This is a genomic window from Sphaerisporangium perillae, assembly GCF_023276435.1.
GTDB classification, from domain to species: domain Bacteria; phylum Actinomycetota; class Actinomycetes; order Streptosporangiales; family Streptosporangiaceae; genus Sphaerisporangium; species Sphaerisporangium perillae.
On record NZ_JALLPO010000015.1, the window covers coordinates 1 to 114,033 of the forward strand.

104 protein-coding genes, 1 other RNA gene and 4 pseudogenes (1 of these 109 only partly in view) are annotated in these 114,033 nt (G+C 70.6%); 45 read left to right on the forward strand and 64 right to left on the reverse strand.

Annotation, left to right across the window (positions count from 1 at the left end):
• Positions 1–326 (forward strand): annotated as a pseudogene (locus MYF83_RS16140) (ATP-dependent DNA ligase); the annotation flags it as partial.
• Positions 327–420: 94 nt separating this feature from the next.
• Here the strand turns inward: MYF83_RS16140 and MYF83_RS16145 are convergent.
• Positions 421–1,206: a hypothetical protein gene (locus MYF83_RS16145; protein WP_248961180.1), complete on the reverse strand. Its 786-nt coding sequence runs from the start codon at positions 1,204–1,206 to the stop codon at positions 421–423.
• A 479-nt stretch (positions 1,207–1,685) separates the two neighbouring features.
• Between MYF83_RS16145 and MYF83_RS16150 the strand changes: the two genes are divergently transcribed.
• Positions 1,686–2,201 carry a hypothetical protein gene (locus MYF83_RS16150; RefSeq protein ID WP_248961386.1) on the forward strand — a complete coding sequence of 172 codons (516 nt, stop codon included), beginning with the start codon at positions 1,686–1,688 and terminating at the stop codon, positions 2,199–2,201.
• 56 nt (positions 2,202–2,257) lie between these two features.
• Positions 2,258–2,629, forward strand: coding sequence for a pentapeptide repeat-containing protein (locus MYF83_RS44290; protein ID WP_372500176.1), 372 nt, complete (start codon positions 2,258–2,260; stop codon positions 2,627–2,629).
• A 356-nt stretch (positions 2,630–2,985) separates the two neighbouring features.
• On the opposite strand, the gene MYF83_RS16160 is transcribed toward MYF83_RS44290, so the two are convergent.
• The gene (locus MYF83_RS16160) at positions 2,986–3,720 is read right to left on the reverse strand and encodes an AfsR/SARP family transcriptional regulator (RefSeq protein WP_248961183.1); all 735 of its coding nucleotides are present in this window, start codon (positions 3,718–3,720) and stop codon (positions 2,986–2,988) included.
• Between the two features lie 174 nt (positions 3,721–3,894).
• Here MYF83_RS16160 and MYF83_RS16165 point away from each other — a divergent pair, with 174 nt between their 5' ends.
• Both MYF83_RS16165 and MYF83_RS16170 read left to right on the forward strand, forming a co-directional pair.
• On the forward strand, positions 3,895–4,134 hold the full coding sequence (locus tag MYF83_RS16165) for a helix-turn-helix domain-containing protein (RefSeq protein WP_248961187.1): 240 nt from the start codon (positions 3,895–3,897) through the stop codon (positions 4,132–4,134).
• Between the two features lie 222 nt (positions 4,135–4,356).
• Complete coding sequence (locus MYF83_RS16170; protein ID WP_248961191.1) at positions 4,357–4,662, forward strand: hypothetical protein; 306 nt, start codon at positions 4,357–4,359, stop codon at positions 4,660–4,662.
• Here the strand turns inward: MYF83_RS16170 and MYF83_RS16175 are convergent.
• Genes MYF83_RS16175 through MYF83_RS16185 form a run of 3 tightly spaced genes read right to left on the reverse strand, consistent with a single transcriptional unit; the run spans position 4,605 to position 6,885 of the window.
• Positions 4,605–5,963, reverse strand: a complete 1,359-nt coding sequence (locus tag MYF83_RS16175; RefSeq protein WP_248961195.1) for a 6-phospho-beta-glucosidase — start codon at positions 5,961–5,963, stop codon at positions 4,605–4,607. The two genes, MYF83_RS16170 and MYF83_RS16175, sit on opposite strands and share 58 nt — an antisense overlap.
• Positions 5,960–6,133, reverse strand: coding sequence for a hypothetical protein (locus tag MYF83_RS16180; RefSeq protein WP_248961197.1), 174 nt, complete (start codon positions 6,131–6,133; stop codon positions 5,960–5,962). Before MYF83_RS16180 ends, MYF83_RS16175 begins: the two co-directional genes overlap by 4 nt.
• Complete coding sequence (locus tag MYF83_RS16185) at positions 6,130–6,885, reverse strand: DeoR/GlpR family DNA-binding transcription regulator (protein ID WP_248961199.1); 756 nt, start codon at positions 6,883–6,885, stop codon at positions 6,130–6,132. The genes MYF83_RS16180 and MYF83_RS16185 overlap by 4 nt, the downstream gene beginning before the upstream one ends.
• 143 nt (positions 6,886–7,028) lie before the next feature.
• On the opposite strand from MYF83_RS16185, the gene MYF83_RS16190 reads away from it, so the two are divergent.
• Together MYF83_RS16190 and MYF83_RS16195 are read left to right on the forward strand one after the other, a co-directional pair.
• A complete protein-coding gene (locus tag MYF83_RS16190; protein WP_248961200.1) occupies positions 7,029–8,294 on the forward strand; it encodes a PfkB family carbohydrate kinase in 1,266 nt (421 codons plus the stop codon).
• A gap of 176 nt (positions 8,295–8,470) precedes the next feature.
• Positions 8,471–9,724 carry a C39 family peptidase gene (locus tag MYF83_RS16195; protein WP_279339619.1) on the forward strand — a complete coding sequence of 418 codons (1,254 nt, stop codon included), beginning with the start codon at positions 8,471–8,473 and terminating at the stop codon, positions 9,722–9,724.
• A gap of 53 nt (positions 9,725–9,777) precedes the next feature.
• Here MYF83_RS16195 and ligD (MYF83_RS16200) read toward each other — a convergent pair whose 3' ends face one another.
• On the reverse strand, positions 9,778–10,785 hold the full coding sequence (gene ligD / locus MYF83_RS16200; protein WP_248961205.1) for a non-homologous end-joining DNA ligase: 1,008 nt from the start codon (positions 10,783–10,785) through the stop codon (positions 9,778–9,780).
• Positions 10,786–11,040: 255 nt separating this feature from the next.
• Between ligD (MYF83_RS16200) and msrB the strand changes: the two genes are divergently transcribed.
• On the forward strand, positions 11,041–11,445 hold the full coding sequence (gene msrB, locus MYF83_RS16205; RefSeq protein ID WP_248961207.1) for a peptide-methionine (R)-S-oxide reductase MsrB: 405 nt from the start codon (positions 11,041–11,043) through the stop codon (positions 11,443–11,445).
• Positions 11,446–11,777: 332 nt separating this feature from the next.
• Here msrB and MYF83_RS44295 read toward each other — a convergent pair whose 3' ends face one another.
• Positions 11,778–11,933: a TetR family transcriptional regulator gene (locus MYF83_RS44295; protein WP_372500167.1), complete on the reverse strand. Its 156-nt coding sequence runs from the start codon at positions 11,931–11,933 to the stop codon at positions 11,778–11,780.
• Between the two features lie 165 nt (positions 11,934–12,098).
• Between MYF83_RS44295 and MYF83_RS16215 the strand changes: the two genes are divergently transcribed.
• Together MYF83_RS16215 and MYF83_RS16220 are read left to right on the forward strand one after the other, a co-directional pair.
• The gene (locus MYF83_RS16215; RefSeq protein WP_248961209.1) at positions 12,099–12,608 is read left to right on the forward strand and encodes a SigE family RNA polymerase sigma factor; all 510 of its coding nucleotides are present in this window, start codon (positions 12,099–12,101) and stop codon (positions 12,606–12,608) included.
• The gene (locus MYF83_RS16220) at positions 12,608–13,402 is read left to right on the forward strand and encodes a hypothetical protein (RefSeq protein WP_248961210.1); all 795 of its coding nucleotides are present in this window, start codon (positions 12,608–12,610) and stop codon (positions 13,400–13,402) included. The genes MYF83_RS16215 and MYF83_RS16220 overlap by 1 nt, the downstream gene beginning before the upstream one ends.
• Before the next feature lie 31 nt (positions 13,403–13,433).
• Here the strand turns inward: MYF83_RS16220 and MYF83_RS43780 are convergent.
• The 4 genes and pseudogenes from MYF83_RS43780 to hemG form a co-directional block, all read right to left on the reverse strand.
• Positions 13,434–13,517: pseudogene (locus MYF83_RS43780) on the reverse strand (replication initiator); the annotation flags it as partial.
• Positions 13,518–13,531: 14 nt separating this feature from the next.
• Positions 13,532–14,152 (reverse strand): hypothetical protein, encoded by a 621-nt coding sequence (locus MYF83_RS16225; RefSeq protein ID WP_248961212.1) that lies wholly within the window; start codon positions 14,150–14,152, stop codon positions 13,532–13,534.
• 136 nt (positions 14,153–14,288) lie between these two features.
• A complete protein-coding gene (hemQ, locus tag MYF83_RS16230) occupies positions 14,289–14,999 on the reverse strand; it encodes a hydrogen peroxide-dependent heme synthase (RefSeq protein ID WP_372500168.1) in 711 nt (236 codons plus the stop codon).
• A 45-nt stretch (positions 15,000–15,044) separates the two neighbouring features.
• A complete protein-coding gene (hemG, locus tag MYF83_RS16235) occupies positions 15,045–16,493 on the reverse strand; it encodes a protoporphyrinogen oxidase (protein WP_248961218.1) in 1,449 nt (482 codons plus the stop codon).
• A 228-nt stretch (positions 16,494–16,721) separates the two neighbouring features.
• On the opposite strand from hemG, the gene MYF83_RS16240 reads away from it, so the two are divergent.
• Entirely contained in the window at positions 16,722–17,777 is a 1,056-nt protein-coding gene (locus MYF83_RS16240) for a DUF4349 domain-containing protein (RefSeq protein ID WP_248961225.1), read from the forward strand.
• On the opposite strand, the gene hemE is transcribed toward MYF83_RS16240, so the two are convergent.
• Positions 17,778–18,815, reverse strand: coding sequence for a uroporphyrinogen decarboxylase (gene hemE, locus MYF83_RS16245; RefSeq protein ID WP_248961373.1), 1,038 nt, complete (start codon positions 18,813–18,815; stop codon positions 17,778–17,780).
• Positions 18,816–19,517: 702 nt separating this feature from the next.
• Here hemE and MYF83_RS16250 point away from each other — a divergent pair.
• Both MYF83_RS16250 and MYF83_RS16255 read left to right on the forward strand, forming a co-directional pair.
• Positions 19,518–20,120, forward strand: coding sequence for a DUF3000 domain-containing protein (locus MYF83_RS16250; RefSeq protein WP_248961227.1), 603 nt, complete (start codon positions 19,518–19,520; stop codon positions 20,118–20,120).
• A complete protein-coding gene (locus MYF83_RS16255) occupies positions 20,117–21,367 on the forward strand; it encodes an HRDC domain-containing protein (protein WP_248961229.1) in 1,251 nt (416 codons plus the stop codon). The genes MYF83_RS16250 and MYF83_RS16255 overlap by 4 nt, the downstream gene beginning before the upstream one ends.
• Here the strand turns inward: MYF83_RS16255 and MYF83_RS16260 are convergent.
• The 3 genes from MYF83_RS16260 to dxs all read right to left on the reverse strand — a co-directional run bounded on the left by MYF83_RS16260 (position 21,364) and on the right by dxs (position 26,139).
• Positions 21,364–22,410 (reverse strand): LacI family DNA-binding transcriptional regulator, encoded by a 1,047-nt coding sequence (locus tag MYF83_RS16260; protein WP_248961374.1) that lies wholly within the window; start codon positions 22,408–22,410, stop codon positions 21,364–21,366. The genes MYF83_RS16255 and MYF83_RS16260 overlap by 4 nt on opposite strands.
• A gap of 72 nt (positions 22,411–22,482) precedes the next feature.
• The gene (locus tag MYF83_RS16265) at positions 22,483–23,955 is read right to left on the reverse strand and encodes an amino acid permease (protein WP_248961231.1); all 1,473 of its coding nucleotides are present in this window, start codon (positions 23,953–23,955) and stop codon (positions 22,483–22,485) included.
• A gap of 228 nt (positions 23,956–24,183) precedes the next feature.
• Entirely contained in the window at positions 24,184–26,139 is a 1,956-nt protein-coding gene (gene dxs / locus MYF83_RS16270; RefSeq protein WP_372500169.1) for a 1-deoxy-D-xylulose-5-phosphate synthase, read from the reverse strand.
• Positions 26,140–26,325: 186 nt separating this feature from the next.
• On the opposite strand from dxs, the gene MYF83_RS16275 reads away from it, so the two are divergent.
• Positions 26,326–27,126, forward strand: a complete 801-nt coding sequence (locus MYF83_RS16275) for a neutral zinc metallopeptidase (RefSeq protein WP_248961233.1) — start codon at positions 26,326–26,328, stop codon at positions 27,124–27,126.
• A gap of 49 nt (positions 27,127–27,175) precedes the next feature.
• On the opposite strand, the gene MYF83_RS16280 is transcribed toward MYF83_RS16275, so the two are convergent.
• Positions 27,176–28,342 (reverse strand): epoxide hydrolase family protein, encoded by a 1,167-nt coding sequence (locus tag MYF83_RS16280; protein ID WP_248961235.1) that lies wholly within the window; start codon positions 28,340–28,342, stop codon positions 27,176–27,178.
• Positions 28,343–28,431: 89 nt separating this feature from the next.
• Between MYF83_RS16280 and MYF83_RS16285 the strand changes: the two genes are divergently transcribed.
• The 3 genes from MYF83_RS16285 (at position 28,432) to MYF83_RS42760 (ending at position 31,026) form a co-directional block, all read left to right on the forward strand.
• Positions 28,432–29,382 carry a helix-turn-helix transcriptional regulator gene (locus tag MYF83_RS16285; RefSeq protein ID WP_248961242.1) on the forward strand — a complete coding sequence of 317 codons (951 nt, stop codon included), beginning with the start codon at positions 28,432–28,434 and terminating at the stop codon, positions 29,380–29,382.
• A 188-nt stretch (positions 29,383–29,570) separates the two neighbouring features.
• Positions 29,571–30,677, forward strand: a complete 1,107-nt coding sequence (locus tag MYF83_RS16290) for an RNA-guided endonuclease InsQ/TnpB family protein (RefSeq protein WP_372500170.1) — start codon at positions 29,571–29,573, stop codon at positions 30,675–30,677.
• A 220-nt stretch (positions 30,678–30,897) separates the two neighbouring features.
• Positions 30,898–31,026: a hypothetical protein gene (locus MYF83_RS42760; protein WP_279339621.1), complete on the forward strand. Its 129-nt coding sequence runs from the start codon at positions 30,898–30,900 to the stop codon at positions 31,024–31,026.
• 88 nt (positions 31,027–31,114) lie between these two features.
• Here MYF83_RS42760 and MYF83_RS16295 read toward each other — a convergent pair whose 3' ends face one another.
• From MYF83_RS16295 to MYF83_RS16330, 8 genes are all read right to left on the reverse strand, one after another.
• On the reverse strand, positions 31,115–32,317 hold the full coding sequence (locus tag MYF83_RS16295; protein WP_248961377.1) for an ROK family transcriptional regulator: 1,203 nt from the start codon (positions 32,315–32,317) through the stop codon (positions 31,115–31,117).
• Between the two features lie 175 nt (positions 32,318–32,492).
• Positions 32,493–33,743, reverse strand: a complete 1,251-nt coding sequence (locus MYF83_RS16300; protein ID WP_248961243.1) for a sugar ABC transporter permease — start codon at positions 33,741–33,743, stop codon at positions 32,493–32,495.
• The gene (locus tag MYF83_RS16305) at positions 33,740–34,516 is read right to left on the reverse strand and encodes an ATP-binding cassette domain-containing protein (RefSeq protein ID WP_248961244.1); all 777 of its coding nucleotides are present in this window, start codon (positions 34,514–34,516) and stop codon (positions 33,740–33,742) included. Before MYF83_RS16305 ends, MYF83_RS16300 begins: the two co-directional genes overlap by 4 nt.
• A 93-nt stretch (positions 34,517–34,609) precedes the next feature.
• Positions 34,610–35,728 (reverse strand): sugar ABC transporter substrate-binding protein, encoded by a 1,119-nt coding sequence (locus tag MYF83_RS16310; RefSeq protein WP_248961245.1) that lies wholly within the window; start codon positions 35,726–35,728, stop codon positions 34,610–34,612.
• A gap of 229 nt (positions 35,729–35,957) precedes the next feature.
• Positions 35,958–36,842, reverse strand: coding sequence for a sulfite exporter TauE/SafE family protein (locus MYF83_RS16315; protein WP_248961246.1), 885 nt, complete (start codon positions 36,840–36,842; stop codon positions 35,958–35,960).
• A gap of 54 nt (positions 36,843–36,896) precedes the next feature.
• Positions 36,897–37,154 (reverse strand): hypothetical protein, encoded by a 258-nt coding sequence (locus tag MYF83_RS16320; protein WP_248961247.1) that lies wholly within the window; start codon positions 37,152–37,154, stop codon positions 36,897–36,899.
• 566 nt (positions 37,155–37,720) lie between these two features.
• On the reverse strand, positions 37,721–38,797 hold the full coding sequence (locus tag MYF83_RS16325) for a winged helix DNA-binding domain-containing protein (RefSeq protein WP_248961248.1): 1,077 nt from the start codon (positions 38,795–38,797) through the stop codon (positions 37,721–37,723).
• The gene (locus MYF83_RS16330; RefSeq protein WP_248961249.1) at positions 38,794–39,918 is read right to left on the reverse strand and encodes an epoxide hydrolase family protein; all 1,125 of its coding nucleotides are present in this window, start codon (positions 39,916–39,918) and stop codon (positions 38,794–38,796) included. The genes MYF83_RS16325 and MYF83_RS16330 overlap by 4 nt, the downstream gene beginning before the upstream one ends.
• 136 nt (positions 39,919–40,054) lie before the next feature.
• Here MYF83_RS16330 and MYF83_RS16335 point away from each other — a divergent pair, with 136 nt between their 5' ends.
• Positions 40,055–41,029: a helix-turn-helix transcriptional regulator gene (locus tag MYF83_RS16335; RefSeq protein ID WP_248961250.1), complete on the forward strand. Its 975-nt coding sequence runs from the start codon at positions 40,055–40,057 to the stop codon at positions 41,027–41,029.
• Here MYF83_RS16335 and MYF83_RS16340 read toward each other — a convergent pair.
• Positions 41,026–41,241, reverse strand: a complete 216-nt coding sequence (locus MYF83_RS16340; RefSeq protein WP_248961251.1) for a hypothetical protein — start codon at positions 41,239–41,241, stop codon at positions 41,026–41,028. The two genes, MYF83_RS16335 and MYF83_RS16340, sit on opposite strands and share 4 nt — an antisense overlap.
• On the opposite strand from MYF83_RS16340, the gene MYF83_RS16345 reads away from it, so the two are divergent.
• Entirely contained in the window at positions 41,240–41,506 is a 267-nt protein-coding gene (locus MYF83_RS16345) for a hypothetical protein (protein ID WP_248961252.1), read from the forward strand. The two genes, MYF83_RS16340 and MYF83_RS16345, sit on opposite strands and share 2 nt — an antisense overlap.
• A gap of 109 nt (positions 41,507–41,615) precedes the next feature.
• On the opposite strand, the gene MYF83_RS16350 is transcribed toward MYF83_RS16345, so the two are convergent.
• Together MYF83_RS16350 and MYF83_RS16355 are read right to left on the reverse strand one after the other, a co-directional pair.
• Positions 41,616–44,405 (reverse strand): aconitate hydratase, encoded by a 2,790-nt coding sequence (locus MYF83_RS16350; protein ID WP_248961253.1) that lies wholly within the window; start codon positions 44,403–44,405, stop codon positions 41,616–41,618.
• 202 nt (positions 44,406–44,607) lie between these two features.
• Positions 44,608–45,339, reverse strand: a complete 732-nt coding sequence (locus MYF83_RS16355; protein ID WP_248961254.1) for a metal-dependent hydrolase — start codon at positions 45,337–45,339, stop codon at positions 44,608–44,610.
• Between the two features lie 414 nt (positions 45,340–45,753).
• Between MYF83_RS16355 and MYF83_RS16360 the strand changes: the two genes are divergently transcribed.
• From MYF83_RS16360 to MYF83_RS16370, 3 genes are all read left to right on the forward strand, one after another.
• A complete protein-coding gene (locus MYF83_RS16360; RefSeq protein WP_248961255.1) occupies positions 45,754–46,473 on the forward strand; it encodes a PadR family transcriptional regulator in 720 nt (239 codons plus the stop codon).
• A 6-nt stretch (positions 46,474–46,479) separates the two neighbouring features.
• The gene (locus MYF83_RS16365; RefSeq protein WP_248961256.1) at positions 46,480–47,052 is read left to right on the forward strand and encodes a DUF1707 SHOCT-like domain-containing protein; all 573 of its coding nucleotides are present in this window, start codon (positions 46,480–46,482) and stop codon (positions 47,050–47,052) included.
• Positions 47,053–47,417: 365 nt separating this feature from the next.
• A complete protein-coding gene (locus MYF83_RS16370; RefSeq protein WP_248961257.1) occupies positions 47,418–48,062 on the forward strand; it encodes a DUF6879 family protein in 645 nt (214 codons plus the stop codon).
• 7 nt (positions 48,063–48,069) lie between these two features.
• On the opposite strand, the gene MYF83_RS16375 is transcribed toward MYF83_RS16370, so the two are convergent.
• The 3 genes from MYF83_RS16375 to MYF83_RS16385 all read right to left on the reverse strand — a co-directional run bounded on the left by MYF83_RS16375 (position 48,070) and on the right by MYF83_RS16385 (position 53,130).
• Positions 48,070–50,583 carry a polynucleotide kinase-phosphatase gene (locus tag MYF83_RS16375; RefSeq protein ID WP_248961258.1) on the reverse strand — a complete coding sequence of 838 codons (2,514 nt, stop codon included), beginning with the start codon at positions 50,581–50,583 and terminating at the stop codon, positions 48,070–48,072.
• Positions 50,576–52,141, reverse strand: coding sequence for a 3' terminal RNA ribose 2'-O-methyltransferase Hen1 (locus MYF83_RS16380; protein ID WP_248961259.1), 1,566 nt, complete (start codon positions 52,139–52,141; stop codon positions 50,576–50,578). Before MYF83_RS16380 ends, MYF83_RS16375 begins: the two co-directional genes overlap by 8 nt.
• Before the next feature lie 65 nt (positions 52,142–52,206).
• Positions 52,207–53,130 (reverse strand): LLM class F420-dependent oxidoreductase, encoded by a 924-nt coding sequence (locus tag MYF83_RS16385; RefSeq protein WP_248961260.1) that lies wholly within the window; start codon positions 53,128–53,130, stop codon positions 52,207–52,209.
• 86 nt (positions 53,131–53,216) lie between these two features.
• On the opposite strand from MYF83_RS16385, the gene ligD (MYF83_RS16390) reads away from it, so the two are divergent.
• The 3 genes from ligD (MYF83_RS16390) (at position 53,217) to MYF83_RS16400 (ending at position 56,442) form a co-directional block, all read left to right on the forward strand.
• The gene (gene ligD / locus MYF83_RS16390) at positions 53,217–54,209 is read left to right on the forward strand and encodes a non-homologous end-joining DNA ligase (RefSeq protein WP_248961261.1); all 993 of its coding nucleotides are present in this window, start codon (positions 53,217–53,219) and stop codon (positions 54,207–54,209) included.
• A 440-nt stretch (positions 54,210–54,649) separates the two neighbouring features.
• On the forward strand, positions 54,650–55,246 hold the full coding sequence (locus tag MYF83_RS16395; protein ID WP_248961262.1) for a PadR family transcriptional regulator: 597 nt from the start codon (positions 54,650–54,652) through the stop codon (positions 55,244–55,246).
• Positions 55,243–56,442 carry an FAD-dependent oxidoreductase gene (locus MYF83_RS16400; RefSeq protein ID WP_248961263.1) on the forward strand — a complete coding sequence of 400 codons (1,200 nt, stop codon included), beginning with the start codon at positions 55,243–55,245 and terminating at the stop codon, positions 56,440–56,442. Before MYF83_RS16395 ends, MYF83_RS16400 begins: the two co-directional genes overlap by 4 nt.
• Positions 56,443–56,489: 47 nt before the next feature.
• Here MYF83_RS16400 and MYF83_RS16405 read toward each other — a convergent pair whose 3' ends face one another.
• The 4 genes from MYF83_RS16405 to MYF83_RS16420 form a co-directional block, all read right to left on the reverse strand.
• A complete protein-coding gene (locus MYF83_RS16405; protein WP_248961264.1) occupies positions 56,490–56,894 on the reverse strand; it encodes a hypothetical protein in 405 nt (134 codons plus the stop codon).
• An 85-nt stretch (positions 56,895–56,979) separates the two neighbouring features.
• Positions 56,980–57,201 (reverse strand): DUF397 domain-containing protein, encoded by a 222-nt coding sequence (locus MYF83_RS16410; protein ID WP_248961265.1) that lies wholly within the window; start codon positions 57,199–57,201, stop codon positions 56,980–56,982.
• Positions 57,202–57,524: 323 nt separating this feature from the next.
• Positions 57,525–58,772, reverse strand: a complete 1,248-nt coding sequence (locus tag MYF83_RS16415) for a class I SAM-dependent RNA methyltransferase (RefSeq protein WP_248961378.1) — start codon at positions 58,770–58,772, stop codon at positions 57,525–57,527.
• A gap of 14 nt (positions 58,773–58,786) precedes the next feature.
• Entirely contained in the window at positions 58,787–60,769 is a 1,983-nt protein-coding gene (locus MYF83_RS16420; RefSeq protein WP_248961266.1) for an APC family permease, read from the reverse strand.
• A gap of 171 nt (positions 60,770–60,940) precedes the next feature.
• Between MYF83_RS16420 and MYF83_RS16425 the strand changes: the two genes are divergently transcribed.
• Together MYF83_RS16425 and MYF83_RS16430 are read left to right on the forward strand one after the other, a co-directional pair.
• On the forward strand, positions 60,941–61,612 hold the full coding sequence (locus tag MYF83_RS16425; protein WP_248961267.1) for a potassium channel family protein: 672 nt from the start codon (positions 60,941–60,943) through the stop codon (positions 61,610–61,612).
• Positions 61,612–62,271, forward strand: a complete 660-nt coding sequence (locus MYF83_RS16430) for a potassium channel family protein (protein ID WP_248961268.1) — start codon at positions 61,612–61,614, stop codon at positions 62,269–62,271. Before MYF83_RS16425 ends, MYF83_RS16430 begins: the two co-directional genes overlap by 1 nt.
• 153 nt (positions 62,272–62,424) lie before the next feature.
• Here the strand turns inward: MYF83_RS16430 and MYF83_RS16435 are convergent, their stop codons facing one another.
• From MYF83_RS16435 to valS, 6 genes are all read right to left on the reverse strand, one after another.
• Positions 62,425–63,102 carry a DUF3159 domain-containing protein gene (locus tag MYF83_RS16435; RefSeq protein WP_248961269.1) on the reverse strand — a complete coding sequence of 226 codons (678 nt, stop codon included), beginning with the start codon at positions 63,100–63,102 and terminating at the stop codon, positions 62,425–62,427.
• Positions 63,103–63,206: 104 nt separating this feature from the next.
• Positions 63,207–63,596, reverse strand: coding sequence for an OB-fold nucleic acid binding domain-containing protein (locus tag MYF83_RS16440; protein WP_248961270.1), 390 nt, complete (start codon positions 63,594–63,596; stop codon positions 63,207–63,209).
• A gap of 48 nt (positions 63,597–63,644) precedes the next feature.
• Entirely contained in the window at positions 63,645–64,313 is a 669-nt protein-coding gene (locus MYF83_RS16445) for a DUF3710 domain-containing protein (RefSeq protein WP_248961271.1), read from the reverse strand.
• A 22-nt stretch (positions 64,314–64,335) separates the two neighbouring features.
• Positions 64,336–64,770, reverse strand: a complete 435-nt coding sequence (dut, locus tag MYF83_RS16450; RefSeq protein WP_248961272.1) for a dUTP diphosphatase — start codon at positions 64,768–64,770, stop codon at positions 64,336–64,338.
• Positions 64,771–64,965: 195 nt separating this feature from the next.
• Entirely contained in the window at positions 64,966–66,111 is a 1,146-nt protein-coding gene (locus MYF83_RS16455; protein ID WP_248961273.1) for an AI-2E family transporter, read from the reverse strand.
• A 157-nt stretch (positions 66,112–66,268) separates the two neighbouring features.
• On the reverse strand, positions 66,269–68,860 hold the full coding sequence (valS, locus tag MYF83_RS16460) for a valine--tRNA ligase (RefSeq protein WP_248961274.1): 2,592 nt from the start codon (positions 68,858–68,860) through the stop codon (positions 66,269–66,271).
• A gap of 78 nt (positions 68,861–68,938) precedes the next feature.
• On the opposite strand from valS, the gene MYF83_RS16465 reads away from it, so the two are divergent.
• Positions 68,939–69,244 carry a DUF4235 domain-containing protein gene (locus MYF83_RS16465; RefSeq protein WP_248961275.1) on the forward strand — a complete coding sequence of 102 codons (306 nt, stop codon included), beginning with the start codon at positions 68,939–68,941 and terminating at the stop codon, positions 69,242–69,244.
• A 12-nt stretch (positions 69,245–69,256) separates the two neighbouring features.
• Here MYF83_RS16465 and MYF83_RS16470 read toward each other — a convergent pair whose 3' ends face one another.
• From MYF83_RS16470 to MYF83_RS16490, 5 genes are all read right to left on the reverse strand, one after another.
• A complete protein-coding gene (locus tag MYF83_RS16470; RefSeq protein ID WP_248961276.1) occupies positions 69,257–70,636 on the reverse strand; it encodes an alpha,alpha-trehalose-phosphate synthase (UDP-forming) in 1,380 nt (459 codons plus the stop codon).
• A gap of 149 nt (positions 70,637–70,785) precedes the next feature.
• A complete protein-coding gene (locus tag MYF83_RS16475) occupies positions 70,786–71,592 on the reverse strand; it encodes a hypothetical protein (RefSeq protein ID WP_248961277.1) in 807 nt (268 codons plus the stop codon).
• Between the two features lie 16 nt (positions 71,593–71,608).
• Positions 71,609–71,908, reverse strand: coding sequence for a DUF4193 domain-containing protein (locus tag MYF83_RS16480; protein ID WP_114029376.1), 300 nt, complete (start codon positions 71,906–71,908; stop codon positions 71,609–71,611).
• 410 nt (positions 71,909–72,318) lie between these two features.
• Positions 72,319–73,938, reverse strand: a complete 1,620-nt coding sequence (locus tag MYF83_RS16485) for a sensor histidine kinase (RefSeq protein WP_308201461.1) — start codon at positions 73,936–73,938, stop codon at positions 72,319–72,321.
• Positions 73,935–74,588 carry a response regulator transcription factor gene (locus MYF83_RS16490; protein WP_248961278.1) on the reverse strand — a complete coding sequence of 218 codons (654 nt, stop codon included), beginning with the start codon at positions 74,586–74,588 and terminating at the stop codon, positions 73,935–73,937. The genes MYF83_RS16485 and MYF83_RS16490 overlap by 4 nt, the downstream gene beginning before the upstream one ends.
• Before the next feature lie 325 nt (positions 74,589–74,913).
• On the opposite strand from MYF83_RS16490, the gene MYF83_RS16495 reads away from it, so the two are divergent.
• Positions 74,914–75,078 carry a hypothetical protein gene (locus tag MYF83_RS16495; RefSeq protein WP_248961279.1) on the forward strand — a complete coding sequence of 55 codons (165 nt, stop codon included), beginning with the start codon at positions 74,914–74,916 and terminating at the stop codon, positions 75,076–75,078.
• Positions 75,079–75,177: 99 nt separating this feature from the next.
• Here the strand turns inward: MYF83_RS16495 and MYF83_RS16500 are convergent, their stop codons facing one another.
• Positions 75,178–75,993 (reverse strand): inositol monophosphatase family protein, encoded by an 816-nt coding sequence (locus MYF83_RS16500; protein WP_248961280.1) that lies wholly within the window; start codon positions 75,991–75,993, stop codon positions 75,178–75,180.
• 93 nt (positions 75,994–76,086) lie between these two features.
• Between MYF83_RS16500 and MYF83_RS16505 the strand changes: the two genes are divergently transcribed.
• Positions 76,087–77,589, forward strand: coding sequence for a recombinase family protein (locus tag MYF83_RS16505; RefSeq protein ID WP_248961281.1), 1,503 nt, complete (start codon positions 76,087–76,089; stop codon positions 77,587–77,589).
• Positions 77,590–77,899: 310 nt separating this feature from the next.
• On the opposite strand, the gene MYF83_RS16510 is transcribed toward MYF83_RS16505, so the two are convergent.
• The 4 genes from MYF83_RS16510 to MYF83_RS16520 form a co-directional block, all read right to left on the reverse strand.
• Positions 77,900–78,040: a transposase gene (locus MYF83_RS16510; protein WP_248961282.1), complete on the reverse strand. Its 141-nt coding sequence runs from the start codon at positions 78,038–78,040 to the stop codon at positions 77,900–77,902.
• Between the two features lie 58 nt (positions 78,041–78,098).
• On the reverse strand, positions 78,099–78,287 hold the full coding sequence (locus MYF83_RS16515; protein WP_248961283.1) for a hypothetical protein: 189 nt from the start codon (positions 78,285–78,287) through the stop codon (positions 78,099–78,101).
• Complete coding sequence (locus MYF83_RS44300) at positions 78,233–78,406, reverse strand: transposase (protein ID WP_372500172.1); 174 nt, start codon at positions 78,404–78,406, stop codon at positions 78,233–78,235. Before MYF83_RS44300 ends, MYF83_RS16515 begins: the two co-directional genes overlap by 55 nt.
• 927 nt (positions 78,407–79,333) lie before the next feature.
• On the reverse strand, positions 79,334–81,346 hold the full coding sequence (locus MYF83_RS16520; protein ID WP_248961284.1) for a S9 family peptidase: 2,013 nt from the start codon (positions 81,344–81,346) through the stop codon (positions 79,334–79,336).
• 73 nt (positions 81,347–81,419) lie between these two features.
• Between MYF83_RS16520 and MYF83_RS16525 the strand changes: the two genes are divergently transcribed.
• A complete protein-coding gene (locus MYF83_RS16525) occupies positions 81,420–82,394 on the forward strand; it encodes a ferrochelatase (RefSeq protein ID WP_248961285.1) in 975 nt (324 codons plus the stop codon).
• Here the strand turns inward: MYF83_RS16525 and MYF83_RS42765 are convergent.
• On the reverse strand, positions 82,385–83,665 hold the full coding sequence (locus tag MYF83_RS42765; protein WP_308201462.1) for a lytic transglycosylase domain-containing protein: 1,281 nt from the start codon (positions 83,663–83,665) through the stop codon (positions 82,385–82,387). The two genes, MYF83_RS16525 and MYF83_RS42765, sit on opposite strands and share 10 nt — an antisense overlap.
• Positions 83,666–83,799: 134 nt before the next feature.
• On the opposite strand from MYF83_RS42765, the gene MYF83_RS43785 reads away from it, so the two are divergent.
• Positions 83,800–85,014, forward strand: coding sequence for an MFS transporter (locus MYF83_RS43785; protein ID WP_248961286.1), 1,215 nt, complete (start codon positions 83,800–83,802; stop codon positions 85,012–85,014).
• Positions 85,015–85,053: 39 nt separating this feature from the next.
• Here MYF83_RS43785 and MYF83_RS44305 read toward each other — a convergent pair.
• Together MYF83_RS44305 and MYF83_RS16545 are read right to left on the reverse strand one after the other, a co-directional pair.
• Positions 85,054–85,291: pseudogene (locus tag MYF83_RS44305) on the reverse strand (hypothetical protein); the annotation flags it as partial.
• Positions 85,292–85,321: 30 nt separating this feature from the next.
• Positions 85,322–85,432: pseudogene (locus MYF83_RS16545) on the reverse strand (hypothetical protein); the annotation flags it as partial.
• A 74-nt stretch (positions 85,433–85,506) separates the two neighbouring features.
• Between MYF83_RS16545 and MYF83_RS16550 the strand changes: the two are divergent.
• Together MYF83_RS16550 and sepH are read left to right on the forward strand one after the other, a co-directional pair.
• Positions 85,507–86,787: a D-arabinono-1,4-lactone oxidase gene (locus MYF83_RS16550; RefSeq protein ID WP_248961287.1), complete on the forward strand. Its 1,281-nt coding sequence runs from the start codon at positions 85,507–85,509 to the stop codon at positions 86,785–86,787.
• 494 nt (positions 86,788–87,281) lie between these two features.
• Positions 87,282–89,657 (forward strand): septation protein SepH, encoded by a 2,376-nt coding sequence (gene sepH, locus MYF83_RS16555; RefSeq protein WP_248961288.1) that lies wholly within the window; start codon positions 87,282–87,284, stop codon positions 89,655–89,657.
• A 447-nt stretch (positions 89,658–90,104) separates the two neighbouring features.
• Here the strand turns inward: sepH and MYF83_RS16560 are convergent, their stop codons facing one another.
• Both MYF83_RS16560 and MYF83_RS16565 read right to left on the reverse strand, forming a co-directional pair.
• Positions 90,105–91,715, reverse strand: coding sequence for a PH domain-containing protein (locus MYF83_RS16560; RefSeq protein WP_248961289.1), 1,611 nt, complete (start codon positions 91,713–91,715; stop codon positions 90,105–90,107).
• Positions 91,712–92,227, reverse strand: a complete 516-nt coding sequence (locus MYF83_RS16565) for a PH domain-containing protein (protein ID WP_248961290.1) — start codon at positions 92,225–92,227, stop codon at positions 91,712–91,714. Before MYF83_RS16565 ends, MYF83_RS16560 begins: the two co-directional genes overlap by 4 nt.
• A gap of 262 nt (positions 92,228–92,489) precedes the next feature.
• Between MYF83_RS16565 and MYF83_RS16570 the strand changes: the two genes are divergently transcribed.
• Positions 92,490–93,482: an ATP-binding cassette domain-containing protein gene (locus MYF83_RS16570; RefSeq protein WP_248961291.1), complete on the forward strand. Its 993-nt coding sequence runs from the start codon at positions 92,490–92,492 to the stop codon at positions 93,480–93,482.
• Positions 93,479–94,291: an ABC transporter permease gene (locus MYF83_RS16575; protein ID WP_248961292.1), complete on the forward strand. Its 813-nt coding sequence runs from the start codon at positions 93,479–93,481 to the stop codon at positions 94,289–94,291. The genes MYF83_RS16570 and MYF83_RS16575 overlap by 4 nt, the downstream gene beginning before the upstream one ends.
• 125 nt (positions 94,292–94,416) lie before the next feature.
• Here the strand turns inward: MYF83_RS16575 and MYF83_RS16580 are convergent, their stop codons facing one another.
• Positions 94,417–97,785, reverse strand: coding sequence for an AfsR/SARP family transcriptional regulator (locus MYF83_RS16580; RefSeq protein WP_248961293.1), 3,369 nt, complete (start codon positions 97,783–97,785; stop codon positions 94,417–94,419).
• A 129-nt stretch (positions 97,786–97,914) separates the two neighbouring features.
• On the opposite strand from MYF83_RS16580, the gene MYF83_RS16585 reads away from it, so the two are divergent.
• The 5 genes from MYF83_RS16585 to MYF83_RS16620 all read left to right on the forward strand — a co-directional run bounded on the left by MYF83_RS16585 (position 97,915) and on the right by MYF83_RS16620 (position 104,691).
• Positions 97,915–98,460, forward strand: coding sequence for a YbhB/YbcL family Raf kinase inhibitor-like protein (locus MYF83_RS16585; RefSeq protein ID WP_248961294.1), 546 nt, complete (start codon positions 97,915–97,917; stop codon positions 98,458–98,460).
• 183 nt (positions 98,461–98,643) lie between these two features.
• Positions 98,644–100,746, forward strand: coding sequence for a hypothetical protein (locus tag MYF83_RS42780; protein WP_279339622.1), 2,103 nt, complete (start codon positions 98,644–98,646; stop codon positions 100,744–100,746).
• Positions 100,747–100,827: 81 nt separating this feature from the next.
• Entirely contained in the window at positions 100,828–103,104 is a 2,277-nt protein-coding gene (locus MYF83_RS16610; RefSeq protein WP_279339623.1) for a SulP family inorganic anion transporter, read from the forward strand.
• Positions 103,105–103,209: 105 nt separating this feature from the next.
• Positions 103,210–104,220 (forward strand): NAD-dependent epimerase/dehydratase family protein, encoded by a 1,011-nt coding sequence (locus MYF83_RS16615; RefSeq protein ID WP_248961299.1) that lies wholly within the window; start codon positions 103,210–103,212, stop codon positions 104,218–104,220.
• 165 nt (positions 104,221–104,385) lie between these two features.
• Positions 104,386–104,691 carry a cell division protein SepF gene (locus MYF83_RS16620; RefSeq protein WP_248961300.1) on the forward strand — a complete coding sequence of 102 codons (306 nt, stop codon included), beginning with the start codon at positions 104,386–104,388 and terminating at the stop codon, positions 104,689–104,691.
• A 99-nt stretch (positions 104,692–104,790) separates the two neighbouring features.
• On the opposite strand, the gene MYF83_RS16625 is transcribed toward MYF83_RS16620, so the two are convergent.
• Together MYF83_RS16625 and MYF83_RS16630 are read right to left on the reverse strand one after the other, a co-directional pair.
• Positions 104,791–105,417, reverse strand: coding sequence for a hypothetical protein (locus tag MYF83_RS16625; RefSeq protein ID WP_248961301.1), 627 nt, complete (start codon positions 105,415–105,417; stop codon positions 104,791–104,793).
• A gap of 384 nt (positions 105,418–105,801) precedes the next feature.
• Entirely contained in the window at positions 105,802–106,083 is a 282-nt protein-coding gene (locus tag MYF83_RS16630; RefSeq protein WP_248961302.1) for a DUF7710 domain-containing protein, read from the reverse strand.
• A 579-nt stretch (positions 106,084–106,662) separates the two neighbouring features.
• Between MYF83_RS16630 and MYF83_RS16635 the strand changes: the two genes are divergently transcribed.
• The gene (locus tag MYF83_RS16635; protein WP_248961303.1) at positions 106,663–107,613 is read left to right on the forward strand and encodes a hypothetical protein; all 951 of its coding nucleotides are present in this window, start codon (positions 106,663–106,665) and stop codon (positions 107,611–107,613) included.
• Between the two features lie 130 nt (positions 107,614–107,743).
• Here the strand turns inward: MYF83_RS16635 and MYF83_RS16640 are convergent, their stop codons facing one another.
• Entirely contained in the window at positions 107,744–108,346 is a 603-nt protein-coding gene (locus MYF83_RS16640; protein ID WP_248961304.1) for a class I SAM-dependent methyltransferase, read from the reverse strand.
• A 140-nt stretch (positions 108,347–108,486) separates the two neighbouring features.
• Here MYF83_RS16640 and MYF83_RS16645 point away from each other — a divergent pair, with 140 nt between their 5' ends.
• A complete protein-coding gene (locus MYF83_RS16645; RefSeq protein ID WP_248961305.1) occupies positions 108,487–108,639 on the forward strand; it encodes a hypothetical protein in 153 nt (50 codons plus the stop codon).
• 54 nt (positions 108,640–108,693) lie between these two features.
• On the opposite strand, the gene MYF83_RS16650 is transcribed toward MYF83_RS16645, so the two are convergent.
• Complete coding sequence (locus MYF83_RS16650) at positions 108,694–109,032, reverse strand: MarR family transcriptional regulator (RefSeq protein ID WP_248961306.1); 339 nt, start codon at positions 109,030–109,032, stop codon at positions 108,694–108,696.
• 138 nt (positions 109,033–109,170) lie between these two features.
• Here MYF83_RS16650 and MYF83_RS16655 point away from each other — a divergent pair, with 138 nt between their 5' ends.
• Positions 109,171–110,295 (forward strand): aminoglycoside phosphotransferase/kinase family protein, encoded by a 1,125-nt coding sequence (locus tag MYF83_RS16655; protein WP_248961307.1) that lies wholly within the window; start codon positions 109,171–109,173, stop codon positions 110,293–110,295.
• 286 nt (positions 110,296–110,581) lie between these two features.
• Here MYF83_RS16655 and rnpB read toward each other — a convergent pair.
• The 4 genes from rnpB to MYF83_RS16675 all read right to left on the reverse strand — a co-directional run bounded on the left by rnpB (position 110,582) and on the right by MYF83_RS16675 (position 113,896).
• An RNA gene (gene rnpB / locus MYF83_RS16660) (RNase P RNA component class A) lies at positions 110,582–110,973 on the reverse strand.
• Between the two features lie 125 nt (positions 110,974–111,098).
• A complete protein-coding gene (locus MYF83_RS16665) occupies positions 111,099–112,313 on the reverse strand; it encodes a bifunctional RNase H/acid phosphatase (protein WP_248961308.1) in 1,215 nt (404 codons plus the stop codon).
• Complete coding sequence (locus MYF83_RS16670) at positions 112,310–113,050, reverse strand: zinc ribbon domain-containing protein (protein ID WP_248961309.1); 741 nt, start codon at positions 113,048–113,050, stop codon at positions 112,310–112,312. The genes MYF83_RS16665 and MYF83_RS16670 overlap by 4 nt, the downstream gene beginning before the upstream one ends.
• Entirely contained in the window at positions 113,051–113,896 is an 846-nt protein-coding gene (locus MYF83_RS16675; protein ID WP_248961310.1) for a Nif3-like dinuclear metal center hexameric protein, read from the reverse strand.
• Positions 113,897–113,956: 60 nt separating this feature from the next.
• On the opposite strand from MYF83_RS16675, the gene MYF83_RS16680 reads away from it, so the two are divergent.
• Positions 113,957–114,033: the start of a flavin-containing monooxygenase gene (locus tag MYF83_RS16680; protein WP_248961311.1), read on the forward strand. It continues 1,366 nt past the right edge of the window; only the first 77 of its 1,443 coding nucleotides appear in the window; its start codon is at positions 113,957–113,959; its stop codon lies beyond the right edge, outside the window.

The window sequence follows — 114,033 nt, forward strand, 5'->3', positions numbered from 1 at the left end:
GCGCCGAGCTCATCGACGAGCTCAAGCCCTACCTCCTGGAAGACCTGGGCGGGCACCCCTGGAGCTCCTGGATGTCGCAGGACCAGAGCACCACCCAGCGCATGCCGGGGGCCATCTCCCGCTGGAGCGCCGGCAAGAACCTCGCGTTCGTCCCGCTGGACCCGAAACTGGTCGTCGAGGTCGCCTACGACCACATGGAGGGCAACCGGTTCCGGCACACCGCCCAATTCCGGCGCTGGCGCACCGACCGCACCCCCGAGTCCTGCACCTACGAACAGCTGGAGACGCCCGTCGGCTACAACCTGGACGACATCCTGGCCCGCTGAGCGGCGTTCCGCCGGGCACGCACGGCGGAAGGGACATGGGTCGTGCCCATGTCCCTCCGTCCGCGGCCGGCTCACCCGAGCCCGGTGGCGCGGCTCAGTGCTCCACTGTCTGCGACTCCAGATCCGACTGCGGGGACTCGCCGATCTTTCCGGAGATGTTGCCCGACTCCTGCGTCTGCTCGGACTCGGTGGCCTTGCCCAAGGTCCCGGTCTTCTCGGACTCGCCCATCTGACCGGAGGTACCGGTCTGCTCGATGTTGCCGGTCTCCTCGGGAGTACCGGTCTGCTCGATGTTGCCGGTCTCCTCGGGAGTACCGGTCTGCTCGATGTTGCCGGTCTCCTCGGGAGTACCGGTCTGCTCGATGTTGCCGGACTGCTCGGACTCGCCCATCTGACCGGAGGTACCGGTCTCCTCCGACTCGCCCATCTGACCGGAAGTGCCCGTCTCCTCGGACTCGCCGGTCTGCTCAATGTTGCCGGTCTCCTCGGGAGTACCGGTCTGCTCAATGTTGCCGGTCTCCTCGGGAGTACCGGTCTGCTCGATGTTGCCGGTCTCCTCAGACTCGCCGGTCTGCTCGGTGGTGCCGGTCTCCTCAGACTCGCTCATCTGACCGGAAGTGCCCGTCTCCTCGGACTCGCCGGTCTTGCCTGAGATACCCGACTTCTCCGACTCGCCCATCTTGCTGGATTCGCCGTTTCCGGCCCCCCCGTTGTCGTCCTGGTCGCGCGGGACGGCGTGGACCGCCGCCGCGAGGCCGTGCCCGGCGGCGACCGCCGGCGCGGGGCCCGACGCCGCGGACGCCTGCGCGGGTCCGGAGGTCCAGAGCGAGACCGAGAGAAGCGCCGGACCGAGCAGTACGAGGGTTCGCTTGTCTGCCATGGCCGACTCCTTTTCGTGTCGTGGCCATCCGCGATGGCCGTCGAGGACGGGCGGTCGCCCGTGGGGTCGAACCACATGCTTTCCGGGACCGCGCCACCTGGCCGTGACACCGACGTGACGCGAGGATGACAGGAGCGCCGTTTCAACGGTGGGCGACCGCACGCAGGCTCGCTACAAGCTCGCTCACCAGCGGGGGTCGGGCGCAGGCCGAGCTCAGCGGACAGGAGGCGCTCGTAACGCTCGAAGCCGCGCAGCGCCTCGGCCTGGTTGCCGAGCATGCGGCGGGCCAAGGCGCGCGCCTCCTCGATGTCGACGCCGGCGTCCGGGCTCAGCCGGACCTCGCTCAGTGGTGCCGATGTCCAGGACCTGTCAGCCTGCGGCCTCCAGGCGCGCCGGCGCCGACCGCAGGCTCGCCTGGGCGCGCCGCTCGCGCCGGTCGGGCCGGTCGGGCCGGTCGGGCCGGTCGGGCCACAGAAAGCGTGCCCGCCAGCAGGGTCCGGGGCACCGCCTGGCCGCAGAGGGCGGCGAACGACACCAGACGTTCCGTGCCGCCCGAGACCGTCGCCCGCTCTCCTCCGGCCACCAGCCGGAAGCCCTCCATCACCGGCAGCGACGAGCGCGCGGGCGAGTGGTTCGAGATGTTCGAGATGTTCGAGGGAGCGTGCCTCAGCGCCGAGCTCATCGACGAGCTCAAGCCCTACCTCCTGGAAGACCTGGGCGGGCACCCCTGGAGCTCCTGGATGTCGCAGGACCAGAGCACCACCCAGCGCATGCCGGGGGCCATCTCCCGCTGGAGCGCCGGCAAGAACCTCGCGTTCGTCCCGCTGGACCCGAAACTGGTCGTCGAGGTCGCCTACGACCACATGGAGGGCAACCGGTTCCGGCACACCGCCCAATTCCGGCGCTGGCGCACCGACCGCACCCCCGAGTCCTGCACCTACGAACAGCTGGAGACGCCCGTCGGCTACAACCTGGACGACATCCAGGCCCGCTGACCGAGCTCCGCCGCGAACGGCCCGAGGGCGCCGGAGGGGACATGGGCGAGGCGCCCATGTCCCTCGGCTCCGCGGGGAGCCCGCCGAGGTCCCGCGGAGCCACTCCGTCCTACCTCATCCCGGACCTGTCGCGGTCGAACCTGCCCCGCTCGGATCTGTCGCGGTCGAACCTGCCCCGCTCGGACCTGTCGCGGTCGAACCTGCCCCGCTCGGACCTGTCGCGGTCGAACCTGCCCCGCTCGGATCTGTCACGGTCGGATCTGTCGCGGTCGAACCTGCCCCGCTCGGACCTGTCGCGGTCGAACCTGCCCCGCTCCGATCTGTCACGGTCGGACCTGTCGCGGTCGAACCTGCCCCGCTCCGATCTGTCACGGTCGGACCTGTCGCGGTCGAACCTGCCCCGCTCCGATCTGTCGCAGTCGCCGTAGCGCCTGCAGCCGTCGCCGCCGTCTGTGTAGTCCCCGGTGCTCCCGTTCGTGTACTCCGCGCGGGGCAGAACGCGCAGGCCCGCCGGCGCGATCGTGGTGTGCCCGGCGCTGGTCACCGCCGTAGCGGGTCGTGGCGCCGAGGATGCCTGCGCGGCTCCCGCGGTTGCGATTGAGAGCGACAGGAGCGCCGGACCGAGAAGCATCGCGGATCGCTTGCCTACCATGGCCGACTCCTTTCGTCGTGGCCGCCGGGTGACGCCGTCCAGGGCGTCCGCCCGTGGGGTCGAACCACATGCTCTCCGGGACCGCGCCACCGCGCCGTGACGCGGGCGTGACAGGAGGATGACGGCGGCGGATCAACGCTGAGCGACGGCGCGCAGGCCGGCGACGAGATCGGTCACCAGCGGGGTCGGGCGCAGGCCCAGCTCGACCGAGAGGAGCCGCTCGTAGCGCTCGAAGTCGCGCAGCGCCTCGGCCTGGTTGCCCTCGGCCAGGTGGGCGCGGATCAGCGCCGCGTGCGCGCTCTCACGCAGAGGCTCGGCCCGTACGGCCACCCCAGCGGCGGCCACCGCGTCGGCGAACCGGCCCGCCTCGGTGAAGTCGTCGGCCAGTGCCTCCAGGGCGTGCAGGCGGAGCTGGTGCCACTCCTCGCCCTCGCGGACCACCCAGTCGTCGTACCAGCCGGGCAGCAGGTCGACGGAAAGGATCTCCACGGCCTCCGCACAGAGGTCATCTCCGGCCGTGTGCGTGCACGGGTCGAGCACGCGGCGGGCCAGCGCGCGCGCCTCGCCGATGTCGACCTCTGCGGACGGGCTCAGCCGTACCTCGGTGGTGCCGATGTCGAGGATCTGCCGGCCGGCGTCCTCAAGGCGCGCCAGCGCGGACCTCAGGCTCGCCTGCGCCCGCCGCTCGGGCCGGTCCGGCCACAGCGTGCCCGCCAACAGGGTCCGGGGCACCGCCTGGCCGCAGAGGGCGGCGAACGACACCAGACGTTCCGTGCCGCCCGAGACCGTCGCCTGCTCTCCTCCGGCCACCAGCCGGAAGCCGCCCAGAAGATCGACCCGCAGCGCGGGCCGCTCGCCGCTCTCCATAGTTCAGCTGCCTCCCGCGTGGAAAGCGAGTCGTCTGGTCAGCTGTCCTCCTGTCGCCGCCTCTCCCCGCTATGTACCCGGACATACCGATTTGTCCCTTTCCTTCCGCGCGATGCCGCCACATCATTGTCAGCTAATGCTGACAAACTGGCCGCGTCAGCTTATGCTGACAGCATGAGCGCAGCGACCGAACTCGCCGCGGCCGCCGACAGCCGCGATCCCGCCACGGGCCTGGCCGCCGTGGCGGCCCTGCGCAGGCTCCTGGAAGAGCTGGAGGCCGCGCACGTCGGCAACGCCCGGGCACAGGGCTGGTCGTGGGAGGCCATCGCCGCCGCCCTCGGCGTCCGGCGCCAGACGGCGCACAGGAAGCACGCGCACCGCGTCATCGGCAACGCATCAGGGAGTGGGAGTTGACCTCCTCTCCCTCGTGAACGAGGGGGTCCCGACCGTCGCGGGCCGGGTTTCCCGCTTCGCCGCCGGTCGCCCGCCAGAAAGGACTCTCTCTTTGAGGTCTTACACCAGCTCCACAGGCGTTTCACCTCTCGGCCGGCCCGGCCGCGAGGACGTTCCTGGCCGCGTTGACATCCCTTTCCTCCCCCGCCTGAAGGCTGAGGTCTCCACGCTTAAGGAGATTCGATGAGCATGTTCGCGAGGTTCACCCCGGCCGCACGGCAGGCCATGGTCCGGGCGGGCCTGCTGTCCGTGGACGCCGGCCGGCACGCCCTCGACGAGGACGTCATCCTGCTGGCGCTGGCCGAGACCCGCCCCTTCGAGAATTCCCTCCCGGCTGGCAGGGCAGGAGAAGGGGCAGGTCATGCCGTACGCGGCGTTTTGAGGAGGAGCCGAAAGGTCTGGGGGCGGGAACGGGAGCGGGAGGACGGTGGCTACCGGGCCGGGAGAGGAGGGATGACGGCGGCCAGGTCGGGGAGCCGGGTGCGGTAGCCGTCGAGGAGGTGGCGGGCCACCGAGACCGAGTCGACGAGGGGGTGGGCGGCGAACGCGTGGAGGGCCACGGCGGCGGACCCGGTGGCGGCGGCCTCGATGGTGAGCTGTTCGACGGCCTTGACCTGCTGGACCAGCCCGAGGAACTCGCCGGGGAGCGGTGCGGTGGCGAGCGGCCGCACGCCGCCCGGGTCCACGATGCACGGGACCTCCACGACGGCCTCCGGCCCCAGCCCAGGGACCGCGTGGCCGTTGCGGACATTGAGGATCATGGTGGTGCACCCGCCACGGGACAGGGTGGTCATCAGAGCGAGCGCGATGCCCTCGTACCCGCCGGCCGACAGGTCGGCCGGGTCCCGCTCGCCCGCCTGGGCGGTCTCGCGGGTCTCGGCCATGTACGACTCGTCACGTTCCCTGCGGGCGCGCCGCCACTCGGCCAGGGCGTGCTCGGGCTCGCTCCGCACGGTGGAGTAGAACCGCGTCTGCTGCTGGAGCAGCGCCTCTCCCCGGGTCTGTGCGGCCCCGCCGATCGCGGCCACGGCCTCCCGCGTGAAGTAGTAGTAGTACAGGTACTCGTTGGGCAGCGCGCCGAGTGAGCGCACCCAGTCGGGCCCGAACAGCCGCGCCTCCTCCACCCGCTTGAGCGCCGTTTCGTCGGCGAGCAGGTCGGGCAGCACGTCGCGGCCCTCGTGCGACAGCCCGCGCAGCCAGCCGAGGTGGTTCAGGCCGACGTAGTCGGGGGCGGTGCGCGCTGGGTCCAGGCCGAGCGACCGGGCGGCCCGCCGGATCAGCCCGACCGGCGAGTCGCAGATGCCGACCACGCGGTCGCCGAGGACCCGCTGCATGGCCTCGGTGATCATGCCGGCCGGGTTGGTGAAGTTGATGACCCAGGCCCGGGGCGCGAGGGCGGCGACACGCTCGGCCACGTGGAGGGCGACCGGGATGGTGCGCAGGCCGAAGGCGATGCCGCCCGGCCCGATGGTCTCCTGGCCGAGCAGCCCGAGGTCGAGCGCGACCCGTTCGTCCGCCGTGCGGCCTTCGAGGCCGCCGACCCTGATCGCCGAGAACACGACGGTGGCGTCGCGCAGCGCGTCGTCCAGGTCGGTGGTGGCGCGCACGCGGGGCGCATGGTCGTGCCCGGCCGCGAGTTGCGCGAGCACGTGCCCGACCGCGGCCAGGCGCTCCTCGGAGACGTCGTACAGCACGACCTCCTCCACCCGGGGCCTGCCGGGGTCGCGCAGCAGCTCCCCGTACACGAGGGGGACGCGGAAACCGCCGCCGCCGAGGATGGTCAGCCTCATGCCTGCTCCTTGCCCGGGCGCTCCGCGCACCCTGCTCCGCCGTGCGTGGTGGTCTCGGCCCGCGTGCGCCACGCCGCGCCACGCGCGGTCGCCGCGCCATGAGTGCGCCCCGCCCAGCCGTGCGCCGTCGCCGCGCCCTGGGTACGCTCCGCCCCGCCGTGCGCGGTCACGCGAGCACCACCTCGGCGCCGGCGGCCGTCAGGGCGCGGACGGTCGTCTCGTCGGCGCCGCCGTTGGTCACGACCGCGTCGAGCTCCTCGGGGCCGCACACGCGCAGCGCTCCGCTGCCGGGGAACTTGTGCCGGTCGACCAGGAGGACGACCTGCCCCGCCGCCGCCATCATGGCCCGCTTGAGCGGCACCTCGGCGAGCGTGGAGTCGGTCACCTGCCCGTCGGGGCGCACGCCGCCGGCGCCGAGGAAGACCCGGTCGGCGCATACCTGGCGCAGCGCCTGCTCGGTGAGCACGCCGACGAGCGAATGGTAGGTGCGCCGCAGCATGCCGCCGAGCAGCAGCAGCTCGACGGCGGGGTCGCCGCGCAGGACGTCCAGGACGGCGAGGCTGGAGGTGACCACGGTGACGCGGCGCCCGCACAGGTGGCGGGCGAGCCTGACGGTGGTGGTGCCGATGTCGAGCAGCACGACGTCGCCGTCCTGGACCAGCCGGGCGGCGCGGGCGGCGACGGCGTCCTTGTCGCTCTCGTCCCTGCTCGCGACCTGCGCGAAGGGCAGGTCGTCGGCGTCCACGGCGGCGAGGGCTCCCCCGCGCACGCGCCGGAGCGTGCCGTCGCGGTCGAGCACCTCAAGGTCGCGCCGGATCGTCGACGGGCTGACGCCGAGCTGGGCCGCGAGGTCGCGCACGCTGGTGACGCCCGCGAAGCGGACCCGCCGCATGATCTCGGCATGCCTGACGTGCTGGAGCACGCGAGGATCGTATCAGTCATTCCTGCGCGTAACTAAGCAAGAATGAGCATCATTGGCCGTCGACCCTTGGTCGACCCTTGATATGGGCCGCCGAAACGTGCAAGAGTGCGCACATCTTCGCATCGTCGGGGAGGACCGCTGCCGTGTCTGTCCAGGCCTACGACCCACTAGCCGACCAACGCGGCCCGGACGCGCCGGAGTTCGACGTGTTCACGGCGGGCACCGTCTTCCTCGACATCGTCTTCACCGGCCTGCAGGCGATGCCGGCCGCCGGCACCGAGGTCTGGGCCGACGGGATGGGGTCGTGCCCGGGCGGCATCGCCAACCTCGCCATCGCCTCCAGCCGCCTCGGGCTGCGCACCTCGATGGCCGCCGCCTTCGGCGACGACGACTACGCCGACTTCAACTGGCGCATCCTGTCGGAGCAGGAGTCGGTCGACCTGTCGCGCTCGCGCCGGTTCCAGCAGTGGCACTCCCCCGTGACGGTTTCCATGGCCGTGAACCGCGACCGCAGCATGGTCACCCACGGCCATCCGGCCCCCATGGCGGCGAGCCAGATGATCGGCCGCCCGCCCCGGTCCAGGGCGGTGATCGCGCCGCTGTCGGTGGAGGAGCCGCTGGGCAGCGCCGACATGTGCAACTGGGCCGACCTCGCCCGCGAGGACGGTGCGCTGATCTTCGCCGACGTCGGCTGGGACCCCTCTGAGATCTGGTCCCCCTCGCTGCTGGACCAGCTGTCGGTGTGCCACGCCTTCATGCCGAACGCGGTCGAGGCCATGGCGTACACCGGCACCGACACGCCCCGCGAGGCCCTGTACGCGATCGCCGACCGGGTGCCCCTCGCGGTGGTCACCGACGGCGCCAACGGCGCGATGGCCATCGACTCGGCGACCGGTGAGGAGGCGTACGCCCCGGCTCTGCGGGTGACCGCGCTGGACCCGACGGGGGCCGGCGACGTGTTCGGGGCCGGCCTGGTGCTCGGCACCCTGTCGGGCTGGCCGCTCGTCGACCGCCTGTCGTTCGCCGGGATCTGCTCGGCGCTCGCCGTGCAGCAGTTCGGCGGCTCGCTCGCGGCGCCGGGCTGGGGGGACATCGCCGACTGGTGGCACGACGTGCGCGCCACCGCGGCGGCCGGCGGCAGCGGCGCCTACATCGACTCGCTGGCGCGCCGGTACGCCTTCCTGGACAAACTCGTCCCCACCGTTCCGGTCGGCGCCGTGCGCCGGGCCGCCGCGACCATGTCACTGCACGCCGACGTGGAGGCGGGCGCCGCCGCGACGGCGAATCCGCCGCCGGCCACGGGCTCTGCGCCGGTGGCCGGCCCCCGGCAGGCGACCGGCTCCGGCGAGACCGCGGGCACCGGCGAGGCCGCAGGACCTGACGAGGCCGCCGAGAACGAGAGAGGCTGACGCCTGATGCCCCCCGCCCGCGACGCGTGACGCTCGCTGGAGGCGGATTCGCCCGCTTACTGAGCGATCTGACCGGCACGTCACTCTTCTGTAGTCATACGTAATCCTTCCGATGCGGGAGGCGAGCAGTGGATCTAGCGTCGGCGGCTTCGACACCCGACAGGCAAGGTGAGCCCATGCGCGTGCTGACCGTGTTCCTCTCCGCCCTTCTGTTCACCGCGACCTACGCCGCCGGCCCCGCCATGGCCGGGACCAAACCCGCCTCCGGCACCGTGAACGTCACCTACCAGCGCTCCGACTTCGGCTCCGGCACCTCCGAAGGCGTGACGGCCGGAAGCACCCTGGCCTTCGCCACCCCCGCCGGCACCACCTCCTACACCGACGCGCTCGGCACCAAGGACTGGGAGTACGCCCGGTGGACCGGCCAGGAGCGGCCGATCGGCTTCGCCGCCACCGAGGCCGTCGCCTCCTGGAACGCCGACACCCCGGCCGGAAGCTGGCTGCAGGTGGAGATGCGCGGCCGCAACTCGGCCGGGCAGACCAAGTGGTACGTGCTCGGCCGCTGGGCCTACGGCGAGGGCGACATCAACCGCACCTCGCTGCCGAGCCAGGGCGACGACGACGGGTACGTCTCCGTCGACACCTTCGTCGCCGCGGACGGCAGGCCGATCACCGGCTACCAACTGCGCGTCACCCTGTACCGCACGCCCGGCTCGTCGGTGATCCCGGCCGTGCGGACGCTGGGCGCGATGACCTCAGCCGTCCCCGACCGCAAGACCGTGCCGGTCAGCCCCGGCGGCGGCGCGTGGGGGATCGAGCTGAACGTGCCGCGCCGCTCCCAGAACGTCCATGTGGGCCACTACCCCGAGTGGGACGGCGGCGGGGAGGCGTGGTGCAGCCCCACCTCGACCACGATGGTGCTCGGTTACTGGGGCAAGTGGCCGAGCGCGCAGGACACCGCCTGGGTCGACCCCACCGACCCCGACCCCGAGGTCGACTACGCCGCCAGGTACACCTACGACCACGACTACCAGGGCGCCGGGAACTGGCCGTTCAACACCGCCTACGCCGGCCGCTACGGCATGGAGGGGTTCGTCACCCGGCTGCGCTCGCTGACCGAGCTGGAACGCCTGATCGTCGCCGGCGTCCCGGTCGTCACCTCCCAGTCGTTCAAGAAGGGGGAGCTGCCCGGCGCCGGGTACGGCACCAACGGCCATCTCATGGTGATCATCGGCTTCACCGCCACCGGTGACGTGATCGCCAACGACCCGGCGTCGCCCAGCGACGACGCCGTGCGCCACGTCTACCCGAGGGCCGACTTCGAGAACGTCTGGCTGCGCGGCTCCAGCAGCCGGGGCATCGTGTACGTCATCCACCCGCCGGACCACCCCCTGCCGGCCACCACCCCGGGCCTGCCCGCCAACTGGTGAGACGCCCCGCCCGGCCGGCCCCGTTCCACCCGGACGGCGGCCGGCCGGGCCGCCTACGCGCCCTCGTCCGGGCGCGCCTTGCTCGGCTGCACCCGCTTCGGCTCGCCGGGCATCTTGGGGTAGTTGGGCGGGTAGGGCATGTCGCCGCGCTCGTCCTTGGCGTACCACTCCAGCAGCGGCTCGATGGTGAAAGCCCGGTCGTCGATCTCGGCGTGCACGTCGCCCAGCGCGGCGAACCTCGGGGGGACGGTGCGGATGTCGAAGTCACGCGGATCGACCTCGACCAGCTCCTCCCAGGTCACAGGCGTGGACACCGGGGCGTACGGCCTCGCCCGCACCGAGTAGGCGCTGGCGATCGTGCGGTCGCGGGCGTTCTGGTTGTAGTCGATGAAGACCTTCTCGCCGCGCTCCTCCTTCCACCAGGCCGTGGTGGTCAGGTCCGGACGCCGCCGCTCGACCTCGCGGGCGAGGGCGATGGCGCTCTGCCGCACCTCGGTGAACGACCACCGGGGCTCGATGCGCACGTTGATGTGGATGCCCCGGGTGCCAGAGGTCTTGGGGAAGCCCCGCATGCCGAGCCCGTCGAGGACCTCCCGCACGGCGAACGCCGTCTCACGAGCGTCGTCGAAATCGGTGCCGGGCTGGGGGTCGAGGTCGATGCGCAGCTCGTCGGGGTGCTCCACGTCGTCGGCGCGCGTGGGCCAGGGATGGAAGTCGATCGTGCCCAGGTTGGCGCAGTACGCGATGGCGGCCACCTCGGTGACCCGCAGCGCGTCGGCGCTGCGGCCGCTCGGGAACCGGATGGTGACGGTCTGCAGCCAGTCGGGATGCCGGGGCGGGAGGCGCTTCTGATAGATCGCCTCCGAGAGCACGCCGTCGGGATGGCGCTTGAGGTAGGTGGGCCGGTCTTTGAGCGCGCGCAGCGCCCCCTCGCCGACCGATACGTAGTATTCGACCAGCTCACGCTTGGTCGCACCGATGTCAGGAAAGTAGACCTTGTCTGGGTTCGTGACCTTGACGATCCGGTCCCCGACATTCAGCTCGATAAACGGCGACGCCATGTCTCCGACCGTACCCCTCGCCGGTGACAGGAACCGAGAGGAACGGTCCGTCCCGGAGCGCCTCGATGGCGGACCGGGCGCTCGCACGGGACGGACCGGAGGTGATCAACCCTCTGCTGATGAAGACGCCGGAAGCATGGCGAAAGGATGCCTGACCCCGGAAATCGCCGGCGAACTCTTCCGGCCGTCTCACGAAGTCCTTACACCTCACGGCTCCGGGATCACGTCCGGTTCCCGCGCGCATAGGGTGGAGGCATGGAGAAGGTGGTCAAGAGCGAGGCCGACTGGCGCGTCCAGCTGTCGCCCGACGAGTTCCGGGTGCTCCGCCAGGCGGGCACCGAGCGGCCGTTCACCGGCGAGTACGTCGACACCAAGACGGTGGGGGTGTACTCCTGCCGTGCCTGCGGGGCAGAGCTGTTCCGGTCCGGCGCGAAGTTCGACTCCCACTGCGGGTGGCCGTCGTTCTTCGAGCCGTCGGAGTCCGACGCGGTGACCCTCATCGAGGACCACTCGCTCGGCATGTCGCGCGTCGAGGTCCGCTGCGCCCGGTGCGACTCCCACCTCGGGCACGTCTTCCATGGCGAGGGCTACGAGACTCCGACCGACGACCGCTACTGCATCAACTCCGTCTCCCTGCGCCTGCTCCCCGACGAGAGCTGACCCGCGCCCGGAACTCCGGGGGGCGGTACGACCGGGACCGCAAGCGATCAAGTGCCCGTATTTGTGATGGAACGCTCGCGGTAGGTAACGGCGGGCGCGTGTACATGAGACGGTACGGGTATACCCGCAGCGGGCACCTCGCCGCCTGCGAGGACTAAAGGTTTCGTCCCGTGCGGGAGCTGTGTGCACATTCGCCACAGGTGGGAGACGATCGAGGCCATCGGTCAGGTGGTCACGCAGCGCTGCCCGGTGTGCGGCAGGACCCGCGTGCGGGTGAGAAGGCTCCCGCCCACGACGGACGACGATCGAGGCGAGGGCCACCCGACCGTCACCTAGCCCGTCCCGTAGTGCGCGAGGCGGTCGAACCACAGCCACAGCGCCCGGTAGACCGCGAGCACGAGCGCCTCGCGGTTGGGGAAATGCCGGTAGAGGGTGCCGGCGCCGACCTTTTTCGCGATCGAGTTCAGCGAGGCGTCGCCGGCGGCCACGCGAGCCCTCCCTGCTCTGAAGGGGCTTACCTCATCCGGCGCCTCCGCAGGAGACATTCGACTACAAGCCCGATGTGAAGCCCCGTTCCTTGTCATCGTCCGATGCAACCTCTGTACGGCCTCGGCGCATCTACCTGGCGTGAAGCTATTTTTTGCGGGAGACCGATGAGTCTCGATGAGGAGTACACCGCCTATGTGAGTGGGCGGCTGCCATGGTTACGGCAGATCGCCTACCCGCTGTGTCAGGACTGGCACCGCGCCGATGATCTGGTGCAGACAGCGATAACGCGGCTCTACGTCAAATGGCGCCAGGCGCGCGCCGCCGACAATCTTGACGCCTACGTCCGGACGATCCTCGTTCGGGTTTTCCTCGCCGAGCAGCGAGGAGGCTGGTTTTCGCGGGTACGGCTGACGCCCATGCCACCCAACTCCCCGGTGGAAGGCAGCGACCGCGACACGGCCATGGACATGCGCCGGGCGCTCGCCGCAGTGCCACCGCGCCAGCGCGCCACCCTCGTGCTGCGCTTTCACTGCGATCTGAGCGTCGAGCAGACCGCCCACACGCTCGGCTGCTCTACCGGAACCGTCAAGAGCCAGACCGCCCGTGGCCTGGCCACCCTGCGCTCGATACTCGGCGTACCGGACTCGCGCCTATCGCATGCGGAGGAGTGCTGATGGACACCAGATACCTATTCGACACACTGGCACGCCAGGAGCAGCCGCCCACCTCGGTGGACGTGAACCGGGCCGTTGTGGCCGGACACGCGATACGCAGGCGCCATCGGATCACCGTCGTCGCGGTTTCTGCGCTGTCGGCATGCCTGGCCGTCACGGTGACCTGGCTCGGTCTCCCGCAGCCGGGACAGCGGGACGGCGTCACCGCCGCTGTGCCGACCGTCGCTGCGCCCACCGGGCCATCCGCCGTGGCTACGGCAGAGCCGTCCAGCGCGAGGTTCAAGAGTATGAAGAAGAAGTACCCACCCGTCGGAAGGATCGCCTCCATTCCGGAGATACCGATCTGGATGTGGCTAGGCAGGTCAGCCACCGGCCGGACAGGCCTTGTCCTGTGCGACTCGTTGGATTCAGACGGCGGCGTCACCTGCGCCGGTTTTCCTCCGCTCACCGCCAAAGAGTTCGCCCGCACGCAGGGCGCAACGAACGACATCCTGAACGCGGAGCAGATGAGAGCCTTCTATCCCGACGCCACTGAGAAGGAACTGCGCAGGCTGATCCAAGAACAGGCGCGCAGAAACTATCCCGAGAAAATTTTCTTCGGCATCGCCAGAGACGAGGTCCACGGAATGACGGCGGTCACTCCGGATGGACGGAAGGTTTCCGGAAGCGTCGCGCGGGGCGTCGGAGCGGGGCTCGGGGTGTGGGCCGTGAAATACCCTCCCGGCGTCACAGCGGCAACGCTGGTCTTCACCGACGCGAACGGTAAGACCCTGCAGCGGATCAGGGGCGGCTGACTCAGACGCTGTGCCCTCGGTGTCAGGTCCCGGGACGATCGGCAGGCCCGTCCGGTCCGTCAAGCCGGATCACAGCATGGAAGTGGACCAGGCCGCGCGCCTGATACTCGGCGACCGTCATGGACCGTGCTAATCCGGGGCGGGGTGGGTGAGGCGGCAGGAGGCGTCGCCGCCGCCGAGGATGTTGGCGAGGACGGGGTTGCCGTTCTGGCCGAACTCCGCCTGGACGAACACCACGGGATGCTCGTCGCCGACCTCCTGGACGAGGTACTCCAGACCCCGTTTGCACAGGTCGATTGCCGACTTGGAGTTGTGCGCCGACTCGGGAAGGTCGGTGTAGATCCGCAGGTACTTCCCGACGGTCCTGATGTCGGTGATCCGCTTGACCGCCTTGTCGGCGACCCACCGCTGCTTGAAGTAGCTCACCGCCTTGACGTCGGTGTGCTCGGAGGGGCCCGAGGCCGTCTTGGCCGGGTCGCGCGCCTTCTTGAGGCGCGCGCCGGCCGCCTTGGCCTGCGAGCCGTCGCCGGCCGGCGCTCCGGCGGGCGTCCCCGCCGCGCTCGGCCGGGCCGTCGCCGCGCCGGACGCGGCCGGAGCGCCTCCCGGGCGCAGGAAAACCACGCCGACGGCCAGGACCGTCACCACGACGGCGGCCAGCGCCGAGAACCCCTCGAGAATCCATGCCCGGCGTGGCTTGCGCCTCCGGTGCCCCCCTCGCCTGGAACGTGCCAGGCTCCTGCCCCTGTTCACCCTCTGCCTCACTTCGACACGGGAATCATCCTGAGTATGCCAAAGATCGCGAACTCGCGTGACTTGTTCCCGCAATATCAGTCATGGGGCGTTTGGGGCTTGAGTTACAGATGTCGGCTTTGTCGGCCCGTGTCGCTTATGGCAGGGCGGCCACCAGCTCCTCGAGCGGCTTGCGGGTGCCGGTGTAGAAGGGCACCTCGAGGCGGGTGTGCCTACGGGCCTCGGCGGCACGCAGATGGCGCATCAGGTCGATGATGCGGTGGAGGTCATCGGCCTCGAAGGCCAGGATCCACTCGTAGTCGTTGAGCGCGAACGACGCCACCGTGTTGGCCCGCACGTCGGGATAGTCGCGGGCCATCTTGCCGTGCTCGGCCAGCATGGCCCGGCGCTCGGCGTCCTCCAGCAGGTACCACTCCAGCGAACGGACGAATGGATAGACGGAGACGTAGCCGCGCGCCTCCTCCTCGGCCAGGAACGCCGGGATGTGCGACTTGTTGAACTCCGCCGGACGGTGCAGCGCCATCACCGACCACACCGGCTCGCTCGCGCGGCCGAGAGAGGTCCTGCGGAAGCGGCCGTAGACCTCCTGGAGGTCCTCCGGCGTCGAGGCGTGCCACCAGAACATGTAGTCGGCGTCCGCCCGGAACCCGGCCACCTCGTAGGCCCCCCGGGTCACGACGTCCTTCTCGGCCGCCTGCGAGAGCACGGCCTCCACCTCGTGCGACAGGTCCTGCCGGTCGCCCGGCAGCGCCTCGCGCACCCGGAAGACCGACCACATGGTGTACCTGATCACCTCGTTGAGATCACGCGCCTTGGGCCGCGCCTTGCTCTCCGTCACAGCTCGCACTCGCCTTCCATCGACAGGTTCCATCGCCTGGGCACGCCGGGACCCTCAGCGGGTGCCGGCGGCAGGCTGGTCCTTACGCCATTCTCCACCGCGCTCCTCCTTCAGGTGCGAGAGGATCGTCGCCGCGGCCGTGCGCGCGGTGGACACGCAGGCCGGGATGCCGAGGCCGTCGTACGCGGCGCCGCACACGGCGAGGCCCGGCTGGACGGCGACCGCGGCGCGGATGCGCGCGACCCGGTCGAGATGCCCGACCTCGTACTGCGGCAGCGCGCCGCCCCAGCGGGTCACCCGGCTCTGGAGGGGCAGACCCCGCACCCCCATGACCTCGGCCATCTCGGCCATCGCGAGTGCCACCAGCTCGGCGTCGTCGCGCTGGAGGACCGCCTCCTCGCCGAGCCGCCCGATGGAGCAGCGCAGGACGAGCACGGCCGGGTCGGCCTCGGCCAGATGGGGCCACTTGACCGTGCTGAACGTCGCGGCCTTGACCGTCCGTCCCTCGACCGGCGGCACCAGGTACCCGCTGCCGGCCGGCTGCTCGGGGAACGCCGCGCGCGGGTAGGCCAGGGTGACGATGGCCATGCTCGCGTACTCGATGCGGGACAGCTCGGCGGCGGCCTTCGGCACCTCGCCGGCCAGCAGGCGGCCGGCCGCCGGAGCGGGCGTCGCGATGATCACCGCGTCGGCCTCGATCGTCTCGGGGGCCCTCGCCGGCCCGGCCACGAGGCTCCATCCATCGCTCGTGCGCCTCAGCTCGCGCACCATGACACCGGTCCTGATCTCGGCGCCCGAGGCCGCGGCGACCGCCGGCGGCAGGGCGCCCATGCCGCCCTTCAGCGTGGTGAACACCGGCCCGGCGTCCTTCGGGGCCTTCTCGGTGATGGCACGCGCCGCCCGGAGCAGCGAGCGCTCGGTGCGGGCGGCCGTCGCGATGGCGGGCATGGTGGCGTCCAGCGAGAGCGTCTCCGCGCGCCCGGCGTACACGCCGCCGAGCAGCGGCTCCACCATCCGGTCGAGGACCTCGCCGCCCACGCGCGCCCGGATGTAGGCCGCGACCGAGACGTCGGAGGTGATCAAAGTCGCGGGCAGGATCTGGTCGAGCGGCACCCTGGCGAGGCCGCCGGGCGACAAAATGCCCGAGCGGGCGAGCTCGGCGATGTCCGCGGGCACGCCCATGACCTGTCCCTTGGGCATCGACCGCAGCGCGCCTCTGCTGAGGATGGACGCGCCGACGGGAGCGGGGTGGACCAGCTCGTCGCCGAGCCCCACCATGCGCGCGAGCTCCTTGCCCTCCGGCCGCCGGGCCAGCATGGCCTCCGCGCCCTCGTCCACCTGGATGCCCGCGATCGGCGTGGCGTGCAGCTTGCCCCCGACGCGCGAAGCGCCCTCCAGCACGGTCACCGTGAGGCCATCGTCCTCCTGGCGGAGATACCAGGCCGCCGCCAGTCCCGCTATGCCCCCGCCGACGACCACGACGTGCCGCCGAGTTCGTTCCATGCCTCAAGACGTTACCCGTCACCAGGCTCGGTCCGCTCAGAGGGACGGCCTCGCCCGCGGGTCCGGATCGAGAACGTGACGCCATTGTGACGCCGCGCACAAAACCCCGGCCCGGCCGGTGCCGTCAACCAAGGCATGAGCAGATTACGGTGCCGCCCGCCCCTCCTGGTGGCCTTGGCGGCCGTTGTGTTCGTCATCTCAGGATGCGGTGGTTCAGGGGACTCCAGCATGGGCGACGCTCCTGCCGTCGCGCCCGCGCAGGGGGCACCGGCCGATGCGCAGGCCGGCGATACCGGCCAGGACGCCGAGGCCTCCACGAGCGCCCGGGCCACGGACGTGAAGGTGCGGCAGGCGGACCGGGCGATCGTGTACACCGGCGAGCTCACCGTCCGCGCCAAGGACGTCACCGCCGCGGCCGACACGGCCAAGGGGATCGTCACCGAGGCCGGCGGGCGGCTCGACCGCGAGCAGGCGACCTCCGTCGGCGGCCGGGACGACGCCACCCTCGTCTTCAAGATCCCTCCGGACCGGTATCCGTCCGTGGTCGACCGGCTCGGCAAGGAGCTGGGCAAGCGCGAGTCGCTGAACCTGGGCACCGAGGACGTGACCGAGGAGATCGCCGACGTGGACAGCCGGGTGAAGTCCGCCAAGGCCGGCCTGGCGCAGGTCCGCACGTTCCTGAAGAGGGCGGGCGACATCAAGGAGGTGCTGCAGGTGGAGCGGGAGATCTCCACCAGGGAGGCCGACCTGGAGGCGCTGCAGGCCCGGCAGCGCAGCCTCGCCACGCAGACCGCGTCCGGCACGCTGACCCTGCACCTGGTCAACACCCCGCCTCCCGCGCCGGTGGTGAAGAAGCCGAAGCCGCAGCCCGCGAACTTCCTCAGCGGCCTGAAGACCGGGTGGAACGCCCTGACCACCACGGTCCGGGTCTCCCTGGCGATCTTCGGCGCGCTCCTGCCCTGGCTGGTGGTGCTCGCCGTGCTCTGGCTCGCCTACGTGCTCCTGCGCCGCCGCGTGCCGTCCCTCGTGGGTCAGGGCCGTGCGGGCCGGGCGGCGCCGCCCGCGCCGGAGCCCGAGCCCCGGCCGGAGCCCGCCGAGATCCCTTACGCCACCGAGCCAGTTCGGCCCGGCGAGCGCGCCGGGGCGGCCCCGCGGGTCGAGGCGACGGACGTACCCGTGTGGCGGGGCACCGTCGAGGGTCCCCAGCCGGGCGGTCCGCGCGCACCCGGTGAACCGGGCGCGTCCGGCCGGCCAGGGGCATCGGACGAGCGAGGCGAGCACTGATCAGCGGGCGGAGGCCTCGTGGACGAGGTCGGTGAGGCGGGCCAGCCGGTCCGGATCGGTCGTGGGCAGCACCCCGTGGCCGAGGTTGAACACGTGGCCCTCAGCCGAGCGCCCGCGGGCCACGATGTCGCGGGCGCGGCGCTCGATGACCTCCCATGGCGCGAACAGGACGGCCGGGTCCAGGTTGCCCTGCAGCGCCTTGCCCGCGCCCACGCGGCGCGCGGCCTCGTCGAGGGGGACCCGCCAGTCGACGCCGACCACGTCGGCGCCGGCCTCGCCGAGCAGCCCGAGCAGCTCCCCGGTGCCCACGCCGAAGTGGATGCGCGGCACGTCCAGATCGGCCAGGCCCGCGAAGATGCGGCTGCTGTACGGCAGGACGAACTCGCGGTAGTCGTCAGGGGCGACGGCGCCGGCCCAGGAGTCGAAGAGCTGGATCGCCGAGGCTCCGGCGTCCACCTGCATCCGCAGGTAGGCCACCGTGATCTCGGTGAGGCGGTCCATGAGGGCGTGCCAGAGCGCCGGCTCGCCGTACATCATGGCCTTGGTGTGGTCGTGGTTCTTGGAGGGGCCGCCCTCGATGAGGTAGGAGGCCAGCGTGAAGGGGGCGCCGGCGAAGCCGATGAGCGGCGTGCCGCCGAGCTCCTTGGTCAGCGCGCCGATGGCCTCGGTGACGTAGGGCACGTCGTCGGGTGAGAGGGCGCGCAGGGCCGCCACGCCGGCGGTGTCCCTGATCGGGTCGGCGACGACCGGGCCAACGCCGGGCTTGATGTCGAGGTCGATGCCGATGGCCTTCAGGGGGACCACGATGTCGCTGAAGAAGATCGCCGCGTCCACTCCGTACCGCCGCACGGGCTGCATCGTGATCTCCACGATGAGGTCAGGGGTCGCGCACGCGGTGAGCATCGGCACGTCGGCGCGCACGGCGCGGTATTCGGGCAGTGATCGTCCCGCCTGGCGCATGTACCAGACCGGGGTGTGCGGCACGGGCAGTCGCCGGCACGCGCGGACGAAGGGGGAGTCGGCGGTCTCGGGATTCACCCGTCCAGAGTGCCATGCGAAGGGCACGCCCGGCGCATCGCGTGGCGCCGGAGGATGTCCTGTGCCGTCCTGGGAGTCGACGGCAAAGTTTGCCGCGAAAAAGTTACCTATCTGGCTGATGTCCGGTCATGGCGATTGAAGCCGCGATCCGTACACTATGTCTGGTTCGGTACACGCAGAGCCGGGCCGCGGTGGCCGCCGGCCGCGTCAACCAGCGGCCACGCGCAGGTACAGTACGTCTCACGCGAGGTTCGTGATCATGTCGCGGCTGGATCAAATGTTCGCCAAATCACCGCGCGGCGCTGATTCGGTGACCACTTTCGGGACACGCCGAGCGCGTTGCGGGGAAATGTCGCCGTGACGTGTCAACGTCGGACCAGCCCTCGAGTTCACGGACAAGGCGCGCGGGGGGAGCGCCGGCCAGGCGACGCGCACCCCTGTCCGTGCGAGCTCTCGATCTTGGGATCCGACGAAAGGCCCGCGATGACCGCGATGTGGAGTTCCTCCGAGCACCGCACTGTGCATTGTGCGCTCCGTGCCGGCGAGCAGGGGTGCGTCGAAGAACCCTGCCACGACCTCCACCACGACCGGGTCTACATGGAGCGTGGCGGCACACCGGTGATGGCGGCTTGATCACCTTCCATGTCCCCGGCGCATACCCCCCTGCTTCCCGCCCCGCCCGCTCCGGCCTACGCTGCCATCATGACCATCGGTGACGCGCCACCGGCCCCTGCCGCATTCCGGCGGGCGCTGGAGAGCCTGCGTCCCACCGAGGTCAGGCCCGAGATCGAGCTGGAGGACATCCCCGCCCCGCAGCGGCTGGCCCCTTACTCCGGCGCGGTCGGCGCGTCGGTCTACCGGGACGACGACGAACTCGCCGTCGGCCGGTTGATCATGTTGTTCGACCCCGACGGCCAGCGTGGCTGGGACGGCCCGTTCCGCCTGGTCGCCTATGTCCGCGCCGACATGGAGCCGGAGATCACCTCCGACCCGATGCTCGGGCCCGTGGCGTGGAGCTGGCTGACCGAGTCCCTGGACTCCCACCAGGCACAGTACGCCGCCGCGGGCGGCACGGTCACCCGCGCCGTCTCCGAGGGGTTCGGCAACAAGTCCGACGATCCGGTCACCACCGAGCTGGAGCTGCGCGCGTCGTGGTCCCCCCTGGAGGAGGATCTGTCGGCCCACGTCGCCGCCTGGTGCGACCTCATCTGCCTCGCGGCGGGCATTCCACCACTGCCACCTGACGTCGCGGCCCTCCCGCCGCGGGCCGCGCGTCGAGAAGACCCGGAGTCCTTCAGGACGTGACCGACGACGAAATCATCCCCGCATCCGAGATAGTGCCGCTCCTGGAACCCCGCGAGGGCATCCCGCCGGTCATCGAGGACCCCGCCGCGCTCGCCGCGGCCGTACGCGCGTTCGCGAGCGGCACCGGCCCGGTCGCCGTGGACGCCGAGCGCGCCTCCGGTTACCGCTACAGCGGCCGGGCATATCTGGTTCAGCTGCGCCGGGCCGGAGCCGGCAGCGCGCTGATCGACCCCATCGCCTGCCCCGACCTGTCGGAGCTGGACGCCGCGCTGGCCGGCGCCGAGATCGTCCTGCACGCCGCCACGCAGGACCTCGCCTGCCTGGCGGAGCTCGGCTTCACCCCCCGCAGCCTGTTCGACACCGAGCTGGCCGGGCGGCTCCTCGGTTACGAGCGGGTGGGCCTCGGCACGATGGTGGAGAACGTCCTCGGCCTGCGCCTGGAGAAGGGGCACTCGGCCGCGGACTGGTCCCATCGGCCGCTCCCCGAAGACTGGCTGCGCTACGCCGCGCTCGACGTCGAGGTGCTCACCGAGCTGCGCGACGTGCTGTACGAGGAGCTGGAGACCGGCGGGAAGCTCCCCTGGGCGCAGGAGGAGTTCGCGGCGATCCTCGCCGCTCCCCCGGCGCCGCCCCGCGTCGACCCATGGCGGCGCACCTCCGGCATCCACCGGGTGCGCTCTCTGCGCGGGCTCGCCGTGGTGCGCGAGCTGTGGACGCTGCGCGACGAGCTCGCGCGCGAGGCCGACCTGGCGCCCGGCAGGGTGCTGCCGGACTCGGCGATCGTGACGGCCGCGCTGGAGCAGCCGCGCACGACCAAGGCCCTTACGGAAATCGCGCCGTTCACCGGGCGCAGCGCCCGGCGTCACCTGCGCGAATGGCTGAACGCCATCGGCCGGGCGCGCGTGCTCCCCGACGCCGAGCTCCCGCAGCCGAGCGGGCCCGGCGACGGCCCGCCACCGGCGAACCGCTGGGCGGACCGCGACCCCGCCGCCGCCAGGCGGCTGGCCGCCGCCCGCTCCGCCGTCGCCGCGCTCGCCGAGGCCCACCACATGCCCACGGAGAACCTCCTGCAGCCCGAGGCGATCCGCCGCCTCACCTGGGAGCCTCCCGAGGACCTCGGTGACGACGCGGTGGCCGAACGGCTGCGACGGCTCGGCGCCCGCGAGTGGCAGATCTCCCTGACGGCCCACGCCCTGTCCAAGGCGCTGATCCGCCTGGCCGCCCGCGAAGAGCTGGCCGAAGGCTAAGCGCCGGTCGCGCTCCGCGGCACCGCCGCGATGCCCGGGACCGGGAGCCTCCTGACGCTCTCGCGGAGCACGACCTCGCCCTCCACGGACTCCACGCGCGGCCCGCCGCCTGCGGAGAGCGCGAGGTCCAGGGCCATCGCCCCCATGCGCGAGAGCGGCAGCCGTACCGTCGTGAGCTCGGGCACCAGGTCGCGCAGCGAGGGGATGTCGTCGAACCCGGCCAGCGACAGGTCGCGCGGCACGTCGACGCCATGCGACCTGAAGGCGGCGAGCGCCCCCATCGCCATCACGTCGTTCACCGCGAACACGCACGTGACGTCGGTCTTCATGTCCAGCAGCTCGACGGCGGCGGCATGGCCGCCGTCCCTGTCGAACCCGCCGTACACCATGACCGGCGGAGGCACGCCCAGCTCGGCCAGGCCCTCGACGAAGCCGAGCGTGCGGTCGGCCGCCGTGAACATGTGGCGCGGGCCCGCGAGCACGGCGAACCGGTGGTGCCCCTCCCCCGCGATCGCGTGCGCGAGACTGCGCCCGCCCTCGCGGTTCAGCGGGGCCACGGTGTCGGTGCCGAGCAGGGCCTGGCCGATCACGGCGACCCGCCCCCCGGAGGCCCGGTAGACGTCCAGCTCCGCGCGCAGCCGCCCGAGCATGTAGTCGTCGGAGACACGGGACCCGGTGATCAGGATCGCCCGGGCCCGCTGGGCGTGCAGGGTGGCGACCAGGGCGATCTCGCGCTCGGGGTCGCGGTAGGTGGTGCCGAGCGTCACCACCATGTCGTGCAGGTCGGCCGCGCGGATGGCGCCGTCGGCGATGGCGACGAAGTACGGGTCGGTCAGGTCCTGGATCACCACGCCGACGACGTTGCTCGCCCCGCGCGCGAGGGTCTGGGCGGCGGCGTCCACGCGGTAGCCGAGCCGCAAGGCCGACGACTCGACCCTCGCCCGCAGGATCGCGCCCACCTGGCGGCTGCTCCCGTTGAGCACCCGCGAGGCCGTCGCCAGCGACACCCCGGCGTCCCGGGCGACGTCTTCCAGCGTGACCATCATGGCCCTCCCCCTGCCCCTGCCCGCTCCTCTCTCAATTGTCCAGCCGTTCGCGGGTGCCCGGCCACCGAATCAGCCGGCCCGTACCGGCGACGCCTCCTCCACCCGGCTGTGCCGGGCCCCGTAGGCGAAGTACAGCACGATGCCGACGGCCATCCAGAGCAGGAATCGCAGCCAGGTCTCGACCGGCAGGTTCAGCATCAGGTAGAGGCAGGCGAGCACCGAGAGGATCGGGACCAGCGGGACCAGCGGCGTGCGGAAGGACCGGGGCAGGTCGGGCCGCGTCCTGCGCAGGATCATCACCCCGATCGAGACCAGGATGAACGCGAACAGCGTGCCGATGTTCACCAGCTCCGCCAGGGCGGACAGCGGGATCAGGCCGGCGAGCAGCGCCGTGGCCACCCCGATGATCATGGTGATGCGGTAGGGCGTGCCGAACCGCGGGTGCACGGCCGCCAGCCCGCCGGGAAGCAGCCTGTCGCGGCTCATGGCGAAGAAGATGCGGCTCTGGCCGAGCATCAGGATCATCACCACCGTGGTGAGCCCGGCCAGCGCGCCGAAGCTGATGATCGTGGCGAGCCAGTCCTGGCCGACGACCCGGAAGGCGCCGGCCAGCGGAGCCGACCGGCTGAGCCGGTAGTACGGCTGCATCCCGACGACCACCAGCGACACCGCCACGTACAGCACCGTGCAGATCGCCAGGGAGGAGATGATGCCGATGGGCAGGTCGCGCTGGGGCCTGCGCGTCTCCTCCGCGGCCGTCGCGACCACGTCGAAGCCGATGAAGGCGAAGAAGACGATGGCGGCGCCGGTGAAGACGCCGAGCACCCCGTAGGCCACGGGAGTGATGCCGAACAGCACCTGGATCAGCGGCGCCTTCAGGCCGTGCACCGCCGGCGTCGGCTGGGGCGCCGGGATGAACGGACTGTAGTTCGCGGCCTTGACGAAGAACAGGCCCGCCACGATGACGAGTATGACGACGGCCACCTTGATGGTGACCACGACCAGGTTGAACCGCGCGGACAGCTTGATGCCGGCCACCAGCACGGCTGTCAGCGCGAGCACGACGACGGCGGCCGGGACGTTGAACACCGCGTGCTCCCCCACCAGGGAGGGCGGCAGGTCGACCCCGAGCGTCGACAGCAACTCGCTGAAGTATCCCGACCAGCCCACCGCCACCACCGCGCCGCCGAGGGCGAGCTCGAGCATCAGGTCCCACCCGACGATCCACGCGGGGAACTCCCCGATGGTGGCGTAGGAGAACGTGTACGCCGACCCGGCCACCGGCACGGTCGAGGCGAACTCGGCGTAGCAGAGCGCGGCGAGCGCGCAGACGACGCCCGCGACGACGAACGACAGCGCGACGGCCGGACCCGAGTTGTCCCGGGCGACCTGGCCGGTCAGGACGAAGATCCCCGTGCCCACGATCACGCCGACGCCGAACACCGTCAGGTCGAGAGCGCTCAGGCTCCGGCGGAGCCGATGCTCGGGCGACTCGGTGTCCTCGATCGACCGCTCCACCGACTTCGTCCGGAAAATCGACATCAGCGTGCCCCCTTGATCGCCCGTGATCGCGCAGGACGCCTTGCGAGAAAGCGCAGGTCATGCCTACCCCCAGCGCCGTCAAACATTCCTCCCGGACGCTGGAGGGCGGCCGGGAGACGGGCGGGGTGAACGGCCGAGCTCAGCGGCCGCGAAGCGGGCGGGGCCAGGGGCCGGGGTCAGCGGACGGGAAGTGGTCGGGGCCAGGGGCGGGGGCGGGAGCGGTCGAGGTCAGCGGGCGGGGTCGCCCTCCAGCGGCGCGGAGCGCCTGGCGACCGCCTCGGTGATCTCGCGGGCGAGGTCCTGGCCGGTGAGGCCGATCTCGGCGAGGATCTTCGGCCGCTTGGCGTGGTCGAGGAACCGCTGGGGGATGCCGAACGTGCGCACCGGGACGTCGACGCCCTCGTCGCGGAGCAGGCGTGCCACCGCGTCGCCCACCGCGCCGACCCGGCCGTTGTCCTCCACCACGGCGACGAGCTTGCAGGCGCCCGCCGCGGCGACCAGGGCCTGGTCCAGTGGCTTGACCCAGCGCGGGTCGACCACCGTGGCCGAGATGCCCTGCGCGTCCAGCAGCACGGCGGCGTCCAGGCAGGCCTGCGCCATCGGGCCGGCCGCCACCAGCAGCACGTCGGCGTCCTCGCCCGCGTCGCGCAGGACGTCCATGCGGCCGAGCGTGCCTACGGCGCCGATCTCGGCACCGGCGGCTCCCTTGGGGAAGCGGACCACGGTGGGGCCGTCGGCGATCTCGACCGCCTCGGCGAGCAGCTCGCACAGCCGTACGGCGTCCCGGGGCACGGCGATGGACAGGCCCGGGACCACCTGCAGGATGGACAGGTCCCACATGCCGTTGTGGCTGGCCCCGTCGTCGCCGGTGACGCCCGCGCGGTCGAGCACGACGGTGACCGGCAGGCGGTGCAGGGCGACGTCCATGAGGAGCTGGTCGAAGGCCCGGTTGAGGAAGGTGGCGTAGACCGCGACCACGGGGTGCAGGCCGCCGAGGGCCAGGCCGGCCGCGCTGGTCAGGGCGTGCTGCTCGGCGATGCCCACGTCGTAGATGCGGTCGGGGTAGGCCTCGGCGAACGCGGCGAGGCCGGTGGGGTGGAGCATGGCGGCGGTGATGGCCACGATGTCGCGGCGCTCGGCGCCGAGGCGCACGAGCTCCTGGCCGAAGACGTTGGTCCAGCTGTGCGGCTTGGGCTGCTCCTCGCCGGTGAGCGGGTCGAACGGCGACGGCGAGTGGAAGCAGTCTTCGTCGTGGTTCTCGGCGTGCGAGTAGCCGTGGCCCTTGGTGGTGAGGACGTGCACGATGACCGGACCGCGGAAGTCGCGGGCCTTGCGCAGCGCGGCCTCGACCGCCTGCTCGTCGTGGCCGTCGATCGGGCCGACGTACTTCAGGCCGAGGTCCTCGAACATCACCTGCGGGGCGAGGACGTCCTTGACGCCCTTCTTGACGCCGTGCAGCGTCTCGTACAGCGGGGTGCCGAGGACCGGGACGCGGCCGAGGTTCTGCTTGACGAACTCCAGCACGTGCTCGTAGTTCTGCGTCATGCGCAGCGAGGCCAGGTGGGAGGCGAGCCCGCCGATGGTCGGCGAGTAGGACCGGCCGTTGTCGTTGACCACGATCACCAGCGGGAGGTCGGGGTCCTTGGCGTGGCCGGCGATGTTGTTGAGCGCCTCCCAGGCCATGCCGCCGGTCAGCGCCCCGTCGCCGATCACCGCGACGACCGTCCGGCCGATCTCGCCGCGCAGCTTGTAGGCCTTGGCCAGCCCGTCGGCGTAGGACAGGGCGGTCGAGGCGTGGGAGTTCTCGATGACGTCGTGGTCGGACTCGGCCTGGCTCGGGTAGCCCGACAGGCCGCCTTCCTGGCGCAGGGTGGCGAAGTCGGCGGCGCGGCCGGTGAGCATCTTGTGCACGTAGGACTGGTGGCCGGTGTCCCACAGGATGCGGTCGCGCGGCGAGTCGAAGACCCGGTGCAGGGCGATGGTCAGCTCGACGACCCCGAGGTTCGGGCCGAGGTGACCTCCGATGCGCGAGGTCGTGGACACCAGCAGGTCTCGGATCTCGGCTGCCAGAACGGGCAGCTCACCGACCTCCAAGCGCTTGAGATCTCCCGGCCCCTTCACGGACTCCAGCAGGTCGGCCCGTTCTGCGCCTGAACCTTCGGTTCGCTGGCTCCGCTCGCTCACGGAATCATCTCCTCCGCTTTTTTACCGACGCGCCCGAGTCTATTTGCCCGGGCGTCCCGCCCTCGCTGCTCGCCCCAGGGTCTCACCCTCGGGCGGCGGCCGGGCCGACGTCACGGAACCTCCATAACTTGTCCACATTAGATCGGTTTTACGGTAGGTGCACCGCTCGCGTACCCTCTCAGCACCATGCGAACGTCTTCCCTTGCCATCCTTTTCGGCCTGATCGCGAGCCTGCTGATCGGCGGCGGCACGGCCCATGCCGCCCAGGAGACCGCTGCGGCCTACCCGATCAGGAACGCGAACGCCCTGACGCGGAGCCCGCTGTACACCACCGGGCGCCTGCCGGCCGCCTCCTGCCCTGAACGCCCGGTGACGGCGGGCGACGTGCTGTCCGTGCGGAGCTACCTGCTCCCCCTCGTGAAGTGTCTCGACACCGCGTGGGCCGCCCAGTTCGAGAAGGCGCACATCCCGTTCGCCAAACCGCGTGTGAGGTTCATCACCAAGCCGCAGCGGATCTGCGGCGACAAGTGGGGCAAGGACGTCCAGGCGATCTACTGCAACACCGACCGCGTGATCGTCGTCATGCTGGACAAGGACATCGTCGACCAGCCCGACGGTCTGTTCCTGATGGACGTGATCGCCCACGAGTACGGCCATCACGTGCAGAACCTGGCGGGCATGTGGCGCGCCTACGACCACCTGCCCAACCGCGGCAAGACCGAGTACTACGAGCAGAAGCGCAGGCACGAACTGCAGGCCGAATGCCTGGCGGGCGTGTTCATCGGCAGCGTCTGGCCTTCGCTGGACCGGCCGGACCAGGACTTCCGGGACCTGCTCGCCGCCGACCGCCGCAGCGGCGACGAGATGACCAAGGTGCGCGACCACGGTAAGGGACGCAACATCGCCAACTGGTTGAACCGGGGCTACAAGGCCGCCTCGTCGGCGGCCTGCAACACCTGGGCCGCCCCCTCCGCGATGGTCGCCTAGGGACCCGCCCCCCGAAGCGCGTCCGCGCTGGTCGCCGGCGGCGGAAGGCTCAGGAGCCGGATCGGCGCAGGTCGCCGAAGAAGGCCCGGACGTCCTCGATGAGCAGGCCGGGCGCCTCCAGGGCGGCGAAGTGCCCGCCCCGGTCGAACTCCGACCAGCGCACGATGGTCGCGGTCTTCTCGGCGAAGCGGCGGATCGCGATGTCGGTGGTGAACACGGCCACCCCTGTGGGCACGGTGGAGCGCTCCTTGGGCGCCCACATGCTCGCGTCGTGGAAGCGCTCGTAGTAGGTGGTGGCGGACGATCCGGCGGTCCGGGTCAGCCAGTACACCATCACGTTGGTCAGCAGGACGTCGCGGTCGACGGCGTCCTCGGGGAGCTTGGCCGCCGGGTCGGTCCAGTCCTTGAACTTCTCGACGATCCAGGCGAGCTGGCCGATGGGCGAGTCGGTGAGGCCGTGGGCCACGGTGTGCGGACGGGTGCCCTGGATCTGCATATATCCCGACATGTCGGCTTGCCAGCGCTTCATGAGCGCCAGCCGCTCCTTCTCGGCCTCCGTCAGGGCGGCCATGTCGCTGGGGTCGCCGGTGGGGAAGGTGACCAGCGCGTTCACGTGGACGCCGATCACCCGCTCCGGGGCGCGCCTGCCGACCATCGGGCCGATGAACGCGCCCACGTCACCACCCTGCACGCCGTAGCGCTCGTAGCCCAGGCGCGCCATCAGCTCGACGCGGCCGTCGGTCCAGCCCGGCTCGCCGAGCGGACCGGAGAAGCCGTACCCGGGGATCGACGGGATCACCAGATGGAAGGCGCCGGCCGGGTCGCCGCCGTGCGAGCGGGGGTCGCTCAGCGGTCCGATCAGGCCGAGGAATTCCACCACCGAACCGGGCCAGCCGTGGATCAGCAGCAGCGGCGTGGCGTCCGGCTCGGGCGAGCGCACGTGCAGGAAGTGCACGTTCTGGCCGTCGATATCGGTGGTGTACTGCGGGTGCTCGTTGAGCGCCGCCTCGTGCTCGCGCCAATCGTAGCCGGTGCGCCAGTGGCCGGCCAGCTCCTTGAGGTAGGCCGTGGGCACTCCGCGCTCCCAGCCGGTCCCCGGCAGGTCGTCGGACCAGCGGGCGCGGGTCAGGCGGTCGTGCAGGTCGTCCAGGTCGGCCTGCGGGATGTCGATGCGGAACGGCCGGATCTCTGCGGAGGAACGGTCGGTGCCGGTCATGCGGTTCCTTCTCCTCGTATCGGGGTCGCACCCACGTTATGAAGCCTTGCGGACAGCTTCCGTCCTCAACCGCTGCCAGACTTTCCCTCATGTTGGAGACCTCGGCCCGCCTGCTGCGCCTGCTGTCCCTCCTCCAGAGCCGTCGCGACTGGTCCGGCGCCGAGCTGGCGGAACGGCTCGGGGTGGACGTGCGCACGGTGCGCCGCGACATCGACAAGCTCCGCGGCCTCGGCTACCCGGTGCACTCGGCGACCGGCACGGCGGGCGGGTACCGGCTCGGCGCGGGCGCCGCCCTGCCGCCGCTCCTGCTGGACGACGAGGAGGCGGTCGCGGTGGCCATCGGGCTGCGCACGGCGGCCTCGGGCACCGTCGCCGGCATGGAGGAGACCTCCGTCCGCGCCCTGGCCAAGCTCGAACAAGTGCTTCCCGCGCGCCTGCGCCGGCAGGTGAACGCCCTGCACGCGGCCACGGTGCCCCTGGCCGGGCACGCGCCCGCCGTGGACCCCGGTGTGCTCACCGCCATCGCGGCCGCCTGCCGTGACCGGCTGCGGATGCGGTTCGGCTACCGGGGCCACGATGGCACCGAGAGCAGGCGCGTCGTGGAGCCGCACCGGCTCGTGCACACCCCGCGCCGCTGGTACCTGCTCGCCTGGGACACCGAGCGGGAGGACTGGCGGACCTTCCGGGTCGACCGGATGCGGGACCCCGCGGCGACCGGCCCGCGCTTCACCCCGCACACGCCTCCCGAGAACGCGGCGGCGTACGTCTCGCGGGCGATCTCTTCCACGGTGTACCGCTATCAGGCCCGGATCCTGATGCGCGCGCCCATCGAGGTGGTCGCCGAGCGCTCCTCGCCCACGGCCGGGCGCCTGGAAGCCGTCGACGAGCACACCTGCGTGCTCCACACCGGCTCGGACTCCCTCGACCAGATCGCCCTGTACGTCGGGCTGAAGGGCATCGAGTTCGAGGTGCTCGACCCGCCGGAGCTGGTCGAGCACATCCGCAGGCTGTCCGAGCTGCTCGCCCGCGCCGCTCGCTGACGGCCGGCGAGGCCCGCGATCTATCCCGTTCATCGAATCTCTTTAAGCGTGGAGACCCCTGCCTTCAGGCGGGGGAGGAAACGCGGCACGGTGTGGAACGGTGTCGGATGGTGTGGAGTCGAATCGGTGTTCGCATCCGGTCGATCGTGCCTAAAGTACGAACCGTGGCACGAACTGTGAAGCGGGCGTTGAAGTTCCGCTTCTACCCGACGTCCGGGCAGGCTGAGGAGCTTGCCCGCACGTTCGGTTGCGTCCGCTTGGTGTACAACAAGGCTCTGGAGGAACGTACCCGCGCCTACAGGCTGCACGGCAAAGGGCTTTCTTACGAGGAGTCCTCGGCGGCGCTCACCGGCTGGAAGCGCACCGAAGAGTTGGGTTTCCTCGGCGAGGTGTCGTCGGTTCCGTTGCAGCAGGCGCTGCGGCATCTGCAGGCGGGGTTTGCGAACTTCTTCGCCAAGCGGGCGCGCTACCCGGTGTTCAAGTCGCGGAAGAGGTCGCGGGCGGCGGCGGAGTACACCCGTTCGGGGTTCCGTTACCGGAACGGTGAGCTGACGCTGGCGAAGCTGGACGGCCCGCTGAACATCGTGTGGTCGCGTCCGCTGCCCGAGGGGGCGCAGCCGTCGACGGTGACTGTCTCTCGCGACGCGGCGGGCCGGTGGTTTGTGGCCATCCTCTGCGAGGAGACGATCGGCCGGTTGGACCCGGTGGGTGAGTCGGTCGGCATCGACGCAGGGATCAGCGCGCTGGTCACGCTGTCGCGCCCGATCGACGGTCTGACCGACGGCGACGGCAAGGTCGCCAACCCCCGGCACGAGCGGGCCGAGCGGCGCCGACTGGCCAAGGCGCAGCGGGCGCTGGCCCGCAAAGCGAAAGGCAGCGCCAACCGCGCGAAGGCCAGACTGCGGGTGGCGAAGGTGTATGCGCGGGTCGCCGATCGGCGCCGCGACTTTCTGCACAAGCTCACCACACGGCTTGTTCACGATAACCAAGTGATCGCCGTGGAAGACCTGAGCGTGCGGAACATGGTGAAGAACCGGTCGCTGGCCCACGCCATCTCCGACGCCGCGTGGCGGGAGCTCCGCTCGATGCTGGAGTACAAAACGGCGTGGTACGGGCGGGAGCTGGTCGTGGTCGACCGGTGGTTCCCCTCCTCCAAGCTGTGCTCGGTGTGCGGGGTCATCGCCGAGTCGTTGCCGCTTGATGTCCGCAGTTGGCAGTGTGGCTGCGGCGCGGTCCATGATCGGGATGTCAACGCGGCGAAGAACATCCTCGCTGCCGGGCTGGCAGAGAGGTGAAACGCCTGTGGAGCTGGTGTAAGACCTCAAAGGAGAGAGTCCTCTCTCTGGCGGGCGACCGGCGGCGAAGCAGGAAACCCGACCCGCGAGGGTCGGAATCCCCCTCGTCCACGAGGGGGAGGAGGTCAAAGGAAGCGTCTGGGACTCCCTGGACCGGACCATTGACGACTGGGACTACCTGCTGGACGCCACCAGGGAGAGCGGCGACGAGCGCGCCAAGGTGCGCGACCACGGCAAGGGGCGCAACATCGCCACCTGGCTGAACCGCGGCTTCAGGGCCGCCGGCCCCGGCGCGTGCAACACCTGGGGCGCCGGCTCGGCGGTGGTGGCCGCCACCCCGGCCGCCTGACCGGGCCGCCTGACCGCCACCCGACCGGGCCACCCGACCGGGCATCACGGCCCCCGCACGGGGACGACGGGACGCCAGGACGGCGGGGTCAGGCCCCGACGCGGGCGAGGGCGTCCAGCGGGTCGGCGAGCACCTGGGCGAAGGCCAGCTCCGCCGCGCCCACCAGCGTGGTGTCGTCCCCGAGGACCGGGGTGCGAAGGCGCAGGCTCTCGCGGCAGGCGTGCAGCACGTCGGTGGTGATGCGGCTGCGCACCTGCGCCGCCGCGCCCAGGTAGATCTCGCGCAGCATCCCCCCGAAGATGACGATCTCGGGGTTGAAGATGTTCACCAGGTTGGCCACGCCGAGGCCCAGCCAGTCGCCGACCCGCGCCAGCGCGTCCTGCGCGACGATGTCACCGCGGTCGGCGGCGTCCACGACGGCGCGCACGGCGTCGCGCCCGATCTGCGGGCCGAACCGGCCCGCGGCCTCCAGGAGCGCCCGCTCCCCCACCTCGGCCTCCAGGCAGCCGCGCGACCCGCAGCCGCAGGGCCGCCCGCCCGAGTTGATCACCATGTGGCCGACCTCGCCGCCGTACCCGCCCTGCCCGCGGAGGAGCTGGCCGGCGGCGATGACGCCGCCGCCGATGCCGACGTCGCCGTGCAGGTAGATGAGGTCGCGGCAGCCGACGCCGACCCCGCGTGCCTGCTCGGCGAGCGCGCCGAGGTTGGCGTCGTTGCCGACGGCGACCGGGACCCCCAGGCCGAGCCTGCGCTCCAGTTCCTCGCCCAGGGGGATGTCGACCGCCCCGATGTTGGGGCTGAAGCGGACGACCCCGTCGGAGCTGCGCACGCCGCCGGAGAAGGCGACGCCGACACCGACGCAGACCGTGTCGCCGCGGGTCTTCTGCAGCATCTGCGCGGTGAACGCGGCCAGCCGCCCGACCACGTCCTCAAGGACGAAGGCGCCGCGTTCGCGGATGGCCTCCCGCCGGTCGAGGATCACGCCGCCGAGGCCCACCCGGGCGGCCACGAGCCGGTCGACGCCGATGTCGAACGCCAGGACGTACACGCGCGCCGACTCCGGCCGCACGACCAGTGACGGGCGCCCGGCCCGGCCGGTCTCCCTGGGCAATTCCTCCCGCACCAGGCCCGCCGCCGTCAGGTCGGCGGTGAGCGCCATGATGGTGCTGCGGTTGAGCCCCATCCGGGTGGTGAGCTCGGCGCGGGAGGTCGGGCCGTCCAGGTGGACGTGCCGCAGAAGGACTCCGAGATTGTGGCGCCGGATCTCCTCCTGTGAGGGGCCCGCGCGCATCATCGTCGTCCTCTGGTTCCTTGTGCGGTCCTGCTGGGGTCAGGGCGGCTCCACCGCGGCGGCGGACCCGTACAGGTACGCCGCAGGTGTTCATATGAACACTCGTGATGTTCCTTTGGCAAATCGGTGGGAGGGGACCTTCGGTCCTGGCGGGAGACCTGGCCAGGACCGCGGATCACCTTAGACCAGAGGCGGCGGCGCGCTTGCGGGAGAGTGCGTCCACCCCCGCTGCCAGGAGCAGCACCGATCCGGTCACCACGAACTTCACGCTGGCGCTGTAGCCCATCAGTCCCATGCCGTTGTTGATCACCGCGACCACCGCGCCACCGAGCACCGCGTCGATCACCCGGCCCTTGCCGCCGAACAGGCTCGTGCCGCCGATCACCGCCGCGCCGACGGCGAACAGCAGGACGTTGCTGCCGCCGGTGTTGGGATCGACCGAGTTGTCGCGCGAGGCGGCGATGATGCCGCCGATGGCGGCCATCGTGGAGCAGATCACGAACGCGCTGATCCGGATGCGGTCGACGCTGATGCCGGCGCGGCGCGCCGCCTCGGCGTTGCCGCCGACCGCGTAGATGTGCCGGCCGAAGGCGGTGCGGCGCAGCACGAACGTCCAGAACACCAGCAGCGCCACGACGATCGGGACGACGATGGGCACGCCCTTGAGCGACACGATGAGCGCGTTGCGGCTGCGCTCGACGTTCAGGGCGTAGACCGCGAGGCCGCCGATGACCGCCAGCAGGCCCACGCGGAAAGCGATCACCGTCGCCGGGTCCACCGACAGGCCCCGGCCGGCGCGGCGGCGCGCGCGCACGATCTGGACGGCGGCGTAGATCACCACGCAGCCGATGTACAGGGCCCAGCCGAGCGCCGGGGGCAGGTTCTGGTTCTCGATCGACAGGATGGTCTGGTCGCGGACCGCGATGTTGGTGCCGTCGTTCACCAGCAGCAGCACCAGGCCCTGGAAGGCGAGGAACGCGGCCAGCGTGACCACGAACGACGGGATGCCGAGCTTGGCGACCAGCGCCCCGAGGACGGCGCCGATGACGACGCCGGTGAGGATGGCGGCGGCGACGGCGATGTACCAGGGCTGGCCGTGGTTGGCCAGGGTGGTGGCGAGCACGGCCGCGCACACGCCGCTGGCGAACCCTGCGGACAGGTCGATCTCGCCGAGCAGCAGGACGAAGACCAGGCCCATGGCGATCATCGTGACGCCGGCGCCCTGGGTGAACAGGTTGGCGAAGTTGATGGCCGTGAGAAACGCGGGCCGCAGGATCGCGAAGACGGTGCAGAGCACGATCAGCCCGAACACCGCCGGGAGGGCGCCCATGTCCCCGCCGCGCACCCGCTCGACGTAGCCTCGGACGTTGCTGCCGATGGTGGGGGCGTCCGTAACGGGCTTGTTGGAGATCGTCGTCGTGCTCATGCGGTGACTCCGTTGACGTTCTGCAGGCCGAGCTCTCCGCTACGCCCCGAGGTGATGAGCTCGACGACCTGGGAGTGGGTGACGTCCGACGCCTTGACCTGCGCGGCCATCCGCCCCAGGTAGAGCGCCGCGATGCGGTCGGACACGGCGAAGACGTCGTTCATGTTGTGCGAGATCAGGATCACCGCGAGGCCGTTGTCGGCCAGCCGGCGCACCAGCTCCAGGACCTGGGCGGTCTGGGCGACGCCGAGCGCGGCGGTCGGCTCGTCGAGGATGACCACCTTGCTGTTCCACAGCACCGCCTTGGCGATGGCCACGGTCTGCCGCTGGCCGCCGGACAGGCTGGAGACGAGCTGGCGGATCGACTTGACCGTGCGGACCGACAGTCCGTCCAGCGTCTTGGCCGCCATCTCCTCCATCGTGGCCTCGTCGAGGACCAGCCCACTCTTGCGCTCCCGGCCGAGGAACATGTTCTGGACGATGTCGAGGTTGTCGCAGAGCGCCAGGTCCTGGTAGACGATCTCGATGCCCAGCTCGGCGGCCTCGCGGGGGCTGGTCACCTGGACGGGCTTGCCGTCGAAGAGGTACTCTCCCGCGTCGATCGAGTGGATGCCGCCGAGGCACTTGACCAGGGTGGACTTGCCGGCGCCGTTGTCGCCGACGAGTGCCGTGACCTCCCCCGCGTACGCGGAGAAGGCGACGTCGTGCAGAACCTGCACGGGACCGAAGCTCTTGTCGAGCCCGCGGACCGCAAGGACGGGTTGGGGTGTCACATTGCTCCTCAGACTGACGGTACGGCCCGCGTCTCCCGCCGGGGAGACCCCTTGTGGAGGTCTCCCCGGAGACGCCGGCCGTGTCGGACCTCGTTACTGGACTCCGGCCTCGGTGCACTTGGCGGCGAAGTCGCCCGTGCACAGCTCGTCCTTGGTGACGTATCCGTCAGCGACGACGTCCTTGACGCTGTCGAAGTAGATCGGCTGCGGGTCAAGCAGGACCGAGGGGACGTCACGTCCGGACTCGGAGTCCTTGACCGAGCCGGTGGCGGCCGGCTTCTCGCCCTTGGCCAGCGCGATCGCGAGCTCGGCCGTGGCGTCGGCCTCCTTCTTGATCGCCTTGTAGACCGTCATGCACTGGTCGCCGGCGAGGATGTTCTGCAGGCCCTGGACGGTCGCGTCCTGGCCGGTCACCGGCACCTTGCCGTTGAGCTTCTGCTTCTTCAGCACCGCGATGGCGGCGTTGCCCAGGCCGTCGTTGGCGGCGAGGACACCGGCGATCTTCGGCTCGGAGGTCAGCATCTGCTCGAAGATCGTGCCGGCCTGGGTGTTGTCCCACTCCGGCACCGACTGGTCCGGGCCCTTCTTGTAGTCGCCCGAGTCGTACTTCGGCTTGAGGACGCCGTCGTAGCCGGCCTTGAAGAGGGTCGCGTTGTTGTCGGTCGGCGAGCCGTTCAGCTCGGCGATGATCGGCTTGTCGGCCTTCTTGTCGGTGAGGCACTTCACCAGGCCCTCACCCTGCAGGGTGCCGACCTTGGTGTTGTCGAAGCTCACGTAGTAGGAGGCGCTGCCGCCGAGGGTCAGGCGGTCGTAGTCGATGGTGGCCACACCCTGCGACTTGGCCTTGTCCAGGACCGCCTTGCCGGTGCCGCTGTCCAGGTTCACGATGACGAGCACCGTCGCGCCGTTGGTGATCATCTGGTCGGCGATGGTCTGGAAGGCGGTCTTGTCACCCTGGGCGTTCTGGATGTCGTAGGCCACGTTCGCGGCCTTGAAGGCCTCTTCGAGGTACTTGCGGTCCGCGGTCTCCCAGCGGGCCGAAGACTTGCTGTCGGGAAGGATGACGCCGATCTTGCCAGGCTTGGCGGCGGCGGACGAGGCGCCGGCGCTGTCCTGCGCCGTGCTGGTGCCACCGTTGTCGCCCCCGCAGGCGGTGAGACCGAGAGACAGCGCCGCCGCGGCGGCGGTCAGGCCGAGGATCCCCTTGCGCATGGATGCACCGGGTCCTTTCTACAGAGATGGCCACGGAAGGCGTGGCACGGGGGTCTGTGGGGAGGTGCCCGGCCGAGCTCTTGACCGGGGAAGGCACGGCTGCCACCGGGTCTCGGCTTGGCCGTTTCTTTGAATGTTGTTTGCGGCAACGTATTCCGTCCCGGGCCCGGGCGCCAGACCTCCGAGGGTCAAAGTTTGTTGTCGCCGGTAACAATCAGGAAACGCCAGGTTAACCGGCCAGGCTCTGGGTGATCAGCACGAAGGCCGAGGCCGCGGCTACCACGAGAATTCCCATGCGGACCCGCCCGCCGTCAAGGAAGCGCCGCAGCGGCCCCGAGACGGCGAAGCCCACGACCATGAACGGGATCAGCACCGCCCCCGCGAGCGCCGAGCGGCCGGGCAGCCTGCCCACGATGGCGAGGATGGCCAGGGACTGCGCGGCGGACAGGAAGAAGTACATCGCCAAGGTGGCCCGGATCTGGGGGCCCTTGGCATGCTGGTAGACGATCGCCATGGGCGGGCCGCCGATGCCGGTCGCCGTGCCGGTGATCCCGGACAGGAAGCCGGCGCCGGTCAGGGTGCCCCCGTTCCTCGGGATCGCCACCGCCGACGCGGTGACCGCCACCGCGATCAGCACCATGACCCCGACGAAGACGCCGAGCGCACGCGTGCTGACGTACACCACGATGAACGCGCCGACGAGGCTGCCCGGCAGCCGGCCGAGCAGCCCGTACCCCAGCCCTCTCCAGTCGACCCGGCGCCATTCGGCGGCCAGGGTGAACAGCGGCAGCGTGCAGTTGACGACCTGGATGGCCCCCGGCATCACCGTCGGATCGAGCACCGTGATGATCGGCGCCGCCACCAGCCCCAGGCCGAAGCCCACCCCTCCTTGCACGACCGCGCCAATGAATACCGCCAAACCGCCCAAGAGAACCAGAAGTACCTCATGTCGCATGGGTGGCACCGTAGACGCAGGCCGCCCGGCGCTGCCGATGCACTGGTGGATGCCGTGGCCGAAGGCGAGGTGTCCGGTGGCCGGCCGGGTCACGTCGAGGGTGTCCGGGTTCTCGAACTGCGCGAGATCGCGGTCGGCGGCGGCCAGCGACACCGTCACCGTCTCCCCGGCCTTGATGTGAGCTGCCGGGTCGCCACCAGGCTGCTGATCAGGTCATTCCCCGGCTCGGTGCGCTTGCGGTCCGCCGCCGATGGGCGGATGGAGCCGGTTCAGATCGGTGCTGAAACGCGGATCGGCGAGCACCGCACGGGCGGCGGCGTAGCCGGTGACCAGCCAGCCCACATGCCCGTCGGCGTAGAGCATCGGCCGTACCGGGTCCTCCGCACGCCACCGGCCGAGCTCCCGCGGTGGATCGAACGGGTTCGGGCGGTCGAGGGAAAGGGTCACGGGCTTTGACATCGCATGCGTCATGCTGCGTTCCTCCCTTTCTGGACATGACCCTACAAGCCAGGAAATTCCGCTGATTTAAGGGAGTTATCGGGTGCGGTAAAGGTTGTACAGGTCATTTGTCATGACGGGCACGGCCCACCCCGCCCAGAAGCCGATCACACCCATCGGCGCAGATCAGCAGTGGTCCGGGCACGCGTTCGACAGATGACCCCGATTTCCGAACCACGTTCGCCACGATCCCGATATCCCGCCTCATTCCGCCCGCGCGTTCGACATGCTTCCCGGGAGCACGGCCCGTTGCGCGATTTCACGACCCATTCTCCGGCCCGGACGAATAACGCGCGGAACGGCCTGCACACCCCCGGCGACGAGACGGCCAGGCCGCCACCGTCCACCATGATCGCCCACTCCTACGGCGTGACGTTGACGTCGCGGACCCCTTCTGACCTGTGGCCTGGTCTTTCTCTCCGCTCGACGATGCGGGAGCACGGGATGAGGGGACTTCAGGAAGCGTGAAGGTTCCTTTCGTTGCCGATGTTTTCGCCGAGGTGGTGAAGGCGAGGGCGGACGCCGTATCGGCCAACGACTTACGGTCTGTCGATGGCTATGTCATACGTCGTCTGGGGTGCAATGAAAGCGCACAACTGTGCGGCCTCGGTCAACAGTGCGTCGTGATCTGCGCGGGGCAGCTTGGTGAACGGCTGGATGCGTAGTGTTTTGTCGCGGATCTGCCAGGTGCCCTGCCACATGCCGTCGATCAGGATGGTACCGGTGGTCGCGCCGTTGCCCGGTGGGAGCGGCACGGAGCGGTTGCCGGGGATCACTCGGGTGCGGTCCTTGTGTGACAGCAGCAGGTTGTCGTATTCGGGCAGGAATCGCGGTGGGGCGGGTATGTCCTCAGCAGGCCGGGGCGCGTCGGGTAGGTCATACAGCGCTTGCCGCTCCTGTCCGTGGAACGTCCGCAATGGCAGCCTCTCTACCACCTCGCGTAGCCGGGTCAGCCCGGACCACATCTGGATGTCGGCGACACTCGCCGGGCCGAACGCGCCGAGATAGCGCAGTACCAGCGCGTCCACGGATGCTGAGCGCAGCGGCGCGCCCAGCCAGCTCTCCACCGGTGCCCATGCTGCGGGACCGTTGTTGCCCCAGATGCCGCGCGGCGGTACCTGGCACAGCGCGATGTGATGTGTCGCTGCGTATGCCAGCGCGTTCGGATCGGCGTCCGGCCAGCGTTGTGCGAGTAGTTTGCCGAGTTCGCCGCGGGTGCGCGGCTGCTGCTCCAGCAGTTGCTTGGCCTGGCTGAACAGCGCGTCCCGGTCCACTCCGTCGGTACCCTGGCGAAAGTGTGCGTTGAACGCGGCGGCGTGCAACGGGTGAAACAGCGCGCGCCAGTTCAGGCAGTCGCGCGCGCTGACGAGATGCACGGTGTTGCGCATCAGGTGCAGCCGTACCACATGACGCTGCTCGGTCAGCGCCGACAGCTCGCCCGGCGCGAAGTCCTGCAGGCGGGTCCACAGTCCTACGTACGGGGCGAGCGGCGCTTGGGACTGCATCCCGGCCAGGTGCTCGATCGCGTCGATCGCCGGTGTCGGTGCGCGTTCCAGCAGGTACTGGCGGGCTAGCGTGGCCCGGTTGAGAGCACGCTGGGTCAGCACATCGGTCACTTCAGCGGTCCGAAGAATGCCTGCAGGTCCGCCGCCAGCTGGGCCGGGGCCTCCATCGCCGGGAAGTGCTTGCCGCGCTGGAACTCGCTCCAGTGCGCGTCGGTCGGCGCGGGGACCAGTTTGCGTACCGTCTCGTCCGCGCCGAAGACCGCAAATCCCTGCGGTACGGCCGGCGGCGCGCCCCAGTCGGCCGAGTGCGCCTGCTCGTACAGGGTGTGCGCGGCGGTGGCGCCGGAGCCGGTGAACCAGTACAGGCTGACCGTGGTGAGCAGCTGATCGCGGTCGACCGGCAGGTCGGTCCATTCGTGGAGCTTCTCGGCGATCCAGGCGAGCTGCAGCAGCGGTGAGTCGACCAGGCCGTAGCCGATGGTCTGCGGCCGGCTGTTCTGGATCGCCAGGTAGCCGGAACCTTCCTTGGTGAACGCCTCCATCCGGTCCAGGATCAGCTTGTCGACCGGGTCGCTCTCATCCAGCCGGTCGGCCATCCCGGGCAGGAAGGTGGCGACGTTCGCGGCGGTCAACGGGTCGGTCACCACGTGGACGCCGATGACATGCTCGCCATCGAGGCCGGCGACCATGCCGGACACGCCGGCGCCGACGTCGCCGCCGTGCACGCCGTACCGCTCGTAGCCGAGCCGGCGCATCAGCTCGACCCAGGCGCGTGCGGTGCGCCCCATCGCCCATCCGGTTCCGCCGAGCGGGGTGGAGAAGGCATACCCGGGCAGGGACGGTGCGACGACATGGAAGGCCTGACCGGCCGCGGGGTTGACCAGCGGCTCGATCAGGTGCATGAACTCGGCAACGGAGCTCGGGAAGCCGTGGGTGATCAGCAGCGGCTTCGCGTCGGGCCGGTCGGATGTGATGTGCAAGAAGTGGATGCGTTGGCCATCGACCTCAGTGGTGAACTGTGGGTACTGGTTGAGCCGCGCTTCCTGGGCGCGCCAGTCGTAGTGCGTGCGCCAGTACTCGGCGAGCTCCTTCAGGTAGCTCAGCGGTATGCCGCGGCTCCACCCCACGCCGGGTAGCTCGCCGGGCCAGCGGGCGTTGGTGAGCCGGTCGTGCAGGTAGTCGACATCGGCCTGGGGGATCTGGATACGGAAGGGCTTGATGCCGTCGCTCATTGTGTTTCTCCTCTTATCGACTTATCGACGGGCCCGGCACGGCCGGGCCCTTAGCCAGGAGCTGCTGTGCTCACACGGAGAAGACTAGGAAGAATAGAGGAAAGAACCGTTCCTAGATCATCGTCAGGATCCAAACATGTCGAAACCAGCTGCGCGGCTGCTGCGCCTGCTGTCGCTGTTGCAGGCCCGGCGCGACTGGACCAGCACCGAACTCGCCACCCGGCTCGGCGTCACCACCCGCACCATCCGCAATGACATGGCCCGGTTGCGCGAGCTCGGCTATCCGGTCGAGGCGCGGCCGGGGGTGGCCGGCGGGTACCGGCTCGGCACAGACGGTGCCCTGCCGCCGTTGCTGCTGGACGAGGAGGAGGCGGTGGCGGTCGCGGTCGGATTGCGTACTGCCGCGAACGGCTCGATCGCGGGCATCGAGGAGACCTCAGTACGTGCGCTGGCCAAGCTGCAGCAAGTGCTCCCCTCGCGGCTGCGCCACCGGGTCAACGCTTTCCAGTCGTACGCCCTGCCGATACCCTCACGCGGCCCGCAGGTGGATCCCGACGTGCTGACCGTGATCGCGAGCGCGTGCCGGGACCATGAACGGCTCCGGTTTGACTACCAGGCGCACTCCGGGGCGGCCAGCCAGCGCATAGTGGAACCGCACCGCCTGGTCAACGACCAGCGGCGCTGGTACCTGGTGGCCTGGGACCTGGACCGGGACGCCTGGCGTACCTTCCGGGTCGACAAGATCAAGCCGCGGACGCCGACAGGGCCGCGCTTCACGCCCCGTGCGCTACCACCCGACCAGGAGATCGCGACGCAGGTGGCACGCGGAATCGGCGAGGCGACCTGGCGATACCAGGCGCGGGTGATCGTGCACGCACCCGCAGCGTACGTACGGGATCGGCTACCGATCCCCATGGAGGTGCAGTCCCTGAGCGAAGACCGGTGCGCGTTCGAACCGGGCTCGGACCATCCGGAGATGCTAGCCCTCTATCTGGGACTGCTGGACGCGGACTTCACGATCGTGGACTCGCCAGAGCTGGTGGCCGCGCTACGCAAGCTGACCAAGCGCTATCAGCGCGCGATCGACACCAGCCAGAAAGCATCTGGCTAGTTCCGCGCAGCCGCGCCCAGACCGCGAAGCAGGTTCTCCTGCCCCAGGAAGGCCGCCCCAGCGTGGAGGAAGGTGACTGCTTTCGGCCAGACCGAGTCCCATGCCTGGCGGTGCCCGGCGAGGGCGCTTTGGAGGTCGGCGATCGCGGCGAGGTCGCTGGGCGTGCCGGAGCGGGTCACCTCGCCCAGCACCTCCCGGCAGGAGAGCGGCATGTGTTACGACCTGGTCCCCCGGGAACTCGCGAACTTCCGCGGCTGGGTGGCCTTACAGGAATCCGGCATCCTGAACTACTACGTCGCCGGCATCTGCATGGAGGGCCTGGTCGGCGTCGACACCTCCGGCAAGATCGTCCCAGCGCTGGCATCGAGCTACGAGCGCACGTCACCGAGCTCCGGCGCCACGTTCCACGACGCCACCCCGGTCACGGTCGAGGCCGTCGGGATCTACACCGCCGCGCTGGGCGCCCTCGCCCCCTGACCACACTCCGCACCAACCGGACAGCCCGGCGGATGGGTGTTCCGCCGAGCTGTCCATTGTGTCGGAGTGGATGCCCCCGAGCGCGGAGCCGGGGCTCCGCCGACCCTGCTCAGCTCTTGGCGAGCAGGGAGCGCAGGACGTACTGCATGATGCCGCCGTGGCGGTAGTACTCCGCCTCGCCGGGCGTGTCGATGCGCACGACGGCCTGGAACTCCTTGTCCCCGGCCTTCACCGTGACGGTCGCCGGGGTCGAGCCCGAGTTGAGCTCCTCGACGCCGGTGATGTCGAAGGTCTCCTCGCCGGTGAGGCCCAGCGAGGCGGCGTTCTCGCCCTCCGGGTACTGCAGCGGAAGGACACCCATGCCGATGAGGTTGGAGCGGTGGATGCGCTCGTAGGACTCGGCGATGACGGCGCGGACGCCGAGCAGCGCGGTGCCCTTGGCCGCCCAGTCGCGCGAGGAGCCCGAGCCGTACTCCTTGCCCGCCAGCGCGACCAGCGGGACGCCGGCCGCCTGGTAGTTCACCGAGGCGTCGTAGATCGTGGAGACCGGGCCGCCCTCCTGCGTGAAGTCGCGGGTGAAGCCGCCCTCGGTGCCCGGCGCGATCTGGTTGCGCAGGCGGATGTTGGCGAACGTGCCCCGGATCATCACCTCGTGGTTGCCGCGCCGCGAGCCGTAGGAGTTGAAGTCCTTCGGCTGGACGCCGTGCTCCTTCAGGTAGCGGCCGGCGGGCGAGTCGGCCTTGATCGAGCCGGCCGGGGAGATGTGGTCGGTCGTCACCGAGTCCCCGAGCAGCGCGAGCACCCGGGCTCCGGCGATGTCGGTCACCGGTTCGGGCTTGCTCGGCATGCCGTCGAAGTAGGGCGCCTTGCGGACGTAGGTCGAGGCGGGGTCCCACTCGAAGGTGTTGCCGGTCGGGATGGGCAGCGACCGCCAGGTCTCGTCGCCCTTGAACACGTCGGCGTAGTCGCGCCGGAACATGTCCTGGCCGATCGAGGAGTTGACGACCTCGGCGATCTCCTCGACGGACGGCCAGATGTCCTTGAGGAACACCGGCTCGCCGTCGGTCCCGGTGCCGAGCGGCTCGGTGTCCAGGTCGAGGTCCATCGTGCCCGCCAGGGCGTAGGCGACGACCAGCGGCGGCGAGGCCAGGTAGTTCATCTTGACGTCGGGGTTGATCCGGCCCTCGAAGTTGCGGTTGCCCGACAGCACCGCGGTGACGGCCAGGTCGTTCGCCTGGACGGCCTGCGAGATCTCCTCCGGCAGCGGGCCGGAGTTGCCGATGCAGGTGGTGCAGCCGTAGCCGACGAGGTTGAACCCGAGCTTGTCGAGGTAGGGCGTGAGCCCTGAACGCTCGAAGTAGCCGGTGACGACCTGCGAGCCGGGGGCCAGGGAGGTCTTCACCCACGGCTTGCGGCTGAGGCCCTTGTCCACGGCGTTCCTGGCCAGCAGCGCCGCGCCGATCATGACGTACGGGTTGGAGGTGTTGGTGCAGGAGGTGATGGCGGCGATCACCACGGCCCCGTGGTCCAGCTCGAAGGAGGTGCCGTCGGAGAGCGTGACGGGGACGGGGTTGAGCGGCCGGTCGAGGATCTCGGTGGCCGACGCGGCGGCGTGCGGCCGGTCCTGCTTCTTGTCGTGCCCGTTGGCCCCGGCGTTGGAGGCCGGGGAGTCGGAGGCGGGGAAGGACTCCTTGCCCTCCTCGTCGGCGCCCTCCTCGTCCGGGACGAAGACGCGCACGTCACGGCGCCAGGTCTCCTTGGCGGAGGTCAGCGCGATGCGGTCCTGCGGGCGCTTCGGGCCGGCGATCGAGGGGACGACGGTCGACAGGTCGAGCTCGATGTATTCGGAGAACACCGGCTCGATGGAGGGGTCGTGCCAGAGGCCCTGCTCCTTGGCGTAGGCCTCGACCAGGGCGACCTGCTCGGGGCTGCGGCCGGTGAGCGTGAGGTACTTCACGGTCTCGTCGTCGATCGGGAAGATCGCGCAGGTGGAGCCGAACTCGGGGCTCATGTTGCCGATCGTCGCCCGGTTGGCGAGCGGGACCGCCGAGACGCCCTCGCCGTAGAACTCGACGAACTTGCCGACGACGCCGTGCTGCCGCAGCATCTCGGTGATGCGCAGGACCAGGTCGGTGGCGGTGGCGCCCGCGGGCAGTTCGCCGGTCAGCCGGAAGCCGACGACCCTCGGGATCAGCATGGAGATGGGCTGGCCGAGCATCGCGGCCTCGGCCTCGATGCCGCCGACGCCCCAGCCGAGCACGCCGACGCCGTTCTCCATGGTGGTGTGGGAGTCGGTGCCGACGCAGGTGTCGGGGTAGGCCTTGCCGTCACGGGTCATGACGACGCGGGCGAGGTGCTCGATGTTGACCTGGTGCACGATGCCGGTGCCGGGCGGGACGACCTTGAACTCGTCGAACGCGGTCTGGCCCCAGCGCAGGAACTGGTAGCGCTCGCGGTTGCGCTCGTACTCCCGGTCGACGTTGCGCTGGAAGGAGTCGGGGCGGCCGAAGTAGTCGACGATGACCGAGTGGTCGATGACCATCTCGGCCGGCGCCAGCGGGTTGATCTTGGCCGGGTCGCCGCCCAGGTCGCGGACGGCCTCGCGCATGGTGGCGAGGTCGACGACGCAGGGGACGCCGGTGAAGTCCTGCATGATCACGCGGGCGGGCGTGAACTGGATCTCCACGCTCGGAGCCGCCGTCGGGTCCCATCCGCCCAGCGCGCGGATGTGGTCGGCGGTGATGTTGGCGCCGTCCTCCGTGCGCAGCAGGTTCTCAAGGAGGATCTTCAAGCTGTACGGGAGGCGCGCCGACCCCTCGACGGCGTCCAGCCGGTAGATCTCGTAAGCCGCGTCACCGACGCGGAGTGTGTCACGGCTGCCGAAGCTGTTCGCGGACACGGAGACTCGCCTCCCTCATTTCACGCTCATCGTCACTGATGATGGGTCGCAGGCTGTGCCTGGTTCGCCCCATAGATCCTGCCGCACCGGTGGAGTGCCACTGTCAGTTAGGTTCGCCTAACCAACCCGGCCGCAGCAAATGTCTCGACATCAAGATATCGGGTGACATATCTCGACATCAAGTTACCCCTGGGTAACAGGGTCAGAGGGACGCGGGTATGAGGCGCGCCGCGAAGAGCCCGATCACGACCACCGAGAGCACCGGCCCGAGAATCTTCACCTCGAACGCCCTGCCGGTCTTGAGCCCGATCTTGTACGGCAGCAGCCACCGGTGCTGGAGCGGCCACAGCACCGGGCACCCTCGCTCGGTCAGGCAGTCGCCGATCACATGCGCGAGGCATCCGATCGCGATCGCGATGCCCAGCCACAGGTATCCGACCTGGACGGAGTGGAACATGATGAACGTCGCGGCGGTGAGCCCGATGTTGACCAGCGCCGAGGTGATGGTCTTGCCCGGAATGCCGATGCCGATCGAGCGCAGCGCCAGCCCGATCATGAGGATGACCACGATGTCGCGGCCGATCGGGTAGCGGTCGGCGAGCAGGTGCGCGCCGAAGCCGGCGGCGATCGCGAACGCCAGGGAGTGGGTCGCGTGCCGGTGGCCGCCGCTCGCCCAGTTGACCGCCTTGCTCAGCACCCAGGTGGCCGGTCCGAACGTCTGGGCGATCGTGGCGTGCGGGTGGTCGAGGTCGGGCAGCATCGCCGCTCCGGCGCACACCAGCGCCCCGGCGATCAGCTCGGCCGGGGACAGCATGCTGGCCACGACCGGCGTCAGGTCGCCGGCGAATCCCCCCACCGTCGGCAGCGCGGCGAGCCCCGGCGCGACCAGCAGCCAGGCCGCCGCCCCGCTCAGCGCGTGCGTATGCCCCATCATGCGTAGATCACGATGCGGCACCCTACGGCAAATTCCCTGCCATGCGACGGATATGTCGCGCCAACCACCCGGCGTGTCGCCTCGCGTCCGGCCACGCGAACAGGACATCAGAAGGCGGGAAGAAGAAAAAGGACGGGACCGTTCCGCTCCAAGAGCACCCCCCAGCCCTCTCAGAGCGGAACGACCCGTCCGAATCCTGATAACGCTCGGATCTCGGCGTCTGTTCCCGAGTGGGCGTGATCTGCGTCACTTCCTTTCGCAGGCGTGATCATCGCGCCGTCGATCGCGATGCGGACGGTACGGCGAAGTTCCCCTTTCGACAGTGTTCGGGGGTTGTCTTTAAGAATGTTCGCGATATATCGTTGAAGCATCGAGAACGGTCGGAAGTCGATCGCGATACACATGGAGGAAGAGATGACGGCATTCGCGATGGGTGGGCCCCCATGGCACCCCCGCGCGTTCAGGCACCTGACCCTCGGCGCCCTCGGCTCCGTGGCGTCCTGGCACCACGCACACCACCACCACCACGGCGCGCCCGTCGATGACGAGGAGGGCCCCGAGCGCCGCCACCGGGGCCGCGGCCCTCGGCCCTTCGTCTGGGACTTCGGCGGAGGCCCGTTCAGGCCCGGCTTCGGTTTCGGAGGCGGCCGGCCGCCGTTCGGCAGGGGCGGGCGCAAGGCCAAGCGCGGCGACGTCCGCGCCGCGATCCTCGCGCTGCTCGCCGAGGAGCCGCGCAACGGCTACCAGATCATCCAGGAGATCGCCCAGCGCAGCGAGGGCGGCTGGAAGCCCAGCCCCGGCGCGGTGTACCCGGCGCTCCAGCAGCTCGCCGACGAGGGCCTCGTGCGCGTCGACGAGACCGAGGGCCGCAAGACCTTCCAGCTCACCGAGGCCGGTCTGGCCTACGTGGCCGAGCACCCCGACGAGGTGCGGGCCCCCTGGGAGGACATGACGCCGAACATCGAAGAGGGCGTCTACGAGCTCTTCGACCTGTCCCGCCAGGCCGCCGCGGCGCTTCTCCAGATCGCGCAGACCGGCAGCGACGGGCAGGTCGCGCAGGCGAAGCAGATCCTCGCCGAGACCCGGCGCAAGCTGTACCAGATCCTGGCCGACGGCGACACCCCGGAGGAATGACCCCCAATGACCTCGCCGGATGATCTACGGATCGGGGACGCCGAACGCGACGCGGTGATGTCCGCCCTGCGCGAGCACTTCGCGCAGGGCCGCCTCACCCATGACGAGCTCGACGAGCGGCTCGACGCGGTCCTCGCCGCCCGCACGGCGGGCGCCCTTCGCCAGGTGACGGCCGACCTTCCCGGCCCGTCCGGCGCTCACGACCCGTCCGGCCGTCCCGCGCGGTCCGGCGGTCCGGGGTGGCCGGTGGGTCCCGCGTGGCACGGACCCCGTCCGGTGGAGGGCGGGCATCGGTGGCCGGGCGCCTGGGCGCCGCCGTCCCCGGGAGATGTGGCCGCCTGGCGCCACCACGTGGCCGAGGCCCGCCGGGGGCACCTCCGGCACCGGCACCATGGCGGGCCGCCGGTCCTGCTGTTCGTCCTCGCGATCATCGTCATCGCGTCCGTGGTCTCCGGCTCCCTGGCACCGGTCTTCGGGGTGGTGAAGGTGCTGTTCCTGGCATGGCTCGTCCTGGCCGTGTTCGGCCTGGCACGCCACCGGCGCCATCACCACCGCGCCCGCCTCGGGCGCCGTCTCTGAGCGGTCCGCCGGCCCCGCGGGGTTAACGGGTACGGCGCGCGCCGGCGTGCGGCGGGCGTCACGGGTACGGCGCGCCAGGGGCACGGCGGGCGTCGGGGGCGGGCGCGCTCGCGGGTAGAGCGGGCTTCATAGGAGCGGGGGGAAGTGCGGGGCGGGAGCCGGCGACGCGCCGGCCCCCGATTTGGGTCTTGACGCTCCGTGTCAGCCGTTTCATGATCGGCCTGTCTTCCCCGACCGTCGCCGTTCCCGGGTTTCGGCTCATGCGGGTCCGGGCATGGTGGCGCACGTTCTTCGCGAATACCTCAGCGCCACCTGCCCCCTGGCGAACCGCCATGGGCTCCGCACCCCACGACGAGGAGTGACCGATGGTCCCGATGACGGACAATCACCTCGATTGCCACGTTTTCGAGCGCGTTCGCGAGACGCCGGCGGCGGTCATGCCCCCCGAGATCTACGGTCCGGAGTTCCGGAGGTCCTACGAGAGCGCCGACGGCATCGTGTGGAAGCTGGAACGCGCCCAGGTCTTCCACGAGCCGTACGAGCCGAGCTGGGTGGCGATGACGGAGGGTGACTGGGAACGTTCCCTTCGGCTCATCGACGAGCTGCGCGGCTCCCTGCCGCGCGACTACGCCGGATACGCCGAGTTCCGCCGCGTCCGCGTCGTCGAGCCGCCGCTCACGCCCTACATGCAGTGGGAGCTGCACGTCCTGGCCGCCCGGGCCGAGGCCGGGGAACGGGCGCGCGTGGTGCCCGGCTCCGCCGTCCGCTCCTACGAGCGGTCCCTCCCGCTGCCCGAGATCCTGGTCTTCGAGTCGGCCCTCATGTACGAGGTGCTCTACGACGGCGCCGGCGCCCACCTCGGCGGGCGGTGCATCACCGACCCGGACGTGGTGGAGCCGTGCCTGGCCGCCCTCATCGCGCTGTACGAGCAGGGCGAGGACCTCTCGGCGTACTTCCGGCGGGAGGTCGCGCCCCTGCCGGCCCCGGCCGTCCGGCCCGCCTCCCCCTGACGGCCTCTCACAGCCGGGGATCCACGGGCTCGGACTCCAGGGCGAGGACGGCGAAGACCGCCTCGTGGATCCGCCAGAGCGGCTCGCCGCCGGCCAGCCGCGCCAGCGACTCCATGCCGAGAGCGTGCTCGCGCAGCGCCAGCGACCGCTTCCTGCCCAGGAAACGGCCGCGCAGCGCGTCCAGGCTCTCGGTGTAGTCGGGACCGTAGATGATGCGCAGGTACTCCCGCCCGCGCACCTTGACGCCCGGCTGCACGCGCGCGGCCACCGGATGTACGGGCTTGACGACCATCCCCTCGCCCCCGGCCTCGGTGAGCGACGTCCACCACTCGGTGGCCGCCGCCCGCGACTCCTCGGAGGCGGGTGAGACGAACACGTGCCGCGTCGGGGCGACCAGGTCGCCCTCCAGCCGCGCGAGCGTGGACAGATGCCAGGTGTGCGGCTCCAGCGCCGCCGTCGCCCGCCCCTCCACGGCGAGGATCTGGAACGGCGCGAACCGTATGCCCGAAAGGCCCGACACCGGCCAGCAGTACCGCGCGTAGGCGTCCCTGAACCGGGCGGCGTTGTCCAGGCGCCGCCGGGTCCGGTCCAGCAGCTCGCCCACCGCGAGCCCCCGCCCGGCCGCCGCCGAGAGCACCGCCGCAGCCTGCGGAAGCGCGGCGCGGGCCGCCGCGCCGACGGAGGCGTACTGCTCGCGGATCAGCCCGCCCGCCTTCGCCGACCAGGGCAGCAGCTCGCCGTCGAGCACCATCCAGTCGGTGCCCAGCTCCTCCCACAGACCCGCCTCGGACACCGCCGCCACGAGCCGGTCCACCAGCCCGGCGGTCAGCTCCGGGTCGTCGAAGAACGGGCGCCCGGTGCGGGTGTGCACGGTGCCCCGGCCGCCGTCCGCGACCCCGAACCGCGCCGCCGCGGCCTGTGGAGTGCGCGCGAGTACGGCGACGGCACGCGAGCCCATGTGCTTCTCCTCGCACACCAGCTCCGCCACACCGGCCCGCTGGAACTCCTCGAACGCCTCGGCGGGGTGCTCAAGGTAGCCCTCCAGCGACGAGGTCTCCGGCGGTGCCATGGTCGGCGGCAGGTAGACGAGCCAGCGCGGGTCCACGGCGAACCGGCTCATGATCTCCAGCGCGGCGGCGGAGTTCTCCTCACGGATCTTCACCTTGCCGCCGGCGCGCGTCTCGACGTACCGGGTGCCCTGGACGTCACCGATGTCCAGCAGCCCGGGATCGCGAGCCGGGGCGGGCGCGAGCGGGCGGATCGGCTCATACCAGACCTGGTGCGCCGGGACCGACACCAGCTCGCGTTCCGGGTAGCGCAGCGCGGTCAGGCTCCCGCCGAACACGCAGCCGGTGTCCACGCAGATCGTGTTGTTGACCCACTCGGCCTCGGGGACGGGCGTGTGGCCGTACACGACCATCGCGCGGCCCCGGTAGTCCTTCGCCCACGGGTAACGCACCGGCAGGCCGTACTCGTCGGTCTCCCCCGTCGTGTCGCCGTAGAGGGCGAAGGAGCGCACCCGCCCGGAGGCGCGACCGTGGAAGGCCTCCTTCAGGCCCGCGTGCGCCACGACCAGCCGGCCGTCGTCGAGCTGATAGTGGCTGATCAGCCCGTCCATGAAGGCCCGGGCGGCCTCGCGGAACTCCTCCGGCTCGCGGGCGAGCTGCTCCAGGGACCGTTCGAGCCCGTGCGCCACGGTGACGTTGCGGCCGTTCAGCGCCCGGACGAGCTTGTTCTCGTGGTTGCCGCAGACGCACAGCGCCGTCCCCGCCGCGACCATCCCCATGACCAGCCGCAGGACGCCCGGCGAGTCGGGCCCGCGGTCGACCAGGTCGCCGACGAACAGGGCCGTCCTGCCCTCCGGGTGGGCGGCCCCGACCGGCCGGCCGGCCTCGTCGCGGCGCAGCTCCCAGCCCAGCTCGACGAGCAGCCCTTCGAGCTCGGCGCGGCAGCCGTGCACGTCGCCGATCACGTCGAACGGGCCGGTCAGCTCGCGCAGGTCGGTCCACGCCTTCTCGTAGGTGATCGTGGCCTGGTCGATCTCCGCGCCGCGGAGCACGTGCACCCGCCGGAACCCTTCCTTGCTGATCCTCGACAGGGATCGCCGCAGGTCCTTGCGCTGCCGGGTGATCACATGGGGGCCGAAGTCCCGCTCGGGACGCAGGGCGTTGCGGGCGACCGCGACGTCCTCGGGCACGTCGAGCACGATCGCCTCCACGAGCACGTCGTGGCTCTTGCCGAGTTCGACGAGCTTCTTGCGCGCCTCCCACTGGACGTTCGTGGCGTCCACGACCGTGAAAAGGCCGCGCCGCAGGCGGGTGCCGACGATGTAGTGCAGCACGTCGAAGGCGTCCGGCGTCGCCTCCTGGTCGTTCTCGTCGTCGGCGACCAGGCCCCGGCAGAAGTCCGAGGAGATCACCTGGGTCGGCAGGAAGTGCTCGCGGGCGAACGTCGACTTGCCGCTCCCCGACACCCCTACCAGCAGGACCAGCGACAGCACCGGCAGGCCGATCTCAGTCACGGCCGAACACCCCCATCTGCGTCGGCGGGCCCAGCTCGGGGTCCTCTTCGCCGATCGGCCGGTACGTCACGCGGTAGCCGTACTCCCGGCAGACGCCCTCCGCCCACGCGGCGAATTCCGCGCGGGTCCACTCGAAGCGGTGGTCGGGGTGCCGCATTCCGGTCAAGGACTCGTAGCGGACGTTGTACTCGACGTTCGGCGTCGTCACCACCACCACGCGGGGCCGGGCCGTGCCGAAGACCACCCGCTCGAGGGCGGGCAGCCGGGGCGGGTCGACGTGCTCGACGACCTCCATCAGCACGGCGGCGTCGTACCCGGCGAACCGCTCGTCGGTGTAGGTCAGGGCTCCCTGGAACAGCTCCAGCCTGGCCCTGCGCGCCTCCGGCATCCGGTCGAGCCTCAGGCGGCGGGCGGCCAGGGCCAGGGCGCGGGCGGAGACGTCCACGCCGGTGACCTTGGTGATCTCGGGGTTCGCCAGCAGCTCGCCGACGAGCTGCCCGGAGCCGCAGCCGAGGTCGATGACGGTGCGCGCGCCGGCCTCGGCCAGCGCCGCGACGACCGCCTCCCTGCGCCGCAGGCTGAGCGAGGGCCGCGCCCCCGCCTCCGCGCCTGGACGCTCCGCTTCCTCTCGTCCGGAACGCTCCGCGGGGTCCTGGGCGGCACGATCGGGCGCACCCGGTGCGGACTGCTCCACGGCCTCCGTGCCGGACGGCTCCAGGGCCTCCGTGCCGGAAGGTGCTACGGCGTCCGGGGCCGAGGGTGGTGGGGCGGGATCGCCCGGCTCCTCCTCGACGGGGGGTTCCAGGGTCTCCTCGACGTCGTCGCCCAGCTCGGCCAGGCGGGCGAACGCCGCCCGCGTCAGGCTTCCCCGGCGGCCGAGGTAGCGGCGGGTGATCCAGGCCCGCTCCGGGTGGGCGGCCAGCCAGCCCTCCCCCGCGCGGATCAGCTTGTCGACCTCGTCGGAGGCCATCCAGTAGTGCTTGGCGTCGTCGAGCACCGGAAGCATGACGTAGAGCTGGTTCAGCGCGTCGGCCAGCCGCATCGATCCGCGCAGAGTGAGCCCCACGTACCGGGAGTCACCCCATTCGGGGAATCCCTCGTCCAGGGGGACGGCCCGTGCCTCCACCTGCCAGCCGAGGGGCTCGAACAGCCGGTGCGCCCGCTCGGGGCCGCCACGGCAGGGCAGCGAGGGCAGCGTGATCTCCAGCTCGATCGTCCCGGCGGCCAGCTCCGGCCTGGCGGCGCAGCGTCCCGTCCGCGCGGTCCTGAAGACGTCCGCGAGCGCCACGGCCAGCATCGAGGACCCTGCGTACGGGCGGTCGTTGACGTACTGGCTCAGGCTGAAGTCGGGCGAGGTCCGGCCGCGCGAGCGCACCAGCCGGACCGGGTCCACCTCGAGCAGGAGCGCGGCCGTGCAGCGTCCCTCGGTGGCCTCGGGATACAGCACCCGCGCCACGCCGAACGACTGGCCGAACTCCTGGATCCGGTCAGGGTGCTTGTGGAGCAGGAAGCCGAGATCGGTGGCCGGCCGCGTGGTCGTCGAGATGGTCAGCAGCACGCTGCCCGATCTTTCCCTATTGGTGGTGAACCGGCCACCGATTTGACGTGCCCGGGGGCGCGAGGTCAGACGTGCGGCATGACCTCCGCGGCGATCAGCTCGAGGTGGTCGAGGTCCGACATGTCGAGAACCTGGAGGTACATGCGCTCGCAACCGGCCTTCCCGAACCGGCCGATCTTGTCGGTGACCTCCTCCGGCGTGCCGGCCAGGCCGTTCGCCCGCAGCTCGGCCACCTCGCGGCCGATCGCCGCCGCCCGCCGGGAGAGCTCGGCCTCGTCGGCGCCGACGCACACCGTCTGCGCGGCGGAAAGGACGACCGGGCCGCGGCCGGCGGCCTCACACGCCTCCCGCACCCGCCCGTAGGCGGCGATGGTGGCCTCCAGGCCGTGGAACGGGACGTTGTACTCGTCGGCGAACCTCGCGGCCAGCCGGGGCGTGCGCTTGGCGCCGGTCCCACCGATGATCACCGGCGGGCGCGGGCTCTGGGCGGGCTTGGGCAGCGCCGGGGAGTCCGCGACGCGGTAGTAGGCGCCCTCGAAGGAGAAGGTCTCCCCCGGCGCCGCGGTCCACAGTCCCGTGATGATCTCCAGCTGCTCCTCGAAGCGGGCGAACCGCTCGCCGAGCGGCGGGAAGGGGATGCCGTACGCCTTGTGCTCGGCGTCGAACCAGCCTGTGCCGAACCCGAACTCGATCCGCCCCCCGCTCATCTGGTCCACCTGGGCGACGCTGATCGCCAGCGGGCCGGGCAGCCGGAAGGTCGCCGCCGTGACGAGCGTGCCGAGGCGGATCGTCCGCGTCTCGCGGGCGAGCGCCGCCAGCGTCACCCAGGAGTCGGTCGGTCCCGGCTCCGGGTTCCCCTCACCCATGGTCAGGTAGTGGTCGGAACGGAAGAAAGCGTCGAATCCGAGCCGCTCAGCGGCCTGGGCCACGTGGAGTTGGTCCTCGTAGCTGGCTCCGTACTGCGGCTCGGTGAAGATCCTTAATCTCATAAGCCCATTATCTCGACATCTCCTGAGAAATCTTCGGGGTGGTCCAGGGGTTCGTACGCACCCCCTCGGCGGGTAAGAAAACGCCCATGGGGGGACTTCCTGCCTATACGCCGATGCTCGCCCAGTCAGGGCCGCTCCCACCGCCGGGAGAGGACGCCGCATGGGGGCACGAGATGAAGTGGGACGGCGTGCGGGCCCTCGCCTACATCGAGAACTCCGCGCTCCGGCTGATCTCGCGCAACGGCAAGGAGGTCACGGTCGCCTACCCCGAGCTGTACCCGCTGGCCGGCGCGGTCGGGGGCCACGACGTCGTACTCGACGGAGAGATCGTCGCCTTCGACGAGGCCGGCCGGCCGAGCTTCTCGGCCCTGCAGCCCCGGATGCACCAGCGGCGCGAGGAGCGCGTCCGCAAGCTCGCGCAGACGATCCCGGTGACGTTCATGCTCTTCGACATCCTGCACGTCGGCACGGAGTCCTCGATCAACCTGCCCTACGTCCAGCGCAGAGAACTGCTGGAGGGCATCGTGAGCGCGGGCGCCCGCTGGCAGGTCCCCGCCTGGTTCCACGACGACGGCGCCCACGCCCTGGAGCTGAGCCGGCAGCTCGGCATGGAGGGCATCGTCGCCAAGCGGCTGCAGTCGCCCTACCGCCCCGGCCGCAGGTCCCCGGAGTGGACGAAGGTCAAGAACTTCCGGGCCCAGGAGGTCGTCATCGGCGGCTGGACGCCCGGACGGGGCCGCCGGTCCTCCACGATCGGATCGCTGCTGCTCGGCGTCCACCAGGGAGGCCGGCTGATGTACGCGGGCAACGTGGGCACCGGGTTCACCGAGGAGACGTTGCGCGAGCTGGGCGACATCCTCGCGCCCCTGGAACGGCCCACCGCGCCGTTCGACGACCCGGTGCCGCGCGAGCAGGCCAGGGACGCCCACTGGGTCGACCCGGTGCTGGTCGGGGAGGTCCAGTACGCGGAGTGGACCCACGACGGACGGCTGCGTCACCCGTCCTGGCGGGGCCTGCGCGACGACAAGTCCCCCGAGGACGTCACCCGCGAGGCCGACCCGCCGCAGATGGCAGGGTGACCAGCTCGACGAGCTCCTCTAGATCCACATATTTCATGACTTCGGCGACCGAGCGGCAATAGGCGATCAGAATCCCGTGCTGCCGCACCCGCAACAACGTCCGCCCATCAAGCCTGATCGGCTCGACCTCATACCCATTGCTCCCCACCCATCGCGACATGCCGGAAGGATAAGAAACCGCACGTCAAAGGCCGGTAAAGCCCCCCGAACCCGCCTGCACCCCCACCAGGGAACCGCCGCCCGACCATCTTCCACGGGGCATGGCACTCGCGTAACGGGCGCCGCGACGGCGAGAAGGAGTACGGCGATGCCGACGCCACCGTACGGCGGCCGACCGGCGAACGCTCCCCCGCAGCGTGCTGAAATCCGCCTGAGGTTTATAGTTGATTTCAACTAATCAGGTGTGGATACTTGAGACTGACTATAGGAGGGAGGCCATCGTGGCGATACGGCGCAAGGTCGCCAATCCGCTGGCTCTGGCCGTGCTCGCGTACCTGATGGTCGAGCCGATGCACCCCTACGAGCTGGGGCGGCGGCTCAAGGAGCACGGCAAGGACCGCAACATCAAGTACAACCGCGGCTCCCTGTACATGGTGGTGGAGCAGCTGCGCAAAGCCGGGTTCGTCGTCGAGCAGGAGACCGTGCGCGACACCCAGCGCCCGGAGCGCACCATCTACGGGATCACGGAGGAGGGCCGGGCGGAGCTCTACGACTGGATGCGCGAGCTGGTCGCCCAGCCGCGTGAGGAGTACCCGCACTTCGGGGTCGCCCTGTCGCTGCTGATCGTGCTCTCCCCCGCCGAGTCGGTCGAGCTGCTCGGTCGCCGCCTCGCGACCTTGACCGAACAGGCCGAGGAGATCCGGGGCGTACTGAGCAAGGCCGCCGAGGACAACGTGCTGTGGGTGTTCCTGGCCGAGGAGGAGTACCGGCTCGCCGTGCTGGAGGCCGAGCACCGATTCGTCGCCAAGCTCATCGATTCGCTCAAGGACCCGGCCTACGAACGGGCGCGCGAGGAGTTCAGAGAGGACCGGACATGAACAAGGTGAAGACCGCACTGGTCATCGGCGGCGGCGTCGCCGGGCCCGTCGCGGGGATGGCGTTACGCAGGGCCGGCATCGAGGCCACCGTCTACGAGGCCTACCCCACCACGGCCGACGGTGTCGGCGGCTCGCTCGGTATCGCGCCGAACGGGCTCGCCGCGCTGCGAGCGATCGACGCCGAGGACGCCGTGCTCGCCGTCGCCAGGCCGATGCCGGGGATGGTCATGACGGTCGGCCGCAGGCGGCTCGGCGAGGTTCCCGCACTGCCCGGGCTTCCGCCGCTGCAGCTCGTGTGGCGTGCCGACCTGCACCGCGCCCTGCACGACCGCGCGGTGGCGCAGGGCGTCCGGATCGAGCACGGCAAGCGCCTGGTGGGCGTGGAGGAGACCGCCTCCGGCATCACCGCGCGGTTCACCGACGGCGGTACGGCCACCGCCGACATCCTCATCGGCGCCGACGGCATCCGCTCCACCGTCCGGACGCTGATCGACCCGGACGCGCCCAGCCCTCGCCACACCGGCCTGCTCGGCTTCGAGGCCATCGCCGACTTCGACGTGCCGGAGGATCCCGCCACCATGATCTACGCCTTCGGCAGGCGCGGCTACTACCTCTACCGGCCGCACCCCGGCGGCGGGACGGAGTGGGGCGCCAACCTGCCCCAGGACAGGCCACTGACCTTGGCGGAGGCCCGCCGGATCCCGGCCGCCGAGTGGCTGCGCACACTGCGCGAGGCCTACGCCGACGACGACCCCGGCGCCGATCTCGTCCGGCACACCAGCCCTGACCGGCTGCACGTCCTCGGGTCCCTGCACATCATGCCGAGCCTCCCGCACTGGCATCGCGGCCGGATGGCGCTGGTCGGGGACGCCGCGCACGCGCCGTCCAACAGCTCCGGCCAGGGAGCCTCGCTGGCCATCGAGAGCGCGGTCCAGATCGCCCGCTGCCTGCGCGACCTGCCCGACGCGGAATCCGCCTTCGCCACCTACGAACGCCTGCGCCGTCCCAGGGTGGAGAAGGTCGCGGCACGCGCCGCGAGGATCAACCACGCCAAGGCCCCCGGCCCGCTGACCAGAGCCGTGATGCCACTGCTCATGCCGATCATGATGAAGACCGTCATGGCCCCGGAGAAGAGCGTCGGCCCGGAACAGCGCTACGTGATCGACTGGGACGAGCCCGTCACGGCTCGCCCGTGATCCAGCGGCCCGTCATGGCTCGCGCGTGATTTAGCGGCCCGTCACGGCTAGCGCACGGGGCAGGCGCGATCGGCGTGCAGGTTGGGGGAACAGCAGATGACGGCGAGAGTGACGTAACGGCCCGCCCGCAGCCAGATGCCCCACTGGACGTCGACGCCATGGACGAGGGACTCCTCCGCGCCCTTCAGCCGGAAGTCCAGGCCGATGCGCGCCTCGCTCGCCGGGTCCAGGAACGACGGTTCGGCGGCCCGATAGCGTCCGGCCAGCCAGTCCAGCGCGTCGGCGACGGTCGCGGGAGAGGCGTCGATCCGGCCGGCGGGCTTCAGCAGCCAGTCGCAGGTCCGCATCGGAGGCAGCGCCGACGTCCGGAACTCCGGGTGCGAGGGACGTCGTTCACCCTCGCGGCTCTGCTCCTCTCCCGGCCCCGTCCAGGAGTAGGCATGAAAATGCATGGTGCTCCAGACGTACATTCAGCGGGCGGTCCCTGCCTGTCCCCAGCGGGCAGGGGCCGCCTACGGTGATGGTGCCGCGCTACCGCTAGATGGTGCTCATACCGGCGGCGCGGAGCTCGCTACCGGTGAACCGGAGTGTCCCGGCATCCGGGTTCTTGCTGTCACGGAGCGCGAAGGCGTCCTCCGTGCCAGGAATCGCCGCGATCTCGACGCAGGCCTCCCCGCCCTCGGTGCCGTTGTTCCCACCGCACAGTCGCGCGAACTGCGCACCGCCGAGATCGCGGCCGACGCGGCGCCTGATGGACATGCACCCACCAGGCGAAGAGTGGCGCCATCCGTCCGAGGGTGGGCTCACTCCGGCGGAGACCGGGGGACACCCCGGCCTACACGCCGGGGAATGGTCCACCCGGCGATGGATAGATGCAGATCACCCACCTGGCGGACATGGTGGCAGTGGCCACCGCTCTCGCCTCCAAGGCATGGCCTAATGCCGGGTGGGCACCAGGCGTCGGACCACGGAAGTGCGCAACGGGTGGGCCGATCTCGCCGTCACCCACTCGGCAACTCCCAGCACACACGGCAACAGCGGCCACCCTTACCCGCCCGCCGCCCAGTTGCCGGGGCCTGCCGCTAGGTGACGTCCTTGACCAGGAGGACGACGGTCTCGACATGGTGGGTCATCGGGAAGGCGTCGAAGGCGCGTAGGTCGACGGTCGGGTAGCCGCGTTCGGCGAACCAGGCGAGGTCGCGGGCGAGGGTGGCCGGGTCGCAGGAGACGTAGACGATGCGGGCGGCGTCCAGGGCGGTGATCCGGGCGACCACGTCACGGCCGAGCCCGGTGCGCGGCGGGTCGGCCACCACCACGTCGGCCCGTTCGACGCCGAGCCGGTCGAGGGCGTCCTCGACCCGGCCGCGCTCGACCTTCGCCTGCGGCAGGTCGCGCAGGTTGTGGCGGGCGTCCTGCACGGCGCGCGTGTCGGACTCGATGCCGAGGACCGCGCCCTCGGGACCGGTGGCCTCGGCGAGGCCGGCCGCGAACAGGCCGACGCCGCAGTAGAGGTCGAGCGCCCAGTCGCCGGGGCGTATCGCGGCGAACTCCAGGACCGCGTCGAGGAGCACGGCGGGCGCGCCCGGGTGGACCTGCCAGAAGCCGCTGCCGGTCACCTGGAAGTCGCGGCCGCCGGCCCGCTCGGTGAGCGCGGTGCGGCCCCGGACAGCGCGCGCGTGGCCCCGGCCCTCGTCGACCAGGACGTACGCCTCCGCGCCGAGGTCGGGCACGGCGACCGTGCGGTGGGGTTTGGGAGAGACGACGACCGCCCGCTCCCCCGTGGAGGTGGCTATCGCCTCCACGCTGGAGGCGCCGCGCCAGTTCCTGCGCTCGACGCCCAGCCGCTCGACCTCGTCGTGGGCGATCAGGCAGGCGTCGACCGGCTCGATCTCGTGGGAGCGGTGGCGGCGCAGGCCGGGCACGCCGTCGGGGGTCACGGCGAACTGGACGCGGGTGCGCCAGCCGAGCCCGTGGGGTGACCCGGGGACCTCCTCGACGTCGACCTTCATGTCGATGCCGGCGAGCCGCTGGAGCTGTTCGGCGACGACCTCGCCCTTGAAGCGGCGCTGGGCGCTCAGGGAGGCGTGCTGCCAGTCGCACCCGCCGCAGCGGCCGGGGCCGGCGAACGGGCACGGCGGCGTGACGCGGTCGGGTGAGGCGTCGAGGATCTCGACGGCGTCGGCCCGCAGGAACCGGGTGGTCTCCTCGGTGACCTCGGCGAGAACGCGCTCGCCAGGCAGGGCGTGACGGACGAAGACCACGCGCCCTTCGTGTCTGGCGACGCACCATCCACCGTTGGCGACGCGCTCAACGTTGAGTTCGATCGGCACTCCGGTCCCCCCGCTCACGTCTTGACCTGGTCATCCTTACGTGCTACAGCGTACGGCCGGCGTACCGAGCCGGGGGCGAACGACTCCGGTCGGCCCTTGAGCCGGTCGGAGGAGTGCAGCTGCCAGGGCACGCTGGTGACCATCACGCCGGGCTGGAAGAGCAGGCGGCCCTTCAGCCGCAACGCGCTCTGGTTGTGAAGCAGATGTTCCCACCAGTGGCCCACGACATACTCGGGGATGAACACGGTGACGACGTCACGGGGGGAACGGCGGCGCAGCTTCTTGACGTACTCGAGCACCGGCCGGGTGATCTCGCGGTAGGGCGAGTCGAGGATCTTCAGGGGGACGGGGATGCCCCGCTCCTCCCATTCGCGCTGGAGTTCCCTGGCCTCGTCGGGGTCGACCGCGACGCTGATCGCCTCCAGTGTGGAGGGACGGGTGGCCCGGGCGTACGACAGGGCCCGCAGCGTCGGCTTGTGGATCTTGGACAGCAGGACGATGGCGTGGTTCCTGGCCGGCAGCATCGACTCGTCGACCTGCTGGTCCTCGGGCATGGCCAGTTCGGCGGACACGTTGTCGTAGTGGCGCCTGATTCCGCGCATCATCATGAACAGCACGGCCATGGCGGCGCAGGCGATCCAGGCGCCGTGGGTGAACTTCGTGATGAGCACGACGATCAGCACCAGGCCGGTCACCATGGCGCCGAAGGCGTTGATCAGCCGGGACCGCCGCATCTGCGCGCGCTTCTTGGGATCCTCCTCGGTGGCCAGCAGCCGGTTCCAGTGCCGGACCATGCCGATCTGGCTGATCGTGAAGGACACGAACACGCCGACGATGTACAGCTGGACGAGGCGGGTCGTCTCGGCGTTGAAGGCGTAGATCAGCAGCCCGGCCATGGTGGCGAGGATGACGATGCCGTTGCTGAAGGCCAGGCGGTCGCCGCGCGTGTGCAGCTGGCGCGGCAGGTAGCGGTTCTGCGCGAGCACCGAGGCCAGCACCGGGAAGCCGTTGAAGGCGGTGTTGGCGGCCAGCACCAGGATCAGCGCGGTCATCGCGGTCACGAAGTAGAAGGCGGGGGTGAAGTTGCTGAAGACCGTCTGGGCGACCTGCGCGATCACCGGCGCGGGGTGCGTCACGACATGCCCGGCCCTGTCGATGAGCGTGCTGCCCACCGAAGGGTCGGCGAACTTGGCCCCCGTGATGTACGCCAGGGCGGTGATGCCGGCGAACATCGTCGCGGCCAGCACGCCGAGCGCGAGCAGCGTGTTGGCGGCGTTCTTGCCCTTGGGCTTCTTGAAGGCCGGCACGCCGTTGCTGATCGCCTCGACTCCGGTCAGCGCGGCGCAGCCGGAAGAGAAGGCGCGCAGCAGCAGGAAGATCAGGGCGAAGCCGCCGATGCCGACGCTCTCGCCGGTGACCGTGTAGTCGGCCGTCGGGGCTTTCAGGTCGGCGCCGAGCGCCATGCGCACCGCGCCCCAGATCATCAGGCCGAAGACGCTCGCCATGAAGGCGTAGGTGGGGATGGCGAACGCCAGGCCCGACTCCCTGATGCCCCGCAGGTTCATGACGGTCAGCAGGGCGACGATCAGGATCGCCGCGGTGACCTTGTGCTGGGCCAGGAAGGGGAGCGCCGCGCCGAGGTTCTCCACGCCGGAGGAGACCGACACCGCGACGGTGAGCACGTAGTCGACCATGAGGGCGCTCGCGACGACCAGGCCCTGGTTCGACCCGAGGTTCTCGGTGGCCACCTCGAAGTCGCCGCCGCCGCTGGTGTACGCCCGCACGTTCTGCCGGTAGGAGGCGACGACCGTCAGCAGGATCACGACGACCGCGAGCGCGATCCAGGGGGTGAAGTGGTAGGCCGCGATGCCGGCGATGCCGAGCGTGATCAGGATCTCCTGCGGGGCGTACGCCACCGAGGAGAGCGCGTCGCTGGCGAACACCGGCAGGGCGATGCGCTTGGGCAGCAACTGCTCGTGGGCCTGCGCGCTCCGCAAAGCGCGCCCCACTAGTAGTCGCTTGACCAGATCCGCAACCTTCACCACGAGTGACGATGCTAGTCCTCAAGCGAGGTGCGCATCACATGGCGCTCCCAGAACCGGCCATACTTGGGCTGGTAGCTGTATAAGGTCCAGGAGTTGCCGCCTCAAAGCCTACGGCGGGGGAGCATGCACATCGTCATCATGGGATGCGGCCGGGTCGGTTCGACCCTGGCTCACATCCTCGAGGACAGCGGCCACTCGGTCGCGATCATCGACAGGGATCCGCAGGCGTTCCGGCGGCTCAGGGCCGGCTTCCGCGGTCGCCGCGTCACCGGGGTCGGCTTCGACCGCGACGTCCTCGAGGAGGCCGGCATCGAGTCGGCCGCCGCGTACGTCGCGGTGAGCAGCGGCGACAACTCCAACATCATCTCCGCGCGCGTCGCGCGCGAGACGTTCGGTGTGGACAACGTGGTCGCCCGCATCTACGACTCGCGGCGCGCCGAGGTCTACCAGCGCCTCGGCATCCCGACGGTGGCGACCGTCCGGTGGACGGCCGACCAGATCCTGCGGCGGGTGCTCCCCGAGGGCGCCGAGCCGCTGTGGCGCGACCCGACCGGCGCCGTGACGCTCGCCGAGGTGGCCTACCACCCGGGGTGGATCGGCATCCGCATCAGCCAGCTGGAGGAGACCGCGGCCACCCGCGTCGCCTTCCTCAACCGCATGGGCGAGGCCCTGATCCCCAAGAAGGGGGAGACGGTGCTTCAGGAGGGCGACATCCTCCACGTGATCGCCGCCGACAACGACATGGACCGGATCAACAAGGTGCTGTCCGCCGCACCCGAGGAGGAGTCCCACTGATGCGCGTCACCATCGCGGGCGCGGGGGCGGTCGGCCGGTCCATCGCCGCGGAGCTGCTGGAGAACGGCCACGAGGTCCTGCTCATCGACGTCGACCCCTCGGCCATCAAGATCGACAGTGTGCCGCGCGCGGAGTGGCTGCTCGCGGACGCCTGCGAGATCTCCTCCCTGGACGAGGCCGGGCTGAACGCCTGCCACGTGGTGATCGCCGCGACCGGCGACGACAAGGTCAACCTGGTCGTCTCGCTGCTGGCCAAGACCGAGTACGGCGTCCCGCGGGTGGTGGCCCGCATCAACCACCCGAAGAACGAGTGGCTGTTCAACGAGTCCTGGGGCGTGGACGTCGCGGTCTCCACGCCGCGCCTGCTCTCGGCCCTGGTCGAGGAGGCGGTCAGCGTGGGCGACCTGGTCCGGCTGATGACCTTCCGGCAGGGCCAGGCCAACCTGGTGGAGCTCACCCTTCCCGAGGACGCGCCCGTCGTCGGCCAGCGGGCCGGCTCGGTGCCGTGGCCGCCGGACTCCGCCCTGGTGGCGATCCTGCGCGAGGGCCGTGTGCTGGTGCCTTCCGACGACGACCCTCTGGAGGCCGGCGACGAGCTGCTGTTCGTGGCCAACCAGGAGGTCGAGGAGGAGCTGGCGCACCTTCTCGCCCCCCACTGACCCGGCACTCCCCGGTCCCGTCCGGTCCCGAGCGCCGCGTCCATGCGAGCGCCGGGTCCATCCGGGCGTGAGCGCCCAGGCCACCCTTGAATCAGAACGGCCGCGCCCCCGCTGGGGGGCGCGGCCGTTTCTCGTCGCGGAAGGCCGGCGCGGTCAGGTGCCGGGGTTGGGCGAGCCCTGCGAGATCGGTGTCCTGCCCCGGGCCAGCACCCACACCATGGCGGCGAGCGCGGCGACCTGGACGGGCCAGCCGAGCGCGACCTTCGCCACCCCGAGGGCGGCGACCTGGTCGGCGTAGTAGAGCGGCAGCTGCACGACCACCCGCAGCAGGCACGGGAGGATCAGCAGCCAGGTCAGCCGCGAGCAGAGCCGGACGATGCCGGGGTCCTGCCGCCACCCGGTCGGGTCGCCGGTCACCGAGCCGATGAGGAAGCCGACCACCGGCCAGCGGACCGCGATGGACAGCACCATGCCGGCGGCGTAGGCCGCGTTGTAGATGATGCCCGGCATGAAGACGTCCTTGGCCTCGCCGGTGCGGGTGGCGAAGAACGCGCCGATGCCGATGCCGACGAGGCTGTTGATCACGAACTGCGGTGTGGAGCGCTGCGCCAGCCGCACCAGCAGGAGCAGCACCGCCATGCCGATGCTGATGATCAGCGACGTCTTCAGTTGCTCGGTGACGATCCAGCTGATCGTGAAGGCCACCGTCGGCACGGCGGCCTCGATGATGCCCCGCACGCCGCCAAGAGCCTTCGCGAGCTGCGTGCGGATGGCGGCTTCGACGGTGTCGTGGGCGGCCTCTTCGCGTGCCACCTCGGCGGAGGCGCTCACGGGCGTGCTCCCATCGCGACCGCCGGCCCGGCCGTGGTCGCCGGACTGCTCGCGCCGTCTCGCGGGTGCATGCTCATTGGTCTCCTCGCCTGGGGGAACCGTGGTCACTGGCCGCTCGCCGGCCGCAGCTCGTAGCGAGGGTTGAACATCACCTTACGGCCGTCCTGAACGCTGACGAGCCCTTCGGCCCGCACCACCCGGCCGGGCTCGATGCCGACGATCTTGCGCCGGCCCAGCCAGACCAGGTCGATCACGTCCGACCCGTCGTACAGCTCGGCCTCCAGGGAAGGCACGCCGCCCCGGGGGCGCAGCGTCACCGTCCGGAGCGTGCCCGCCACGCAGAACCTTCTCCGCTGGCCGCACGAGGCGATCGGTGTCGCCCCGTACTGGTCGAGGTCCTCCTGGAGCTCCGCGGCCTCCAGCTCGTCCTGGCTCGTCGTCAGGCGCCGCAGGAAACCACGCAGCCCGCGTTTGACGGGCTCTGCTGTACTCATCTCTCGTTCAACTCCTCGGGGCCCGTGTGGTCCTGACCGCAGCTTACGTCAGCGGATCTCGCTGATCTCAGGCCCGCGCTGGAACGGGTTGAGGGAGGGCGTGCCCTCCTGGGCCGCCTGGTGCTCGACGGCCTGCCGCGCCTCGGCGGGCAGCCGCAGCTCGATCGGCTCTTTGGGCGCCATGGGCTGCTCGCCGCGGACCACGACGATGTCGCGGATGACGTCCTCGAGGGTCTTGGCGGCCTCGGCGTCGGCGATGGCACGGCCGCTGATGACGCCCCGCAGGAACCAGCGGGGACCGTCGATCCCGATGAACCGGACGGGCTGGGTGGCGCCGTCCTGCTTGATCTCGGCGGCCACCTCGGGGCCGAATGGACCCTGCTGCTCCGCACAGCTGCCTCCGGCGGCGGTCAGCTCGCGGGAGAGCTCGGCGCGGACCTCGTCCCAGATGCCGCTCTTCTTGGGAGCGGCGAACGCGTGCACCTGCAGGGCGCTCTCCTCGGCGAGCACCACGGCACCGACGATCTGGTCCCCCGCGACGTTGAGCTGGATCTCGAAGCCGGAGCCGATGGGCACGCGCATGCCGCCCAGGTCGACCCGCTCGGTCTCGGGGTGCGGCTCGTCGGCGTCCCATGGTCCCGACTCACGCTCTGGAACCGGCGCGTCGGTTACCGGTGCCGTCTCCTCTTGTCCCGCATGACGGCGGCGTCGGAACACTTCGTTCACACTCCTTATCGACTTATCGGCCGGTGGAGCCGAACCCGTCGGCGCCACGCGCCGACCCGGGGAGCCGCTCCACCTCGTAGAAAGCTGCCTTCTCCACCCGCTGGACGACGAGCTGGGCGATGCGCTCACCGCGCCGGAACCGTACGGTGTCCTTGGCGTCGGTGTTCAGCAGCGTCACCTTGATCTCGCCGCGGTAGCCGGCGTCGACCGTGCCGGGCGCGTTGACCAGCGTGACGCCGAAGCGGGCCGCGAGCCCCGAACGCGGGTGGACGAAGGCGGCGTACCCGTCGGGCAGCGCGATCGCCACGCCGGTGCCCACGACGGCCCGCTCACCGGGGAGCAGCTCGACGTCCTCGGCGGCGTAAAGGTCGGCTCCGGCGTCACCCGGGTGGGCGTACGACGGGAGTGGAAGCTCGGGGTCGAGTCGCTGGATCAGCACCTCGATCATGGATTCACCTCGTGGTCGTGGAGCCGCGCTCGGCTGACGTCGGTGTGACCCCGCCTGCCGGACGGCAGGCCGCCCACCCCGGCCGGCACGCCGTCGCACCTGCCGGACGGCGCGCGGAACCGGCCCTCAGCCTCAAGGTACGCCCTCGCGCGGGCCGTGGCCGAACGGGCGTGCAACGTGTCACGAACCGAGACCTTACCCGCTGTGCTGCGGCGACACGTCCTCCCCCGCGCCGGTCGCGCGGTCGCCGGAGGGGCCGGGCCGTTCAGGTGTCGCGGGCGGCCCTTCTGGCGGTGGCCCCTGGGGAGCGGCGGGAGGCAGCTCAGGTGGCTTCTTGCGCAGCTCAGGCACGGCACGGTAGACCACGGCCGCGATGGGCACCGCGATCGCCGCGCCCGCGATGCCGCCGAGGATTCCTCCGATCGCCAGCACCAGGATGATCGCGAGAGGGTGGAACTTCACGGCCCGCCCGACGATCATCGGCTGGAGCACGTGGTTCTCCAGTTGCTGTTCGACCAGGAGGATGCCGAGGAAGACCAGGGCGAGGATCGGCCCCTTGGCCCCGAGCGTCACCAGCGCGGCCAGGCCGCCGGCGATGAAGATGCCGACGATCGGGATGAAGCTCGCCAGGAAGATCAGCACCGCGAGCGGCGCCCACAGCGGCACTCCCATGGCGAACAGCACGATGCCGATGATGACGCCGTGGATGGCGGCCACGATGACCGTGCCGTGGATGTACTGCGAGAGGGTGTGCCAGGCGGCGCGGCCCGCCCGGTCGACCCGGGGCGCGGCCGAGCCGAAGGCGCGCAGGAACCACGCCCAGATGCGGTCGCCGTCCTTGAGCATGAAGAAGGTGATGAACAGCAGCAGGACGATCGAGGTGAGCACCTCGATGAAGACCGCGGCCGTCGACAGCAGCGTGCTGGTGATCGCGCTGCGCTGCGCGTTGAGCTGCCGGATGACCTCGTCCATCATGTCGGTGAGCTGGGCCTCTTTGAGGTGGAACGGCCCGGTCAGCAGCCAGCCCTGGACGTCGCGGGTGGTCTTTTGGATCTGCTCGAGGAGGCCGGGGAACTCGTCGTTGGCCCGCGTGCCGATGATGAAGCCGACGGCGACCAGGATGGCGAGCGCGAACAACATGGTGATCCACGTCGCCCAGATGGGACGCAGCCCCGCCTTGCGCAGCCGGTCGGTGAGCGGGAAGAGCAGGGCGGTCAGCAGTAGCGCGATCGCTATCGGCAGCGCCACGAAGCTGAGGCGGACGATGATCTGGGCGGTGAAGTAGATCACCACGCCGATGACGATGAGCCGCCAGCTCCAGGCCGCCAAGGCCCCCAGCACCGGTGGCACGCTGTGCCCGTCAGTATCCCGTTCCGCGATCACCTCTCCAGACTGGCACGTCAGGCGGCCGAACGCGCGCAGGTTACGGCCCGCGTCAAGCGATGGTCTGCTTCCTCCCTATTTCCCGCCCGGCCGCCCTGCCGTCCGCCCCGCCGGTCTAGCCTGCGGTCGTCGCGGCGAGCGTGACGCGCACCGTGAGCTCGCCGTCGCCGGGTGCGAGGACGAACTCCTCGACGGCTCCGGCCGCGCACAGGTCGTCCTGCGCGGAGCGGACGAGGCCGACGGCGGCGCCGTCGACGCTCAGCAGCGCCACCTCGGCCCGCATGGAGAGCTTGGCCGAGGACTTGGCCTTGCGGACCTCGCGGAGCACCTGCGACACCGCGCCCAGGACCGCCGGGTCGCCGGAGGAGGTGAGCTCGCCGTCCGCCGGCCAGGGGGCGCGGTGCACCGAGCCCTCCCGCCACCACGACCAGACCTCCTCGGTGACGAACGGCAGGAACGGCGCGAAGAGCCTGAGCATGACCTGCAGCGCCTGCCGGAGCGCGGCGCGCGCCGACCGCGCGCCGGCGTCGGACCCGTACGCGCGGGTCTTGACCAGTTCCAGGTAGTCGTCGCAGAACTCCCAGAAGAACCTCTCGGTCGCCTCCAGGGCGCGGGTGTAGTCGTATGCCTCGAAGGCGGCCGTGGCCTCCCGCACCACCCCGGCGAGGCGCGCGAGCATCGACCTGTCGATCGCCTCGGTGATCTCCTGCCCGTCGGTGGCGTCCCGGCCGCCGCCGGCCGGGTCACCCTCGGCGGCCTCGCCGAAGCCCAGCACGAACTTGGAGGCGTTGAGGATCTTGATGGCGAGGCGGCGGCCGACCTTGATCTGCCCGGTGTCGAACGCCGTGTCGGTGCCGGGACGTCCCCCGGCGGCCCAGTAGCGGACCGCGTCGGAGCCGTACTCCTGGAGCAGGCCCATGGGCGTCACCACATTGCCCTTGGACTTGGACATCTTCTTGCGGTCGGGGTCGAGGATCCACCCGGAGATCGCCGCGTGCCGCCACGGCGGCACGCCGCTCTCCAGATGCGCCCTGACGACCGAGGCGAACAGCCACGTACGGATGATCTCGTGTGCCTGGGGCCGCAGGTCCATCGGGAAGACCCGGCCGAACAGGTCGTCGTCGCGCTCCCAGCCCGAGACGATCTGCGGCGACAGCGAGGAGGTCGCCCAGGTGTCCATGACGTCGGGGTCGGCGGCGAAGCCGAACGGCTTGCCCCGCTGGTCCTCTGCGTAGCCCGGCGGCACGTCGCTGGACGGGTCGACCGGAAGGGTCTCCTCGCAGGGCACGATGGGGGCGTCGTAGATCGGCTGGCCCTCGGAGTCCAGCGGGTACCAGACGGGGATGGGCACGCCGAAGAACCGCTGGCGGGAGATCAGCCAGTCACCGGCCAGGCCCTGGACCCAGTTGTCGTACCGGACCCGCATGTGCGGCGGATGCCACCGCAACTCACCGCCGCGCTCGAGCAGAGCCTGCCGCAGCTCGGCGTCCCGCCCGCCGTTGCGGATGTACCACTGGCGGGTGGTGACGATCTCCAGCGGCCGGTCGCCCTTCTCGTAGAACTTGACCGGGCGAGAGACCTTCCGCGGGTCGCCTTCCAGCTCGCCGGACTCCCGGAGCATCTCGACGATGCGCTCCCGGGCGCTGTGCGTGGTGTTGCCGGCCAGCTCGGCGTACGGCTCGGCGGGGACGCCCTCGGGCGGCTCGGCCAGCAGGCGGCCGTCCCACCCGATGACCGGCCGGGTCGGCAGGTCGAGCTCGCGCCACCAGACGACGTCGGTGACGTCGCCGAAGGTGCAGATCATCGCGATGCCCGAGCCCTTGTCTTTCTCGGCCAGGTGGTGTGCCAGCACCGGCACATGCACCCCGAACAGAGGGGTGCTGACCGTCTTGCCGAAGAGCGGCTGGTAGCGCTCGTCGTCGGGGTGGGCGACCAGGGCCACGCAGGCCGGGATCAGCTCGGGCCGGGTCGTCTCGATGTGGACGCCGCCGGCGTACGCCGTGCCGGGCACCCCGCCGAACCTGACGCGGTGGAAGGCCCCGGGCCACTCGCGGTCCTCCAGCTCGGCCTGGGCGACGGCCGTGCGGAAGGTGACGTCCCACAGGGTCGGCCCCTCGGCGACATACGCCTCGCCGCGGGCGAGGTTGCGCAGGAAGGCGCGCTGGGAGGCGGCACGGGAGGTGGCGTCGATCGTGGCGTAGGTGAGCGACCAGTCGACCGAGAGCCCGAGATGGCGCCACAGCTCCTCGAAGGCCTTCTCGTCCTCCTGGGTGAGGCGCTCGCACAGCTCGATGAAGTTGCGCCGCGACACGGGGACCTGGCGCTTTGGGTCGGGCTTGGGCGGCGGCTCGAACTCGGGGTCGTAGGGAAGGGAGGGGTCGCAGCGCACGCCGAAGTGGTTCTGCACGCGGCGCTCGGTGGGCAGGCCGTTGTCGTCCCAGCCCATGGGGTAGAACACCTCACGCCCGCGCATGCGCTGGAAGCGGGCGATCGTGTCGGTGTGGGTGTAGGAGAAGACGTGGCCGACGTGCAGCGCCCCGGACACGGTCGGCGGGGGCGTGTCGATCGAGTAGATCTGCTCGCGCGTCTTCGACCGGTCGAAGCGATAGGTGCCCTCGGACTCCCAGCGGCCTACCCATACCTGCTCCAAGCCGTCGAGTGAGGGCCTTTCGGGAACGGTGGTATGGCGCAGTCGCTGTTCGGTCATGGCGCCCTATGGTATGGCGTCACGCCGCGCTCCGGTACAAGAGGCTAGGGTTCTCCTAGATCGACGAGGGGAGAGGTCATGGGCAGATCAGATGACGTCGACAAGCCCGACATGGCGTGGCGGCTGATCGGCGCGGTCGTGGCGCTCGGCGTCGGGTACGGCGCCCGCAAGGCCATCGAGTTCGGCTGGCAGAAGGCCACGGGCAAGAAGCCTCCGGCGGACCCCAACTCGCTGGAGACCAGCCTCGCCGAGGCGGTCGGCTTCGCGGTGGTGCTGGGCGTCGGCATGGAGGTCGCGCGCATCGTGGCGACCCGCTCGGCCCACAAGAGGTATCAGGCGTGGAAGGCCATCCCCGAGAAGGCCGAGCGCGTCATCAAATCCTAGGCGTCCCGGACGTCAGCGTTCCAGGGCCGCGAGGAAGTCCCCCGCCCACCGGTCCACGTCGTAGGTGGCCACGCGGCGGCGCATCGAGCGCATGCGGCGCGACAGTTCGTGGGGTGTCGCCCGCATGGCGGCGACCATCTGCCGCTTGAGCCCTTCCACGTCGTAGGGGTTGACGAGGAAGGCGTGCTTGAGCTCGTCGGCCGCCCCGGCGAACTCGCTCAGCACCAGCGCGCCCCGAAGGTCGTGCCGGCAGGCGACGTACTCCTTGGCGACGAGGTTCATGCCGTCGCGCAGCGGCGTCACCAACATGACGTCGGCGGCGCAGTACAGCGCGGCCAGCTCCTCGCGGTCGTAGGACTGGTGGAAGTAGTTCACCGGCGGGACGCCGAGCACACCGTGCTGCCCGTTGATCCGCCCGACGCGCAGCTCGATCTCGTCGCGCAGGTTGCGGTACTCCTCGACGCGCTCCCTGCTGGGCGTGGCGATCTGGACGAACACCGCCTCCCCCGGGCTGATCGTCTTGTCGGCGAGCAGCTCCCCGAAGGCCTTCAGGCGCTGGCCGATGCCCTTGGTGTAGTCGAGGCGGTCGACGCCCAGCATGACGTGCTCGGGCTCGCCGAGCTCGGCGCGGATCTCCTTGGCCCGGGCGAGGATGTGCGGCTCGCGCACCAGCGTGTCCAGCTCGCCGAAGTCCACCGAGATGGGGAAGGCCTCGGCACGGACGGTGCGGTCGCCGACGAAGATCTCCTGGCGCTGGTTCTGCATGCCGAGCTGGCGGCGGCAGAGCCGGATGAAGTTGGAGGCGCCGCCGGGCCGCTGGAAGCCGACCAGGTCGGCGCCGAGCAGGCCCTCCAGGATCTCGCGCCGCCACGGGAGCTGCCAGAACAGCTCGGCGGGCGGAAAGGGGATGTGCAGGAAGAAGCCGATGCGCAGGTCGGGACGCAACGCCCGGAGCATCGTCGGGACGAGCTGGAGCTGGTAGTCCTGCACCCAGACGACGGCGTTCTCGGCCGCGATGTCGGCGGCCGCCCGCGCGAACCTCTCGTTGACGGCGCGGTAGGCGTCCCACAGCACCCGCGAGTAGATCGGCGTGGCCACCACGTCGTGGTAGAGCGGCCACAGGGTCGCGTTCGAGAAACCCTCGTAGTACAGCTCGATCTCGTTGGCCGAGAGCGGGACCGGGATGAGGTTCATCCCGTCGTGCTCGAAGGGCTTGAGCTCCTCGTTGGGAGCGCCGTGCCAGCCCAGCCACGCGCCGTCGCGACGCTGCATCACGGGCGCGATCGCCGTCACCAGACCCCCGGGACTGCGCCGCCAGCTGGCGGTGCCGTCCGCTGCGACGGTCCTGTCCACGGGCAACCGGTTCGCGACGATCAGAAATGAGCTGCGCACACGTCCTCCCTCGCTACCACGTGATCGGTCATGCCCACCTTACGAAACCGGGCGTGGCTCTCAGTACGCGGGTGAGCGCCAGGAGAAAGCAGATGAGGGAGAAGACGGACGGGGAGAGAGGGATGAGGTGGGAGGAAGGGGAAGCCGGGTCAGCCGGCGGAGGGCAGGGCGCGCTGGCGCTGGAGATCGGCGCGCACCGCCTGGGCGAGACGCTTGGTGGCGGCCCTGTTGAGCGCGCCTCCGGCGACGGCGCCGGTGAGGAACGGCCCGAGGGTGGTGAGGTGACGGCCCAGGGTGCGCATCAGCCGGTTGCGCAGGGCGATCTTGGCGGCGGCTCCGAGGGCCACCTGCACTGAGGTCGGCGCGAGGGGGTCGACCCCCCGCTGTTTGGACCAGGCGACCGTGAAGGCCATCGCCCGCTGGCTGCCGGTGCCCGGCACCTGGACGCCGTACACCTCGTACAACTCGGCGATGAGCTTGACCTCGATCGCGGCGACCACGAGGGTCTCGGCCACGAGCTGGGCGGGCGCCGACAGCAGCAGCGGCGGGGCGGCGAACTCCGCGGCCGCCAGCACTCCGCCGATCGCCCCGACCGCCGTGGTCGCCTTGCCGGCGGTGCGGACGAGGTCGTCGGCGAGCGCGTCGCCGCTGAGACCGTAGTGGTGCTCCTGCAGTGTCGCGAAATCCCTGATGGGAAGGCGCGGAGCGATGGCGGCGAACATGTCGGCGAGCCAGCGGCCCCGTGCGACGCCCGATGTGCGCGCCCTCTTCCGCGCCTTCACCAGCGCAGCGCTGAGGCGGCCGAGCAGCCTGCGCCGCTCGGCCCCATCCATGTCGCCCGCGCCCGAGAGTTTCCCGACGAGCTCGGCGACCTCGGCGTCGGCCTCGGTCTCCGGCCCGGGCACCGCGGGCCGCCCGGGCTGGTCCTGCGATGATCGATCCGTTCCAGGTGTCACGGACCCTCCCTGAGTCTCAGGCGGCGCATTCCCTGCAGATCTGCTGCCCGCCCTTGTCAGAGGCGAGCTGGCTGCGGTGATGCACCAGGAAGCAGCGCGAGCATGTGAACTCGTCCGCCTGCCTGGGAATCACCCGGAGCGAGAGCTCCTCGTTCGACAGGTCCGCACCGGGCAGCTCCAAGGACTCGGCGAGATCGGTCTCGTCGATGTCGATGCTGCCGGACGACTTGTCGGTCCGGCGAGCCTGCAGCTCCTGGAGGCTGTCCTCACTCAGGTCGTCGTCGGTCTTGCGCGGGCTGTCGTAATCGGTGGCCATTTGCGTATTCATCCCCCTCATCTATTGCTTGCGCGTCGCGCGTCGCGCGTCTGTAACGTCTGGGCGGTCCATCTTGTGCCCGCATCTCTCGGGGAATTTTGCAATCGGTACCCCGTGGGAACGGTCGACGAACCTCCTCACACGTGAGGGCCTTGCCGCCTTCGCCACCTGGTTAGCCAAATATGGCGAAAACCTAAGCATTGGCCACAGGACCCATCGTGTTCGACGGCACATCCAACCACATGTCTGGCGTGAACGAGACGCCCCCCGCCGTATCGACCCGCCGGAAGTCGCACCGCCACCACGAGCCCCCTGCGGTGTCGGCCCGCCGGGAGTCGCAGCATCATCACGAGCCCCCTGCGGCGTTGCGCCACCGGGAGCCGCACCATCATCACCAGCCCCCTGCGGCGTCAACCCGCCGGGAGTCGCACCGTCATCACGAGCCCCCCGCCGTCCCTCGGGATCGCCTTCACGGTCCCGTGGTGGGCGCGGACCACCGCACGCACGATGGAAAGCCCCAGTCCCGCGCCGCGCGCCGATTCCACGCGGTCGGAGTGCAGGCGCCTGAACGGTTCGAACAGGTCGTCCACTTCGTACGCGGGAACGTGCGGCCCGGTATTGGCCACCTGAACAACCGGAGTGCCGTCCACCATTCCCGTACGGAGCCAGACTTCTCCGGACTCCGGGAGATTGTGCTTGATCGCGTTCTCCACGAGGTTGGCGACGAGCCGCTCCACCAGCACCGGGTCGCCCATCGTAGGCCCGGGACGAAGGTCGGTGTGCACCGTCACCCCGGACTCCTCGGCGAAGGAGGCGTGCTGCTCGACGACCGTCTGCCCGACGTCGCGAAGGTCCACGGGCTTGCGCGTCGCCAGCTCGCGTTCGCTACGGGCGAGCAGCAGCAGGCCCTCGATGAGGTGCTCGTTCCTGGCGTTGGTCCCGAGCAGGGTGCGGCCCAGGACCTTGAGATCCTCCGACGCGTGGGAGTCGCCCAGCGCGACCTCCAGCACCGTCCGGTTGATCGCGAGCGGGGTGCGCAGCTCGTGGGAGGCGTTGTCCACGAACCGCCGCTGGGCGTCGAAGGCGCGGTTCAGCCGGGTGAGCATCGCGTCGAAGGTGTCGGCGAGCTCCTTGATCTCGTCGTTCGGGCCGTCGAGGTCGATGCGCTCGTGGGCCAGCGAGGTCTCCGACAGCCGCCGGGCCGTCGTCGTCATCTTCTGGATCGGCCGTAGCGCCCGGTCGGCGACGAAGTAGCCGAAGACGAGGGCCAGGATGCCGACCCCGCCGAGGGCCAGCAGCGACCGGATCAGCAGTTGGTGGCGCGCGGCGACGATGGTGTCGGCCCGGAAGTTCGCCCACCTGTCCTGGATGCCCGCCGCCACTGCCGGCGGGTAGTCCTCCAGGTTGAACGGGAAGTCCGGCCAGGAGTCCCAGATCGCCTTGCCGACGAAGGAGTAGATCACGAAGAGCAGCAGCGCGCCCGCCGCGAAGAACAGCGCGCCGTAGGTGAGCGTCAGCCGCACCCGGATGCTCATCCGCCCGGTGATCCGCCTCAGCCGCGCGAGAAGGTTCTCCGCGACCGGATTCGGGGAGATCGGCGGGGGGCCGTCCCAGGCGGGCGGCCCGCTGGGCGGCGGGGGCGGCGTCTTCGTGCGGAACGGGTGGCGCGCGCTCTCGACCGTCGGCTGCTCGCTGCGCCAAGGGCCGCCGGACAGCACCTCGGCCCCGGAGGGGGTCTGCGAGCCCGGACGGCCGGGCGGCTTGGGCGGGCCCTCCGCCGCGGACGACTGCTGCGCCGGCCGGATCCCGGCCGTGCCCGTCAGCGGCTGCGTGCCCGCGCCTCCCGCTCCCGCCGCGGCCGGCATGCCCTGCGTGCCGGCGCGGACCGACAGTGCGGCCGGCCCAAGGGCTCCGGGCGAGTCCTGAACGCCCGGCGGCAGTGGGGACCCCGGCGGTACGATCACCGGCTGGGGCGCGGAGAAGCTCGGGCGACCTGCGTCCGCCGGTACCGCGTCGTGTTCCTCGCTCACAGCTTGTAACCCACTCCCGGCACGGTCTCGATCACCGCCGGCTCACCGAGCTTCTTGCGCAGCGTCATCATCGTCACCCTGACCACGTTCGTGAACGGGTCGATGTTCTCGTCCCACGCCTTGTCCAGCAGGTCCTCCTGGCTGACGACGGCGCCCTCGGCGCGCATCAGCTCCTCAAGGACCGCGAACTCCTTCTTGGTCAGCGCGATCTCGTTGCCGTCCCTGGTGACCAGGCGCTTGCCCGGATCCAGGCGGATGCCGGAGCGCTCCAGCACCGGCGGCAGCGCCGGGGCCGAGCGGCGCCCGAGCGCCCGCACCCGCGCCACGAGCTCCATGAACGCGAACGGCTTGGCGAGATAGTCGTCGGCGCCCAGCTCCAGGCCCTCGACCTTGTCGTCCACCTCCCCCGAAGCGGTGAGCATCAGGATGCGCGAGGCCGTGCGGTCGGCCACCAGCCGCCGGCACACCTCATCACCGTGGATCTTCGGCAGGTCGCGGTCCAGCACGATCACGTCGTAGTCGATGTACCCGGTGCGCTCCAGCGCGCCCGCGCCGTCGTAGGCGACGTCCACGGCCATCGCCTCCCGGCGCAGCCCCGTCGCGATCGCGTCCGCGAGCACCCGCTCATCCTCCACCACAAGCACCCGCACGGCCCTGGCACCTCCTGTAGTTCCCGACCTCGCGCGATCAGCCTTGCCGCACGGCCGCTCGGCGGCGCTCCTCGCACGCGCCCGGCCGTACCCCTCGCAGGCTCATTGTTGCCACATTCGGCTTAAGCGCATGGTAAGCACTCGTTCGCCGTGCGGCGGACGGGTGACATAAAGCACACCACGGACATCCGGCATTCATGGTTTAGGGGCGACGGCGTGGTGGGTAGACCCGCAAGACCCACTCAGGCGGCCGGGGAAGACTCTGTGCTCTCCGCAGGCGGTACATGGCCACACTGCTCCTTCGCCCCTCGAGAAAGAAGGTGAGATGGGCGAGTTCACCAGTACGATCACACACCGGCTCGACCAGGCCTACAAGGGTCTCCAGGAGGCGCGCACAAGCGGCGACGACTTCCTCGCCGACACTCTCACCGCCGAGATAGAGGATCTCCGCCGCATCGCCGACGACAACGGCGTGGCGGTCCAGGGCTGACCCTCCGCACAGGCGTCAGGGCCCACCCGCCTCGGCGAGTGGGCCCTCGTCATGTCCGGCCTCCTGCGGCGTGTCGCCGCCGGCGCGTCCGGGCGGCCCTCAGGCGTCGCGCTCGGGGTCGAGCGGAACGAGCAGGCCGTGCAGGGCCTCGAACAGGCCGGGCGAGGCGCACAGCGTGAGACCCGAGTTGTACGGCCGTCCGCGCAGGCCTCCGATCCTCGCCCCGGCCTCGGTGGCGACCAGGCCGCCGGCCGCGAAGTCCCAGTACTTCGGTCCGCGCTCGAAGTAGCCGTCCACCCGTCCCGCGGCGACCGAGCAGAGGTCGACCGCGCACGACCCGCCCCTGCGGATGTCCCTGACCACCGGCAGCACGTGCGTAAGCACCTGCGCCTGCACGGCGCGCCGCTCGGACAGGTAGCCGAACCCTGTGGCGATCAGCGCCTGGGAGAGGGGCACGTCCTCGGTGCACCGGAGCCGTTCCGCGGGGAGGCCGTCCCGCAGCAGCTCGGCCCCGCCGCCCTTCTCCGCGGCGAACAGCTCGCCCCGCGGCACCACGTTGACCACGCCGGCGACGACCTCGCCGTCGACCTCCACCGCGATGCTCACCGCCCATTCGGGCAGGCCGTACATGAAGTTGACCGTGCCGTCGATCGGGTCGACGATCCACCGGACGCGTCCCTCGCCGGTCTCGGCGCCTCCGGTCTCGCCGCCCTCCTCGCCGAGGATGGCGTCGTGAGGCCGTGCCGCCTTGACGCGGGCCCTGATCAGCTCCTCGGAGGCGCGGTCCAGGGCGGTGACCACGTCGGTCAGGCTGGACTTGGTGTGGACGGCCTCCGGCCGCGCCGGGCGCTTGGCGAGGAGCATGTCCCCCGCCTCGCGCGCGATGTCGGCCGCCAGGCGCAGGAAGTCCGTCATGCCACCGACTCCGGCCTCTTCCACTCCTCGCCGAGGACGTGCTGCGCCAGGAACGCCAGCATCGCCCCGTTCCCTGACTGGTACCTTGGTCTCATGCGTGCAGCCTCCTACTCCAGACGATCAGATGCCAGAGGCAAACGATCAGATCAACGCTCCGTAGAGGAACAGGACAACCTTAATCTCCAGGTTGCTCAACGGAATGACTGGGACCTACCTCCCAATCGCATGTACCGAGACAACGACATCTCTGCGTCTCGATACTCCTCAAAAGAACGTGCCGACTGGACGAGGCTGCACAACACTCTCGTCAACGGAGAGATAGACGTTCTCATCCTCTACGAGACCTCTAGAGCATGGCGCAAGGTCTACGAGTGGGTTCCGCTAGTAGAGCTATGCGCGGAGAACAAAGTCCTCATCCACGTCACTAGCGATCGTCGTACGTACGATCCAAACGACGATAGAGATTGGGAGACGCTCCTAGAAGACGGCATAGACAGCGAGAAGGAAAGCCGGAAGATCTCCAAGCGAGTTAGACGAGCTATGGATGCCAACAAAGAGCAAGGCAAGCCGCACGCTACCCCTGCCTATGGCTACGAGATCCAGATAGACCCTGCCGACCACAGGACAAAGATTCGCGTACCTGTGCCTGAGCAAGCAGCCATCGTCAAGGAAGTCATCAGGCGAGTAGCACAGTCGGACCCGATCACGGCTATCGCTAGGGACCTCAATGAGCGAGGCATTCCTAGCCCATCGGTCGCACTAGGGCTCAACACAGAGAAGAGATCTAAGGGGAAGACTCCCCTGTGGTCTCCCGCGATGATTCGCAAGATGTGTAAGAACGTCGCCTACATCGGCAAGCGAGAGTATGTAGAGGATGGAAGAACCATCTTCGCGGACGGCACGTGGGAACCGATCGTAGATGAAGAACTCTTCTGGAAAGCTCGGAACCTTCTGAGTGACCCAACGAGGAAGACGACTAAGCCAGGAAGGAACAAGTACCTTCTAGGTTTCCTCGGTACGTGCGATGTCTGCGGAAGCTACCTCGCTCGCATGGGAGGAAGAGATCCGTATCGGTATCGCTGCAACGCTGACAAGTCATGCGTCACCATTCGCATGGACTGGACAGACATGTTCATAGGAGAGCTTGTCTGTCAGCGTCTCGCGAAGAAAGACATCTACGAACTACTCACTAGACAAGACGATGCGGACAAAGCTCGTGTTGTCGAGCTAGAAGCACTCAGGGCAGACCACACAACGGCACTGGACCTCAGGGCTAAGGGGAAGCTCTCACTACTGGCTCTAAGCCAGGAAGAGGAGAGGCTACTCCCCCGCATAGCAGAGCTAGAGCAAGCTCTACGGCCGGTCACTATTCCTAAGGCTCTGGAAGACCTGACGAGAGACGCTCAGGGCAACCTACAAACCATCAGGGCTAGGTGGGCAGCTCTAGCAATACCGGCGAAGAGAGACGTCCTTAGGACCCTGTTCAAGTCCATCAGCATCAAGAAGACGAAGACTCCAGGCCAGCACAAGACTGGAGAGCAAGTAGAGCGCATGCTGATAGAGCGCGTGGCGTTTGAATGGCTCAATGAAAGCTAGCTAGTACTACAACCGAAATCGAAAGCCCCCTGGGACCACCCAGGGGCTTTCTTGCGTTCTAGGAGAGTGACGTGATCTCAGCGACTTTCCGGTAGGTGGTTATGCTCGAAATGGGTGAGACAAGCGCTGCGCGGGGTTCTTGAAAGTTAAGTGGGGTCGTGTTTTCGAGCGGTCACGCTTGGTGATCGCCTGTTGGTTGCGTTCTGTGACCGGCGGGCCGAGCGGGTGCCGGCGATGCGGTTGCGGCGTTCCTGGTTGCCGCGGTTACGGAACACGCACGCCTTGCCTTGTTCATCCTTGATAACCCTGTTTATCCCTTCGCTTTGGCGTTGCTGATCCCACTGACCACGCCGCAGATGATCTCCTTGCGCCAGGCCTTGACGGTTCGCGCGAGGGTGGCGATCTCGGGTATCCAGCGGTGGGTGTGGCAGAACGCCAGGAAGGCGTCCATGGCCCGCTCCACCTCATCGGCGTCCGGTGCGCGCCCGCTGAGGGCTCCCGCAGCCGGATCACCTCGCGGAGCAACTCTTGGCGTCCCAGCCCACCAGGATCATCCGCCCGTACAGGTCCCGGTCCAGTAATTTGCGGATCCGCTTCACCTCGGCCGCATCCACCTGCTCGCGGTTGGTCCGAAGCACGCTGATCAGCGTGTTCTCCTCGTCCGTACGCCGTCCCGGCCGCTGGTACTTCTTGCGCACGGCACGACGGCGTACCGCGTCCAGGCCCCGATTGCCAGTTGCACCACATGAAAGGCGTCGACGGCGAGCTGCGCCTTGGGCAGCATCCGCCAGACCGCCGCCTTAAAGACCGAACACATGTCCCTCGGTAAACGTGCCCACCGGGCAGTCGGTGGTCAGGCACTCCCAGCGCCTTTGATCCACGGGACCCGGATCGGGGCGAACCCGCATCCCACGTCAGCCGGCGCGGTCACCTCGACGGCCTTGACCCGCCCACCGCTCTCCCCGCACCCGGGACACCGTGATCATCGTTTCGTGAGAAAAACCATGATCCCATCGATCACGGGCACCCTGATCTTCACGCAGCCGCACGGCCACACACGCACTAACCTAGGCCGGGCATCACGCACAGTCACACATCACGATCACGAACGGTGATCAAGTGACAGCACGACCCCGCTTAACTTCCGAGATCCGCCGTCCATGGGGTGCGAGCGCATGAGGAAGATGGTCGAGTGCGTGTTCCTCAGCATCATGAGTCCGAACATGACGAGAGCCGCTAGCCTTCCCCCTTTGGCTAGCGGCTCTCTTTGTCTGTCCGGTCTATAGTGCGTGTGGCAGGCAAATACCGGTGCTCCCTGCCTAGAGAGACCTGCTGGCACTTGTCCCTCTATGAATCTCGCGCTGTCGAGTTCGGTAATCCTAAGTTCCATAACCCAACTGAGTCCGCAGACTACGCATGCGAGACCTCGCTCTTGCTCTTGAGTCAGAGTCTCAGGATCGAAAGTTACTTCGGTCATGAGACGACTGGCTCTTGAGTAGGGGTGTCGATTCGTCCAAGACACTTGATGCGAACAGGGCGAGTCGGAATGGTGATGTCGTAGGCGAGTACGTGGCCATGGCCACCCCTACGATGTTGTTTCGGATGAAGTTCCAAGCCCTTTCGCTGTAGTGGGTCGCGTACATGTGAGTTGGGACGGAAGCGAGCGAGCAGAGTCCTAGAACAAGATCAAGAGCCCCTGAGAGCGCATCTCAGGGGCTCTGTCGGCATGCCTGCGAGACCTCTGCTAGTGCCTGTTGGGGTCGAGTTCTCCCAGGTCAACCAGGCCGGAGAACGTCGGAGGCTCAAAGTTAGGCTTTAGGTACCTATACAAGAACGCCAGCACCGTCTCGTACCAGGCGACAGCGTTGCCCGGTTTGAGGATCCAGTGGTTCTCGTCGGGGAAGTACAGGAACTTCGACTCGACCGAGGATCTGCGCAGGTCCCACCACAGCCGCAGCGCCTCGCCGATCGGCACGCGGTAGTCCTTGTCCCCGTGGATCACCAGCATCGGTGTGCTGATCTTGTCCAGCCACAGGTGCGGCGACAGCGCCTCGTAGCGCGCGGATCCCGGCGGGCCGAACTCCCGCTGCCAGTAGACCGCGGAGTCGGTGGTCCCGGAGAACTGCTCCAGGTCCCACAGGGACGCGTGCGTGACGATGGCCCGGAACCTGTCGGTGTGCCCGGCGATCCAGTTGGCCATGTAGCCGCCGAAGGAGCCGCCCATGGCGCCGGTGCGCTCGGCGTCGATGTCAGGGCGGGCGACGCACGCGTCGGTGATCGCCATCAGGTCGGCGTGCGTGCGCGGGCCCCAGTCGCCCCAGCCCCGCTGGATCATGTCCTGGCCGTAGCCGCTGGACATGCAGGGGTCGGGCATGAGGACGGCGTAGCCGTGCTCGGCCATGATCCAGCAGTTCCACCGCCACATCCAGTCGTTCCAGCTGCCGACCGGACCTCCGTGGATCCACAGCAGCAGCGGCGCCGGGTTGTCCGCCGAGGCGCCCGGAGGCAGCGCGAGCCAGCCCCTGACCTCCACGCCGTCGTCGGCGACCGCGGAGATCTCGGTGAGCGTCCCGGGGACCTCCACCCGCGGCGCCGGGGAGGGCAGCTCGGTGACCTCGCCGCTGGAAAGGTCGATCCGCACGGGGACGTGCGGGGCGTCCAGGGTGCCGCGCAGCGCGTACAGGTGGCGCCCGTCGGGCGAGGGGCACAGCTCCACGTAGGCGCCGTCGTCCTGGGTCAGCCGCACGGGCTCACCGCCGAGAGGGACCCGGTAGATCGGGCGCCTGCCCTGGTGGTCGGCGGCCACGTAGATCGACTGGGAGTCGGGCGCCCAGGCCGTGGCCCCGGGGACGAGGTCGGCGGAGTACGCGGTGCCCTCTCCCGTGGCGAGGTCGGCGATCCACAGCCGGTACTCGACGGCCTGGTCCTCGGTGCCGTGCCGCATCCGGCGGCAGGCCACGTGACGCCCGTCCGGGGAGATCGTGAGGGGTTCCTCGAAGTCGTGCTCGTCGGAGGTGGCCAGGACGCGCCTCTGGCCGGTGGCGATGTCGATCGCCACCAGATCGGTGCGGTGGTGGCCGGCGTCCAGTGGGACGACCCACGTGGTGACGGCGGTCGAGCCGTCGGGGGTGACGGCGAACGCCACCTCCGTCAGGGCTCCCCCGGGGTCGGGGGTCAGGTCGCGGGGCTCGGCGAGGCCGGTGAGGGTCGCGGTGAACAGCCTCGTCCGCCCTGGGCCGAGGTCGTGGTCCCAGTAGCGGACGGGGTAGCCCTCGTGGAGGATCGCGCTGATCCCGGCGTCCTTCCTGGACTTGCGGCGCTCGGCCTCGGTGGCCGCGTCCCCGGCGAGCACGTCGGCGCTGAAGACCACGGCGCCGCCGCCGACCTGGACGCCGCCGATCCCTCCGGGCCGGTCCGCCACCCTGCGCGCCTCGCCGCCCGTTCCGGGAAGCATCCAGAGGGCGGGCGCCTCGTCGTCGGGCTGGTCCTTCACTGTGGGATCGGGACGCCGCGACACGAACAGCAGGTCGCCCTCCGGCGTGAACTGGGCGCCGGTCTCGCCCTTGGCCGAGCGGGTCAGCCGGTACGGCTCGCCGCCGGGCTCGACCGGCACCTGCCAGATGGAGGTGCCATAGGACTTGCCATCGGGATTGAGGGACTGGACGACGGTGACCAACCGGGAACCGTCCGGAGACAGCCGCAGCGACAACAGGCGCGGTATGCCGACAAATTCGCGTATGTCCTTGAAGAGGCTCACTTCTCTGAACCTACCCCTCCCGCCCGGCCCTCCCCTAGCGGCACGCTCCCCCGGATGGGGTTGGATGGAAACCATGGCACGTTACGACGCGTTGCTGGTCGTCTCCTTCGGCGGCCCCGAGAAGCCCGAGGACGTCATGCCGTTCCTCGAGAACGTCGTCCGGGGACGAGGAGTCCCCCGCGAGCGGCTCCTGGAGGTGGAGAAGCACTACCAGGGGCTCGGCGGGGTCAGCCCGATCAACCGGCAGTGCCGCGACCTGATCGCGGCTTTGCGGCCCGAGGTCGACCTGCCGATCTACTGGGGCAACCGCAACTGGCACCCCTTCCTCGCGGACACGCTCGGCAAGATGGCCTCCGACGGCGTCACCCGGGCGGCCGCCTTCATCACCGCCGCCTACAGCTCCTACTCCAGCTGCCGGCAGTACCTCGACGACATCGCGCGGGCACGCGCGGAGGTCCCCGGCGCGCCCGAGATCGTCCGGCTGCGGCGCTACTACGACCACCCCGGCTTCATCGCCGCCATGACCGACCACACCCGTGAGGCGCTCGACCGGCTCCCGGAGGAGCACCGCGACGGCGCGCGGCTGGTGTTCACCGCCCACAGCATCCCGACGTCCATGGCCGCCTCCGCGGGGCCTTCGGGCGGGGCGTACGAGGCCCAGCTCCGCACCGCCGCCGGGCTCGTCGCGGGCGATCGCCCGTGGGACCTGGTGTGGCAGAGCCGCAGCGGGCCGCCGCAGGTGCCGTGGCTGGAGCCCGACGTGTGCGACCACCTGAGGGCGCTCGGCGCGGCGGGCACGCAGGCCGTGGTGCTGGTGCCCATCGGGTTCGTCTCCGACCACATGGAGGTCGTCTACGACCTCGACACCGAGGCCGCCGGCGTGGCACGCGAGCTCGGCATGCACCTCTCCCGGGCCGCCACGGCGGGCACCCATCCGCGGTTCGTCTCCATGGTCCGCGAGCTGATCGAGGAACCCGAACCCCTGCCCTGCACCCCCACCTGCTGCCCCGCCCCGCGGCGCCCGGCGGGCGGACGGCCTCAGGCGTAGGCGCGGGCGTAGGCGTCGGCGATGCCGAGGACCTTGTTCACGTAGTCCCAGGAGTGGTTGTAGCGGTAGACGGCCGAGCGGAGCTTCGTCCCGCCTTGGCCCGCCCCGTTGGCGCACAGATAGCGGGCCGCGGACGGCACAGCGTCGTACGGGCTCCAGATGTCCGACTTGCCGTCGCCGTCGCCGTCCACCCCGTACGCCTTCCACGTGGCGGGCATGAACTGCATGGGGCCGAGCGCGCCCGCCGAGGAGGGGCCGTTGTTACGGCCGTGGCCGCTCTCGACCTGCCCGATCGCAGCGAGCACGGTCCATGACAGGCCGGGGCAGACCCGCGCGGAGATCTGGTACAGCTCCAGGTAGCTGCCGGGCCGCCCGACCAGGGAGGTGGCGGGCTGAGCCGCCGGCGTCGTCTGGACGGTGCTCGGGGCCGGCACCGGCACCGGCGAGGCCGCCTTGCGGCCTGCGGCGCCGACCACCACGATCTGCGCCCCCGCTCCCAGCAGCCGCTTGATGCGCGCGCCGACGGCGGCCGCCTTGCCCGCCGGGGTGTGCACGAGGACGGCCACGCCGGGGACCAGGCCGAGCGCGCGGCCCACGTCCTTGCCGACCAGCCCGTCGACGCCCGGCAGCCCGAACGGCGCCGAGGCGGCGACCCGCAGCCGGGGCCCCGCGCCCGTCTCGTACTCGCCGCCGAGCTGCAGCATGTAGCGGCCGGCCGTCTTGGACTCGGCGATGAACTCCCCGCGCGCGAGCGCGTTCCACACCTCCGGCTCCTCGGCCACGGCCTTCGGCGCCCACGGCCGGAACTCCGCCGGGTCGACCGCCAGCAGGTTCAGCGTGGCCGTGGAGAACCGGACGGCTCCCCCGTCCGCCACCGCCACCTTCGTGACGTACTTCATGGCCCTGAGCCTGCCCAGCGCCGCCTCGGTGACCGGCTTCCGCGCGACGGCGATCAGCCTGGGCGGCGTGGCGGCCACCTTGACCGGCACGGTCGAGACCGCAGGCGTGGCCCGGCCCGAGACGGCCGCGGCCGGCGTGGACGGCGCGGGCGGGGCCGGCGTGGATGCGGGCGGGGTCAGCACCGGGAAGGGGGTCACCGGGGCCGTCAGGTCGCTGACCTCCGCCAGGGGCGTGCGTACCGCACCGGCCCGCGCGCCCGCCGGGTCGCGGGTGATCAGGAACGCGCCGCCCGCCGCCACGCCGAGCACGATGAGGAGGGCGAGCCCCGCCATGACGGCACGCGCCGGCATGAGCCGAGGACGAGGGGACACTTGGCCCACGTTAGCCCCTGGAGTCCGAATTCGTGTACGTTGCCGGAAAATCACTTGATGCGCCGCTGGACCGTGCGCAAGGGTAAAAGAGCACAGTGCGACGCGCGCCGGGGGCGCGCGAAAGGGGCGAGATCGTGGTCGGGCCATACAGAGGGCTATTCAGCGCGCCCGGCACCAAGGGTTTCGTGATCGCGGGCTTCATCGGGCGGATGCCCATGTCAATGCTCGGCATCGGCATCGTCCTGCTCATCTCGGCCCTCACCGGCTCGTACGCGACCGCGGGAGCGATCTCGGCGACGGTCGCCATCGCCTACGCGGTCGCCGCCCCGCTCTCCGGGCGGATGGTCGACAGGTTCGGCCAGGCAAGGGTACTCATTCCGTTCGTGCTCCTGCACGGCGCCGCGCTGGTCGCGCTGATGCTGTGCACGGCCGCCGGCGCGCCGATGTGGACGCTGTTCGCCTGCGCCGTGGTCGTCGGCGCGGCCGCCACCTCGCTCGGCTCGATGGTCCGCGCCCGCTGGTCGCACATCCTCGGCCGTTCCGCCGGCCTGCACACGGCGTTCTCGTTCGAGTCGGTCGCCGACGAGGTCATCTTCGTCGCCGGTCCGGCCCTGGTCACCGGCCTCACGACCCTGGTCAACCTCTACGCCGGCCTGATCCTGGCGCTCGTGGCCACCGTCGTGGGCACCGTGGCGTTCTCGCTGCAGCGCGGCACCGAGCCGCCTGTACGGACGGCCATCGCGCAGTCGGGCAGCCCGATCACGATCCCGGGGGTCGCGCTGCTTTCGTGCGTGTTCCTCGCGATGGGCGCCGTGTTCGGCTCGGTCGACCTGATCACCGTCGCCTTCGCCGAGGACAACGGCGCGAAGGCCGCCTCCGGCCTGCTGCTCGGGTCCTTCGCCGGCGGCAGCATGGTCTCGGGCCTTTGGTACGGGCTCCGCCAGTGGCGGATCTCGCTGCGCCACCGGTTCATGCGCGGCCTGGCGGTGTTCGCCACCGGGCTGACGCCGATCCTGCTCATCGGGGACACCCGGATCATGGCGGTGGCCCTGTTCTTCGCCGGCCTGGCGATCTCGCCGACGATCATCACGGGCTACGCGCTCATCGAGCGGCTGGTGCCCGGCCACCTGCTCACCGAGGGCATGTCGTGGATCTCCACGGCCGTCGGCTTCGGCGTCGCGATCGGCGCGTGGGCCGGAGGCCGGCTGACCGACTCGTTCGGCGCCTCGAACGCGTACGCCTTCTCGTTCATCTGCGCCCTGCTCGCCGTGGCGATCGGCATAGGCGGGAACACCTTCCTGCGCATCCCCGAGATCGGCTCCTCCGAGGCCCGCTCCACCCCGGCCTGACCCGCGGATGGCGCCATAGATCATGAGTAGTGCTCACGTCTATGGCCATCCGTCCGGTTCCTGATTATCGTGCTGCACCTTGACCTTCTCTCCCTCGTGGACGAGGGGGATTCCGACCCTCGCGGGTCGGGTTTCCTGCTTCGCCGCCGGTCGCCCGCCAGAGAGGACTCTCTCTTTGAGGTCTTACACCAGCTCCACAGGCGTTTCACCTCTCGGCCGGCCCGGCCGCGAGGACGTTCCTGGCCGCGTTGACATCCCGATCATGCAGCGCGCCGCAGCCGAACGTCCGGGCAAGCTCCTCAGCCTGCCCAGGAGCCGGATGAAAGCGGAACTTCAACGCCCGCCTCACGATGCGCGCCACAGCAAGCACCCTGGACACGATCAACCACATACGAACACCGATTCGACTCCACACCATCCGACACCGTTCCACACCGTGCCGCGTTTCCTCCCCCGCCTGAAGGCGGAGGTCTCCACGCTCAAGGAGATTCGATGAACGCCGTGTTCAGGAACTGGGCGGGAAACCAGACCGTCACCCCCGCCGAGGTTCGCACCCCCGCCTCCGCCGGCGAGGTGGCACAGGCCGTACGGGACGCCGCCGCGCGAGGGCTGCGGGTGCGCATGGTCGGCACCGGCCACTCCTTCACCGGGGTGGCGCTCACCGACGGCATCCTGCTGCGGCCGCACGCGCTGACCGGCGTCCAGGACGCCGATGAGGGCCGCGTGCGGGTCGCGGCCGGCACCCCCCTCCGCGTGCTGAACGAGGAACTGGACCGCCGCGGGCTGGCGCTCGCCAACATGGGCGACATCACCGAGCAGACCGTCGCCGGCGCCATCCAGACCGGCACCCACGGCACCGGCCGGGACGTCGGCGGGCTCGCCGACCAGGTCACCGAGCTGGAGATGGTCCTCGCCGACGGCTCGATCACCACCGTCTCCTCCGGCGACCTCTTCGACGCCGCGAGGGTCGGGCTCGGCGCGCTCGGCATCCTCACCGCCGTGACCTTCAAGGTCGAGCCCACCTTCCTGCTGCGCAGCGTCAGGCGGCCGATGCCCCTCAGCGAGATCCTGTCCTCCCTGGAGGAGATCACCGGCGACAACGAGCATCTCGACTTCTTCTGGCTGCCGCACACCGACACCTGCCTGACCAAGCGCAACAACCGGTCCTCCGGCCCCGCCGCGCCGCCCGGCGCCTTCCGCCACTGGCTCGACAACGTCTTCCTGGAGAACACCCTCTTCGGCGCGCTCTGCGCGGTCGGGGGACGCTTCCCCGGCGCGATCCCCGCCCTGAACGGGCTCTCCGCGGGCGCGCTCAGCCCTTCGGACTTCACCGACAAGGCCTACAAGGTGTTCACCAGCGTGCGGAACGTCCGCTTCCTGGAGATGGAGTACGCCATCCCGCGCGAGCACCTCGGCCAGGCGCTGCGCGAGACGCGCGACCTGATCGAGCTGAACGACTGGCGGATCACTTTCCCCATCGAGGTGCGCGTCACCCCGGAGAGCGACGCGTGGCTGTCCACCGCGTACGGCAGGGCCTCGGCCTACATCGCCTGCCACATCTACCGGCCGACCCCGAACCCGGCCTACTTCGAGGGCGTCGAAGCGATCATGACCCGCCTGTCCGGGCGCCCGCACTGGGGGAAGCTGCACACCCGCGACGCGTCCTACCTCTCGACCGTCTATCCCCGGTTCGGCGACTTCCTCGCCCTGCGGGACGAGCTCGACCCCGGCCGCCTGTTCGCCAACGACTACTTGGACGTCGTCCTCGGCTGACCTGGGACCCCGGCCCCACCCGTCGTCCCGTCGGGCACCACGATGCGGAGAAATGAACATCTTGCTCTGTTTTGGCCTGTCAAAGGCGATTCCTCACCTAGGAGAACCGGCCATCCGTTCCCTCCGCGCACACAACCCCGCCGCCCCATCTCCCGCCGCGTCCGTCTCGGGCGCACGTTTCCGCCCGTCCGGGACTCGTCACGGACGACACGCCAGACCGGGTTCCGTGCCTTCCCGGTGTCTGTTGGGTGAAGTGGAGGGCGAGGGCGCGCGCGAACCGCGAGAATCGGTTCAGGACGCCTAACCCGTTTGCTGCATATCGAGCAGCCGATAGATAGGGTGAAAGCGACATATAAAACCGCCTCTCATCGCTTCCCACGTCTCTGAGGAAGGCGATGTTCGGACATGCCGGGTACGGTGCTGGCAGGCAACCGGCTCACGCGAGAGACTCAAGGGTCCGGGGGAAGATTGAGCACGACGACGAAGGGACTCGCATGCAGGAGCTCCGACTCGTCGCGGTGAGCGAGGACGGAACATACCTCGTGCTGGCCACGGCCGGCAGGGGTACACGGTTCACGCTCCCCGTCGACGAACGGCTCCGAGCGGCGGTCCGCGGCAACTTCTCCCGTCTCGGCCAGTACGAGATCGAAGTGGAGAGTCCGTTGCGCCCCAAGGAGATCCAGGCCCGCATCCGTGCGGGGGAGACCGCGGAGGAGATCGCCGCCACCGCGGGTATTCCGGTGGAGCGTGTCCGCTGGTTCGAGGGACCGGTCCTGCAGGAACGCGAGTACACCGCGCAACAGGCGCAGCGTGTCGCCGTGCGCCTGCCCGGCGAGACCACCCCCGGTCCCACACTGGGCGAGCTGGTGACCGAGCGGCTGAGCCGCCGCGGCGTCCCCAGCGACGAGATCGACTGGGACTCCTGCAAGCGTGACGACGGCCTCTGGCGCATCAAGCTGGGCTTCGTCTGGAACGGTCACACCCGCAACGCCGAATGGCTGTTCGACCTCAGGCGCCGCCACGTCACCCCCTACGACGACGAGGCGATGCGGCTCTCCGCCGCCGAGTACGTCGAGCCTTCCGAGGAAGCCACGGTGACGCCCTTCGTGCCGCGGCTCGCGGCCAAGCTCGCTCCCGTCCCCACGATCCCGGTGGAGGCGCCCACGACGCTGCCCGGCGTCGTCCGGCACGACTCCGGCCCGAGAAACCACCCCGAGCCCGCCCTCCCGCACCTCCGCGACCTCCCCGAACCCGCCCACACCGCCCACCACGAGCCCGCAGGACACGACCGTTACGAGCCTGCGGTGCAGGACCGCCACGAGTACGCAGGACCGGACCGCGAGTTCACGGGACAGGACCGCCACGAGCCTGCCAGGCACGACCGCCACGAGTTCGCGGGACAGGACCGCCACGACGCCCCTGCTCCGGTCCTGCGTGATCTGCCCGGCACCACCGGTTCCGACCTCCCGGAGGCCCCGCGTCGGGGCCTGCGCCATCTCGCCGAACCCGCCGAACCTGCGGCCTTCCGCCAGGAGCCGACCTCACCGCGCCCCGCCGCCCCGGCGAACGGCCAGACCAGCGAGCCGGTGAACCGCCAAGCCACTGAGCCGGCGAACGGCCGCGACGACGCGCCGTCGGCCGTGCCCGCTCCGGGCGCGGTGGCAGGGCGTCAGGCCGAGCGTGGCCCCCGGCCCACGTTCGAGCCCGCCGTCCAGCGGGCCTTCGAGCGTTCCCCGCAGCCCACCTTCGAGGCCGCCCCGCAGCACTCCACGCACCCGGCCACCCCCGAAGCCGCCGCCCACCACGCCGCCGGACCGCACACCACGGGAGCCGCCGCCCACCACCCCGCGGGACCGCACATCACGGCCCCCGCCGCCCAGCACCCCGCCGGACCGCAGACCACCGACCCCGCCGCCGGCGCCGTACCGCGCGCGGCGTCCGCACCAGTGCCGGCCGAGCCCTCGGAGGTCCGTCCGCACTCCCAGGCCGCGGCCACCAGTGCGGAGACCGGTACCGCGCCGGCGGCCTCGCCCAGCACCCCGCAAGGCTCGCCCGTCCCCGGAACCGCGTCCGTGCCCGGCGACCAGGCACCGGCCGCGCGCGCCCCGATCACCGCACCCGAGGTCCAAGCGGCCACCGCCCCGGCGTCCGAGCCGCTTCCCGCGACCCCGAACACTCCAGCGGCCGAGGCGCCGTCCACGACCTCGGCCGCTCCAGCGGCACCGTCCGCACCCACTCCAGCGGCCCAGACACCGACCGCGGCCAATCCCGCGGCGCAGGCACCGTCCGAGCTCCCGCCTGCCCAGGCGGCCCAGAACTCTTCCGAGTCCCCGGCCGCTCAGGTAGCCCAGCCGAAGGCTCAAGCAGCCGAGGAAGCTCCCCCTGCCCCGGCCGCGAAGGCACCAGTGCCCAAGGAGGCACCGCCCGCCCCGGCCGCGAAGGCGCCCGTGACCCAGGAGACATCTCCCGCCCCGGCCGCGAAGGCACCCGCGGCCCAGGCGACATCTCCTACGCCGGCCGTCTCCGGTCAGCCGGGAGGCAAGGCCGCACGGCCGACCCCGCCGGCCCCCGCCGCGCGGCCTGCGGCCTCCGCCAAGAAGGCCGCGGCCGCCAGGAAGTCCGAAGCCGAGGACGCCGCGGTAGCCGTACCGGCCGCGCGCACCAGCGGCGAGACGGCGGAACGGCCCGCAGCCTCCGCCGAGCCGGAGAAGGCCGACCAGCCAGACAAGGACCCGAAGGCCGCCGAGCCTGCGGTTCCTCCGCAGGCACCCGCGCCCAAGCCGCGGCCGGCCCGAAAGGGTTCCCGAGGCCGCCGCGCCTCGGTCCCGACCTGGGACGAGATCATGTTCGGCGCCCGCCGCCAGGACTGACCCGCGAAACCGACGCCGCCAGGGCTCGATGCCCCAACAACATCGAGCCCACCCCGGCGCCCCCTCCCCCACCCCGGACGAACCGCAAGCACGGGCGGCCCTGAACGAACCGCAAGCACGGGGCCGCCTCCCCCCTTCCGCCCACTGTCGCCCGCGCACATCCGGCGCCGCGACGACGAGAAGCGGTACGGCGACACCGGCGCCGCCCTACGTCGGCCAACCCGGTGTACGGTCCCGGAGACCGCCCTAGCGGACCCGCTCCCTGGACAACGCGCCTCCAACCGGCCCTCTAGTCCAGCAGCCCCGTCTATCCCCGTTGACCCGGCCCCCTTCCCCACCCCGTTGTCGGGCCTTCATTTCGGCGCCGGGGCGGCGGGGCGTGGTACGGGGAAACCGGCGCCCCCGTGCGGGCGGTCAGTTGGTGGGCTTAGTTCTTGCTTTGAGGGCTTAGTTCTTGCTGAGGAAGGGGGTGATCCACTCGGGGGTCACTTCGGCGGCGAAGTGGACGCCTTGTTCCTCGCCTGTGTCGATCGCGGGGTAACCGCCGCTGCCCGCCCCGACTCCGGCGATCACGGTCAGGACGCGGGAGCGCCGCTGGAACCAGGTCTGGCGCAGTGTCCAGCCGACCACGGCCCGGCGCTCGACCACCGCCTGCGACCGGGGTAGCGACCCCGATCGCACCGAGAGCCGCACGCCGTCGTAGGCGTGGCCGAGCGAGCGGTACCGGTCCAGCCCGAGCGGGACGCCGAGCGCGGCGACGACCAGTCCGAGCACGCCGACCGCGACCCAGCCGAGCAGCAGGGCGACGGCGGCCACGGCGACGCCGGGGGCGACCGCCCGGAAGAGCCGCCTCCGCCGCGCCACGGACGGATGCGGTCGCAACTCGGCGTCGAACGGGCCGATCGCCTCGGCCGCGACCTGGAGGGCGAAACGGCGCGGTACGACAGGCAGCAACTGGCCCCGGGTGCGCGAGTCACCGAGCCCGGTGACGATCGCCCAGAGCCGCGCTACCTTGGCCCGCCGCTCCAGGAGACCGTCGGCGATCTCGTAGCCGCGAATCCGGCTGTGCTCGAGTGACACGCTGCGCCGGGTGATCAGCCCTCGCCCGGCGACCAGCGAGGAACCGCGGCGGCGAAGGGTGAAGTTCCAGTTGAAGACGGTGTACATGACCGCACCGGCCAGAGGCATGGCGAGGATCAGCGCGATCCCGGCCAGCACGAGCAGGATCGGCCGGTGCCACAGCCACTCCCCCACGCCGATGGCTGCGCGCTCGCTCAGCCCGAACTCGTTGCCCCACTGGAAGGCCAGGCCGATCGCACCGCCCAGCAGGGCGAACGGCGTGAACAGGAACGCCCCCGACAGCGGTCCGTACAGCAGCCAGCGCCAGGGCACCCGGGCGTAGACCCGCTCCTCTACCGCGGCGGGCTGTCCCGCGTGCGACGGACCAGAGGGAAGCGCGGGCGCGGTACCCGCCGCCGGCCCTGCACCGGGAACGGCGCCGACGTCCGGATGTGTGGCCCGGCTCCTGCGCAGAAGCACCTCGCGCAGCCGTTCGGCCTCGGGGAGGGGAAGCCCGTCCAGTTCCCCTTCCTGTTTGTCACCGCCGCTCGCACCGGTGTCGATGCGGACGACGGCGAGACCGAACAGGCGGTGCAGGGGCGGCGTCGTGACGTCCACGCCCCTGACGCGGTCCAGGGGGATGGTCCGGACCGTACGGCTGATCAGCGACCGCGTGAGCTCCAGCCGGTCGCCCGCGATCCGGTACGTGAAGGTGGCCCACCGCACCGCGGCGTACCCGATCGAGCCCAGGACCCCGAGCGCCGCCCAGACGAACGACGACGGGGAGAATCCGCCGACGAAGAGCACGCCTGCCAAGGGAAAGAACAGGGAAGGCAGCATCCGCACAGGGTCGATCAGCAGCACCAGCGGGCTGAGCCGTGACGGCACCGCCCACGGCCCGGCACGGCGTTCTTGCTCGCTGGACGGCTCAGATGGGCCCTGTGCGCCGGGGACGCCTGATCGGTTGTGCTGTCCGGAGGGGCCGGCGTCCTCGGTCATGTGGCGTCGTCCCTCAGTTCGTGGGCGCGGTGGGCGAGGTCCTCGGCTAGACGGGCGGCCACGCCGACGTCCAGGCCCTTGATGGAGGACGAACCGGCGTAGGACGCCGTGCGGATCTCAACGGTGGCGAGGCCGAGAAGGCGCTCGAACCAGCCCTGCTCCTTGTCCACGGTCTGGATGCGGCTCACGGGAACGAACACCCACTGCCGGCTGAACCACCCCGACCGCGCGTAGACGACATCGTCGGCCAGTTCCCAACGGTGGACGGCGTAGCGCCACAACGGCTCGATCACCACGAAGGGAAGCTCCACGACACCGATCAGCACGGGCAGCCACCAGATGTGCTCGGGGATCCACGACGGCAGCCACGACCAGCCGGAACCGGAGATCCAGGATGCCGCGACGGCCGACCCTCCGACGAGCAGGAGGAACCCGACCAGTGCCTCCAGCAACCACAGCGTGATCGCGCGGCGCGACACGCGGTGAGCAGGATCACGCAGGGGAGCAGTCACGCCCCCAGCCTAACGAGATCGTCCCCGCCCGGCGGCACCACCGGTAACCCGTGATGTCCAGGAGCGACACACCTTTACAGAGGACCCCGCTTCCCCCCTGTCACACGCCCAGGTGCCTCGGTATCAGCGATCTGTCAGCCGCTGACTGCGGGGAGCGGTCAGGTCTCAGAGAAATGTCAGTGCCATGCAGCAGACTTCGGGTCAGTCACCCGGACCGCGAGCCGAGAGTGACCGCCAGCCCGTTCACTGAGGAGTCGAAACGATGCGATATGCGGTCCAGGCCGAAGGTCTGGTGAAGCACTACGGCGAGACACGTGCGTTGGACGGCGTCGATCTCGTCGTTCCCGAGGGGCGCCTGCTGGGGGTTCTCGGGCCGAACGGCGCCGGGAAGACGACGGCCGTCCGGATTCTAGCGACCCTGTTAAGGGCCGACGCCGGGCATGCCAGGGTGGGCGGGTTCGACGTCGTGAAGGAGGCGCACAAGGTCCGCTCGCTGATCGGCCTGACCGGGCAGTACGCCGCCGTCGACGAGACGTTGACCGGCGTGGAGAATCTCGTGATGATCGGCCGCCTGCTCGGGATCTCCCGTGCCTCGGCGAGGCGACGGGCCGAGGAGCTGCTGGCGCGGTTCGACCTGACCGACGCCGGAGGCCGGGCCGCCAAGACCTACTCCGGAGGCATGCGACGCCGGCTCGACCTCGCGGCGAGCCTGGTGGGGCGGCCGCAGGTGCTGTTCCTCGACGAGCCGACGACCGGCCTCGACCCGCGCAGCCGCACCGAGCTGTGGGAGGTCGTGCGCGGCCTGATGGCCGAGGGCGTCACCGTGCTGCTCACCACGCAGTACCTCCAGGAGGCCGACGAACTGGCCGACGACATCGTGGTGTTCGACCACGGCCGGGTCATCGCCTCGGGCACCTCCGACGAGCTCAAGGCCACCACCGGCGCCCAGGTTCTCCAGGTCAGGCCCCTGCTGGGCGAGCACCTTCACCTGGTGGCGGAGGTCATCTCCGACGTCCTCGGCGACCGGCCCGACCTGACCGGCGGCCAGGCGACCGTGAACATCAAGGATCCGAAGGTGGTCCCCGCGATCGTGCGCCGCCTCGACGACCTCGGGGTGGTCGCGGCCGAGCTGAGCCTGCGCAAGTCCAGCCTCGACGAGGTGTTCCTGGCACTGACCGGCCACCGCGCCGAAGAAGAGCCCGCCGAAGAGACCTCCGTCGCGGAGATGAAGGACAAGGAAGAGGTGTCCGCGTGACCACGTTCACCGAAGCCGCGCCGGCGGCCGCCATCTCCAACCGCGTCGGCCCGGCCGCCGCGCTGCGGCACACCATGACGCTCGCCTGGCGGAGCCTGGTGCAGATCAAGCACAACCCGATGGAGCTGCTCGACCTGTCGGTCCAGCCGATCATGTTCTTGCTGCTCTTCACCTATGTGTTCGGCGGTGCGATCGCCGGGTCCACCAGCGACTACCTGCAGTTCTCGCTGCCGGGGCTGGTCGTGCAGAACATGCTGTTCGCGACGCTGACGACGGCGATCGGCCTGAGCACCGACATCACCAAGGGCGTGTTCGACCGGCTTCGCAGCCTGCCGATCGCCCGCTCCGCGCCACTCGCCGGCCGCATCGTCGCGGACACGCTGAAGCAGGTGTGGGCCTTCGCGCTGTTCGTCGGCCTCGGCGCCGTGCTGGGCTTCCGGGTGCACACCGGAGTGGCCGGAGTCCTCGGCGCGCTGGCGCTGCTGCTCGCGTTCGCCCTGGCGATGTCGTGGCTGTCGGTCCTCATCGGCCTCACCGCCTCCGAGCCCGAGAAGGTGCAGATCGTCGCCTTCTCGTTGATGATGCCGCTCACGTTCACCTCGAACGCGTTCGTGCCGACCAAGACGCTGCCCGAGTGGCTGCAGAGATGGGTCGAGGTCAACCCCGTCACCCACCTGGCCGACGCGGTCCGCGGCCTGCTCAGCGGCGGTCCGGTCGCCACGCATGCGACCATCTCGCTGATCTGGGCTCTCGGCATCGCCTTGGTCTTCGCCCCACTGTCCCTGCGCGCCTTCCGCTCCCGCGGCTGACCACCCGGCCGGCGGACGACCGGCCCGGGCGGACGAAAGATCAGCCCTGGCGGGCGGAGGATCAGTTCCGGCCGGTGGAGGGCGGGTCCGGCACCGCGGGGGGGCGGATCCGGCACCGCGGAGGATCAGTTCCGGCCGGTGGAGGGCGGATCCGGGACCGCGGAGGGGCGGGCCCGGGTCATGGTGGAGTGTTCGCGGGCGAGGGTGAGGAGGCGGGGATGGGGCAGCGAGCGGCCGCGTTCGAAGCACCGGGAGTACTCCTCCCGGCCGAGCGCGGCCATCGTGGCGTCGGTGATGCGCACATGGTCGTAGCCGACCACGTCGTCGACGCCCCGCAGGCGAGCCGCGCCGCCCAGCAGCATGGCCGCGGCGGCGGCGTCGCCCTCGAGCACGACCAGGCCGGCGAGCGCGATGAGCACCAGGCCGAGCGCGGAGCCGTCGTGGGTGTCCCGCGCGAGCCGCAGCGCCTCGGCGTGCGCGTCGCGGGCCGCTTCCAGGTCGCCTTCCTGCTCGGCGAGCAGCCCCAGAGACGAGCGCAGCATCGCGCGGAAGTGCGCGGGGGAGGTCATCTCCTCGGAGGCCAGGTTGAGGGCCCGTTCGTAGTCGCGTCTCGCGAGGCGCAGGTCGCCGTTCTCCCTGGCGAAGTCGCCCCGCACGATGTGCACCCCGGACTCCCCCATGCGGTCGGCCGCGGTCCGGCAGATGTCCAGCGCCTCGTCGAGCACCGCGTCTGCGCCGGCCGGGTCGCCGGAGGCGTGCAGTGCCATGGCGAGCCGGCTGCGCATGTACGGCGTGTCCTCCACGGCGCCGATCTCGTCGACCAGCTCGAGGGCCTCCTTGATGACCGCGATCGTGGTGGCGTTGTCTCCGCGCAGCGTGCTGACCTCGGCGAGGGCGGCCATGGCGGTGCTGATGCCCCACCGGTCGCCCACGGCCCGGTAGTGCTCAAGGGACGCGCGGACGTCGGCCTCGCCCTTCGCGATCTGGCCGGCGTTGTAGTGGATGTGCGCGCGCAGGAGATGGGCGCAGGCGACCACCCACCGGTCGGGGTCGTCGAACAGCTCGGCCATGAACCGGCCGGGGTCGGGGGCGACGTCGAGGAAGAGGGTCAGCACCGGTTCGGCCAGCGAGATCATCGGCGGCCAGGGGCGCGGCACCGACGACCTGGCCAGCCGCAGGGCTGTTCCGAGCACTTCCTTGGACTCCTGCCACTGGTCGGTCCCACCCGCCATGAGGATGCCGTGCACCGTGAGGGCCAGTGCCAGATCACGCTGGCCGACGTCGACGGCGTCGCCCGTGAGGGCGATGACCTCCGCGGCCCGCTGCGCGCCCTCGGCGCGGCGTCCCATGAGGAACCAGTACCACCCGAGCGCGCCGACCAGCCGCAGCCCGAGGGCGAGATCGGCGGATCCGACGGCGCAGCGCAGCGCCGCCGTGAGGTTGTCGTGCTCGGCGGACAGCGCGGCGAGCCATTTGACCTGCTCGGCCCGGCGCAGCTCCGGCTCGGCGGTCTCGGCCAGGTGAGTGAAGAACCGCGCGTGCGCCAGCCGTACCGGGTGCTCCTCCCCCGACTCCACCAGCCGTTCGGTGGCGTACGCCCGGATGGTCTCGAGCATCCGGTAGCGCTGGTTCTCGTAGACCACAAGAGATTTGTCGACAAGCCTGGCGAGGAGGTCGAGCACCTCTTCGCGCGGCAGGGCATCATCGGAGCACACCGTCTCGACCGCCTCCAGGGTGGCGCCGCCCGCGAACGCGGCGAGCCTGCGCGCGAGCACCCGTTCACGCTGGTCGAGCAGGTCCCAGCTCCACTCCACCACCGCCCGCAGGGTCTGGTGGCGCGGCAGCGCCGTACGGCTGCCGCCGGTGAGCAGGCGGAACCGGTCGTCGAGGCGGTCGGCGATCTGCCCGGCGGACAGGGTGCGCAGCCGGGCGGCGGCCAGCTCGATCGCGAGGGGCATGCCGTCGAGCTCCCGGCAGATGCGCGCGACCGCCCCCGCGTCGCCGTCCAGGACGTAGCCGGGGCGGGCCGTGGCGGCACGGTCGGCGAACAGGCTCTGCGCGTGTTCCTGGGCCAGGGGCTGGACGGGCCAGAGCAGCTCGCCGGTGATGCCGAGCGGTTCGCGGCTGGTGGCGAGGATGCGCACCTCCGGGCACTCGGCCAGGATCCGGTCGGCCAGCCGCGCGGCGGCCTCGACCAGGTGCTCGCAGTTGTCCAGGATGATCAGCCGGCGGCTCGAGCGCAGGCCGGCCACCAGGCGTGTGGTCGGATCGCCCGCTTCGGCGGTGGCGAGGCCCTGCGTCCGTACGGGGGCGCGGCCGGTGTCGCGGATGCCGAGAGCGGCGAGCACGGCCTGCGGCACGTCCTCGGCTTCGCGCACCGGCGCCAGCTCGGCCAGCCAGACGCCCTCGGGCATCCTGCCGGCGAGCGCCTCACCTGACTCGACGGCGAGCCTCGTCTTGCCGGCGCCACCCGGGCCGAGCATCGTGACCAGCCGATGCCGGGCCAGCAGCTCGCCGGCCCGTTCGAGGTCCTTCTCCCGCCCGACGAAGCTGGTGAGCCGGGCCCGCAGGTTCCCCCTCCGCACCGCCGCCACCTGCGGCATGTCCTCGGACGCAGCGGCGGCGGGCGGTTCCGGGGCGACCGGCGGACGCGTGGCCGCGGACGGTTCCGCTACCACGGCCGGGCGCGGGGCCGTTCCCGCGCCCACAGCCGGGCGATGGTCGCGGAACATGGAGGGGTCGTCGTCGCGGAGCATCGAGAGGTGGAGCTCGGCGAGTGCGGGTGAGGGGCCGGTGCCGAGCCGGTCGGCGAAGGTCTCCCGCGCGACCTGATAGGCGGCGAGCGCCTCCACCCGGCGCCCCGACGCGTACAGCGCGCGCATGAGCAGGCCGTGCGGACGCTCCCTCAAGGGATGGGCGGCGATCAGCGCCGGAAGGTCGGCGAGGACCTCGGCGTGGCGGCCGAGGCGCAGGTCGGCGTCGATGCGTTCCTCGATCGCGGCCAGGCGGAGCCCTTCCAGGCGGGCGATCTCGGCCTCGGCGGCCCCGACGCCGCTCAGGTCGGCGAACGCGGGGCCGCGCCAGAGGGCCAGAGCGTCCCTGAGCGTGCTCGCGGCCTCGCCGGACTCGCCTCGGGCGAGCGCCGCACGGCCATCGGCGACAAGGCGGACGAATCTGTGGACATCCACTTGATCCGGAGATATAACCAACCGGTAACCTGACGTCTCGGCGGCCACCAGATCGCGCCCGACCGCGGCCCGGAGACGTGAGACGAGGGCCTGCAACGCGTTCCCCACGCCACTGGGCGGATCGACATCCCACACCCCGGAGACGAGCATCTCGAAGGGCACCATGCGACCCGGGCTGAGCAGCAACGATGCCAGGAGCGCACGCAGCCGCCGCCCGCCGATCTCGAGCGGAGCGCCGTCGTGACGCACCTCCAGCGGGCCGAGCAGGGCGAAGCTCACACGCGTGTCGGGCTCCGCCGCATCCATGCCTCGATTGTGGCCGATTCGGCGGCCTCGCGGCGCCGCCCGTTCGGGCGATGGGGTCAGCGCACCCTCCAGACGCGCGTAGCATCAGCGGGCATGGGGCAGCCGAGAAATTCCGTGCGTGTTGGGCGCATGGGACGCGTACGCATAGTGGTTGCCGCGGCGATGGTCGTGGCGGCATCGGCCGGCTGTGGCATCGTGGGCGGCGGTTCACCGACCGACAGGTCGTTGGACGGGCTCAGCGTGTCCAGTCCGCGTTTCCGTGACGAGGCTCCCCTTCCGGCCGAGTACACCTGCACAGGGCAGTCCGGGAACCCACCGCTCCGGTGGTCCGGTGTCCCGCAGAAGCAGACCAAGTCGATCGCCCTGGTGGTCGACGCCAACAACGCGCAAGGAGCGGCGGAGGTGCACTGGGTGTTGTTCAACATCGACCCACTGACCACCGAGCTGGCGCAGAGCAGCGTGCCGCGGGGAGCCGGAGCCCTCCAAGGGCTGACCTCGTCGGGCAAGGTCGGCTACTCGCCCCCGTGCCGCCCCGATGACACTTATCGTTTCAGTGTCTACGCGCTCGACTCGAAGCTCGATCTCAAGGAGGGCGCGGGCCTCCTGAAGACCCTGGAGACGATCGCCCAGCACACCATCGCTCGCGGACGGCTCTCAGCGGCGCACATCGAGTGACATGCTGAGTACCACAGGTAGTACTCGATACCGGATCTTCTCGTAGGGTGTGACAACGGTCATAGTGGTCGGACAGAATCAGATGCAATCCTCGAGCGCAGGTGGTCAACGGAGGCAGGTCGCGTCGATGGCCGCGCGATCTCACCAGCGCCACTGGAAGGCCATGGCCATGAAGGTGGTGCAATGATCGCGGTCATTTTCGGCCTTGTCGCCGTCGTGCTCCTCGTACTGGTGGTCGTTGCACTCGGCATGCGGTCCATGAACCGCCGCGAGAGCAATCTGCCTCCTGAGCGGCTGCGGAAGATGGCCGAGCAGGCGGACGATCCGAACGCCAAGCGTCCCGGCCGTCCCGCCGAGGAGACGTTCTTCGAGAGCTTCCCCGAGGGCTTCGACGCCTTCCAGGAGCCCGAGCGGGTCACCGCGCGCCTGCGCCCGGGCAACGGCAGGCCCTCGTCCCGTCCCGCCGGGCGGCCCGGCGGGCGTCCGGCCCCGCACGGCAAGCAGGCATCCTCACGTGGCAAGCGCGGCGTCGACGAGTGGGGCGACGCCGACGACTACGACGACGACTACTGGAGCCGGGTCCGAGCGGACGACGGCGCCTTCGGCGGCACCATCGCGGCCCGGGTAGGGGCGAGCCGCCCCGACGTGGCCTCCCCGTCCTCGCCGTCCCCTTCTCCCAAGGCCGCCGCGCCGAAGGAGAAGGAAGAGATCGACGCGAACGCCGCCACCGTCCAGGCGCCTCTTCCCACCCGGCCGACCGGCCTCGCCGGACTGGTGGAGCCCGCCCGCAACACCACGCCCACCTCCGCCGCCGCGGCCGCGGAGCGCACCGTCACCTTCTCCGCGCCCGTCCCGCCGCCGTCGGCTCCCACGCCGGCCGCGTCCGCAGCCGACGTGCTTGGCGCGATCGGCACCTCGCAGCCGTCCTCCCGCACCCGTCGCGGCTCCCGCCCCGACCCCGCCGACCCGCTGGGCGTCGCCGACGCCGGGCGCGCCAAGCCCCGGCGCCGGCCGGACCCCGCCGCGGGCGACCCCGGACGCCCGGCCGCTCCCGGCCGTGGCGCCGACGCCCGCCGTGGCGGCGACCCCAGGCGCGGTGGCGTGAGCGGCTCCGGCAGATCCGCCGACACGGGCCGTACCGACTCCGGACGAGCCGTCCCCGGCCGGCCGGACCCGCTGCGTGCCGACCCGCTCTCCAGCGGTCCGCTCGCCGGCCCTTTGCCGACCGGCTCACTCGCGAACGACCCGCTGTCCAGCGGGCCCCTCTCCGGCGGCGCGGCATCCGCCAACCCGCTCGCCGGCAGGCCGCGACCCAACGGCGCGGCCTCCGGCGACCCGCTCGCGACCGGTCCGGCCTCCCGTACCGGCGGTCCGGGCTCCGCCGGCTCCCGTCCGGCCGGGCCCGCCTCCGCCGGGCCGCGCCCCAGCGGGCCTCTTGACGCCCAGCGCACGGTGACGGGTCCCTTCGACGCGGGCCGCTCCTCCACGGGCTCCTTCGAGGCCCCTCGCACGACGGGGTCCTACGAGACGCCCCGCTCGACCGGCTCGTACGAGACGCCGGGCGCGTCCCGTGCGACCGGCCCCTTCTCCACCTCCGGCTCCTATGGCCCGGCGGGCGACGCCCTGAACGGCGCCCAGGGGGCGACCGGCGACTTCCCGGCCGCCCAGCCACCGGCGCCTCAGTCGCCGGCCGCGCAGTCGTGGCCGGCGCGCCCGGCCTACCCGGCCACCGGTTCCTACGACATCCTCGATGAGCCGACCCCGCCGTCGAGCTCTTCCAATGAGACCTGGAAGGCCTCCGACTACCAGCTGCCCTCCTATGAGGGGTACACCGCCGCCACCCCGTCCGCTCCGGCCCCGTCCTCCTACGAGGTCCGCCCGGGCTGGGCCGTGATCGACGACTCCGACACGGTCAACGGTCCCACTCACCCCGCCGGGCTGCCGGCGGACACCTCCCGTGGGACGGCCGGGTACGACTCACGCGGCGGGGCGGGGCCCCGCGGCGACGACGCGCTTTCCGCGCCGGGCCAGGGGCAGGGACAGGGACAGGGCTACGGCGGCTACGAGTCCGGCCGCTTCCCGGCGTCGGACCCCACCTCCTCCTCGTGGGCGCAGCCCCGGCAGAACACCGGCGGGAGCTGGCCGTCGTACGGCGAGCTGTACGGCACGGCGGCGAACGGAGACGACGTCCCCGACGAGTCCGCCACCCAGTCGTCGCAGGCGTCGCCTTCGCGCGGCGGCCACCGCCGGCCGACCGACACCGACTATCCGGACTATTACCGCTAATCGCGCCTCTTTCCCCCGGCAGATGCAAAACGCGGCGGCCAAACCCTTAATCCGGTGGCCGCCGCGTCGTATGGTCGCACCATGACCGCGGACACGGAACGTGCTTGCACCAGTACAGAACGTATTCGATCGGTGCTCCGGCATGACCTCCCGGCCTCGCTGGTGGTCTTCCTGGTCGCCGTCCCCCTCTCGCTCGGCATCGCCGTCACCTGCGGGGCGCCGCTCATCGCCGGCCTGGTCGCCGCCGTCGTCGGCGGCCTGGTGGCCGGGCCGCTCGGCGGCTCGGTCGTCCAGGTCAGCGGTCCCGCGGCCGGCCTCGCCCTCGTCGTGGCCGAGCTCGTCCGCACGTACGGCTGGCGTGCCACCTGCATGATCACGCTGATGGCGGGCGTGCTGCAGATCGTGCTCGGCAGGTTCAAGGTGGCGAGGACGGCGCTCGCCGTGTCACCCGCCGTGGTCCACGGCATGCTCGCCGGGGTCGGCGTGGTGATCGCCCTCTCGCAGCTGCACGTGGTGCTCGGCGGGCAGCCGCAGAAGTCGGCCGTGGAGAACCTCCTGGAGCTGCCGAACCAGATCGCGAACAACCACAGCCACGCGGTGGCGGTGGGCGTGCTGACCATCGCGGTGCTCGTTCTGTGGCCTCGCCTGCCGCGCCTCAACGTGGTCCCGGCCCCGCTGGCGGCGCTGGCGATCGCCGCGCTGACGGCCGGCGTGCTGGGCTGGGACATCGCCCGCGCCGACCTGTCCAAGGGGTTCGCCGACTGGGCGACGCCGGTGCTGCCGCGCGGCGACTGGCACGGCATCGCCGGGGCCGTGCTGCTGGTCGCCCTCCTCGCCGGCGTGGAGTCGCTGCTGTGCTCGGTGGCGGCCGACCGCCTGCACGACGGCCCGCGTGCCGACCTCGACCGCGAGCTGACCGGGCAGGGCCTGGCGAATCTGGTGTCGGGAGCGCTCGGCGGCCTGCCGGTCGCCGGGGTGATCGTCCGTACCACCACGAACGTGCGCGCGGGGGCGCGCAGCCGATGGTCGGCCATCCTGCACGGCGTGTGGGTGCTGCTGTTCGCGGTCTGCTTCGGCTGGAGCGTGACGCTGATCCCGCTGGAGGCGCTGGCGGCCCTGCTCGTCTTCATCGGCGTCCGCATGGTCAACCTCGGCACGATGCGCGGGCTGCACGGGCACGGGGAGCTCCCGATCTACGTGCTCACCATGGGCGCGGTCGTGGTGATCGGCCTCGCCGAGGGGGTGCTGCTCGGCCTCGGCCTCGCCGGGCTCTTCGCCCTGCGCCGCCTCACCAGGGTGTCGGTTCAGGTGCGCCTGGAGCCGGACGACCGCTGGCACGTCGTGGTGACCGGATCGCTCACCTTCGTGAGCGTGCCGAGCCTCACCTCCAACCTGCGGGCCATCCCCGCGGGCGCCGCGGTCGACCTCGACCTCAACGTCGACTTCATGGACAACGCCGCCTTCGAGGCCCTGCACGGCTGGCGCCTGGAGCACGAGCGCACCGGCGGCACCATCGCCATCGACGAGATCCACGACGAGTGGTACACCTCGGCGGCGAGCGGGACGCGCGTCTCGGCGGCCAAGACGCCGCCGCGGGCGCCCGAGCGCTGGTGGCTCCCCCGGGCGTACCGGCGAGGCGGGCCGCTGTCGCGGATCCCCGTCCGCCACGGCAACGTGTGGATGCCGGCCCGGACCGAGGCCGGCGGGCCGGCGACGGGGTCGAGCGCAGTGCCCGACCTGCTGGCGGGCACGGTGGACTTCCAGCGGCGCACCGCGCCCCTGGTCCGGCCGTTCCTCACCCGCATGGCGCGCACGCAGGAGACCTCCAACCTGTTCATCACCTGCGCCGACTCCCGCGTGGTGCCCAATCTGATCACCTCGAGCGGTCCGGGCGACCTGTTCACGGTGCGCAACATCGGCAACCTCGTGCCAAGGCACGGCACGTCGCCGCCCGACGACTCGGTCGTGGCGGCCATCGAGTACGCCACAGCGGTGCTCAACGTCTCGACGATCACGATCTGCGGGCACTCCCGGTGCGGCGCGATGGCGGCCCTGCTCAGCGCCGGCGAGAACGCGAGCGGCCTGCCGGGCCTGGGCCGCTGGCTGCGGCACGGCGACCACACGCTCGCCCGCTACATCCTGTCCGACCACACCGGTGAGGACCAGGGACCACTCGACCGGCTCTGCCGGGTGAACGTGGCCCAGCAGCTCGACAACCTGCGCACCTACCCGTCGGTGGCCCGCCTGGAGGGGGCCGGCCGGCTGCAGCTCGTCGGACTGTACTTCGACATCGGCGCCGCCCGCGTGCACGTGCTCGACCGCGAGGGGTTCAACCCGGTGGCCACCTGCCCGCTCTGAGGTGCGGCCGGGACGTCCGGCCGGCGCCGCCTGTCAGCTCGCAGCGGATCCGCTGCCGGTGAAAGGTCTCGGCACGAGGGGGTCGCAAGCCCGAGAGTGGTCGCCATGAGAATTCTGGTGATGGGTGGTTCGGTGTTCCTCGGACGGGCGATCGTTGAGGAAGCGCTGCGGCAGGGGCATGAGGTCACGACGTTCAACAGGGGCAGGTCGGGCGAGGATCTGCCGGGAGTGCGGGCCGTCCGGGGCGACCGGGAGGTCAGGGACGACCTCGAAGCGCTGGCGGCGGGCGGCGAGTGGGACGCCGTCGTGGACGTGTGCGGCTTCACGCCCCGCGTGGTCGCCGAGTCGGCCCGCGTCCTTTCGGGTCACGCGGGCACTTACGCGTTCATCTCCAGCATCTCGGCCGTCGCAGACTGGCCGTCCAAGCAGACCGACGAGTCCTCGCCGCGGTGGGAGTGCTCGCCGGACGCCGGTCCGGACGACGGTGACTACGGGGTGCTGAAGGCCGGCTGCGAGCGGGCCGTGGAGCGCTACTTCGAGGGCAACGCGCTGATCATGCAGCCGGGGCTGATCCTCGGCCCGTGGGAGAACGTCGGCCGGCTGCCCTGGTGGTTGCGCCGCGTCGCCCGCGGCGGCCGCGTGCTGGCCCCTGGTGACCCCGACCTCCCCATGCAGCTCATCGACGCGCGTGACATCGCGAGCTTCACGCTTGACCAGGCCGCAAAGGGGGTGAACGACCGCTTCTTCACCACCGGACCCGCCGGGAACACCACCTTCGGCCGGTGGCTGGCGGACTGCGCCGAGGTGACCGGGTCGGGCGCCGAGCTGGTCTGGGTGGCGGACGGTTTCCTGCTCGACCGCGAAGTGCAGCCCTGGCAGGAGCTGCCGCTGTGGACCCCGATCTCCGACGCCGCGGGGGTGTGGAGCTCGTCGACCGCGAAGGCCGAGGCCGCGGGGCTGCGGTGCCGCCCTGTCGCCGAGACCGTGCGGGACACCTGGGACTGGCTGAAGGATCGCGACCACGCCGCCCTGGAGGCCCGGTTCGCCTCCTGGCAGCGGCATGGCATCGCGCCCGACAAGGAGGCCCGGATCCTCAGCGAGTGGGACGCCCGCTGACTCCGGCAGCACGGGAGCGACACGGCACGGGCCGGGGCGCTGCCCACCGTCTGTGGGCAGTGCGACTAGTGAAGGAGAATGACCTTGCTCGTAGTCACTGACCCCTTCGAGGGGTTTTGACCCGTGCGCCCCCTGTGGGCCGTCTTTGGGTGTTACGGTCGCGGCGTGGCAGAAGCACGGACCAGCGGTCCTGATGAGCACGAGTTCTCGAGGACCTACACGGGTCCCCGGCCGGATCTGGCGCTGGTGAAGACGCTGCGACCTCAGGACTACAACGAGGCTCTCTACGTCGGGCACTTCTTCCGCAAGGGACTGCCGGTGGTGATGGACCTCACCGGCATGTCGGACGCCGACGCCAAGTCTCTGGTCGACTTCGCGGCCGGGCTGGTCTTCGGCCGCCGCGGGGACATGGACCGCATCGCGCACAAGGTCTTCCTGCTGGTGCCGCACGGCATGGTCATCAGCGCCTGAGCCGCCGCCCCCCGGCGGTCCGCACCGTGCACGGCGGTGCCGCATCCGGGACACCCCCAGATGCGGCACGCGCTGTCGTTACGTCAGCCCGCGCCGGGCCTAGAGCGGCGGGGTGAGCTCCTGGAACGAGCTGCAGTTGCCCGGCCAGGCCGGGTTGCCACCAGTGCCGGGCGTGGGGTTGACCGTGCACGTCGTCTGGCGGATCAGACCGGTCGAACTGAGCACCGTGACGTGGAGGTTGTTCCCCATCACGGCCAGGCTGACATCGGTCGCGTTCCCCGGATACCCGGGCAACGTGGAGACGTCGTGCCAGGGTGAGGCGGTCCTCGGGTCCCGGACGAACGTCGGGCCGTTGCCCTGGGCGTAGCCTACGAACTTGTTGTTGCCCTGGAAGGCCGTGTCGATGCCGGCGCTGCGGCCGGGAGGTCCGGGAGGTCCGGGAGGACACTCCTTGCAACACTTCTTCTTGCTGTCCTCGTCGCAACACTTCCTCTTGCCGTCCTCGTCGTTACCGACGGGCCTGTTCTTGGCGACGGCGACGAAGCCGGCGGGAGCGACCTGGTGAGCGACCCGGTGCCCCGGGACGCTCCGCACTTCCGTACCGTCCGTACCGGCCTGGGCCGTGGCCGGGAGCGACAGCGCGACGACTCCACCGGCGATCGCCGTCGCGAACGCCAGAGTCCACGCGCGCTTGCCTATGAAAGGACCTGTTTCCCGAGGAATCACTCGGTTCCCCCATATCGCTTGAATTCCGATGAATCGGACCTTTTCCGTGCCACTGCGGTAGCACTGCGACCAGGGAATACCCATTCAGCGAACCAGTGACGCCGCACCGGCGTAGTGATAGAGAAAACAGACGAACACAATAAAGAAAAGAAACCCCGACTCCCAGTCCATGCCATTGCCGAATACTCATTAGCCGAAAATCCGTCCACTATCGAGCGTTCACCGGATTTTCCGACATAAGCAGTGCTCAGCCACCCATGTCACCCACCGGGGCACCAGGGGAATGCGAAACGCACCACCACCGGGTGCGGTCCGACCACCGCGTGATCGCCTCACCTAAGGAGAAATCGGGTTAACGCCGCGAACCATGACGTGGGCCCGATCTCAGCCGGGCGCTCCGTTCTCGTAGTGCTCGTGCGCCTGGTGCGCGCTGGTGAACCGCCCGATGAAGTCCGCGGCCGAGTGTTCCGGTCTGCTCGGCCGGAAGTACCCGTTGTCAACGGCCGAGTCGTAGATCGGAGCGTCGAGAGGGTACTCGGTGAGCAACCCGGTCAGACTTCGGGCACTGATCCACTCCTCGGCCCGGCTCCGGGAGCTGAAGATCGCCGATGGCCACCGTCCGCCCTCGCCCACGAACGCCCAAACCGTTCGCCGACCGTCTTCCATCGCCGCGAGCCTCTCTTGTCTGACTCGCCTCAACGTATCGGGCGTACGATCCCCTGCTCTACCGCGGCCGTGGCCACGGGCCTGGAGGATGACGCAGGAACAGGCGCCCTTGGTAATCGATCATTGCGCACAATGATGCATCCTCATTGGCGTTAATCGCAACGTAGATGACCCGGCCGTCGACAGGCTTCATCGCTCCGGCGATGCATCCGTAACACATTCGAGCATACGAAGGCAGGGTCGACTCATCGATCGAGAGGGGCGACCAGCCCGCGGCAAGGAAGCCGCGCTGGCGGGCATCGGGACCGCCATCGACGCGGTGGGGGGCGGCTTCACGATGCGTTACGCGACAGTGGTGGTCACCGCGGCGCGAACCGACGCCGTCTGACCCGCCGAACCCGCTACCAACCAGCGAAACGTCAGCCAGCCGACGGTCACCCATTCTTCGGTATCGGTGCGACCGAAAGACCGTTTTCAGCTTGTCCGAGCCTGGCGTAGCCCGTTCCGTTCGACTTTGGTCGAGCGGAAGCCTACTTAAGTCCGTTGTGGGCGCCGCCGGATCAGGATCACGATGGGCGCATGGCTTGGCGTCCCGTCCTCGCACTGCTGCTGATGGCGCCGTACCTGGGGGAGGTGCTGTCGACCGCGACATCCCCGCTCGATCTGCTGCTGCCGTGGAACCTCGCCCTGTTCGTCGCGCTCTACGGCAGCGGCGCGCTACTGTGCCGCGAGATGGCTCACCGGTGGGGGCTCGTCCTGCCCGGACTGGCTCTGCTCGGCGCGGCGTACGGTGTCTACGAGGAGGCGCTGGTCGACCGGTTCTGGTTCGACCCCAAATACGCGCACGACACCGGCATCGGCGACTACGCCCAGGTCTGGCACACGAACCTGTTGCTCGCCACGCATCTCACCGCCTTCCATACCGCGGTGAGCGTGTGCTCGTCGGTCCTCGTCGTCACGTGGCTGTTCCCGGGCGACCGCGACCGCGCCTGGGTCCGCCCGCGCGGCCTGGTCGTCGCCGGGATCGCGATGCTGCTGGTCCTGTTCCTCGTGTACGAGGACCACGTGCGGCCAACGCTCGGCCCGGTGCTCGTGGCGCTCGGGGTCAGCGTCCTGATCGTGGTGACCGCGCTGCTCTCCCGGCGCCTGCCGCGCCTGGCCCGCGCTTCCTCGCGTCGCCCTCGACCGCGCTTGCTCGGCGTCGTGGCGTTCGTCTGTACCGGCACGCACTTCGTGCTCGTCTATGCGGTCCCGTCGACGGGCCTGCCGTGGCCGGCCGGACTCGCCGCCACCCTGACACCGCTCGTGGTCGGCGTCCTGGCCGCCCGACGCTGGGCCACGACGGGGCCGCTCGGACGCGACGGGCTCTGGGTGGTCACGGGGATCCTCGGTTTCTTCGTCGTGCTCGACGCACTCGTCGGACTCGGCGGCCGCTACGACCTCACCGTCAGCGCCGTGCTCACGGCTCTGGTCCTGGCCTGGCTGCACCGCCGCGTCCCCGCAGCCGCCATACCAACGCCACCGCGTTGACCAGTGTGAAACAGGTCAATGCTTCATTCAAGCTGCACTGGATCCGGGGCAGCCCGCGGAGGGCTACCCGGTCGAGCGCGACGACCTGGCCGATGACCGCCGCGCCGTTGACCTGGCCGGCTGACCCTGCTCAGTCCTGCGGCTTGCGCCAGATGATGCTGTAACGCAACAGGAGGTGACGGCGATACTGGGAGCCGGGCAGGATCTCGGCGGCCAACGCTCGCATCTGCGGGTACGTCACCGGCGGCGGCCACACCATGGGGGACGGATGCACCCAGTGGCCCTTCGTGGCGCGATGGAAGGTACCGACGACGACACCGGCCAGGTCGCGCGGCAGGTCGTTGGGCATGGCGCTACGGGCCAAGCCGACGATGGCCAGGACGCCGCCGGGGCGCAGCAGGTCGCGCATGCGGGCCAACCCAGCGGCGGCGTCCATGTGGTGCAGAGTGGCCACCGACGCGATGACGTCCAACGAGGCGGGCTCGAAGGGGTGGGTCAGGAAATCGCCGAGGATGTAGTCGACGTCGTCCGGGTACTCGCGGGCTTGGTCGATGCTGGGCGCGTCGAGGTCGATGCCGGTGACGTGCGGCACGGCCTGCCGCAGTTCACGGGCGAGCATGCCCTCGCCGCAGCCGACATCGAGGGCGCGCTGGGCGCCATCGGGGACCGCGCGCAGGATGCGGGGGTGGTAATGGATGTTGTGGTTCCACCGCTTGCCGTTCTTCACCGTCATGTGATCATCCTGCCGGACACAGGTCCTGCTGGTCGGCACCGCTGAGCCTTGCCTAACAGTCGCCCGGCTCCTCTCATCCCCCCGGGGAAACCGGGGTTGAGGAACAGCGGAACAGCCGTTAGCGCTGGGGCATCGACATAGTGCTCGCCGAGGTCACGGCGCACATGCAGGAGTACGAACCCGGTCCGCACCTGCTCATCATCACCGGTCGGAAGGGGGACAGCGGGCGAGTCGGCCTGCAGGCCGGGTTCTTCCGGCAGGGGTTGACCGACCTGCTGCTACTCCCCCGATAGGGCCATCTACCAGGCGCAACGCATGTGAACAGTGATGAACAAGGCTCCCGCAGGCTACCTGCCCAGCTCCGCCAGGACGGCGCACGTGGTGGCCCACCGTCGGGGGCCGACCCGCTCCCGCCACTCCCGCTCGAGTTCCTCAATGGCTGCCGCGCTCGCCTTCTGTAGCTCGATCCCCCGGGGCGTGGGCGTCACGAGGCGTACCCGCCGATCGTGCGGATCGGCCAAGACTCGCACGAAGCCTTCCTGTTCCAGGGTCGCGACGAACTCACCCATGGCCTGCTTCGTCATCGACGCACGAGTGGCCAGGTCGGTCAGCCGGATTCCATCGGCGGGGATCAGGTTCATGACCCGCAGAAAGGACGACCGCAGGCCGGGCGCGTGGTCGGCCATCAGTCCCTCCATGACGCGCTTGGCTGCCCGCATCGCCCGATCAAGGAGCGCGAGAATGTGCTCAGGGTCGTTGACCAATGTCATAAGGTTGCCTTACTATCCCTACTAGTCAGGTAACCTTATCTTCGGAGGGGCTCCATGTCGACCCATCTGATCGGCTCCGCCTCCGTGAGCGACGACGAGTTCGCCGACATCGTGAGCAAGGCACTCGGCCGCGCCGTTGCCGTCAAGGATTGGTCGGCCGAGGTTGTGGACTATCCGCTCTTCGGCTCACCCGCCACGGGCGCGCTCCGGCGGATCCGCGGCGTCACCGATGACGGCGAGCCGTTCCGCCTGTTCCTGAAGGTCATCCACAGCCCCCGGCACTGGCCTCGCCTGGACCTGGTGCCCGAGCACTCCCGGCAAGACTTCGTCGACGAGTTCCCGTGGCGGATGGAGCTCGCCGCATGGGAGCCCACCTTCGTCGACCACCTGCCCACCGGCCTGCGGGTACCCCGCCTCTACCGCCTCGCCGAACTCGGCGACGACCGCGCCGCGCTGTGGATGGAAGACATCCAGCAGAGCGCCGATGAGTGGGACGTGCCGCGTTTCGCACGGGCCGCCCGGCTGCTCGGAGGTTTGGCGGCCGGCCGGTCGGATCCCGGTCTGATCGCCGGTGCCGGCAGGCCACCCGGGTTCGGGCTGCGCATGTACCGGCACGCCCGGCTGATGGGGGCGCTTGCACAGCTTGAGGATGACGCCCTATGGGCACATCCGGTGGTCGCCGCGTCCGTTGACGAACACCTCCGAGCGGACCTGCGGACCCTCGCCGGAAGGATCGACCAGATCATGGACCGGCTCGACCAATTGCCCCAGGCGCTGCCGCACGGTGACGCAAGCCCGCAGAACCTGCTCGTGCCGTCCGACGAACCCGACACCTTTGTCGCCATCGACGTCTCCTTCCAGACGCCGCATGCGATCGGCTTCGACCTTGGTCAGCTCCTCGTAGGTCTGGTCCATGCTGGACAGTTCCCGGCTCACCGGCTGTCTGAGCTGCATGAAGTGCTCGCACCGTCCTTCGTGGACGGAATGGCCGAGCACGGAAAGCCGTCGGCATCAAACGACGTCGCGTACGGATTTCACGGCAGCCTCGTCGTCCGCTCCGCGTTCACGGCGTTGCCCTGGGAGCGGCTCGACGGGCCGCCCAGCCCGGAGCTCGCCGCCGAATTCGGTGAACGCGCTCTGCTCACCCGGTTCATCGTCGACTGCGGGCTGGCGCTGTAGATCACGGACCACGTACAAGATGGCGTCCACGATGTCGCGGCGTGGGTGCTGGCTTTCTGGCCTGCCACCGGTGTTGGGGGGATGGGAGCAGCGGATCCGAAAGTCATACAGACTCGACTAGGTCATGCGACTATCGCGGAAACCATGGATACCTACGGGCATCTCTTTCCGAGCGATGAAGACCTAGGCCGAGGAACGATCGAGAACATGATCCGTTCCGCAAACGGAACCGAGACGGAACTAGAGATCATCCAACAGACGTTGCGCCTGGTAGAAGGCTAAACAGCGGGCGAGTCGGCCTGTAGGCCGGGTTCTGTCCTTTGCTGTGCAAAGGGGCGACCATCCATCTAGGGCCGCCGTTGCCGGCGGCCTCAAGCGGTCTACCCGCGCGACTCGGGCGGGTCACCCTCGAACGCCGCGCGCGGGATCCTCCGGGGAGGATCCCTTCTTGACCTTGCTCCAGGTGGGGTTTACCTAGCCGCCCACGTCACCGTGGGCGCTGGTGGTCTCTTACACCACCGTTTCACCCTTACCTCCCCCGAAGGGGAGGCGGTCTGTTTTCTGTGGCACTGTCCCGCGGGTCACCCCGGGTCGGCGTTACCGACCACCTTGCCCTGTGGAGCCCGGACCTTCCTCGGCGGGGCTGGAGAGCCCCGACGCGGTCGCCCGGCCGACTCGTCCGCTGTCGTAGCAGTCTATCGGATCACAAGTCGCCTCCAACCCGGTGACAAGCATCACCAGGTCAAATGGGACACGTGCGGCGGTGGTCCGTGCCCCCGTGGCCGCCGCCGCACACCGCTGCCTCAGCGAAGGTGGGAGGTGTCGTTGAAGGCCCTCACCAACTCGGGACCGTCGGGGAAGTAGTCGACGGTGGACAGGGACGCCACGTCGAGGTGCATGCGGTAGAGCGCGGCGGGGGGCGCCAGGAGCGCGAACCGCAGGAGCAGCTTGATGGGGGTCACGTGCGAGACGAGCAGGACCTTCTTGCCTTTGTGCTCGAGCAGGAGGCGGTCCCTGGCGTCCTGCACCCGCAGCGCCGCCTGGTCGAAGCTCTCGCCGCCGGGCGGGGCCACGGAGGGGTCGGCGAGCCAGGCGGCCAGCTCGTCGGGCCAGCGGCGCTGGATCTCGGTGAACGTGTGCCCCTCCCACGCGCCGAAGTCGACCTCGCGCAGCCCGTCGTCCACGGCGACCTTCAAGTCGGCGCGCGCGGCGACGATCTCGGCGGTCTCCCGGGCGCGGCGCAGCGGGGAACTGACGATCACCTCCAGCTCGTACGGCGGGCGTGACAGCCGTACGGCGGCGGCCTCGGCCTGGGCGACGCCCTTGGGGGTCAGCTCGGGGTCGCCGATGCCGGAGAACCGGCGATCCACGGAGAACGGCGTCTCGCCGTGCCGCAGGAGCAGGAACGTCGTGGCGGTCGCCGCCGGGCCCATCCAGCCGCTGCCGGACTTGGGTCCGGGCCTGGTGGACGCCGCGGCGGTGGTTGCGACCGGCTCCCCGGCCGGCCTGGTGGCGGCGGGGGCACGGCTCTCCGCACCCGCGGCGGGGGCATGGTCCTTCAGCTGACCGGTGAGGGCGGGGGTGGGGAGGGTCGTGGCCTGCCACTTGCCGCCTCGGGCGGCGGCGTCCATGGCCTCGTTGGCGAGGCGGTCGGCGTCGCGGTTGCGCTCGCGGGGGATCCACTTCCACGTCACGCGCAGGCGGCGCGCGAGGTCGGCGGCTTCGTGCGCGAGCGGGCGCAGCCCTTCGTTCTTGATCTTCCAGCGGCCGGCCATCTGCTCGATGACCAGCTTGGAGTCCATGCGCACCTCGACCGTGGCGCCCTCGCCGCCGAGGCTGAGCGCCGAGCGCAGGCCGGCGATCAGGCCCTGGTACTCGGCGACGTTGTTGGTCGTGACTCCGAGGGAGTCGGCCGCCTCGGCCAGCACCTGGCCGTCAGGGTCCTTGACGACGGCGCCGTATCCTGCGGGCCCCGGGTTGCCCCGGGAGCCGCCGTCGGCCTCGATGACAAGGTTCACAGGCCTGACTCGGGGGTGCGGACCAGGATCCTGCGGCACTCCTCGCAGCGGAGCACCTCGTCGTGGGCTGCGGCCCGGATGCGGTTGAGGTCGGCGATCGAGAGCGACACCTTGCAGCCCTGGCACCGCCCGCCGTGCAGCATGGCGGCGCCCACGCCGTACTGCCCGCGCAGCTTCTCGTACAGGGCGAGCAGGTCGGCGGGGATGTCGGCGGTGATGCCCCCGCGCTTGCCCTTGGCGTCCTCGCTCTCCTTGTCGAGGGCGGCCAGGGAGACGTCGCGCTTCTCCTCGAGCGTGGACAGGCCGGCGCCGATCTCGGTGCGCTCGGCCGACAGCCGGGCGACCTCGGCGTCCGCGGCCTCACGGCGCTCCATGATCTCAAGGACGACGTCCTCGAGGTCACCCTGGCGGCGCTGGAGCGAGACGATCTCGGACTGCAGGTTGGACAGGTCCTTCGCCGAGGAGACCTGCCCGGAGTCCAGGCGCTTCTGGTCGCGCTCGGCTCGGACGCGTACCGCGTCGACGTCGGACTCGGCCTTGGTCTGCTCTCTGGCGAGATCGCCGGCCTCGGTCTCCGCCGCGATCACCTCGGTCGCGAGGCGGGCGAGCTTGGCCGACCGCTCGTCGATCTCGGCCAGCTCTGGCAGCGTGCGGCGGCGGTGTGCCAGCCGGTCGAGGACGGCGTCGAGCTCAGCGAGCTCGAGCAGACGCTTCTGTGCTTCAGGGGCTGCTTTCACTTAATCCTCGCACTGTGCTGTTGTCGTCCAGGCGTCCGTGACCGTCTCGGAGACGCGCGTCTCCACATTAATCCCCTTGGCGGCCAACCCGGACGCGAGAATCTCGGCGGCCTGTGGCAGCCATGGCCATTCGGTCGCCCAGTGGGCGGCGTCGATCAGGGCCGGGCCGCCCGAAAAGGCCCCGGACTCCATGAACTCGCCGGCCGGGTGGTGCCTGAGGTCGGCGGTGAGGAAGACGTCGGCGCCGGCGGCGGCGACGGTGCCGAGCAGGGAGTCGCCCGCGCCGCCGCTGACGGCGACGGTGCGCACCGGGCGGGACGGGTCGCCGGCGACCCGCAGCCCCCAGGCGGTGCGCGGCAGGCCCCGGGCGGCCCGGGCGGCGAAGTCTCCGAGTGTCGTCGGGGACTCAAGTTCGCCGACGCGACCGAGGCCGCGTCTCGGGTCCTCCGGCGCCGGCTTGAGCGGGCGCAGGTCTCCAGAGAGCCCGACGGCCCTGGCGAGGGCGTCGGAGACTCCGGGATCGGCGACGTCGGCGTTGGTGTGCGCGGTGTGGAGGGCGATGTCGTGCTTGATCAGCCGGTGGACCAGCGCGCCCTTGGCGGTGTCGGCGGCCACGGTGGTGGTCCCCCGCAGGAAGAGCGGGTGGTGGGTGACGATGAGGTCGGCGCCCCACTCCAGCGCCTCGTCGGCGACGCTCGCCACCGGGTCGACGGCGAACAGGATCTTGCGTACCGGTTGTGCGGGGTCTCCGCAAACCAGGCCCACAGCGTCCCAGGGCTCCGCCCAAGCGGGGTCATACGTGGATTCAAGTTCCGCGATGATCGCGGACAAGGCTGGCGGGGACACGTGCGCAGACTACCGGCACGATCTACCGTAAGTACGTCCTGACACCCGGAGGGCTGGCGAATGGCACCAACGGTAGCGATCATTGGGGCGGGCTTCGGCGGGCTGTGCATGGGGATCCGGCTTCAGATGGCCGGGAT

Coding starts and splice junctions, on each gene's coding strand:
- MYF83_RS16500 (WP_248961280.1), bottom strand. CDS start 75,993: ATGACGGACTTCCTGCGCCTGGCGGCCGACATCGCGCGCGAGGCGGGG.
- MYF83_RS16560 (WP_248961289.1), bottom strand. CDS start 91,715: ATGACCGAGGACGCCGGCCCCTCCGGACAGCACAACCGATCAGGCGTC.
- MYF83_RS16410 (WP_248961265.1), bottom strand. CDS start 57,201: ATGTCCATCAGGCGCCGCGTCGGCCGCGATCTCGGCGGTGCGCAGTTC.
- MYF83_RS16585 (WP_248961294.1), top strand. CDS start 97,915: ATGGGACGCGTACGCATAGTGGTTGCCGCGGCGATGGTCGTGGCGGCA.
- MYF83_RS16220 (WP_248961210.1), top strand. CDS start 12,608: ATGGACACCAGATACCTATTCGACACACTGGCACGCCAGGAGCAGCCG.
- msrB (WP_248961207.1), top strand. CDS start 11,041: ATGGAGAAGGTGGTCAAGAGCGAGGCCGACTGGCGCGTCCAGCTGTCG.
- MYF83_RS16550 (WP_248961287.1), top strand. CDS start 85,507: ATGAACGCCGTGTTCAGGAACTGGGCGGGAAACCAGACCGTCACCCCC.
- MYF83_RS16405 (WP_248961264.1), bottom strand. CDS start 56,894: ATGCATTTTCATGCCTACTCCTGGACGGGGCCGGGAGAGGAGCAGAGC.
- MYF83_RS16195 (WP_279339619.1), top strand. CDS start 8,471: ATGCGCGTGCTGACCGTGTTCCTCTCCGCCCTTCTGTTCACCGCGACC.
- MYF83_RS16265 (WP_248961231.1), bottom strand. CDS start 23,955: ATGTCGATTTTCCGGACGAAGTCGGTGGAGCGGTCGATCGAGGACACC.
- MYF83_RS16240 (WP_248961225.1), top strand. CDS start 16,722: ATGGGCGACGCTCCTGCCGTCGCGCCCGCGCAGGGGGCACCGGCCGAT.
- MYF83_RS16250 (WP_248961227.1), top strand. CDS start 19,518: ATGACCATCGGTGACGCGCCACCGGCCCCTGCCGCATTCCGGCGGGCG.
- MYF83_RS16335 (WP_248961250.1), top strand. CDS start 40,055: ATGTCGAAACCAGCTGCGCGGCTGCTGCGCCTGCTGTCGCTGTTGCAG.
- MYF83_RS16320 (WP_248961247.1), bottom strand. CDS start 37,154: ATGACGCATGCGATGTCAAAGCCCGTGACCCTTTCCCTCGACCGCCCG.
- MYF83_RS16495 (WP_248961279.1), top strand. CDS start 74,914: ATGGGCGAGTTCACCAGTACGATCACACACCGGCTCGACCAGGCCTAC.
- MYF83_RS42780 (WP_279339622.1), top strand. CDS start 98,644: ATGATCGCGGTCATTTTCGGCCTTGTCGCCGTCGTGCTCCTCGTACTG.
- MYF83_RS16340 (WP_248961251.1), bottom strand. CDS start 41,241: ATGCCGCTCTCCTGCCGGGAGGTGCTGGGCGAGGTGACCCGCTCCGGC.
- MYF83_RS16275 (WP_248961233.1), top strand. CDS start 26,326: ATGCGAACGTCTTCCCTTGCCATCCTTTTCGGCCTGATCGCGAGCCTG.
- MYF83_RS16175 (WP_248961195.1), bottom strand. CDS start 5,963: ATGAGGCTGACCATCCTCGGCGGCGGCGGTTTCCGCGTCCCCCTCGTG.
- MYF83_RS16310 (WP_248961245.1), bottom strand. CDS start 35,728: ATGCGCAAGGGGATCCTCGGCCTGACCGCCGCCGCGGCGGCGCTGTCT.
- MYF83_RS16400 (WP_248961263.1), top strand. CDS start 55,243: ATGAACAAGGTGAAGACCGCACTGGTCATCGGCGGCGGCGTCGCCGGG.
- sepH (WP_248961288.1), top strand. CDS start 87,282: ATGCAGGAGCTCCGACTCGTCGCGGTGAGCGAGGACGGAACATACCTC.
- dut (WP_248961272.1), bottom strand. CDS start 64,770: ATGATCGAGGTGCTGATCCAGCGACTCGACCCCGAGCTTCCACTCCCG.
- MYF83_RS16430 (WP_248961268.1), top strand. CDS start 61,612: ATGCGCGTCACCATCGCGGGCGCGGGGGCGGTCGGCCGGTCCATCGCC.
- valS (WP_248961274.1), bottom strand. CDS start 68,860: ATGACCGAACAGCGACTGCGCCATACCACCGTTCCCGAAAGGCCCTCA.
- MYF83_RS16355 (WP_248961254.1), bottom strand. CDS start 45,339: ATGATGGGGCATACGCACGCGCTGAGCGGGGCGGCGGCCTGGCTGCTG.
- MYF83_RS44300 (WP_372500172.1), bottom strand. CDS start 78,406: ATGTGTTCGGTCTTTAAGGCGGCGGTCTGGCGGATGCTGCCCAAGGCG.
- MYF83_RS16610 (WP_279339623.1), top strand. CDS start 100,828: ATGACCGCGGACACGGAACGTGCTTGCACCAGTACAGAACGTATTCGA.
- MYF83_RS16280 (WP_248961235.1), bottom strand. CDS start 28,342: ATGACCGGCACCGACCGTTCCTCCGCAGAGATCCGGCCGTTCCGCATC.
- MYF83_RS16650 (WP_248961306.1), bottom strand. CDS start 109,032: ATGGCCGACCACGCGCCCGGCCTGCGGTCGTCCTTTCTGCGGGTCATG.
- MYF83_RS16330 (WP_248961249.1), bottom strand. CDS start 39,918: ATGAGCGACGGCATCAAGCCCTTCCGTATCCAGATCCCCCAGGCCGAT.
- MYF83_RS16635 (WP_248961303.1), top strand. CDS start 106,663: ATGGCTTGGCGTCCCGTCCTCGCACTGCTGCTGATGGCGCCGTACCTG.
- hemG (WP_248961218.1), bottom strand. CDS start 16,493: ATGGAACGAACTCGGCGGCACGTCGTGGTCGTCGGCGGGGGCATAGCG.
- MYF83_RS16580 (WP_248961293.1), bottom strand. CDS start 97,785: ATGGATGCGGCGGAGCCCGACACGCGTGTGAGCTTCGCCCTGCTCGGC.
- MYF83_RS16160 (WP_248961183.1), bottom strand. CDS start 3,720: ATGGAGAGCGGCGAGCGGCCCGCGCTGCGGGTCGATCTTCTGGGCGGC.
- MYF83_RS16215 (WP_248961209.1), top strand. CDS start 12,099: ATGAGTCTCGATGAGGAGTACACCGCCTATGTGAGTGGGCGGCTGCCA.
- MYF83_RS16385 (WP_248961260.1), bottom strand. CDS start 53,130: ATGAGATTAAGGATCTTCACCGAGCCGCAGTACGGAGCCAGCTACGAG.
- MYF83_RS16615 (WP_248961299.1), top strand. CDS start 103,210: ATGAGAATTCTGGTGATGGGTGGTTCGGTGTTCCTCGGACGGGCGATC.
- MYF83_RS16370 (WP_248961257.1), top strand. CDS start 47,418: ATGGTCCCGATGACGGACAATCACCTCGATTGCCACGTTTTCGAGCGC.
- MYF83_RS16365 (WP_248961256.1), top strand. CDS start 46,480: ATGACCTCGCCGGATGATCTACGGATCGGGGACGCCGAACGCGACGCG.
- MYF83_RS16170 (WP_248961191.1), top strand. CDS start 4,357: ATGAGCATGTTCGCGAGGTTCACCCCGGCCGCACGGCAGGCCATGGTC.
- MYF83_RS16630 (WP_248961302.1), bottom strand. CDS start 106,083: ATGGAAGACGGTCGGCGAACGGTTTGGGCGTTCGTGGGCGAGGGCGGA.
- MYF83_RS16440 (WP_248961270.1), bottom strand. CDS start 63,596: ATGAGTACAGCAGAGCCCGTCAAACGCGGGCTGCGTGGTTTCCTGCGG.
- MYF83_RS16570 (WP_248961291.1), top strand. CDS start 92,490: ATGCGATATGCGGTCCAGGCCGAAGGTCTGGTGAAGCACTACGGCGAG.
- MYF83_RS16295 (WP_248961377.1), bottom strand. CDS start 32,317: ATGCGCGCGGGCCCCTCACAGGAGGAGATCCGGCGCCACAATCTCGGA.
- MYF83_RS16300 (WP_248961243.1), bottom strand. CDS start 33,743: ATGAGCACGACGACGATCTCCAACAAGCCCGTTACGGACGCCCCCACC.
- MYF83_RS16165 (WP_248961187.1), top strand. CDS start 3,895: ATGAGCGCAGCGACCGAACTCGCCGCGGCCGCCGACAGCCGCGATCCC.
- MYF83_RS16285 (WP_248961242.1), top strand. CDS start 28,432: ATGTTGGAGACCTCGGCCCGCCTGCTGCGCCTGCTGTCCCTCCTCCAG.
- MYF83_RS16145 (WP_248961180.1), bottom strand. CDS start 1,206: ATGGCAGACAAGCGAACCCTCGTACTGCTCGGTCCGGCGCTTCTCTCG.
- MYF83_RS16425 (WP_248961267.1), top strand. CDS start 60,941: ATGCACATCGTCATCATGGGATGCGGCCGGGTCGGTTCGACCCTGGCT.
- MYF83_RS16465 (WP_248961275.1), top strand. CDS start 68,939: ATGGGCAGATCAGATGACGTCGACAAGCCCGACATGGCGTGGCGGCTG.
- MYF83_RS16480 (WP_114029376.1), bottom strand. CDS start 71,908: ATGGCCACCGATTACGACAGCCCGCGCAAGACCGACGACGACCTGAGT.
- MYF83_RS16525 (WP_248961285.1), top strand. CDS start 81,420: ATGGCACGTTACGACGCGTTGCTGGTCGTCTCCTTCGGCGGCCCCGAG.
- MYF83_RS16510 (WP_248961282.1), bottom strand. CDS start 78,040: ATGGACGCCTTCCTGGCGTTCTGCCACACCCACCGCTGGATACCCGAG.
- MYF83_RS44290 (WP_372500176.1), top strand. CDS start 2,258: ATGTCCCTCGGCTCCGCGGGGAGCCCGCCGAGGTCCCGCGGAGCCACT.
- MYF83_RS16655 (WP_248961307.1), top strand. CDS start 109,171: ATGTCGACCCATCTGATCGGCTCCGCCTCCGTGAGCGACGACGAGTTC.
- MYF83_RS16505 (WP_248961281.1), top strand. CDS start 76,087: ATGCGTGCAGCCTCCTACTCCAGACGATCAGATGCCAGAGGCAAACGA.
- MYF83_RS16640 (WP_248961304.1), bottom strand. CDS start 108,346: ATGACGGTGAAGAACGGCAAGCGGTGGAACCACAACATCCATTACCAC.
- MYF83_RS16360 (WP_248961255.1), top strand. CDS start 45,754: ATGACGGCATTCGCGATGGGTGGGCCCCCATGGCACCCCCGCGCGTTC.
- ligD (WP_248961205.1), bottom strand. CDS start 10,785: ATGGCGTCGCCGTTTATCGAGCTGAATGTCGGGGACCGGATCGTCAAG.
- ligD (WP_248961261.1), top strand. CDS start 53,217: ATGGGGGGACTTCCTGCCTATACGCCGATGCTCGCCCAGTCAGGGCCG.
- MYF83_RS16345 (WP_248961252.1), top strand. CDS start 41,240: ATGTGTTACGACCTGGTCCCCCGGGAACTCGCGAACTTCCGCGGCTGG.
- MYF83_RS16260 (WP_248961374.1), bottom strand. CDS start 22,410: ATGGTCACGCTGGAAGACGTCGCCCGGGACGCCGGGGTGTCGCTGGCG.